Annotated in this window: 114 protein-coding genes and 1 tRNA gene (2 of these 115 only partly in view); 60 read left to right on the top strand and 55 right to left on the bottom strand. The window is 44.5% G+C overall.

The genetic code is table 11. The features are described 5' to 3' along the window. From QNI24_RS01270 to QNI24_RS01285, 4 genes are all read left to right on the top strand, one after another. A protein-coding gene (locus tag QNI24_RS01270) for a DUF6387 family protein (protein WP_267175602.1) crosses the window boundary here: on the top strand, positions 1-12 show its 3' portion. Its footprint begins 876 nt before the window's first position; only the last 12 of its 888 coding nucleotides appear in the window; the start codon falls outside the window, past its left edge; it ends in the stop codon at positions 10-12. A 133-nt stretch (positions 13-145) separates the two neighbouring features. After that, positions 146-343 (top strand): helix-turn-helix transcriptional regulator, encoded by a 198-nt coding sequence (locus QNI24_RS01275; RefSeq protein ID WP_267175603.1) that lies wholly within the window; start codon positions 146-148, stop codon positions 341-343. Continuing rightward, a complete protein-coding gene (locus QNI24_RS01280; RefSeq protein WP_267175604.1) occupies positions 334-666 on the top strand; it encodes a hypothetical protein in 333 nt (110 codons plus the stop codon). The genes QNI24_RS01275 and QNI24_RS01280 overlap by 10 nt, the downstream gene beginning before the upstream one ends. A gap of 529 nt (positions 667-1195) precedes the next feature. Beyond that, positions 1196-1738, top strand: coding sequence for a hypothetical protein (locus tag QNI24_RS01285; RefSeq protein ID WP_267175605.1), 543 nt, complete (start codon positions 1196-1198; stop codon positions 1736-1738). Positions 1739-1820: 82 nt separating this feature from the next. On the opposite strand, the gene QNI24_RS01290 is transcribed toward QNI24_RS01285, so the two are convergent. The 4 genes from QNI24_RS01290 to QNI24_RS01305 form a co-directional block, all read right to left on the bottom strand. After that, positions 1821-2372: a hypothetical protein gene (locus QNI24_RS01290; RefSeq protein ID WP_267175606.1), complete on the bottom strand. Its 552-nt coding sequence runs from the start codon at positions 2370-2372 to the stop codon at positions 1821-1823. Between the two features lie 13 nt (positions 2373-2385). After that, positions 2386-2709 carry a hypothetical protein gene (locus QNI24_RS01295; protein ID WP_267175607.1) on the bottom strand — a complete coding sequence of 108 codons (324 nt, stop codon included), beginning with the start codon at positions 2707-2709 and terminating at the stop codon, positions 2386-2388. Further along, positions 2706-3191, bottom strand: a complete 486-nt coding sequence (locus QNI24_RS01300; RefSeq protein ID WP_267175608.1) for a hypothetical protein — start codon at positions 3189-3191, stop codon at positions 2706-2708. Before QNI24_RS01300 ends, QNI24_RS01295 begins: the two co-directional genes overlap by 4 nt. A gap of 255 nt (positions 3192-3446) precedes the next feature. Next, entirely contained in the window at positions 3447-4103 is a 657-nt protein-coding gene (locus tag QNI24_RS01305) for a hypothetical protein (protein ID WP_267175609.1), read from the bottom strand. Positions 4104-4193: 90 nt separating this feature from the next. Here QNI24_RS01305 and bioH point away from each other — a divergent pair, with 90 nt between their 5' ends. Together bioH and bioC are read left to right on the top strand one after the other, a co-directional pair. Further along, positions 4194-4952 carry a pimeloyl-ACP methyl ester esterase BioH gene (gene bioH / locus QNI24_RS01310; RefSeq protein ID WP_267175610.1) on the top strand — a complete coding sequence of 253 codons (759 nt, stop codon included), beginning with the start codon at positions 4194-4196 and terminating at the stop codon, positions 4950-4952. Further along, the gene (gene bioC, locus QNI24_RS01315; protein ID WP_267175611.1) at positions 4949-5761 is read left to right on the top strand and encodes a malonyl-ACP O-methyltransferase BioC; all 813 of its coding nucleotides are present in this window, start codon (positions 4949-4951) and stop codon (positions 5759-5761) included. The genes bioH and bioC overlap by 4 nt, the downstream gene beginning before the upstream one ends. A 319-nt stretch (positions 5762-6080) precedes the next feature. On the opposite strand, the gene QNI24_RS01320 is transcribed toward bioC, so the two are convergent. From QNI24_RS01320 to QNI24_RS01330, 3 genes are all read right to left on the bottom strand, one after another. After that, positions 6081-6977, bottom strand: coding sequence for an FkbM family methyltransferase (locus QNI24_RS01320; RefSeq protein WP_267175612.1), 897 nt, complete (start codon positions 6975-6977; stop codon positions 6081-6083). A gap of 3 nt (positions 6978-6980) precedes the next feature. Then, entirely contained in the window at positions 6981-7502 is a 522-nt protein-coding gene (locus tag QNI24_RS01325; RefSeq protein ID WP_267175613.1) for a helix-turn-helix domain-containing protein, read from the bottom strand. Positions 7503-7635: 133 nt separating this feature from the next. Continuing rightward, positions 7636-8835, bottom strand: a complete 1200-nt coding sequence (locus tag QNI24_RS01330) for an acyltransferase family protein (RefSeq protein ID WP_267175614.1) — start codon at positions 8833-8835, stop codon at positions 7636-7638. A gap of 84 nt (positions 8836-8919) precedes the next feature. On the opposite strand from QNI24_RS01330, the gene QNI24_RS01335 reads away from it, so the two are divergent. From QNI24_RS01335 to QNI24_RS01355, 5 genes are all read left to right on the top strand, one after another. Continuing rightward, positions 8920-9747 carry a LytR/AlgR family response regulator transcription factor gene (locus tag QNI24_RS01335; RefSeq protein ID WP_267175615.1) on the top strand — a complete coding sequence of 276 codons (828 nt, stop codon included), beginning with the start codon at positions 8920-8922 and terminating at the stop codon, positions 9745-9747. Between the two features lie 77 nt (positions 9748-9824). After that, positions 9825-10613 (top strand): lipopolysaccharide kinase InaA family protein, encoded by a 789-nt coding sequence (locus tag QNI24_RS01340; RefSeq protein ID WP_267175616.1) that lies wholly within the window; start codon positions 9825-9827, stop codon positions 10611-10613. A gap of 19 nt (positions 10614-10632) precedes the next feature. Next, positions 10633-10968 carry a putative signal transducing protein gene (locus QNI24_RS01345; protein ID WP_267175617.1) on the top strand — a complete coding sequence of 112 codons (336 nt, stop codon included), beginning with the start codon at positions 10633-10635 and terminating at the stop codon, positions 10966-10968. 21 nt (positions 10969-10989) lie between these two features. Continuing rightward, entirely contained in the window at positions 10990-11697 is a 708-nt protein-coding gene (locus QNI24_RS01350; RefSeq protein ID WP_267175618.1) for a PepSY domain-containing protein, read from the top strand. Positions 11698-11751: 54 nt separating this feature from the next. Continuing rightward, on the top strand, positions 11752-12102 hold the full coding sequence (locus QNI24_RS01355; protein ID WP_267175619.1) for a hypothetical protein: 351 nt from the start codon (positions 11752-11754) through the stop codon (positions 12100-12102). Positions 12103-12143: 41 nt separating this feature from the next. Here QNI24_RS01355 and QNI24_RS01360 read toward each other — a convergent pair whose 3' ends face one another. Continuing rightward, complete coding sequence (locus QNI24_RS01360) at positions 12144-13877, bottom strand: vWA domain-containing protein (protein ID WP_267175620.1); 1734 nt, start codon at positions 13875-13877, stop codon at positions 12144-12146. A 237-nt stretch (positions 13878-14114) separates the two neighbouring features. Here QNI24_RS01360 and QNI24_RS01365 point away from each other — a divergent pair, with 237 nt between their 5' ends. From QNI24_RS01365 to QNI24_RS01375, 3 genes are all read left to right on the top strand, one after another. Beyond that, positions 14115-14786, top strand: a complete 672-nt coding sequence (locus tag QNI24_RS01365) for an OmpW/AlkL family protein (protein ID WP_267175621.1) — start codon at positions 14115-14117, stop codon at positions 14784-14786. Between the two features lie 253 nt (positions 14787-15039). Then, positions 15040-15645, top strand: coding sequence for a BON domain-containing protein (locus QNI24_RS01370; RefSeq protein ID WP_283708461.1), 606 nt, complete (start codon positions 15040-15042; stop codon positions 15643-15645). Between the two features lie 74 nt (positions 15646-15719). Beyond that, positions 15720-15878, top strand: coding sequence for a DUF1328 domain-containing protein (locus QNI24_RS01375; protein WP_267175623.1), 159 nt, complete (start codon positions 15720-15722; stop codon positions 15876-15878). Positions 15879-15935: 57 nt separating this feature from the next. Here QNI24_RS01375 and QNI24_RS01380 read toward each other — a convergent pair whose 3' ends face one another. The 7 genes from QNI24_RS01380 to QNI24_RS01410 all read right to left on the bottom strand — a co-directional run bounded on the left by QNI24_RS01380 (position 15936) and on the right by QNI24_RS01410 (position 22314). Then, positions 15936-17771 carry a cation:proton antiporter gene (locus QNI24_RS01380; RefSeq protein ID WP_267175624.1) on the bottom strand — a complete coding sequence of 612 codons (1836 nt, stop codon included), beginning with the start codon at positions 17769-17771 and terminating at the stop codon, positions 15936-15938. Positions 17772-17774: 3 nt separating this feature from the next. Then, the gene (locus tag QNI24_RS01385; RefSeq protein ID WP_267175625.1) at positions 17775-18581 is read right to left on the bottom strand and encodes a TerC family protein; all 807 of its coding nucleotides are present in this window, start codon (positions 18579-18581) and stop codon (positions 17775-17777) included. 89 nt (positions 18582-18670) lie between these two features. After that, positions 18671-19543 carry a DMT family transporter gene (locus QNI24_RS01390; RefSeq protein WP_267175626.1) on the bottom strand — a complete coding sequence of 291 codons (873 nt, stop codon included), beginning with the start codon at positions 19541-19543 and terminating at the stop codon, positions 18671-18673. After that, entirely contained in the window at positions 19540-20334 is a 795-nt protein-coding gene (locus QNI24_RS01395) for a cyclase family protein (RefSeq protein WP_267175627.1), read from the bottom strand. The genes QNI24_RS01390 and QNI24_RS01395 overlap by 4 nt, the downstream gene beginning before the upstream one ends. Before the next feature lie 6 nt (positions 20335-20340). After that, complete coding sequence (locus QNI24_RS01400) at positions 20341-21351, bottom strand: amidohydrolase family protein (RefSeq protein ID WP_267175628.1); 1011 nt, start codon at positions 21349-21351, stop codon at positions 20341-20343. Continuing rightward, positions 21351-21893, bottom strand: a complete 543-nt coding sequence (locus QNI24_RS01405) for a 3-hydroxyanthranilate 3,4-dioxygenase (protein ID WP_267175629.1) — start codon at positions 21891-21893, stop codon at positions 21351-21353. Before QNI24_RS01405 ends, QNI24_RS01400 begins: the two co-directional genes overlap by 1 nt. After that, the gene (locus tag QNI24_RS01410) at positions 21886-22314 is read right to left on the bottom strand and encodes a RidA family protein (protein WP_267175630.1); all 429 of its coding nucleotides are present in this window, start codon (positions 22312-22314) and stop codon (positions 21886-21888) included. Before QNI24_RS01410 ends, QNI24_RS01405 begins: the two co-directional genes overlap by 8 nt. Positions 22315-22639: 325 nt before the next feature. On the opposite strand from QNI24_RS01410, the gene QNI24_RS01415 reads away from it, so the two are divergent. Continuing rightward, positions 22640-24469, top strand: a complete 1830-nt coding sequence (locus tag QNI24_RS01415; RefSeq protein ID WP_267175631.1) for a DUF885 domain-containing protein — start codon at positions 22640-22642, stop codon at positions 24467-24469. A gap of 91 nt (positions 24470-24560) precedes the next feature. On the opposite strand, the gene QNI24_RS01420 is transcribed toward QNI24_RS01415, so the two are convergent. Further along, positions 24561-25955: a hypothetical protein gene (locus QNI24_RS01420; protein WP_267175632.1), complete on the bottom strand. Its 1395-nt coding sequence runs from the start codon at positions 25953-25955 to the stop codon at positions 24561-24563. Positions 25956-26115: 160 nt separating this feature from the next. Between QNI24_RS01420 and hemE the strand changes: the two genes are divergently transcribed. The 3 genes from hemE to QNI24_RS01435 are packed head-to-tail and all read left to right on the top strand — an operon-like array spanning position 26116 to position 27886. Then, positions 26116-27162 carry a uroporphyrinogen decarboxylase gene (gene hemE, locus QNI24_RS01425; protein ID WP_267175633.1) on the top strand — a complete coding sequence of 349 codons (1047 nt, stop codon included), beginning with the start codon at positions 26116-26118 and terminating at the stop codon, positions 27160-27162. 12 nt (positions 27163-27174) lie between these two features. Then, positions 27175-27510, top strand: a complete 336-nt coding sequence (locus QNI24_RS01430) for a Rieske (2Fe-2S) protein (protein WP_267175634.1) — start codon at positions 27175-27177, stop codon at positions 27508-27510. A 7-nt stretch (positions 27511-27517) separates the two neighbouring features. Continuing rightward, complete coding sequence (locus QNI24_RS01435; RefSeq protein WP_267175635.1) at positions 27518-27886, top strand: GtrA family protein; 369 nt, start codon at positions 27518-27520, stop codon at positions 27884-27886. A gap of 208 nt (positions 27887-28094) precedes the next feature. On the opposite strand, the gene QNI24_RS01440 is transcribed toward QNI24_RS01435, so the two are convergent. From QNI24_RS01440 to QNI24_RS01455, 4 genes are read right to left on the bottom strand one after another with little or no spacing between them, the layout of a single operon-like run. Continuing rightward, positions 28095-28622 carry a GNAT family N-acetyltransferase gene (locus tag QNI24_RS01440; protein WP_267175636.1) on the bottom strand — a complete coding sequence of 176 codons (528 nt, stop codon included), beginning with the start codon at positions 28620-28622 and terminating at the stop codon, positions 28095-28097. After that, on the bottom strand, positions 28619-29149 hold the full coding sequence (locus tag QNI24_RS01445; RefSeq protein WP_267175637.1) for a hypothetical protein: 531 nt from the start codon (positions 29147-29149) through the stop codon (positions 28619-28621). Before QNI24_RS01445 ends, QNI24_RS01440 begins: the two co-directional genes overlap by 4 nt. Then, positions 29146-29727 carry a DNA-3-methyladenine glycosylase I gene (locus tag QNI24_RS01450; protein WP_267175638.1) on the bottom strand — a complete coding sequence of 194 codons (582 nt, stop codon included), beginning with the start codon at positions 29725-29727 and terminating at the stop codon, positions 29146-29148. Before QNI24_RS01450 ends, QNI24_RS01445 begins: the two co-directional genes overlap by 4 nt. Before the next feature lie 4 nt (positions 29728-29731). After that, positions 29732-31057: an MATE family efflux transporter gene (locus QNI24_RS01455; protein WP_267175639.1), complete on the bottom strand. Its 1326-nt coding sequence runs from the start codon at positions 31055-31057 to the stop codon at positions 29732-29734. Positions 31058-31180: 123 nt separating this feature from the next. Between QNI24_RS01455 and QNI24_RS01460 the strand changes: the two genes are divergently transcribed. Next, positions 31181-31888 (top strand): hypothetical protein, encoded by a 708-nt coding sequence (locus QNI24_RS01460; protein WP_267175640.1) that lies wholly within the window; start codon positions 31181-31183, stop codon positions 31886-31888. A gap of 207 nt (positions 31889-32095) precedes the next feature. On the opposite strand, the gene QNI24_RS01465 is transcribed toward QNI24_RS01460, so the two are convergent. The 7 genes from QNI24_RS01465 to rpmH all read right to left on the bottom strand — a co-directional run bounded on the left by QNI24_RS01465 (position 32096) and on the right by rpmH (position 38310). After that, positions 32096-32431 (bottom strand): hypothetical protein, encoded by a 336-nt coding sequence (locus tag QNI24_RS01465; RefSeq protein WP_267175641.1) that lies wholly within the window; start codon positions 32429-32431, stop codon positions 32096-32098. Between the two features lie 98 nt (positions 32432-32529). Then, positions 32530-33198 carry a response regulator gene (locus tag QNI24_RS01470; protein WP_267175642.1) on the bottom strand — a complete coding sequence of 223 codons (669 nt, stop codon included), beginning with the start codon at positions 33196-33198 and terminating at the stop codon, positions 32530-32532. Next, positions 33191-34621, bottom strand: coding sequence for an ATP-binding protein (locus QNI24_RS01475; protein WP_267175643.1), 1431 nt, complete (start codon positions 34619-34621; stop codon positions 33191-33193). Before QNI24_RS01475 ends, QNI24_RS01470 begins: the two co-directional genes overlap by 8 nt. Before the next feature lie 110 nt (positions 34622-34731). After that, the gene (gene mnmE / locus QNI24_RS01480; RefSeq protein ID WP_267175644.1) at positions 34732-36066 is read right to left on the bottom strand and encodes a tRNA uridine-5-carboxymethylaminomethyl(34) synthesis GTPase MnmE; all 1335 of its coding nucleotides are present in this window, start codon (positions 36064-36066) and stop codon (positions 34732-34734) included. 15 nt (positions 36067-36081) lie between these two features. Next, on the bottom strand, positions 36082-37797 hold the full coding sequence (yidC, locus tag QNI24_RS01485; protein WP_267175645.1) for a membrane protein insertase YidC: 1716 nt from the start codon (positions 37795-37797) through the stop codon (positions 36082-36084). Next, on the bottom strand, positions 37797-38138 hold the full coding sequence (rnpA, locus tag QNI24_RS01490; protein ID WP_267175646.1) for a ribonuclease P protein component: 342 nt from the start codon (positions 38136-38138) through the stop codon (positions 37797-37799). Before rnpA ends, yidC begins: the two co-directional genes overlap by 1 nt. 37 nt (positions 38139-38175) lie before the next feature. Further along, positions 38176-38310, bottom strand: a complete 135-nt coding sequence (gene rpmH, locus QNI24_RS01495) for a 50S ribosomal protein L34 (RefSeq protein WP_077411775.1) — start codon at positions 38308-38310, stop codon at positions 38176-38178. Between the two features lie 310 nt (positions 38311-38620). Here rpmH and dnaA point away from each other — a divergent pair, with 310 nt between their 5' ends. The 7 genes from dnaA to QNI24_RS01530 all read left to right on the top strand — a co-directional run bounded on the left by dnaA (position 38621) and on the right by QNI24_RS01530 (position 46305). Beyond that, positions 38621-39922, top strand: a complete 1302-nt coding sequence (gene dnaA / locus QNI24_RS01500) for a chromosomal replication initiator protein DnaA (protein WP_267175862.1) — start codon at positions 38621-38623, stop codon at positions 39920-39922. Positions 39923-40094: 172 nt separating this feature from the next. Then, positions 40095-41195, top strand: a complete 1101-nt coding sequence (gene dnaN / locus QNI24_RS01505; RefSeq protein ID WP_267175647.1) for a DNA polymerase III subunit beta — start codon at positions 40095-40097, stop codon at positions 41193-41195. A 25-nt stretch (positions 41196-41220) separates the two neighbouring features. Then, positions 41221-42297, top strand: coding sequence for a DNA replication/repair protein RecF (gene recF, locus QNI24_RS01510; RefSeq protein ID WP_267175648.1), 1077 nt, complete (start codon positions 41221-41223; stop codon positions 42295-42297). A gap of 99 nt (positions 42298-42396) precedes the next feature. After that, complete coding sequence (gyrB, locus tag QNI24_RS01515) at positions 42397-44778, top strand: DNA topoisomerase (ATP-hydrolyzing) subunit B (protein WP_267175649.1); 2382 nt, start codon at positions 42397-42399, stop codon at positions 44776-44778. Between the two features lie 13 nt (positions 44779-44791). Further along, positions 44792-45691 carry a Grx4 family monothiol glutaredoxin gene (gene grxD / locus QNI24_RS01520; protein WP_283708462.1) on the top strand — a complete coding sequence of 300 codons (900 nt, stop codon included), beginning with the start codon at positions 44792-44794 and terminating at the stop codon, positions 45689-45691. Beyond that, positions 45684-46118, top strand: a complete 435-nt coding sequence (locus QNI24_RS01525) for a DUF3465 domain-containing protein (protein ID WP_267175650.1) — start codon at positions 45684-45686, stop codon at positions 46116-46118. Before grxD ends, QNI24_RS01525 begins: the two co-directional genes overlap by 8 nt. Positions 46119-46229: 111 nt before the next feature. Further along, positions 46230-46305, top strand: a tRNA-Lys gene (locus QNI24_RS01530). Between the two features lie 306 nt (positions 46306-46611). Here the strand turns inward: QNI24_RS01530 and QNI24_RS01535 are convergent. From QNI24_RS01535 to QNI24_RS01550, 4 genes are read right to left on the bottom strand one after another with little or no spacing between them, the layout of a single operon-like run. Further along, positions 46612-47175 carry a YceI family protein gene (locus tag QNI24_RS01535; protein WP_267175651.1) on the bottom strand — a complete coding sequence of 188 codons (564 nt, stop codon included), beginning with the start codon at positions 47173-47175 and terminating at the stop codon, positions 46612-46614. 9 nt (positions 47176-47184) lie between these two features. Further along, a complete protein-coding gene (locus tag QNI24_RS01540; protein ID WP_267175652.1) occupies positions 47185-47709 on the bottom strand; it encodes a cytochrome b in 525 nt (174 codons plus the stop codon). 4 nt (positions 47710-47713) lie between these two features. Continuing rightward, complete coding sequence (gene xth, locus QNI24_RS01545) at positions 47714-48481, bottom strand: exodeoxyribonuclease III (protein WP_267175653.1); 768 nt, start codon at positions 48479-48481, stop codon at positions 47714-47716. A gap of 34 nt (positions 48482-48515) precedes the next feature. Beyond that, the gene (locus tag QNI24_RS01550; protein WP_267175654.1) at positions 48516-48740 is read right to left on the bottom strand and encodes a hypothetical protein; all 225 of its coding nucleotides are present in this window, start codon (positions 48738-48740) and stop codon (positions 48516-48518) included. A gap of 91 nt (positions 48741-48831) precedes the next feature. Between QNI24_RS01550 and ruvC the strand changes: the two genes are divergently transcribed. The 11 genes from ruvC (at position 48832) to QNI24_RS01605 (ending at position 60081) form a co-directional block, all read left to right on the top strand. After that, positions 48832-49350: a crossover junction endodeoxyribonuclease RuvC gene (gene ruvC / locus QNI24_RS01555; protein ID WP_267175655.1), complete on the top strand. Its 519-nt coding sequence runs from the start codon at positions 48832-48834 to the stop codon at positions 49348-49350. After that, on the top strand, positions 49347-49946 hold the full coding sequence (ruvA, locus tag QNI24_RS01560) for a Holliday junction branch migration protein RuvA (protein WP_267175656.1): 600 nt from the start codon (positions 49347-49349) through the stop codon (positions 49944-49946). Before ruvC ends, ruvA begins: the two co-directional genes overlap by 4 nt. A gap of 17 nt (positions 49947-49963) precedes the next feature. Next, on the top strand, positions 49964-50992 hold the full coding sequence (ruvB, locus tag QNI24_RS01565; protein WP_410174827.1) for a Holliday junction branch migration DNA helicase RuvB: 1029 nt from the start codon (positions 49964-49966) through the stop codon (positions 50990-50992). A 2-nt stretch (positions 50993-50994) separates the two neighbouring features. After that, the gene (ybgC, locus tag QNI24_RS01570) at positions 50995-51393 is read left to right on the top strand and encodes a tol-pal system-associated acyl-CoA thioesterase (protein WP_267175658.1); all 399 of its coding nucleotides are present in this window, start codon (positions 50995-50997) and stop codon (positions 51391-51393) included. A 32-nt stretch (positions 51394-51425) separates the two neighbouring features. After that, the gene (gene tolQ / locus QNI24_RS01575) at positions 51426-52052 is read left to right on the top strand and encodes a protein TolQ (protein ID WP_267175659.1); all 627 of its coding nucleotides are present in this window, start codon (positions 51426-51428) and stop codon (positions 52050-52052) included. Positions 52053-52056: 4 nt separating this feature from the next. Continuing rightward, positions 52057-52470, top strand: a complete 414-nt coding sequence (locus tag QNI24_RS01580) for an ExbD/TolR family protein (RefSeq protein WP_267175660.1) — start codon at positions 52057-52059, stop codon at positions 52468-52470. Positions 52471-52476: 6 nt separating this feature from the next. Continuing rightward, complete coding sequence (locus QNI24_RS01585) at positions 52477-53289, top strand: energy transducer TonB (RefSeq protein ID WP_267175661.1); 813 nt, start codon at positions 52477-52479, stop codon at positions 53287-53289. A gap of 3 nt (positions 53290-53292) precedes the next feature. Further along, positions 53293-54588, top strand: coding sequence for a Tol-Pal system beta propeller repeat protein TolB (gene tolB, locus QNI24_RS01590; protein WP_267175662.1), 1296 nt, complete (start codon positions 53293-53295; stop codon positions 54586-54588). Between the two features lie 122 nt (positions 54589-54710). Beyond that, on the top strand, positions 54711-55019 hold the full coding sequence (locus QNI24_RS01595) for a hypothetical protein (RefSeq protein ID WP_267175663.1): 309 nt from the start codon (positions 54711-54713) through the stop codon (positions 55017-55019). 43 nt (positions 55020-55062) lie between these two features. Then, the gene (locus tag QNI24_RS01600) at positions 55063-55488 is read left to right on the top strand and encodes an OsmC family protein (protein WP_267175664.1); all 426 of its coding nucleotides are present in this window, start codon (positions 55063-55065) and stop codon (positions 55486-55488) included. A 90-nt stretch (positions 55489-55578) separates the two neighbouring features. Beyond that, the gene (locus tag QNI24_RS01605; RefSeq protein ID WP_267175665.1) at positions 55579-60081 is read left to right on the top strand and encodes an EAL domain-containing protein; all 4503 of its coding nucleotides are present in this window, start codon (positions 55579-55581) and stop codon (positions 60079-60081) included. On the opposite strand, the gene QNI24_RS01610 is transcribed toward QNI24_RS01605, so the two are convergent. Further along, the gene (locus QNI24_RS01610) at positions 60065-61849 is read right to left on the bottom strand and encodes an ABC transporter transmembrane domain-containing protein (RefSeq protein ID WP_267175666.1); all 1785 of its coding nucleotides are present in this window, start codon (positions 61847-61849) and stop codon (positions 60065-60067) included. The genes QNI24_RS01605 and QNI24_RS01610 overlap by 17 nt on opposite strands. A 360-nt stretch (positions 61850-62209) precedes the next feature. Between QNI24_RS01610 and QNI24_RS01615 the strand changes: the two genes are divergently transcribed. Beyond that, positions 62210-62578 (top strand): hypothetical protein, encoded by a 369-nt coding sequence (locus tag QNI24_RS01615; RefSeq protein WP_283708463.1) that lies wholly within the window; start codon positions 62210-62212, stop codon positions 62576-62578. A gap of 47 nt (positions 62579-62625) precedes the next feature. On the opposite strand, the gene bfr (QNI24_RS01620) is transcribed toward QNI24_RS01615, so the two are convergent. Both bfr (QNI24_RS01620) and bfr (QNI24_RS01625) read right to left on the bottom strand, forming a co-directional pair. Continuing rightward, positions 62626-63093, bottom strand: coding sequence for a bacterioferritin (gene bfr, locus QNI24_RS01620; RefSeq protein ID WP_267175668.1), 468 nt, complete (start codon positions 63091-63093; stop codon positions 62626-62628). Continuing rightward, positions 63090-63566 carry a bacterioferritin gene (bfr, locus tag QNI24_RS01625; protein ID WP_267175669.1) on the bottom strand — a complete coding sequence of 159 codons (477 nt, stop codon included), beginning with the start codon at positions 63564-63566 and terminating at the stop codon, positions 63090-63092. The genes bfr (QNI24_RS01620) and bfr (QNI24_RS01625) overlap by 4 nt, the downstream gene beginning before the upstream one ends. 281 nt (positions 63567-63847) lie before the next feature. Here bfr (QNI24_RS01625) and QNI24_RS01630 point away from each other — a divergent pair, with 281 nt between their 5' ends. The 8 genes from QNI24_RS01630 (at position 63848) to QNI24_RS01665 (ending at position 70351) form a co-directional block, all read left to right on the top strand. Continuing rightward, positions 63848-64273 (top strand): DUF1801 domain-containing protein, encoded by a 426-nt coding sequence (locus QNI24_RS01630; RefSeq protein ID WP_267175670.1) that lies wholly within the window; start codon positions 63848-63850, stop codon positions 64271-64273. Between the two features lie 124 nt (positions 64274-64397). Further along, a complete protein-coding gene (locus tag QNI24_RS01635; protein WP_267175671.1) occupies positions 64398-65228 on the top strand; it encodes an alpha/beta fold hydrolase in 831 nt (276 codons plus the stop codon). Then, on the top strand, positions 65225-66745 hold the full coding sequence (locus QNI24_RS01640) for a B12-binding domain-containing radical SAM protein (protein ID WP_283708464.1): 1521 nt from the start codon (positions 65225-65227) through the stop codon (positions 66743-66745). The genes QNI24_RS01635 and QNI24_RS01640 overlap by 4 nt, the downstream gene beginning before the upstream one ends. A gap of 30 nt (positions 66746-66775) precedes the next feature. Then, positions 66776-67858 (top strand): GGDEF domain-containing protein, encoded by a 1083-nt coding sequence (locus QNI24_RS01645; protein ID WP_267175673.1) that lies wholly within the window; start codon positions 66776-66778, stop codon positions 67856-67858. Further along, positions 67855-68772, top strand: coding sequence for a 1-aminocyclopropane-1-carboxylate deaminase/D-cysteine desulfhydrase (locus QNI24_RS01650; RefSeq protein WP_267175674.1), 918 nt, complete (start codon positions 67855-67857; stop codon positions 68770-68772). The genes QNI24_RS01645 and QNI24_RS01650 overlap by 4 nt, the downstream gene beginning before the upstream one ends. Positions 68773-68836: 64 nt before the next feature. Then, positions 68837-69538: a GGDEF domain-containing protein gene (locus QNI24_RS01655; RefSeq protein ID WP_267175675.1), complete on the top strand. Its 702-nt coding sequence runs from the start codon at positions 68837-68839 to the stop codon at positions 69536-69538. A 60-nt stretch (positions 69539-69598) separates the two neighbouring features. After that, entirely contained in the window at positions 69599-69979 is a 381-nt protein-coding gene (locus QNI24_RS01660; protein ID WP_267175676.1) for a VOC family protein, read from the top strand. A 3-nt stretch (positions 69980-69982) separates the two neighbouring features. Further along, complete coding sequence (locus QNI24_RS01665; RefSeq protein WP_267175677.1) at positions 69983-70351, top strand: cupin domain-containing protein; 369 nt, start codon at positions 69983-69985, stop codon at positions 70349-70351. Positions 70352-70369: 18 nt separating this feature from the next. On the opposite strand, the gene QNI24_RS01670 is transcribed toward QNI24_RS01665, so the two are convergent. After that, on the bottom strand, positions 70370-71107 hold the full coding sequence (locus tag QNI24_RS01670) for a hypothetical protein (protein ID WP_283708465.1): 738 nt from the start codon (positions 71105-71107) through the stop codon (positions 70370-70372). Between the two features lie 116 nt (positions 71108-71223). Here QNI24_RS01670 and QNI24_RS01675 point away from each other — a divergent pair, with 116 nt between their 5' ends. The 3 genes from QNI24_RS01675 to QNI24_RS01685 are packed head-to-tail and all read left to right on the top strand — an operon-like array spanning position 71224 to position 72637. Beyond that, the gene (locus QNI24_RS01675; RefSeq protein WP_267175679.1) at positions 71224-71742 is read left to right on the top strand and encodes a P-loop NTPase family protein; all 519 of its coding nucleotides are present in this window, start codon (positions 71224-71226) and stop codon (positions 71740-71742) included. Continuing rightward, the gene (locus tag QNI24_RS01680) at positions 71739-72179 is read left to right on the top strand and encodes an acyl-CoA thioesterase (RefSeq protein WP_267175680.1); all 441 of its coding nucleotides are present in this window, start codon (positions 71739-71741) and stop codon (positions 72177-72179) included. Before QNI24_RS01675 ends, QNI24_RS01680 begins: the two co-directional genes overlap by 4 nt. Beyond that, complete coding sequence (locus QNI24_RS01685; RefSeq protein ID WP_267175681.1) at positions 72176-72637, top strand: methyltransferase family protein; 462 nt, start codon at positions 72176-72178, stop codon at positions 72635-72637. The genes QNI24_RS01680 and QNI24_RS01685 overlap by 4 nt, the downstream gene beginning before the upstream one ends. A 48-nt stretch (positions 72638-72685) precedes the next feature. Here QNI24_RS01685 and QNI24_RS01690 read toward each other — a convergent pair whose 3' ends face one another. The 8 genes from QNI24_RS01690 to QNI24_RS01725 form a co-directional block, all read right to left on the bottom strand. Further along, the gene (locus QNI24_RS01690) at positions 72686-74125 is read right to left on the bottom strand and encodes a S41 family peptidase (RefSeq protein ID WP_267175682.1); all 1440 of its coding nucleotides are present in this window, start codon (positions 74123-74125) and stop codon (positions 72686-72688) included. Positions 74126-74228: 103 nt separating this feature from the next. Further along, on the bottom strand, positions 74229-75371 hold the full coding sequence (locus tag QNI24_RS01695) for a helix-turn-helix domain-containing protein (protein ID WP_267175683.1): 1143 nt from the start codon (positions 75369-75371) through the stop codon (positions 74229-74231). A gap of 68 nt (positions 75372-75439) precedes the next feature. Further along, entirely contained in the window at positions 75440-76681 is a 1242-nt protein-coding gene (locus QNI24_RS01700) for a methyl-accepting chemotaxis protein (protein WP_283708466.1), read from the bottom strand. A gap of 9 nt (positions 76682-76690) precedes the next feature. After that, the gene (locus tag QNI24_RS01705; protein WP_267175685.1) at positions 76691-77794 is read right to left on the bottom strand and encodes a serine/threonine protein kinase; all 1104 of its coding nucleotides are present in this window, start codon (positions 77792-77794) and stop codon (positions 76691-76693) included. Positions 77795-77797: 3 nt separating this feature from the next. Beyond that, positions 77798-78565, bottom strand: coding sequence for a c-type heme family protein (locus QNI24_RS01710; protein ID WP_283708467.1), 768 nt, complete (start codon positions 78563-78565; stop codon positions 77798-77800). A gap of 286 nt (positions 78566-78851) precedes the next feature. Continuing rightward, the gene (locus QNI24_RS01715; protein ID WP_267175687.1) at positions 78852-79280 is read right to left on the bottom strand and encodes a potassium channel family protein; all 429 of its coding nucleotides are present in this window, start codon (positions 79278-79280) and stop codon (positions 78852-78854) included. After that, a complete protein-coding gene (locus QNI24_RS01720; RefSeq protein WP_267175688.1) occupies positions 79277-79708 on the bottom strand; it encodes an HIT family protein in 432 nt (143 codons plus the stop codon). The genes QNI24_RS01715 and QNI24_RS01720 overlap by 4 nt, the downstream gene beginning before the upstream one ends. A gap of 72 nt (positions 79709-79780) precedes the next feature. Next, a complete protein-coding gene (locus tag QNI24_RS01725; RefSeq protein ID WP_267175689.1) occupies positions 79781-80662 on the bottom strand; it encodes a winged helix-turn-helix domain-containing protein in 882 nt (293 codons plus the stop codon). A gap of 122 nt (positions 80663-80784) precedes the next feature. On the opposite strand from QNI24_RS01725, the gene QNI24_RS01730 reads away from it, so the two are divergent. Next, positions 80785-82101: a hypothetical protein gene (locus QNI24_RS01730; RefSeq protein ID WP_267175690.1), complete on the top strand. Its 1317-nt coding sequence runs from the start codon at positions 80785-80787 to the stop codon at positions 82099-82101. A 42-nt stretch (positions 82102-82143) separates the two neighbouring features. Here QNI24_RS01730 and QNI24_RS01735 read toward each other — a convergent pair whose 3' ends face one another. From QNI24_RS01735 to QNI24_RS01750, 4 genes are all read right to left on the bottom strand, one after another. Then, a complete protein-coding gene (locus QNI24_RS01735; RefSeq protein ID WP_267175691.1) occupies positions 82144-84042 on the bottom strand; it encodes a choice-of-anchor Q domain-containing protein in 1899 nt (632 codons plus the stop codon). Between the two features lie 109 nt (positions 84043-84151). Next, entirely contained in the window at positions 84152-84490 is a 339-nt protein-coding gene (locus tag QNI24_RS01740) for a PAN domain-containing protein (RefSeq protein ID WP_267175692.1), read from the bottom strand. Between the two features lie 32 nt (positions 84491-84522). Then, positions 84523-85851 carry a leucine-rich repeat domain-containing protein gene (locus QNI24_RS01745; protein WP_267175693.1) on the bottom strand — a complete coding sequence of 443 codons (1329 nt, stop codon included), beginning with the start codon at positions 85849-85851 and terminating at the stop codon, positions 84523-84525. Between the two features lie 83 nt (positions 85852-85934). Then, positions 85935-87965 carry a right-handed parallel beta-helix repeat-containing protein gene (locus tag QNI24_RS01750; protein ID WP_267175694.1) on the bottom strand — a complete coding sequence of 677 codons (2031 nt, stop codon included), beginning with the start codon at positions 87963-87965 and terminating at the stop codon, positions 85935-85937. 219 nt (positions 87966-88184) lie between these two features. On the opposite strand from QNI24_RS01750, the gene QNI24_RS01755 reads away from it, so the two are divergent. The 3 genes from QNI24_RS01755 to QNI24_RS01765 all read left to right on the top strand — a co-directional run bounded on the left by QNI24_RS01755 (position 88185) and on the right by QNI24_RS01765 (position 91735). Next, the gene (locus tag QNI24_RS01755) at positions 88185-88574 is read left to right on the top strand and encodes a hypothetical protein (RefSeq protein WP_267175695.1); all 390 of its coding nucleotides are present in this window, start codon (positions 88185-88187) and stop codon (positions 88572-88574) included. A gap of 154 nt (positions 88575-88728) precedes the next feature. Next, entirely contained in the window at positions 88729-89262 is a 534-nt protein-coding gene (locus QNI24_RS01760) for an ECF-type sigma factor (RefSeq protein WP_267175696.1), read from the top strand. Between the two features lie 10 nt (positions 89263-89272). Beyond that, entirely contained in the window at positions 89273-91735 is a 2463-nt protein-coding gene (locus QNI24_RS01765; protein WP_267175697.1) for a serine/threonine-protein kinase, read from the top strand. On the opposite strand, the gene QNI24_RS01770 is transcribed toward QNI24_RS01765, so the two are convergent. Next, positions 91718-92032 (bottom strand): hypothetical protein, encoded by a 315-nt coding sequence (locus QNI24_RS01770; protein ID WP_267175698.1) that lies wholly within the window; start codon positions 92030-92032, stop codon positions 91718-91720. The two genes, QNI24_RS01765 and QNI24_RS01770, sit on opposite strands and share 18 nt — an antisense overlap. Positions 92033-92125: 93 nt before the next feature. Next, positions 92126-92872 carry a hypothetical protein gene (locus QNI24_RS01775; RefSeq protein WP_267175699.1) on the bottom strand — a complete coding sequence of 249 codons (747 nt, stop codon included), beginning with the start codon at positions 92870-92872 and terminating at the stop codon, positions 92126-92128. Positions 92873-93062: 190 nt separating this feature from the next. Between QNI24_RS01775 and QNI24_RS01780 the strand changes: the two genes are divergently transcribed. Both QNI24_RS01780 and QNI24_RS01785 read left to right on the top strand, forming a co-directional pair. Beyond that, positions 93063-94538, top strand: a complete 1476-nt coding sequence (locus QNI24_RS01780; protein WP_267175700.1) for an amidohydrolase family protein — start codon at positions 93063-93065, stop codon at positions 94536-94538. 68 nt (positions 94539-94606) lie between these two features. Then, positions 94607-95029, top strand: coding sequence for a VOC family protein (locus tag QNI24_RS01785; protein WP_267175701.1), 423 nt, complete (start codon positions 94607-94609; stop codon positions 95027-95029). 15 nt (positions 95030-95044) lie between these two features. On the opposite strand, the gene QNI24_RS01790 is transcribed toward QNI24_RS01785, so the two are convergent. The 6 genes from QNI24_RS01790 to QNI24_RS01815 form a co-directional block, all read right to left on the bottom strand. After that, positions 95045-95422, bottom strand: coding sequence for a diacylglycerol kinase (locus QNI24_RS01790; RefSeq protein WP_267175702.1), 378 nt, complete (start codon positions 95420-95422; stop codon positions 95045-95047). A gap of 3 nt (positions 95423-95425) precedes the next feature. After that, on the bottom strand, positions 95426-96880 hold the full coding sequence (gene gcvPB, locus QNI24_RS01795) for an aminomethyl-transferring glycine dehydrogenase subunit GcvPB (protein ID WP_267175703.1): 1455 nt from the start codon (positions 96878-96880) through the stop codon (positions 95426-95428). Between the two features lie 10 nt (positions 96881-96890). After that, positions 96891-98948, bottom strand: coding sequence for a TonB-dependent receptor plug domain-containing protein (locus QNI24_RS01800; RefSeq protein ID WP_267175704.1), 2058 nt, complete (start codon positions 98946-98948; stop codon positions 96891-96893). A gap of 196 nt (positions 98949-99144) precedes the next feature. Further along, positions 99145-101823, bottom strand: a complete 2679-nt coding sequence (locus QNI24_RS01805; protein ID WP_267175705.1) for a hybrid sensor histidine kinase/response regulator — start codon at positions 101821-101823, stop codon at positions 99145-99147. Positions 101824-102020: 197 nt separating this feature from the next. After that, a complete protein-coding gene (locus QNI24_RS01810) occupies positions 102021-106349 on the bottom strand; it encodes a glycosyltransferase (protein WP_267175706.1) in 4329 nt (1442 codons plus the stop codon). Between the two features lie 148 nt (positions 106350-106497). Next, positions 106498-107253 carry a hypothetical protein gene (locus QNI24_RS01815; protein WP_267175707.1) on the bottom strand — a complete coding sequence of 252 codons (756 nt, stop codon included), beginning with the start codon at positions 107251-107253 and terminating at the stop codon, positions 106498-106500. Between the two features lie 79 nt (positions 107254-107332). Between QNI24_RS01815 and QNI24_RS01820 the strand changes: the two genes are divergently transcribed. The 5 genes from QNI24_RS01820 to QNI24_RS01840 all read left to right on the top strand — a co-directional run. Continuing rightward, on the top strand, positions 107333-109420 hold the full coding sequence (locus QNI24_RS01820) for a transglycosylase domain-containing protein (RefSeq protein WP_267175708.1): 2088 nt from the start codon (positions 107333-107335) through the stop codon (positions 109418-109420). A gap of 63 nt (positions 109421-109483) precedes the next feature. Beyond that, positions 109484-109990 (top strand): tetratricopeptide repeat protein, encoded by a 507-nt coding sequence (locus tag QNI24_RS01825; RefSeq protein WP_267175709.1) that lies wholly within the window; start codon positions 109484-109486, stop codon positions 109988-109990. Continuing rightward, the gene (gene yoaA / locus QNI24_RS01830; protein WP_267175710.1) at positions 109990-111909 is read left to right on the top strand and encodes a DNA repair helicase YoaA; all 1920 of its coding nucleotides are present in this window, start codon (positions 109990-109992) and stop codon (positions 111907-111909) included. The genes QNI24_RS01825 and yoaA overlap by 1 nt, the downstream gene beginning before the upstream one ends. Before the next feature lie 81 nt (positions 111910-111990). Next, a complete protein-coding gene (locus QNI24_RS01835; protein ID WP_267175711.1) occupies positions 111991-114141 on the top strand; it encodes an FG-GAP repeat domain-containing protein in 2151 nt (716 codons plus the stop codon). Positions 114142-114266: 125 nt separating this feature from the next. Next, positions 114267-115343: the 5' portion of a sulfotransferase family protein gene (locus QNI24_RS01840; protein ID WP_267175712.1), read on the top strand. The gene runs 207 nt beyond the window's last position; 1077 of the gene's 1284 nt are visible here — the first part of the coding sequence; the start codon lies at positions 114267-114269; its stop codon lies off the right edge, out of view.

The raw sequence follows: 115343 nt of genomic DNA on the forward strand, positions 1-115343 counted from the left end.
AAAGATGATTAATCTGTCACTCACAAACTTTTTATTTCAAAACGTCACCTAACAGCCCGTGTGGCTGGGCAATAAACTTTCACTTGGACCTGAGCAAACCAAATAGGTTAACCCAGGATTAAATAATCAAACTCAAGTGAAAGCCATGAAATTTGAAAAATTAATTAAGCTGCCAGAGGTCATCGAAACCACTGGTAAGTCAAGGTCATCTATTTATGATGGCATGAAACAGGGAACCTTTCCCAAGAACATTCCAATTGGTGTTAAAGCCCGTGCATGGAAACTTAGCGACATTCAACAATGGATTGAAAATCAATCACGGGAGGTGAGCCAATGTCAGTAACTCTTAGGCCAACCCAAATTCGAATTATCCGCTGTTTGTTGCTTCAGCCTTGTACCGTTCGAGAACTCATGTTTGAAGCTGGATGTAACAACCCAGCTGACCCCATTCAACACTTAAGAAAAGATTTTGGACTGGACATTGAAACAGTTTATCAAAAAGGTCTGAATCGTGATGGTAAGACAATCTACTACGGAGTGTATACATTGCATGACTTAATTGGTGCATTGGGGTTACTCGAAGCGGCTGCAACCGCCTCAAGTAACGGGTATCAAGTTCGCTCGCTAAAGAAAACTGATGATTCAGATTTTAACACAAAGAACTAACACTTGATCAATCACAGCACAGGTGGTCGGAATTTAACGGCTGCGCCTGTGCTGACTTTGGTTACAGTGGGATGCGTACACAGCCAAAAGGCAGTTCGAAAGACCGAAGCCTGTACGCTGGCAACACACTCAAGTTGTCATAAGTAGCGGTCAAGTTTGATGCAGTGAGTAACACGGCCACATAATGCCAATGTGTTTGACATCAAGCGTCTGAGACGATGGGCTGGCTCCGGTGGGCAAGACATTTAGGTTGAAGGCATTGAACAACATCTGAGATGATTTTAATCAGTCACAGGATGTTCGTTCTATGCCTAATCCTCAGGACTTCACCAGTGGGTAAGCATGTCACACAAATCCATACATAACAAGGCACACGGGGGGAGGCATAAAAAATGATTCAAATTACTGCCGATTCGTTTGCTTAACCCTTTTTTTATTTCCACAAAATATAATTTTTGGTACATGAATCAAAATCATGTTTTGTCATAATTTGAAGTGTGCAATAATGTCTTTTTTGCACAGGGAATTTATGGCAAACCCAGATTTTTCAAAGTTCAACTACACGACAGAAAACATCTTCAGCAAAGCATTGCTTGATAAAATGGCTTTAAATAGAGCATCTCACATTAACAGCTTATCAACATGGTTTCTCGGTGGCGTAACAGCATCATACATTTTATTTTTTTCAAACATTTCAAAATTATTTGATTTTTTTAGCTCTCGGCACATTCAAATATTATTGGCGGTTTTTTTGATTTTTCTGTTCATAAGCATTCTTCAAAAAATGCACTTTACAGCTATTAAAGGTTCGGTGGAAGGTGGCGAGACTGGCAGTAAATTATCCAATGAAATTCTCGGACAAAACGAGGTAAACCAACAGGAAATAATAAACAACCTTATGAATGCCTCTTTTTTTTGGATGAAATGGCGGATTAATAGACTGGCGAAACTGGATGAAATGGGCGTCAGTAGATACAATTTTAAATTATCCCAGTGGATGGAGGTTTTGTTATACGCTCAGTTTTTATTGATTGTTTTTGTTGTGATATTCGTTTTTTATCACGTGTTTTGACATTTTAAATATTAATGCGCTTATTTATAAACCAAAGTAACAGTTTAAGGGGTGGTTTTGCACAACTTAGAATTTTTTGTCGTTATTGGTTTGCAACGAGCTTTGAAACAGTTTGTTTGCAATACTCAATTAGTTCAAATAATGATAATACACCACCAATTTGATCTAAATTAAAATCCTGACCATCTAGTTCTGTCAAGTCAACAGAAATAATTTGACTGAACAACTTCAAGCTGTATTCCCTTTTGTATGTTTTTTTTACATCCCACTTGGGCGTCAATGGTGTGTGTGCAAAGGCGTTACGCAATTGGTAAATGATGCTCCATGCCACATATTCTCTCATGTCAGATGCAGGATTCCTTTGTTTCAAGGTGCTTCCGAATGCTTCATCGATGGCAATGCAGCAACAAGCCAGCGTAAACACCTGAATGTTTTGCCCATCAACAATTAAGTTAGAGTAATCGATGTCTGGTTCTTCAACAATTTGCGGCCCACCTACAGAGCCGACAGTAAGCGCAACTCTAAACGGCTCAACCGGAATTGTTTCATTCATGATTGCATAATTAAACCTAAAGGCTGTTTTTAAAGCATCTATGCTTCTTTCGATTTTCAAAACTGACTGATGTTTCTCCATGTTTAGTCTAAACCTAAATGATAACTTTGAGATCACTAACAATATTTAAGTGTTTTGCAAACCATATTGAAATGTCATGACATTGTTCTTTGTCAAAATCATCTACACTAACACTCGATTCAAATTTGAAAGAATAATTAAAGCATTCCTTTTTGTCACTTTCCTTAATCCATAACTCAAATCCAAGGCACTCGCACATGGCTGTTACTTGATGCGGATATTCATAGTCTGATTTAAAATAAAATTTAGGTACGGCCACCACTTTTTCAATCAGTGCGCACAAACTTTCTAAGCCGCCATCAAACGCTACATAAACCTTGGCTTTTGCTGTATTCATGGGTGCTCTCCACGTGAAACGGTATTTCTCTGAATTTTCAGTTTTTGTTTTTGATTTAAGTAATATGCTGATGCTTTTCCATAAAAGTCTTCATAATCGTAGTAGTCTGTGTCATAAAGAACAAATACCTCTTTATCTGGCTGGATGAAGAATAATCCCCTTGAAAGTAATGCTGGCATTGAAACGTCACACCCCGAAATTTTTAATGTTTCAACTTCAGAAGCATGACCTTTGTGTAACCTTCGTGGAAGAACTGTTACCGTGTATTCAGGGGTCGTGCTGGACATGAAGGTGAAGTCGTCATCTTTTCGCAACCCCTTGACCATGCTGTCTTGATAGGCATTTAAATGCACACCAACAACTTGACCTAAATAAATAGATTCATACTCGTCAAAATTCTCAGATGGTTTTTTTTCGACAAGGCAACCCAGACTGTATTCAGATGTCAGCAATAAAACATAAATCAGGATTAATTTGAACATGGTTTTTAACTCCTTTTAATTTAAATCAGACAACATGATTGTTTATTATTTGAATGTTAACGTCAATTCGCATGAAGTTAAATAGTATGGACAACTCAACGTAAAACAAGGGTATTATTGGTGGTACAAGCACACCAATACAAAACATATGTCTTTTAATAACAATGACTTATTTTAAAGGTTTATCGCTCTCTGGGCGCGCCAATCACTCAAACGACCAATCTGATTTTAGCTTTTATTCAGCTCTTCCTGTCATTATTCACGAGCAATATAAACATGTTTAAAACCAGCCGCTTTGATTTGATCTTGAGCCACTATCAGATCACCAACCTGTAAATCCCCACTGACAATCAATGCAGCAGAATGATAAGTCTCTGTTAAATTGTTGTTGGTAATGTGGCCTTTAATTTGTTGCACATCCAAAAGCTTATCTTCGATTTTGAATTGGCCATTCACTTGACGGACTTGCAAATAACCAGGGTCAGTTTCGTAAGCTTGGGATATTTTGACGTTACCAGCACTTGCTGAACTGTTCACGGTACTTTTAACTGATGGTAAGGCTTTAGCCATTCTTACTTTGTGTTCAAAATCTATTTTTGCCATCATGCAGGCATTAAATTCATAAGTTACCCGTAAATATCTATGGTCTGAAAGGTCAGGTTCTGGTAAGTCAATGGCGTGCTTGTTTTGACAAGCGTTTGCTAATTTATCCATGTCACGGATACATGATTGGCTGCCATCACAGCCCGCTTTGATTCGATTAACCATGGTTGTCATCACTACATCCCCTTTGAATTCTTGCTGGCTGCCACAAGAAACCAGTATGAGTAGAATACCGATAGAAAATAATGATTTCATAAAAATGCCTTTGGTTGAATGAGTGTAACGCATTGGCTGTTTTGTTTCGTTCATAAAATAATTCCTTTTAGTTTGGTTTCTGAGCATTATAACAGTCTGGCTTTTGTATAATACCCAACCTTTAATCGCGGGCCGACAGCATCCATGAAAATCGTTACCACCAAAGGGCAGGGGCCTGTTTTGAATGTGTTGCATGGTTGGGGCATGAATGCGCATTTGTTTGATGATTGGTCGGAGGCATTGGCGCAGCATTTCTGCGTTAACCTGATTGATTTGCCGGGGCATGGTTTGAACCATGAAGAGCCTTTGGGCACCGACTTGACAGCCTTGGCTGAAGAGGCGGCTGAGGTGCCGGCTGGGCATTGGTTGGGTTGGTCGATGGGTGGGATGTTGGCTTTGAATTTGGCTTTAAAAAAGCCCGAACAGGTGCAGTCTTTGATCATGTTGTGTGCCACGCCATGTTTTGTACAAAGAGACCACTGGCCACACGGTACTGAGCAGGCGGTGTTGGATAAATTCGCCGCGAACCTACAACTGGACATCAAACAAACCATCCAAACTTTCCTCGCACTTGAAGTCATGGGTGTTGAACATGAACGCTCACAACTGCGGGAACTGAAACAAAAAGTCTTTGAACGGCCCTTGCCCAGCACCCAGGCCTTGCATGCGGGTTTGACCTTATTGGCCGAAACTGATTTATCAGGACAATTGAAAAACCTGATCCCGCCCTCATTATGGATCAGTGGCCGACGTGATCGCTTGGTGATGCCAGCAGCAATGCAACAAGCGGCAGTAATGGCTGGCCCTGATGGCGGCGAATTCCAAGTGTTACGTGGCTCAGGACATGCACCTTTTATACGAGAGGCTGAAACCCTAACAGAATCAATAGTGAACTTTATATGAGCTTAGAACACCATTTAATCCAAGCCTCTTTCGATGCGGCGGCGCAGCAGTATGAAGAACACGCCATCCTGCAGCGCGAGTCATTAACGCGTTTGTTTGAGCGCATTGATGATGATTTAAAAACCCCACCAGCGCAGATATTAGACCTAGGTTGCGGCACTGGTTGGGCGGTGCCTGAGTTCCTCAGTCGTTATCCGGAGGCTCAAATCATCGCTGCCGATTTCGCTGAGCGCATGGTCCAACAAGTCCCCAAACACCCACAAGTTTCACCCCGCGTCACCGATGCCCATGCCATCGACATTCATGCCCAAAGTATGGACTTGGTGTTTTCCAATTTGATGGTGCAATGGTGTGATGAATCAACCGTCTTGAAAGAAGTCAAACGCGCACTGAAACCAGGCGGCCTGATGCATATGACCACCATGGGCGAACACACTTTGCATGAATTAAAATTGGCCTGGCAGTCGATTGATGACCAGCCCCATGTGAACGAATTTGTGCCCGCCGCCAAGTTGGCTGATTTAACCCTACAAATGGGTTTCGAGGATGTGATTGCTGACTCTGAGTTCATCACCATGACCTATGCTTCGGTGATCGACATGATGCGCGATCTAAAAAACATCGGCGCCCACAATGTCGATAACAACCGCCCTAAGGGATTAACTTCACCCAAAGTGATCAAACAACTGACCAAGAACTTCGAAGAATTCCGCACCGAAGATGGCTTGTACCCCGCGACTTATGAACTGGTTTATTTAAGGGCCAAAAAGCCCAGTGATGACAAAGGTTTGTCGGTCAGGATTAAGTGAGTCTGAGTTCAATAGTCGCTTAGAGCGGGCTCTTACCATTCAAGACATATGAATCACCGAGGCAAGCCCGAGGATGACGGTAGTTGAGGTTTGTTCTTGACTGAAAATATTACCTACGCCGGTAAGGCGGCAGTTGGTTAGTAGTCAAACCAATAGTTGTTCATTTCATAGCCACGTAGGATGGGCTCCGCCCATCAAAACCTTTTAAGTAAGTGGGTTTTGTTTAATTCCATGTTGTTTGTTCATGATGGGCAGAACCCATCCTACTCATTAAATCACTTCGCCGGGGCTTCGTAAAAACCTTAACGCCTGGAAAATCCTAACCAATCACCGGTACATGGTTTCGTGCCCGCTTGGCCTTTGAAGTGAAGTGAATGGGCTGGCGCAGTTGGTAGATGTAGTTGAGGCGGGTTTGGTGGGTTTGGTGGTAATCGCGTTGTTTGAGCACTTCAAGTAGGTCGCCTTGCCATTGGTCTTGGTTGTTCTCGAAGATGAAGCAATGCGGTAGCAGATGGTGTGGCGCGTCCATCAAATAGGGAATCAGGGCGCGGTCTTCGGCGCCTTCGATGTCGCATTTGATCACATCGACACGTGAGAGCTTTTGGCGTTCAATGACTTGCAGCAAGGGTTCGCATGGGATCGGTACGGTGTGTGTTTTATTTTTTTCTTGTGACGGTTTTTCCAGTAGGGATGAAGCGCCAAGGTTATCGGCATCGAGGTATAAATCCAGCGTTTCCTCCACATCGCTGATGCCCATGGGAATCATTTCTATGCGGGGCTTTTCACGACGCCCCTCACGGGTGGCTGATAAGTTAAAACTCAAGCGTTCGAAAGCCACTGGATTGGGCTCCAGCGCAATCACTGCACCCAAACGGTTGATCGCGGTGGCAGCAATCGCTGAATAAATGCCGACATTCGCGCCAATATCAACAAACACACCTTCTGGCGGTAACGCTTTGAGCATCACTTCGCGCTCAACCGCATCCCAACGCCACGGCATGAACACAAAACCACGTTCTGAAACGTTATCGGTTAAATGACAACGCAAGCGCACTTGATCAAAAGTCAGGTCCAATGGCATTTGTGCTTTACTGAGCACTTGTTTGCGCAACAGCTGGGCAATTTGTTTGCCCAGCCAGTTGGCGGGTAGGCGATGGCACCAATCAATCTTTCTCTGCGTGGCTGAGTCCGGTTGGTAGGTGCCAAAGGGTTTCATTCTTTACAACTTCCGCCCGAGCTTTTTCTCGATTTGTTTTTTTTCCCAATTCGTGCCGAATGAACCAAATACTTCGAAGGCGACCAAGCCGTGAACCACCAAACCAGCCAACCAGCCCAAACACAACCAAGGCAGTTGTGGGTGACTGAATTTTCCGGTGACCAAAAAAGCGATGATGAAGACCACAAACATAAAGACGTGGCCATAGAATTCTTTGATGCCTTTGACGTAATTGATGGCTGCTTTTTCGTCTTTGCTGACTTTTGGGTTGTTGTTTTGTGATTTATCTGTGTCCTCAATCTGCGTTGTTTGTTGTGTGTTTTCTTTGTTCATGTCTGTTGCTCCTGGGTTGTTGAGAAAAGTAGTGACATCCACTTCAAACACAGCCGCCAATGATTTAGCAGACTCTAATGATGGCACCCCACCGCGCTCAATGCGTTGGATGGTTCTGACACTGAGGTCAGTGAGTTCGGCCACTTGTTCTTGTGACCAACCGTGCTGTAATCTGAGTTTGCGTAAAATCATCGTTGTCTGTATCGATTTGGAGTGTCACCATTTTCATCACAACCAGCTGCCATGAACACGTCAGCCTGATGACATGTCAGCTTGGTGTCGGGCTGCTGTCAGGTGGTTAGCAGCCCGTACTCATACATTATAATCAATTTGGCATCTTTGGTGTCAGCTCCTTTTTTGTTTTGATTGGCTGTTCAATTTTCAGTCCAAACAGCAGGCGCAAAACCGCCGAACGTCGAATGATTTCAAAACCCAAGCCACAGAGCAAAAAGGTCAGCACAATGACCAAGATGGGTTCGATGATTGGACCCAGTTGGTAAGCACTGAGCACATAGGCCAATACAATAATGAATGTCTGGTGGAGGATGTAATAGGGATATACCGCCTCATTCAAATAACGCAACCAACGATGTGGTCGGTTCAGGTGATGGTGGGCATAACCCAAAATGGCGAAAATCCAAGCCCAGCGGTTGGTGAAGACCACCAGGCGTTCAAGTAAATACGCCAAGCCCTGAGCCGGTTCGGATGATGTGTAATACAGGTGGTAGTATGTGATCAATACCATAAAACTCACCACCGCAATGGCCAGAAAGCGCCGGCGATGTTGTGACAGTTGCTGCCACAGGTTGTACTCCCAACCCATCAAGAACCCCCAACACAGGAAACTGAAACCCAGGGCTTTTCTGGTACCCTCTGAGCCCTCCGGAAACACCAGCAGCTGTAACAAGCTCATCACCAGTACCAGCACCACAAACAGCACAGTGATACTCCAGTTCCGAAACGGCGCATACAAATAAGGCATCAAGCGCACCACAGACAAAAGACCATAGGCCAGCAACAGATAGATCGAGAAATACCACAACTCGCGGATGTACCACAGGTGATTCACATCGACATGCGGAAAAATACCGGAAGGATAGTTTTCGAAATAGGGGTGTGACAGGTCGAAAAACGCGAGATAAAACTCATGGTATGAAATCGCGGGCAAATCGCCTTTGGCCATCATTTCCACATACAGCTGCGGTGGCACCACCACCCAAATACCGAATAACAACGGCACCCAAAGCCGCAAGGTCCGCAGCCCTATAAACCGTACCAAGCTGACTTTGTTGAGAAAGAACCTGATGGCAATACCTGAAATCAAAAACAACAGAGGCAGGCGCCATTGATTCAAAAAAATCATCAGGCTTTGTAGCGATTCAGACTGGTAGTTTGACTTATAATGATAGCCCCAGTCAGCCACGTACAGCATGCCAACATGGTAAAAAATCAACAATCCAAAAACCAAAACCCGCAACCAATCCAAATCGTACCTGCGAGTTAAAAGGGCTTGTTCGTTGTTCATGAATAGACTCCAAATTAATGATGGTACTTTGAATACAAGCCATTTTAAAGCCTGTTGGGATAAACACCAGCGCTGGAGGGATGAATGAAAAACCCGTTGTTAATCATCATCAGGCGTTGGCCATTATGGAGTTTTTGGTTGGGCTTGTTCGTGGTGGGTTTGTTACTCGCTGTCTTCAATAGTTTAACCACCGGTGATGATTTAACGCGCAATCAAGTCAGTTTCAAGCCCTGGGAACCTTTCAGTTGGGAATTGACCAGTTTCTTTGCAATCTATCTGTTGTTTTTTGTGGTGTTTTGGTTAACTGAAAGAAAGCCCTTATTCACTCAAAACTGGCTGCCCAATACCTTCATTCATGTTCTGGCTTCGGTGCTGTTTTCAGTCACACATGTGATGATCATGGTGGCCTTGCGTCAGATGATTTATGCCAGCCAAGGCATGGTTTATGATTTTGGTGATTGGTCACAAGAGCTGTTATATGAATACCGCAAAGATGTGGTGACCTATTTTGTCTTTGTGTTGAGCCTTTCAGTCTATAATTGGGCCTTGGATAAGTTCCAGCAAGCACCTGAAAAAAGCAGCGAATCCATTCGCTTTAAGAACAAGTCCGGCTGGCATCGTTTGTTATTGACAGACATCTGCACCATCGAATCCGGTGGGAATTACGTCTATTTCAATACCAAAGGCCAAGTATATGCCAATCGAGCAACAATGAAACAAATGAGTGAAATGCTCAATGGTGATACATTCATGCGCATCCACCGATCTTTCATCGTAAATATTAACCACATCAAAACCATTACCGAGCTCGACAAAGACCCCTGTTCTTTGATACTGCGTTCAGGGAAAGCAGTTCCTGTATCCAGAAAATATCGCCAAGCCCTGCTTGATGCCTTGCAAGCAAAAAACTGACTGCAAACACGAGCAACAGCATCAACACTGAAATAATAAATGTTTTTTTGTACAATACCCCGATGCTTTCCATGGACGTGAGTAAACTATTACGACATTACAACATCACAGAGCAACAATGGCTTGAGGCCCTTCACTGTGCTGATCGAGTGGTCAAAATCAAAACCCAAGCCAATGCATATTGGCTGAAAAAAGCGGCACCTGCACGGGGCCTATTTCGCTACCATGCGCTGAATTTTTTCAGTCGTTTGCTCAGATTGCCTTTACTCAAAGCCGTACCACAACCTGGCGGCGCGGCAGCTGTCATCAATGAGGCTGCTCGTCTTAAGGCCTTGGCTGATGCCGGTGTACCCGTACCAAAAATTATCGCTGAAGATCGCGAATGGTTATTGGTTGAAAGCATGGGTGAATCCATTGTCAAAACACTCAAAAGCCAAACCACCCAAAAACCAACACGGCAAAAATTGTTTGCACAGTGTTTGGCTGCCATCAATGATGTGCATCAGAAAGGACATTACTTGAGTCAGTGTTTTGTTCGCAACATGGTGTTAGATCGTGAAGCCAATCAAGTGGTGTTCATCGATTTCGAGGACGACCCTTTAACTGTTATGAGTTTGGCCCAAGCACAAGCCAGAGACTTATTGTTGTTTGTTGATTCAACCGCCCGTTTTTTTACTGATGATAAAGCCTTCTTTGAACAAAAAATCCAGGCTTTTATGACAGCTCACAATGAAACCATGAGAGGTGCTCTAAAACAAACTGTAGACCGCCTACAGTGGATCACCAAATTGCCGTTTCAAAAACGGCTGGGTCATGACTACGAAAAGCTTAAACTTGGTATATTGGCACTTAAACACATCAAGTGATCAATGCTAAAATGAACCCATGAAAAAAGTATACACCGATGAATTCATCTCTTGGGTCTCCCAAGCCAAACAAATCTTAGAAGCCAACGAAATTGCTTGTTTTCTGAAAAACGAGTACCTGTCTGTGGCCGGTGGCGAAGTGCCGTTTTTTGAAAATTGGCCTGAGCTGTGGATTCATGATGATGCCGATTATGAACAAGCCCAAACTTTAATTCAGCCTTTGCGCGATATTCGCCAAAGCAAAGACAATGAAGCATCGAATGAGCCTGATTGGACCTGTGATCAGTGTGGCGAAACCAATGAAGCCAATTTCTCTTTGTGTTGGTCGTGTGGCACCACCGTGTCTGAAGCCTGACTCACTGCTCAATTTATTAACATGCACAAACAACTGTTATTCAGAAAAGTTCATCGTTGGCTGGGCCTGTTACTGGGTATCCAGATATTACTGTGGTTTACCAGTGGCTTCTTGATGAGTTTTATGCCCATTGATGAAATCAGGGGCGATCATTTGCTACAACAAAATAAAGCCAGGCCCATTGATGTGTCAGCGATAGACTTAACCCGCATCGAACAACAGCTGGGTGAACCTTTGATGGCTGTTGAAATCAAATCTTGGTTGAACCAAACCATTCTGCTTGTTCAAACCACCAGTGGCAGGCATCGTTTTGATCGCAACAATCAAAAAATAAAGGGTTTGGATGAGGCACAAATCAAACAAATCATAACCACACAACTCAAGCCTGATTTAAGCATTGCATCGATCCGCCGCTTAGATGAAGTGCCTGCTGAAGCCCGCGGCAGGTCGGCACCCATCTGGCAAGTGCAGTTAAACGGTGCAGAGCAAGCCAACATCTACATCTCTCAGCAAACCGGTGAAATCGTCGCCAAGCGCACCGACCGTTGGCGTTTGTTTGACTTTATGTGGATGTTACACATCATGGATTATGATGAGCGTTCTGACTTCAACCACCCACTGCTATACCTCACCGCTTTATCGGCTTTGTTATTCACACTGAGTGGCTTTGTTTTGTTGTACTTCACGCTGATAAAGCGCAAAAGGCACAAAACAAAAGCAGCTCATTAAATCAGCATTTTTGTGTTAACCTAGTGTTTCTTTCATGAGTTGGGGTTAGGGTTTATGTATAGATTGGTTTTTATTATGGTGGTGCTTGGATTTTCTGGTTTAAGCCATGCCAGATTAAGTTGTGATGAGCTGGACGGTTTGGCCACTGCATTGGATGATTTAGCTGAAGCGCTTGTATCGATTGAAAACATTGGCCTGAATTCAGAATTAGATGATGGCTTGGGTGAACTCACCGAAGTTTTAACGGATGTGGCCGAAGTTGAGAGTGATACCCGCTTGAAGCGCTGGATTGCTGATCTGCAACTGGCTTGGGATGATATGGAACGCGAGGATTTCGAAGACTCATTGGATGACATCATCGAACGTTTGGACGAGCTGGGTGCGCGCGATTGTTCTGACTGGTAAAGCCAAAGGAGTGGCGTCCAACACCACTCCGTATTTTCGACTTATTTAACCGTGATGGCTTGTTCTGCCAATATTTTTCTTTTCTTGCCTTGTAGCACGTAGCGAATTTTATAAGCACCCGGCTCATCTGGCATCACCAACATACCGGCTTCAGGGCTGTTCTTGGTATAGAAATATGTCACCTCACCATACAGCGTATTTTTTTCCGCTTTGATTAGATCGATATAGTCATCCGGTCTACTGGGACCTTGCCAATTAACCGTTATGGTGCTGCCAGCAGCCGCTGAGGATGGTGCCTCAATGGTGGCCGGCACAGCAACAACCTTGATCGGACTGGTAGCGATTATTTTTCTGCCACCGGCGCCATCCATAATAAAACGGACATCATACTCACCTGCATCTACTGGGGCCAATAGTTCTCCGCTGTCAGGAGCGTCTTTGAGGTAAAAATAACTGATTTCACCGTATGTTCTTTTGTCACCGGCTTTAACCATATCAATGTACCCGTCTTTGTTATTGGGTCCGGTCCAAAATACAGAGAATGGCTGAACAACTTCTACACTCGGTTCGAATGCCAAAGTGACTTCAACGGGACTCACTTGAACAGGAATGCGGTGTAAAATTTCGCGACCACCATTGGCCTGTAATACATAGCGAATATCGTAACTGCCTGGTTCAGCAGGGGCTTGTATGCTGCCTCGTACTGGCGCTTTATTGGTATAGAAATAACTCAATTCGCCAAATGTCCTGTTATCACCTTGTTTAACTAAATCAACATAGTCATCTTTACGATCAGGTCCCGTCCACATGACATCAAAGTATTCCCCGGCATTGACTTTTGCTGGTGCCACCAGACTGACTTCGCTGTCTTTGACCTCAATGGAAGTGGTCGCAAGTACATGTTTTTTCACTGGGCCTTGCCACACGTAACGCAGGTCATATGTACCTGGTTTACCTGGTGCACTGAGCTGCGCTGGCTCACCGTCTTTGGTCCAAGCATAAGTCAACTCACCATAAACCCTCTCATCGCCTTGGTTGACCACATCAATGTAATCATTTTTTCCTGCTGGTCCACTCCAACCCACAGTAAACCCTGCACCAATTACCACTGACTCACTTAATAGGGTCACTGTGGCATCCGGCAATTCAACCGCCACCGGCTCTTCCGCTGCCACAATCACTTGGTTTAATGCTTGATTCAAACCGGCGGCGTCAGCGGCTGCGACATACTGGCCACCAGTGATGTCTGCCATACAGGCTACTTGTTTACCTTGGTCATCACTCAAACCAAAACCAATCACATGGGCTTTGAAATCAATGCCCAAATTTTCCAGCTCTGTGGCCACTGCACAAGGGTCCAAATCGCAGGTTTCAATGCCATCGGTAATCAACACCACCTCAGCTTTGTTTTCTCTATATTTGAGCTGCTCTGCAGCCATTTTAACGGCCTGACTCAATGGTGTTTTGCCTTTGGGTTGCAGTGCGGAGACACTGTGTTGGATATCCGCGGCTGAACTTTTGGCCGGTGGCACCAAAGTTTCGATGTCACCACAGTCGCCCTTGCGTCGATGGCCATAGGCCATCAACCCAACCGCCTGATCAACAGCAAAGCTTTTGCTGATGTCACTGACCGCTGTTCTGGCTATCTCTATTTTGGTTTTACCCTCAATTTGACCCCACATCGAACCTGAAGCATCAAACACCACCATGGTGTCGGTTGCTGCCTGAATCGACAGGGTGCTCATTAACAGTGCACTTAACGTTGTTTTTTTCATGCTGCTCCCCGCAATGTTTTTAATCACGAATATTGTTCATGAATGACATCACAAAAACAACACCAAGCCGACAAAATGTGCGTTCCAACACAAATAACAGAAGCAAGCTGTTGGGTTCTGTTCAGAATAAAGAGCCACCATTGATAACTAACATAATCAGGCATTTTGACAATTGTCAAAACTATCAATTAACGTTTTTTTTACAATATCATTTTTTCACAATAAACGAGAAACACTATGAAAAAACTACTGACCACTTCAGCACTTGCCTTGATGAGTTTAAATGCCATGGCTTTGGAGAAAGGTGATTGGAACTTACATTTACGAGCCATTAATATTGCCCCGAATGATGACAGCTCGTTGATTCGAGTCGATGGTGAGGGCGTTGCCGGGACTGGCGTGAGAGTCAGCGATGCACCTTCATTGGACATTTCATTGGGTTATATGATTACAGACAATTGGGCGGTTGAAGTACTGGCTGACTTAAGCTCAAAACATGAAGTATCCGCTTTTGGTTTAGGTGGCCTGAACGTGCCTGATGGTACTGATGTGGTTGAAGTTAATACTTTACCTCCGACTGTTTTCTTACAATACCAATTCAACCCCAAAGGCAACGTTCGACCTTATGCTGGCTTGGGTGTGAATTTCACCACTTTTTTGAATGACTCACTCACACCTGCTGCCAAAGAAGTTTTGGGTGCAAGTAACCTAAGCACTGATAATTCTTGGGGGTTGGCTGCGCAGTTTGGTATCGATTGGCCATTAAAGAATAATTGGACATTCAACGTCGATGTGAAATACATAGACATCAACACAGAAGCCACTTTTGATACCGCCATCGGTCGGGCGTCAGTTGATGTGGATATCAACCCCACAGTCTTTGGTATAGGGTTTGGTAAAACCTTCTAAAATACCCGCTTTAAACCTCCTCTTTAAGCCCGGCTATTCAGCCGGGTTTTTTTTGCACTCAACAACACTACCATACAAAACACCTACATTTAAATTTTATAAATCAATACTTTATAGGTCTTTTGGGGATTTTGTTAACATTTACTTCCCGACAATTTCACGGCCCTCCCATAGAATTTGTAGCCATCATATCAATCGATATGTGTTTATTTAATAATTTATGGAGACAATTATGAATACGAATACAGACAAGTTGAAACAAGCCATTAAATCTACATTTTTAGCCGCTTCTCTTGCTGTTTCTTCACTGGCAGTAGCTGGTGGTAATGATCAGTATAATACTGATGAGAAATTAAAAGATGCCTGGTTAGACGGCAAAGTAGAATCAGCATTATTGGTAAATAGACATCTGAACAACTTCACCATTGATACTGATGTGAAGAACAATGTGGCTTATTTATCAGGAACGGTAAATTCTGAAATTGATAGGGAATTAGCAGCTGAAATTGCACGCAGTATCGAAGGCGTTAAATCAGTTGATAATGACATCATTGTCAAGAATTCACCGGTAACAGTGGAAGACAAAATGCATGTAACGCATGAGCATCAAGAAGATAAAACCAGAAATTTTGGTACTTGGTATGATGATGCAACAACCACAGCGTCTATTAAATCTGAATTACTGTTTAATTCTGAAACCTCAGGTTTAGATGTGAATGTGGACACTGCTTATGGTGTAGTTACCTTAAATGGTGTTGTAGAAACTGCCGCTGAAAAAGAGTTGATTGAGCAAATCGCCGAAAACACCCCTGGTGTGAGAAACGTCGACAGCGAAATCGAAATTGACAGCAACTCATAAGCAGTACATTCACTATCGGTGCGGGACCGAGGTCCCGCACTTTAATTTTCACATCTGAACAACGAGGTTATATTATGTTAAATTGGGCACTTATTTTTTTAGTTATTGCCTTGATTGCAGGCGTATTGGGATTCGGTGGAATCGCTGGTGCATCAGCAGGCATCGCAAAAATACTGTTTTTCGTGTTTTTGATTCTCATGGCAGTGTCATTCATACGACATTTAGCGCGTTAGCAAAATAGATACAACCAAAAAAACCTCACAAGTGTGGGGTTTTTTTATGCCTGTTTATTAATCCTTTGTGGGTGTTTCTGTCTCTATCTTATCGGCTTTAATCAAACCAATGATCTTCCACTCTGGCTCCAACTGTTCCAAAGCCTCTTGACGAGTAAAGACTTTCAGCTCTCCTCCGCCTGGTGCCACACCAAACATGGGTATCACTTGATTACCATACTGTTGTAAGTAATCTTCATAACCAAACTCATCTGTTAACAAGGTTGATTTAATTTGTCCACCTTGTGCCAACAAACTGGCCAACTTGGCATAGGTGATGTCTTTGGCAAATAAGTGTCGTGCCTTGCCCTCTTTTGACACCGTGTGCTTCTTCTCGTCTTTGTTTTTTTCCTCACTATTCAAAACGAACACATTGGCTAAACCGAATTCATTTTTGTAACGCGAGGCTGCCAGCACATTCAAGTCTTTATTCATAGACATCGCTAATAACTTACCCACGCCTATCAAATCCAAATGATGGTCTGCGTGCTCAGAAACAACATTACCATAGTAGGTTTTGATGTCTTTCATCCGTGCCTCTTTGATGTAACGCCAATGCGAATCACTGACCATACATTCAAAGCCATGTTTGTTCAGCGCCTCAGCAATTGCTACCGCCACTGGGTTGCTTCCTACTATCAATATGCCTTTAGATTCTGTATTTGCTACGCCCAGTTTGTTGGCTAAAAAACCGGCGGTTGCTGATTGAAAAACCACCGTTCCAATGATCACCATAAAAGTCAATGAAACCAACAAGGCAGCTTCTTCATACCCCTGCTGTTCCAATTTCAAAGCAAACAAAGCCGATACAGCCGCTGCCACGATACCCCGAGGCGCAATCCATGAGAGCACAAAACGTTCTTTGAAGGTTAAATCAGAGCCCCAGGTTGAAATCATGATGTTCAATGGTCTGGCCACAAACTGCACCACCAACAGTATCAACAAAGACAACCAACCAATTTGTAAAAACGCTTCCAAATCCAAACGCGCGGCCAAGATGATGAATAGACCTGAAATCAGTAAAATAGTTAAGCTTTCTTTGAAATGCAAAATATCATCGATGGGTGTGTTTTTGCTGTTAGCTAACCACATACCCATCACCGTAACGGTCAGTAAACCCGACTCATGGGCCAGAAAATTAGAGAAAGCAAAAACCGCGAACACCAATGTCAAAGTGAAGACGTTGTGTAAATAATCAGGCAACCAATGGCGGCGCAATATCAAGCCCATGATAGATCCTGCCAGGCCGCCCAGCACACCACCGATCAGCAGCATCCACCCAAAATCCAGCAGCACTTCAAAAAGACCAGCGGCGCCTGATTGTGATGATATGATGAAATTAAAAACCAATACCGCCAGCAGCCCACCCAGTGGGTCAATAACTATGCCTTCCCAACGCAGCACATTGGCCACCCTTTTATCGAGTTTCAAAATCCTTAGCATGGGTACTATCACCGTAGGCCCGGTTATAACTACCAAAGAACCAAACAAAAACGACAAGGTCCACGACAACCCCAGTATGTAATGCGTAGCTGAAGCTATCACCACCCAAGTAACCAGCATACCAACAGAAACCATCCTGCGAACCACTGACTCTAAACCTCTTATTTGACTGAAGTTTAAGGTCAGCGCCCCTTCAAACAGAATCACCGATACCGCCAATGAGACCATAGGGAACAATAAATCTCCAAACAACAGGTCTGGGTCAATCAGGCCAGTTACTGGTTTGCCCAGAACAATTCCTAACAGCAATAGCAACAGAATTGAAGGCAGTTTTAACCACCATGCCGCCCACTGGGCCAAGGAACCTAAAATTCCAATTAAGGCCAAGGCCAACATCAGGTTTTCTGTCATCTCTTATTCCTTAATTTGCGCTGCTTTAGCAGCTGCTCTGGCTTTTAAACGCATCAACTTTTTAGAGTAACGTGAATGTACCACCTCTGAAATAACCAATATCACAATCACGAAGTAGAATGTGGCTTTGCTCATCTGAGTGATTTCATTACCAAAGAACTTCAAGTGCGCAATGTGACCAGCCTCGGACAACAACATCACGCCAACGATAAACAAGATGAATAAACCTAAAATTTCATACATGCGGTTGCGCTGAAGAAAGTCAGCAATGGTATCGGCCAACCAAACCATTAAAATCGCACCAATCAAAATAGCCGTGGCCATAATGATGTAGTTATCAGTCAGCGCCATGGCGCTGAGGATAGAGTCAAAAGAGAACACCACATTCATCGCCACAATTAAGAACAAAGCGGTAGCAAACGAAGACTTTTTCTCTTTTTCATTTTCCATGTGCTCCTCGAACAACATCATGTGCCAGATTTCTTTCATAGCCGTATAAATGATAAATATCCCCCCCAGAAGCACCACCACTGCGCGCAGATTAAAAGAACCCTCGACCACACCCTCCCAAGCAATTGTAAACATCGGTTCGGTAAAGTATGACAGCAGTTTGAGCAGTAAAAACAACAGCACCAAGCGAAACAACACAGCCAGCCAAATACCTGTTTTGCGTAATCTGGATTGTTTGGCTTGTTCAACCCGCTTCGACTCAATGATGATGTAAAGTAAATTGTCAAATCCCAGGACGGCCTGCAACATGATTAACATGCCAAGCGTCAATAAGTTTTCTATGGTAAATAATCCTTCCATTGTCTCCCTCGCATTCTAAAAATTAATTATTGTTATCTTTCTGCCGTTCATTTTCAAGTACCTTGAGTGCTGTGTTAATTAGGGTATGCTTAGTTGGCTTTTTTTAACAAAACCAAATACACCCCACCCAACACCAACAGACTGGCCAGCACCAGTCTTTGGGTGATACTTTCATTGAGCATGAAAACCCCAGCCAAAGCAGCAATTACCGGCACCATCAATTGAATCACACCTGCTTGAATCACCGTCAAGCGAGGTAAAACCACATACCAAATGGCATAACCCATGGCTGAGGTTAGGGCGCCAGAAACAACGGCCAATACCACACCCCAAACAGTCCAAGCCTCTGGCATAAACCACCACAATGCCATAATAGCAACCAGCGGCACACATCCTATGAACGCCTGTCGGGTATCATGAACTGGGTTTTTTGACCCTTTGCCCAACCAGGTGTAGACCCCCCAGGCCACGCCAGCAAAAAGCATCATCACAAAACCCATTAATGTCGGCGTACCCCATTCTGGGTACAACAGATAAACCAATCCACTGAAAGCCAAAACGATGCCAAATAACTCAATCAAATGGGGCATTTTTCCTTGCAAGATACTCAATAAGATCAGCGTGATTTGAACCGCCCCAAAAAGCACCAGCGCACCAGCACCTGCTTGAAGTTGTACATAGGCCAGTGAAAACAACAAAGCATAGGTGAACAGTGCCAATGCAGCACAAAAGTGGATGAAGGTGTAAGTTGATTCTGCCACGGGGTTTTTGCTGCAAAAAAGCCACAGCATCACCAGAGCCAGAGCCCCTGAAACCAATCTTATTGTGGTGAAACCAGCTGGATCTATTAAACCATCTGCCAACGCCATGCGACACAATACCGAGTTGGCGGCAAACGCCAACAAGGCCAATAAAGTCAGCAACAACAATTGCCCTTTGTGCAGTTTTCGCGATGCAATCAAAACGAAATGGGTTGTAAGGTTGGGTTGCTGGGCACGGCGTTCAAGTTGAGCTTAGGTACTTGTAAATTAAGTAAGTAACTGCCGTCTGGAATGTCATCAGCAACATAGACCATCTCTGTGATGGTTTTGTGTTGCCAACATGATTCACTTAACTGCTTTGAACCTGGCGACAAGTTCCAAAACAGCCGGTGGTTACTCAACATTCCCTTATCATGTAAACGATCAATAGAAGGTAAATCAACCAAAAGATGCTCTATCGGAGTTTCGTTGGCCAACCATGCGATTGCCTCGTTGCTGAAATAGGGTGGTTGATTTTGACCATTATAATGACGTCTTTGCTTATTTTTGTTGTTAGGTAAGGTCCTGATAATAAGCGCTTTTGTGTGTTTGTGTAAAGATTTCTTGACGGCTGTAAGCTGCTCCACACTCAATAAATATTCGTCTGCTTCCATCGGTGGCTGGTAGGAATTACTGGCGATCAGCTCTGTTGCCAGTTGCGGCTCAATGGTAACCAGTTCAGCCACCATCAGCGATTGTTCTAAGACTTGGTGTGGCGGTAACAGCTCATCCACTATGTGTGAAATGGTTTCGGTATGGGTGCCGTTACAGTGCGGATTCATCTGTATCACGTCGACATTACATGAGCCACCTTGTCTGGTATCACCAACAAAGCCATCCACCTGCATCGGCACCGCACTGGCAGCATTGGCGCCAAAATGACTGGGTTGTGGACCAGAGAAGTTCAAATCAATGGCGATTGAGCGGGGTGTTTTGCTTAAGTTAATGCGCACAACCAATCACACAAACTGTTGTTGGTTTAAGTTCAACCATTCCAACGCTGTACCTGCCAACATGCGCTGTTTGACATCGTCACCGTAAGGCATCGACTCAATCAGACGCCCAGGCTGTAATTCCCCCAAAGGAAAAGGGTAGTCAGTTCCCAGAGCCAATCGGTCAGATCCCATCAAGTTGACAATGTAATCTAACATGCCAGGATCATGCACCAAGGTGTCTAGGTAGATTTTATTCAAGTAATTCCTTGGGTTGTGTGGGTTATCAACAGCGACCAAATCAGGACGCACTTGAAAACCATGTTCTATCCTGCCAATGCTGGCAGGAAAGCCACCACCACCGTGCGCAAACGCAATGCGTAAGTTTGGTAGCCGTTCAAGCACGCCGCCAAAAATCATCGAACAGATGGCCAAAGATGTTTCAGCAGGCATACCAACCAACCAAGGCAGCCAGTACTTTTGCATCTGGTTTTTTCCCATCATGTCCCAAGGGTGGACAAAAATAGCCGCGCCTAAGTCTTGTGCTGCAGCGAAAACCTCAAACAGCTCAGGCGCATCTAAGTTCCACTCGTTCACATGTGAACCAATTTGTACGCCAGCCAGGCCCAATTCATTGACACAGCGCTCCAATTCTTTGACCGCCAATTCTGGTGCTTGCATCGGCAGGGTACCCAGCCCAACCAAGCGTTTGGGATTATGGGCCACCTTTTGTGCCATGTCATCATTCAAAAACTGCGCTAAATCGTAATTGTCTTTGGCTTTGGCCCAATAACAAAACATCACTGGTACGGTCGATAGGACCTGCACATGCACACCGTGTTGGTCGCATTCAGTTAAACGCGCCCCGGGATCCCAACAATTGGCCTCTATGTCACGGAAATGTCGCCCATCCTGAACCATTCTGGCACAACCACAACCCGTGTGTTCCAACTGCACAAAACCGCCATATCCATACTTTTCGCGTAAATTAGGCCAGTTTTCAGGTAATATATGCGTATGTATGTCGATCTTTAACATCAAAGATCCAGCTTGTTTTGATCTGGCATCACCGTGCCACACTGGTCACACGTTCGCGCTTCTTCATCAGCAAAAAACCGCTCAAATACCGGAAAAAAGTCTTTTTCTATGTTTTCCAGTGTGAAATATTCTTCGTACAATTTGTGATTACAATTTTCACAGTACCACAACAAACCATCTTTTTCGTTGATCAATCTTTTGCGCTCAACCACCAAGCCAATGGAGTTTTCATAGCGAATCGGTGAGTGGGGCATTTTAGGTGGTAGTAAAAACACTTCACCAGCCTTGATGGGATAGTCCACAACTGAACCGTTTTGTTGTGTCTTCAATAACATTTCGCCCTCCAGTTGGTAAAAAAACTCCGGGCCTTCATCATAATGGTAGTCTCTTCTCCCGTTGGGGCCGCCAACCACCATCACTATGAAATCATCCTGTTCAAAAACTTGTTTGTTACACACCGGTGGTTTCAATAGATCACGATGATCATCAATCCACTGTTGAAAGTTAAATGGTACGATGGGTTGTGTAATGCCTTCACTCATGGGCCGACTCCTTAATGACTGCTATACATTTTAGCTCAATGGCGATGGGTGTAGGCAATTTGTTGATTTCAATGGTGGTGCGACAGGGTTGATTGCTGGCGAAATATTCAGCATAGATCTTGTTGTAGGTAGCGAAATCCTCATCCATGTTGGTTAAAAAAACCGTTACATCAACCAAATCATCCCAACTGGCTCCCGATGCCTCTAACACCAAGCGCACATTATCAAAGACACTGCGGCATTGGGTTTCAATACAGTAAGCCGTGATGTTACCACCCTCATCCAAACTGACACCTGGGATGTCCTTGCTGCCTTTTTTTCTGGGACCGACCCCAGAGAGAAACAACAAGTTTCCGACTTGCCTGGCGTGGGGGTATAAACCCACAGGTGCTGGGGCTTCATTGGCCATGACTTTCTTCATATTTTTATCTCCGTGGTGTTTTTGCGCTGGACAACAGGTGTTCTAAGCCACACAATATTTATTTTCGATAAGCATCATCATGATAGGTTACATCATTGTCGGTACCAACGACATAAAAGCTTTATCATGATTTTACGACAGCCTGTTCAATGAAATCAATGTCAAGCACATCATGGCCATTCCAGAAGTGTATGGCCAAGTGTTCTGGGCTAAAAACTAGAACCCCTCAGGCGTCGGCTTTTAAGTCGCCTAATTTGAAAGCCGAGGTGGTAACAATCCGAATGCCTTTGGCATGACTGAAACAACAACATAATTGGAATGATTTATGAAAAAACTCTTTAAATATTTAGGTGGCTTGCTGCTGGTTGTGGTGTTAATTGCCTCGGCCTTTTTTGTTCATGTCTGGTACTTTAAACCCTACGACATCAACTTGTTTTTTGGCAAAACCGCGTTGCAATTTGCTTTGAACAGCCCAGAGACACTGAGCTCTGTCAGGGTGCTCGAAGGTTTTGGAATCGACGGCCACAATGCCGAGCTGGATGATGCCAGCATGGCCGCAGGTGATGAAGCCTTTGCCTTTGCGCTAGAAGCCCACGAAACACTGTTGTCTTATGAAGACGAGGACCTGAATGCCACTGACAAAATGTCCAAAGATGTGATGTTGTCTTTGTTGGATATTGTGGTTGATGGCGAACGTTTTCGTTTCCACAATTACCCAGTGAACCAGTTATTCGGTGTACAAAATGGTTTTCCTTCGTTTATGGAAAGCACCCACCAAGTCGAGGACCAAGGCGATGCCGAAGACTATGTCAGTCGGCTGAGTAAGGTGGGTATCAAGTTTGATCAAGTGCTCGAAGGGTTAAAGCACCGCGAAAACTTGGGCATCTTACCGCCACAATTTGTGGTAACAAAAGTGCTGGAGGAAATGAACGGTTTTGTTAATACACCTGCTGAGGACAACATTTTATTCACAGCACTGGCCCAGAAAATGGAAACCGCTGAGTTACCGCAAGCAACACAAAATGAAATCGCTGTGAAGGCCAAATCTACCATCGAACAAACGGTCTATCCGGCTTATCAAAACTTGATTGATTATTTCGTCAAGCTGGATGTGAAGGTCAGCGACAACCACGGGGTGTGGAGTTTGCCCGATGGTGATGCCTTTTATGCCTTGGCCTTGAAGTTTTTTACCACCACCGATTACAGCCCTGACTACATACATAATTACGGCCTCGAAGAAGTAGACAGGATACAAGCGGAAATATTAAGCATATTGGCGGCTGAGGGCTGGGATGTCAGTGGCGGTTTCACCCAAAGTATTGAGAACATGGCGGTTAACCCACGCTTTTATTACCCTGATAACGATGAGGGCAGGGACCAAATTTTAGATGATTACAAAACCATGTTGGTTGATATTGAACGCGAAATGTCCAGCCATTTCCACGACTTCCCTGAGGCGAAAGTTGACGTGCAAAGGATACCTGAATTCAAAGAAAAAACCTCACCAGGTGCTTATTATCAACGTCCTGCAATGGATGGCTCTCGACCAGGGGTGTTTTATGCCAACCTTTATGACATCAAAGCCACACCTAAATATGGCATGAAAACCTTGGCTTATCATGAAGGCACGCCTGGCCACCACTACCAATTGGCGATTCAGCAAGAGCTGGAAGACATGCCGTTTTTCAGAAAAATGGTGCCATTCACCGCATACACTGAAGGTTGGGCCCTTTATGCCGAGCGGGTGGCCTATGAAATGGGCATGCTACCAGACCCCTATGACAACATTGGTCGATTGCAAGCCGAACTATTCCGCGCCGTTCGTCTGGTGGTTGATACCGGTATTCACGCCAAGCGTTGGAGCAGAGAACGAGCCATTGATTATATGTTGGCTAACACCGGCATGGCTGAATCAGATGTGGTGTCTGAAATTGAACGCTATTTTGTGATGCCAGGTCAAGCCACTGCTTATAAAGTGGGCATGACAAAAATACTCGAACTGCGAGCAAAAGCCGAACAACAACTCGGTGACCAATATGACATCCGTGATTTCCACAGCGCTGTGTTGAATAACGGCTCCGTGCCACTGAACATATTGGAGCAGTTGGTTGATCAGTACATTGAAGCGACTAAGGCTGGCAAAGCTCAGTCTTAAACAGGGGCTTATTTGGCCTTTGGTTTGAAGCAACAAAAAAAGCCCACGGCTCTAATCAGTCGTGGGCTTTTTAGTTATAAATGTAAAAGCTTTATTTCAGACCACGTTTCTTTTTAATCTCTTCCATTTGTTGCTGGCGTTGCATGTGTTCGTCCATCTTGTACTTGGTGGGTGACTTCATCACCACCAAATCATCCCAGCTTTGTTGTGGTAACAATCGTCCCAAACCGTCGGTTTTTGCCCATTGAGAATTGGTGGTGTAATAAACCTCATCTCCCACCAAGGTGCCGTTACCTAAAGATTCATAACTAGGATGTGCCGCTTCGATAGGAAACATATTTAACAAAAACAGGTCCTGTTTGAGCACATAACGCATCAAGCGAGCAGGTTGAACACCACCTTGAATCGCTACCAAGTCACCACCGTCATAAAACAAATCATTGATTCCCGCAAAAAAACCACTGGGTTTTTGCTGCAACGGCACAACTTGGTTGGTCTCTAGATTAACCACAAACAAGCCTTGCTCATAATCTGAAACATACATGATGCTCTCTTTGTCGTTGCTGGTGATGGCCTTAACAGCAGTCATGCCAGATAACTTAAATAATGGTTCGACCTGTTCGCTGTTTTTCGCGATTTTATACACTTCACCACCAAAGGCATTCATGAAATATAAATTTTGGTTTTTGCTTAAGTGCAAGTTATTGAACAACATGGGTTGACCAGAGCTATTTAAAGCAAAGCTCTTGATGACTTCGCCGGTGTTCAAATCAAGTTTTGAAACCATGGCTTGACCAAAGTTAGCCTGAGTGGTGCCATTATAGTGTGGCATGGTGGCTGAGGCTATCCACAGTAAATCAGCTTCTTGATCGATGGCCAAATCAATGATTCCCCACGGCCCCGATGCTGGATTGCTGGGGTCGGTAAACTCTTTGAAACCACCGTTTTCTGTGTATTGGTAAACGGATCCCGCCCTCACACTGCCCAGTAAAAAACGCTGGCCTTTGGCGTCATAAACCAAGTTTTCAAACAACATGCCTGAGTAGTTTTTGCTGACTTCAAAAGCTTTTTCTCCGATACCAAAAGGCTTGGCGTTGTTGGCCATGCCCTCTTCAATGTAGTCGAAAACATCGGTGCCTTTGATGTTTTCAAAAGCAGGCTGATCACCCACAGGATAACTCAAACCAGCATTTTGTAGCTTCACCAAGTCATTGTAAGCCTCAGTTTTTTTGTCTTGTTGGGCATAGGCTTTTACCAGCGCCAACTTGAGCTCTGGGCTGTATGGACGCAGTTCTACCAAACGTTTCAAGACCACTTCTTGACGGGCAAATAATGCTTGCTGTTCAGCCTCTGCCGCCATCTTGACCAGTTGTTGGATGTTGTTCATTTTTTTGACATTTTCTGCAAAGGCCACCTCGGGATCTAAAGCTTGTGCAGACAACCCCAGACTGAAAACCATGCCTATGCTCAAAATCAGATATTTCATATTTGTTATCACTGTAAAAAAGTTTCAATAAGACCCCTCATCAAGAAAGAGGTTCAACCCAAAGCGCGGCATTTTAACAGAACTGAAGCTAAATAGTCCTTATCCTGCTGTTTCTCGCCCTGTGAGCTGATAAAATAAGCTTTTTTTAACCTTATATTCAATGCAACTTAAAAACGATTTATACCTCAGGGCCTTGCGTCGTGAAGCCACTGAACGAACCCCTGTCTGGTTGATGCGCCAAGCGGGCCGGTACCTGCCAGAGTACCGTGCGGTACGTGCCAAAGCAGGAGATTTTATGACCCTCGCCAGCACACCAGAAATGGCCTGTGAGGTAACCATTCAACCTCTGGAGCGTTTTCCGTTAGATGCGGCCATTATATTCTCAGACATATTGACCATCCCTGATGCCATGGGTTTGGACTTGTATTTCGTTCAAGGTGAAGGACCGAAATTCAAAAACCCCATCACTGATGCCAAACAAATCGAACAACTGCCTGTTCCAGAAGCTGACGATTTACAATACGTGATGGATGCCATTGCGCTGACCACAAAAACCCTTGATGGCCGAGTGCCTTTGATTGGTTTTTCTGGCAGCCCATGGACGTTGCTGACTTATATGATTGAAAATGGCGGCAGTAAAACTTACGCCAAGTCAAAAGCCTTGCTTTACAAAACACCTGAATTGGCCCATATGCTGTTAGATAAACTGGCCCAATCGATTGTTAAGTACCTCATTGGCCAGATTCAAAGTGGTGCATCTGCCGTGCAAATTTTTGACAGTTGGGGTGGCGTTTTGAGTCCTGCTGATTTCAGACAGTTCTCACTGCAGTACATGCAACAAATTGTCAGCGGCCTAAAGGCGGCTGGTTTTGGTGACACCCCGGTAATATTATTCAGTAAGGGCGCCAATCAAAGCCTAGAAGCTTTATCAAAAACAGGCTGTCATGGGCTGGGTGTTGACTGGACCATTGACATTGACAATGCACAAAAACTCACCGGCTCACGAGTTGCGTTACAGGGCAACCTTGATCCAGCCACATTGTATGCCCCAGATGAACACATCAACCAAGCCGTAAAAGGCGTCATAGATGCCTACGGCAATCAACCCGGCCACATCTTTAATTTAGGTCACGGTATGCAGCCGGACATGTCTCCCGATAAGGTGGCGGTGCTGGTTGATGCGGTGAGAGAACATTCCACCAAGTAAAATGAACTTGCGATGAAACATAAAATTGCACAATTGATAGATGTTCCCATTGATCAGTGGTCAGAGCATAGCTTGCAAACCAATAATGGCATCACTTCCGTTATGATTAAACGCGGACACACCGAATGGGTTGCCTTCATCAATGAATGTCCGCACCAAGGCCGGCGGATGGATTATGCAGAAAATGCCTTTCTAGAAACGCCCGAAAAAGAATTGATTTGCCCAGCCCATGGCGCCACTTTTGACAGTCAAAGTGGCCTCTGTACCAATGGACCATGTATCGGCCAATCACTGACCAAGTTAGACGTCAGCTTTGATGAAAAAGGCGTATTTGTTGAACTCATTTAAACCGCTTATGGGGCAAGTAATGCGTTATGGCATGGTCGGCGTCGTGGCGGCACTGGTGCACATCATTGTGGCGCTGATTATGCACAAACTGCTTCTGCTAAGCCCTTTTTGGTCAAATGCAGTGGGGGTTTTTGCTGGTTTTGTCACCGCATACCTGGGTCATTATCATTACTCATTCAAAGACCCCAGCAATCACAGCAGCAGTTTACCCAGGTTTGCGGCCACTTCGGTGGTTGGTTTGTTACTACAACAACTCGGCGTGCTCAAACTGGTCAATCAATATCAGTTTGATTACGCAACCCAGGCCTTGCCGGTATTGATGGTGGTTGTGCCGGCGGTGACTTTTCTATTGTCGAAATTTTGGGCGTTTCGTTAAGCAACACATCAAAATACGCCACATCCAAGGGGATTAGTTTAGAGTCAGCCGGCAGGTTTTCCAGGTCATCTTCGTTCAAAAAACAGAATTGTTTCATGTGTTATTCCAGTTAAAAAATAACAGCTTAATAGTGAGTTGTGGCAAAAAAGTGCGGCAATGATGATTACTTATGACAAAGCAATACCCGTGCGACTGGATTGTGGCGCAGTTACTTGCCGTGTTGCGATAAATCAATCACCAAAATCAAACTTTCAAAATCCTGCCCTGGCAGGGTGGTGATGGTTTGTTTTTTTAAACCCAGCTTTTCCAACACTCGAATTGAAGCGACATTATCCGGATTGGTGTAGGCCAAGATTGTGTCACTGATGGCGTGTTTTTTAGCCCAGTTCAATACGGCTTCCCCGGCCTCTGAACAATAGCCTTGGGCCCGGTACTCTGGCAAAAAGGCAAAGCCTATATCTGGTGGGTTGTCCGCGTCACGTTTGACCAGACCACAAATGCCTAACGCTTCATCGCGGTCTTTTAAACTGACTTGGAATAAGCCATAGCCATATTGTTGATAAGAGTGAATCAGTTTTTGTTCTAAATAATCTTGCGCATCTGCCAAAGACCTGATGCCCCTGTCACCTATAAAACGGATACAGTCCGGATCGTTGAATAAGTCATAAACAAATTGCCTTTGATCTGCTTTTATTTCCGTCAACTGCAACCGCTCACTGTGAATCAAGACGCTCATGGTATCGGCTTGAGTTGTGCTTGGTAACGGGGCTTGTTGTGGCGTTTAAGGTCGTAGGTCAACACTTCAGAGGCCGGGTCATAGCGCAACATCCATACATTGGTTGTTGCGGCAGGAATCAGCGCCGCGGTCTCATCATCAGCCATAAAATACTGGCTCCAGGGCGTTCCTTGGTCATTGGCCCAGCCACCATAATTGGTAATTTCATCCGGACTGCCGTCACTGTGGCGGTGGTCGTGTTTCAATAACAAGCCTCGGTTATCTCGGGTGATGTACCAGGTTCTGGATAAATCATTACCGACATCAAACTTGATGCGAATTTGGCGGTTGTCACAATTCATAAAGTTGGCTCGCAATAGCTTGCCTGCAAAATCATGATCAGGGTCATCAGGATAGGTGCTGAAACCGGTGAAAGTTTGGCCACATAAGTTTGACAGGTTATCAAAAAATGTTTGTTGGGTGTTTTCTGCACGTTGCTGACAACCCATTAATAAAACCAACAAAATCATAATTAAGGTATTTCTCATTTTTCTCTCTCCGCATAACAAAAACAATCAGTGGTGTGATCAAAAACCAGACCGGTGGCCTGCATCAAAGCATAACAAATGGTGGTACCAACGAATTTAAAGCCGCGCTGTTTCAAGTCTTTACTCAGCGCATCAGATTCTTTACTGCTTACTGGCACAGCCGACATCTCAGCCCAGTGGTTGATGATGGGCTTGCCGCCAACAAAGCCCCAAATGTAATCATTGAAGCTGCCAAACTCCTGCTGCACCTGCAGGAATGCTTGGGCGTTGGTGACGGTTGATTTTATTTTAAGTTTATTGCGCACAATGGCTGGGTTTTGTCGCAGTTGTTGCTGCTTGGTATCGGTGTATTGGGCAATTTTGTGGTAATCAAAACCATCAAATGCCTGCCTGTAACCCTCACGTTTGTGCAAAATGGTGGTCCAACTTAAGCCTGCTTGAGCGCCTTCCAGAGTCAAAAACTCAAACCAAACGGTGTCATCTGATACCGGTACGCCCCATTCTTCATCATGGTATTTTTGGTCCAGCGGCGTGCTTTTTTCCGCCCAAGCACAGCGCTTTAATTGTTTTTCACCCACCTCGTTAAACCTCGATTGTTGACCATTTGCGGTCTTGCCAAAAATACACCATGGCCCAAGTAAAGACCAAACGGTAAAGGATTTGTCCAATCCAAATTGCAGTCAGTCCCATACCCAAATACGGACCCACCAGCCACGCCAGTGGCAAGAAGAAAATCCACTGTAAGGCAAACGATATTTTCATGGTGCGGGTGGTGTCGCCGGCGCCATTGATGGTGTTAAATAGCACGATGCCGATACACTCTACACCCAATGAGATGGCCGCCAGTTGTAAGGGCAGGCGGGTGATATCAATCACCGCTTGATCGGTTAAAAACACTTTCAATATCAAATCAGGGAACAGCACCACGGGCAGCATCAAAACCGCCGCTGTCATACAAGCCAACTTCACCGTGTCCCAACCCCATTGGTGTGCTGCATCGACGTCTTTTTTGCCCAGTGCCTGACCGACCAAGGTGGCGCCGCCGAGGCCAAAACCCATGGCAGGCAGTAAACCCACCAACATCAAATTAATGATGACATTGGCACCGGCCAATTCTTGGGTGCCTACCTGACCAATGATCCAGTACAAAGCAGCAAAGCCTGCGGCAAAAAAGAACTGCTGTACCGATGAAGGCACCGAGGTCTTGATCATCTGTTGTACCGTGGCTTTGGTCGGCAGGTTCTCCATGAAACCATAACCGCGGGTGTGTTTGAAGCCACAGTAAAAATAATAAAACACCGCCAAGGTGATAGAAATACTGGTACCCAAGCCAGCACCATAAGTACCCAAAGCCGGCATACCCAACTTACCGAAAATAAGCACATAACTGATGATGATGTTACTGGTGTGGGCAAAAAGCAGGGCTTTCAGATAAACCTTGGTCATGTTAATGGCACTCCAGTAACCGCGAAAACTGAAGTGTACAGCGAGTGAAATCAAACCCAAAAACCGTGCTTGTAAATAAGGCGTGCCTTGTTCCATGACCAGCGGATCTGGGTTGAACCAAGAGATCAAATAAGGCGATATGAAATACAACAGCACCGTCATCGGTAGGGCCGCAATTAGAATCAGTAAAAGAGCCGCATTCAAAGGGTAGGCGGCTTGTTGTTCTTTACTTTCTCCCATGCGCCTGGAAACCATGGCCTGTACCCCAGCACTCAACCCCAGCAAAAATGCCACACACATGTAATTCAAAAAACCACCCAATCCCACCGCTGCCAGCGCTGGCGCACCGAGGCGACCGACCATCGCCGTGTCTACCAGGTTCAATATATTTTGCGACATCATGCCGCCGATGATGGGCAAAGAAAGCGCCAAAATGGCTTTCGAGCGTTTTTTATCAAGCATGGCACTATATTAGCGATAATAATTTTATTGTGTTTATTTTTTATTATTAATTTGAGCAGGTTCTGATTTATTTTGCGAGTAAGTGGTAGTAACACCATTTATTATTAATTAAAGGAAAATAAAATGAACATAAAAAGAACCCTAATGATGACATCTTTACTTGCAGGATTTTCCCATGCCCATGCCAACGATTTAACCCAAATGGTAAAAATCAATGAAGGTCACTATGCCACTTTTGGTGATGATGGTCGAGTGATAGAACTGGCTACCAACGCCCATATGATGCAACAATTTGACCAAGAACTGACTGATGCTTATGTAGCAGATACCAAGGTTGCCATTGAGTCTGCCACCAAGAGCGGTTCTTTTTCAGACGCTTATTTATGTGGCTACCGTGCTGATCAAGACATCATCAACCAAGGACCTGTCATTGCCAACGGTAACATAACGCTTGATGGTCGTGCTCGTGTTTGGTTTCAACCAGGTCCATTTCCACCATCGCCTAATTTTGCCTACACTCGAGTGAAATCTAAACTCAAGAGCTTCTTCGCTGATGGTACTTTGGCTGAACGTGATTATCAAATTGATCGTGACCCCAGTGCCAATGCCAATGCCATTTTCACCACTGACAGCACCAACCAAGTCTTGGCCAACTATTCATCATCTTTTGCTCAGGCTCAAGTCAGTCTCGCTGGCGTTGATCGCTTTACTTGGGTAGTCAGGTCAGAGTTTATTGTAGATAACCCAGTATCAGATGATGGCAGCGTGCCTCAAGATCAAGATTGTTACAATGCTTTTTCTGTCAGAGAATTCAATTCTGTAGACCTTTGATTCTTATGGTTTAAAAAAACGTCCTAACGAAATAGAAATGAGAATGGCCCCTTGGTAAAATCCAAGGGGTTTTTTGTTGGGCTGAAAATAAGGTTAAACACAGTGACAACAACTGAGAAATAATTGGGTCATTGACAAGACACCAGCAGGCCTGAATTTTCAAAAAAACGCCACTTACGTGGCGCTTTATCAGCAACGAGTACGTTGTTATTCATCCCCATCATAATCAAAACGTTTGTGTTGGCGTGCTTTGCGCTTCAGTTGTTGGTGTTCTCTGCGCAACTTGGCGTGTTCAGCACGATGCGCCAATCGGGCCTCAACTTGTGCCAACTGTTCGGGGCTGAGGAATTCAGCCATTTCAGTTTTTGCTTGGGCATGAATTTCATTTTTAGCCTCTTGCATGCGTAATTGAGTACGTGCTTTGACTTCTGCCATTTGCTCTTTTTGGCTGGCTGTTAGGTTCAACTTGTTTTCGCGGTCTTTGGGGCCTGCCATCACTTGGGCTGACATGATCATTAATAAAATAAGTGTGGTTGGTTTCATAATTTCACCTGTTGGTTTAAGTTGATATTCATTGTAATGATCAATGTTGCAAGCAATATGCAAACAATGTGAAACCGTTATGAGCGCACTGATTAAGTTTATTTATCGACAAACTTATAGCCACAACCATAAACCGCCTGAATATACTCATGTGCATCAAGGCGTTTCAATTTTTGTCTGATTTTTTTGATGTGGCTGTCAATGGTGCGGTCTGAAACGATGCGACCATCGGTATAAACCGCATCCATCAGTTGCTCTCGGTTAAAAATCCGATTGGGCTGGGTACTGAGTTTTTGTAACAACCTGAACTCAACCGCCGTCAGGTTCAAAGCCGCATGGTCATCAGAGACCATGAGCTGGCGTTCATCCATAGTCAGGCTTTGTGATGCTTTTGGATCGGTATTTTTATTTCGCAGTTGTACTTTGACTCGGGCCACCAACTCCCTGGGGCTATAAGGCTTACAGACATAATCGTTGGCGCCGATTTCTAAACCTATGATGCGATCTATTTCCTCAACTTTAGCCGTGGTCATGATGATTGGCACACCGCTGAATAGCCGTATTTCCTTACAAATTTCAATGCCATTTTTGGCTGGCAACATCAGATCTAATAAAACCACATCCACGGCATTGTTCTTGATGAACGCCGCCACTGCCTCACCGCTGTGATTGATGCTGGCTTCGATACCTTCTCGGTGCAAATAATCACGCATCAGTTCAGCCAAGTTGACCTCATCTTCAACAATCAATACATGATTTTCAGGCATGTTGCGGCAACCTCACCGTCATACACACACCACCCATCTCTGACTCACTGGCAACAATGCTGCCTCCATGTGCATCAACAATGTTTTTTACGATGGCCAAACCCAAGCCAGAACCTCCGGTTTGTTTGTTGCGAGAGGCCTCATTGCGGTACAAACGATCAAACATTTGTGCCATTTCATGTGGCAATAAGCCAGGTTCACTGTCGGCTATTGTTATGACATATTCATCAGATCCTTTACCTACACTGAAACACAGCTCTATTTCACCACCTGGGTTGGTATATGTAATGGCGTTGGTGAGTAAGTTGGTAAACAGTTGTTGTAAGCGCGCCCCATCACCCATGACATGGGCGCTCGAATCAATGGCCTCCATATTTGTTTTTATGCTGATATGCTTGTCAGCAGCTGGCAATGATAAGGCTGCCACAACCGACTGAATGATGGGTTTAATCGCTGTGGCTTGCATTTGGTATTGCATGCTGCCCAAGTCAGCAACACTGAGTTGGTGTAAATCTTGAATCAACCGGCCCAGTGAGGTCACTTGTTGGTGCAACAAGTTAAGATTTTTGTCATCCGCTTGGTGGATGCCATCTTGGATCGCTTCGATTTGCGCCTGTAACACCGCGACGGGTGTACGCAGTTCGTGCGCAATGTCAGCCATCATTTTCTTTTGTACATCGGCATTAGATTGCAGGGTGCTGGTCAATAAATTAAAGTTTTTACCCAATTGTCCCAGTTCATCATTGCGACGAATAGCCGCTCTGGCCGAATAGTCTCCTGCCGCTGCTTCCTTGGTGGCGGTAATCAACTGTAATATGGGTTTTGAAAAATATTTAGATATGGGCACAGAGGCCACCACCACCAAAATCAAAACCAAAGCGCCCAACAACCAAATGTGTTGGCCAATGTTGTTCGCAAAAGTGGCTGCGGCCGCTTGTCTGTTTTGCTTGTTTTTTTGGGTTATTAAATAGCCCACCACTTGTTTGTCAAAAAACAGCGGTGTTTCTAAATAGGGCAGGTTGTTATTGACCTTAACACCGACCACCAATTGTTTCTCTGCGTCCAACAATACAAACTTTGATGCCAAGCGTGCCAAACGGTCGCGTTCCCGTTGATCGGGTATTTTTACTCCTTTAAAGCGCCTGTTGCTGTTGACAAAGCTGACTTCTCTCGCTGCTTGCCTGATTACCCTTTTCCACAAGCCATTGTTGTCTTGTAACTCTGCAAAATTTTGGCGCTTTTTGTAATGGTTTTGCAGCGTTTCTACCACTTGCTGAACCAAGTTGTCATCCAAACTTTGTTTGTACAGCCTGAACTCACGATCAACCCCTTGGCGCAAAGCCAAAGACAACACCAAAACCAATGCCACCGTTAACAACAGCAGCATGGTGAAGACTTTGATTTGGATAGAGTGAAAGTTCATCAGAGCATGATGTCACAAAATTGTGCAAGAAAAAAGGAAACTGAACGGCATTTACAGGTTGATTAAAAGCAGTTTTAACTGCGGTTTTTTCTGTAAATTTTGAAGCGGTGTTATTTTCCGATGCAAAAACTGGAGAAAATTTCACCCAATAAATCATCAGAAGAAAAATCACCGGTGATTTCATTCAAGGCGTTTTGGGCCAATCGCAACTCTTCGGCTGACAACTCGCCTTGGTTGTGTGCCAATTGTTGTTCAGCGGCATCAATGTGGGCTTGGGTCAGTTTTAATTGTTCGATGTGCCTGACGCGGGCGGTGAAACTGTTTTCATTCAAGCCGCCAGAAGTCACTCTATCGACAATGGTTTGCCGCAGTGCGTCAATGCCTGTCTGCGCTTTGGCCGACACCACCAGTGCTTGAGCTGACAAAGGATGGTCTTGGCTCAGCAAGTCTGACTTATTGATGACGGTGATGTGGTTGTCCTCATCATCATTGACTGCATCATTGACTGCTATTGGGCTGTCATCACTGCCATCTATCACATGCAACACCACATCGGCTTGTTGTTTCATTTTCAAAGCACGCTCAATGCCTTGTTGTTCGATTGGGTTGTCAGTTTCATGAATCCCAGCGGTGTCTATCAAGCGCACCGGAATGCCAGCAATCACCACATCTTCTTTGATCACGTCACGGGTGGTGCCGGCCACCTCTGAAATGATCGCTGTATCCTCTTCAGTCAAACAGTTCAATAAGGATGATTTTCCAGCGTTGGGTTTACCAATGATAGCAATGCTGATGCCTTGGTTCAGTACCACTCCGGTTTGGGTTTTGGCCAAGGTGGCTTGCATGGTTTGGTTCAGCTTGGACAGCTGTTGTTTTAAGCGGCTGTCTGATAAAAAATCAATCTCTTCTTCCGGAAAGTCTATCGCTGACTCAACCCAGACTCGGGTCTCAATCAATAATGTCAAAATGTCATTGATGTGTGCTGAAAACGTGCCTTGTAACGAACGTTGCGAGGCCAATACAGCTTGTTCCGAACCGCTGGCAATCACATCAGCAATGGCTTCGGCTTGCACCAAATCTATCTTTTCATTCAGGTATGCGCGCTCAGAAAACTCACCGGGTCTGGCCATGCGTGCACCGAGACTGATGACTTCCTTAAGTACCATGTTCATCACCACATGACCACCATGGCCTTGGAGTTCAACCACATCCTCCCCGGTAAACGATGCTGGGCCTTGAAAAAACAACACAAGACCTGAGTCAATGGTTTGATCTTGTTGGTTTTTGAATGTTGCGAAGTGTGCGTGGCGGACCTTGAGGTCTGCTAATTGGCTGATGCGCAAAGCGATGGTTTTGGCATCAAAACCTGAAATGCGGATGATGCCGACACCACCGGTACCAGGCGGCGATGCAATGGCAGCGATGGTGTCGGCGGTGTGGGTCATGTTTGTACTTGTTACTTAGCTACTGACAGGTTTTTTGTTGTCATCTTGTGCTTCGATGCGTTTGGTAATCACCCACTGTTGTGCCAATGACAACACCGAGTTAACCGCCCAATAAAGCACCAGTCCTGACTGGAAGAAAGCAAACATGATTGAAAACACAATCGGCATTGCTTTCATGATCTTGGCCTGCATTGGATCCATGCCTGGAGTAGGTGACAAGCGTTGTGTCATGATCATCGCCGCAGCATTGATCGCTGGCAAGATGAAATATGGATCTGGTGATGACAAATCTTGTAACCAAAGAATAAACGGCGCTTGGCGCAGTTCAACAGATTCTAGCAGCACCCAGTAAAGCGCGATGAAGACAGGTATTTGTATTAATATAGGTAAACAACCACCTAAGGGGTTAACCTTTTCTTTCTGGTACAAGCCCATCATTTCTTGATTGAACTTCTGTTTGTCGTCTTTATAACGTTCTTTCAGCACAGTGATGCGTGGTTGTAGTTGGCGCATCCTGGCCATTGATTTGTACTGTGCTTCTGATAATTTAAAGAACAACAATTTAATCAAAACCGTTAATAATACAATTGCCCAGCCCCAGTTACCCACCACACTGTGGATTTTCTCAAGCACCCAAAACAGGGGTTTGGAGATGGCGGTAAAAACACCATAATCAACGGTTAAATCTAAACCCTTGGCGATTTGTGGCAATTCTTTTTGTAATTTGGGGCCCACATACCAAGTGGATTCGAATGCAGTTGTGGCACCGGCATTGACTGCTTTGTTGTTGGTAACTATTTGGGCCAGGTAAGGGTGCGTGTTATTGGGTCGGTATTTGGTCAACAATTGTGCTTGGTTGGTACTGGGTATCACACCAGCAAAGAAATAGTGTTGTACCATCGCCACCCAAGCATCTTGGCCCAGGTTGATGTTCATCACACCTTCTTGAATTTCATCAAAATCTCGGGTTTCATAACCTTCTTCACTGTCAAAAAATCCGACACCTTTGAAAGAATACTTACCGGCATCAGTGAATGAAGGATCATTACCTAACCAAGGGTTGTTTCTCATTAACTGTTGGTATTCTGAAACGTTCCAGTTTTCACCGGTGTTATTAGTCAACGTCTGAGTGACCTTGATGGCGTAACTGTTGGGGTCAATTTCATACCTTTTAACTAAGGTACCCTCTGGTTTTTGGTGGGTAAATTCGATGCTGGTTACGGTGTCGTTGATTTGTACAGAAGGGGTGTTGGTTTGGTACACATCGTTGTGAGTAAAGTTCACGCCTTGAGTTACCAAGCCTGCATCCATTTTGAACTTGTTATTTCTGTGATCCATCAGTACCACATGTACCGCTTCATTGGCTTTCTTCAGTGGGTATTTTTTAAGCTCTGCATAGACCAATGCCGCCCCTTTAGCCGCAAACTCCAATTTTAATAAAGGTGTTTCAACTTCAGCTATCACTTTTGTCGCTGAACCACCTGCCTGCACAGCTGGTAGATCACTGTCAGTGATTGCGTTGTTATTCAGTGGCTGTGGGATGTCTTCATTGGTTGGGCTGGTTGCACTGGGAACATCATCAACCAACGAGTCCATGTTAGGTGTGGTAATTGTTTGGCTGCTTACTGCATCATTACTTACCGTTTTTGGTCCGTAGTCTTTTTGCCATTCGGTATAAAGAATAAAACCCAAAAACATCAGAATAATTAAATATAAGTTCTTGTTGTTCATTATTTTTTCTCAGTTTGTGACCACAGTTGGTTTAAAAAGGCCAACAATTCAGTATTGGTATATCGTGCGGAGCCTGGTTTTGCCATGATGACATATTCGGCGGTATTTAGATTTTGCTTGGTTCGAAATGATTCTCTGATCAAGCGTTTGATTCGGTTTCTTTGAACAGCCGTTTTGTGCACTTTCTTCGAAACCACCATACCCATTTTACTGGATGTGGTATTGTCATTGAAGTGAATCAAAAGGGTAAAGGCCCGATTATGTATTCTTTTTGACTTACTAAAAACCCGACTGTAATCGAGTCGGGTTAATAATCTTTTGCCTTTCGGGAATTGTTCCAAGACACACCTGAAGGCTAAATATCAATCAGTCTGTGAGTTAAGCAGCCAGTCTTTTTCTGCCCTTGGCACGTCTTGCATTGATGACAGCACGACCACCAGCAGTTTTCATACGAGCTCTGAAACCGTGGGTTCTGGCTCTTTTTAAGTTACTTGGTTGAAATGTTCTTTTCATGATTCTCTACCTGTTAAATATATCGCTTTGGACATGCTTACAGCACGCCGCTAAAAAGGCCGTGCATCATACTGTTTTTTTGGGTTTTTTTCAAGTGTTTTTTGAATTGTCCCGATTTCCCTGGCTGTTAATAGATATTGTCAATCAATTGGTGTATCAATGGGTGTGGTATTAAGTGCTTTCAAAGAGACTCATACACACACTTAGATGTGGGTTTTAGAATGATTATTTGCTATACTGATGCGTTCGTTTGAAACCTTTAAACACGACTCGGTGGCGTCACCGCCTGTTGGACATAAAATTAGAAACCATGTGGGAACATTGTCTTAAAAGACTGGAAGCAGAAATACCGAAAGACGATATTTTATTGTGGATTAGGCCGCTTGAAGTTAATGTCACCCAACAGCAAGTTAACTTATTTGCTGCCAATGATGTTGTTCTTAATAAAGTCAAAACACAATATTACAAATTAATTCAAGCTGCCATCAAGGAAGTTTTTGGCGATGCGTTTGATGCCAGTTTATTGCTACAAAAATCATCTGCAACACATGCCACTGAAGCATTTGATGCGGTTGAAACCAAAATCAATATTCCTTCGAACCTTGACAGCCGTTTCACTTTTGACAGTTTTATCGAAGGCCGATCAAACACCATTGCTTTGGCAGCCGCTTTACAAACAGCACAAACTCCAAATCCAGAATTCAATCCTTTGTTGCTTTATGGCAGCACCGGTTTGGGTAAAACCCATTTGATGCATGCCATTGGCAACGAAATCACCCAACAAAACCCAGATGAGGTGGTGTGTTATTTACATTCCGAAATATATGTTAACGAGATGGTTAAGGCCATTCAACAAAAATCAATGGAAGGGTTTAAACACAAATACCGATCTGTTACCACCTTGCTGATAGATGATATTCAGTTTTTTGCGCGCAAAGAACGTACCCAAGAAGAGTTTTTTCACACCTTTAACTATTTGCTTGAAGGGCAAAAACGGGTCATCATCACTTGTGATCGATACCCCAAAGAAGTTTCGGGCCTAGAATCTCGTCTGAAATCACGTTTGGGTTGGGGCATTGTGGTGCCGATTGATCCACCCGATTACGAAACCAGAGTGGCTATATTGAAAGAAAAATCATTACAGTTTGGTTTTTCAATACCGGATGATGTGGCTTTTTATATTGCTAAACAACTCAACTCTAATATCCGTGAACTAGAGGGTGCTTTGAGTACTTTGAAAGCCAATGCGTTTTTTACTGGCAAAAGCATAGATTTGGCATATACCAAACAGATTTTAAAAGAATTGTTTAAGGTCAATCACCAAATAGTTTCTGTAGAAAATATCCAAAAGACCACCGCACAATATTACAATGTGAAATTATCTGAACTATTAGGTAAGAGCAGGAAACGCTCGATTGTACGACCCAGACAATTGGCCATGTATTTAGCCAAAGAACTAACAGACAAAAGTTACCCTGAAATTGGTGAGCTTTTTGGTGGCAGAGATCACACCACGGTACTTCATGCGTACCGTAAGTTCACCGAGTTATTGACAGAAAACAGTGATCTTGATGAAGACAGACAGAAGATTGTGAATAAACTGACTGAATAGTTGTGTAAAGCCTGTGGATAAGTTGTGAACAATAAATAACTTGTTATTCATCAACAAGTTATCCACAGGTTAAAAGTTGTTTTTATTTTATATAAAACATTTAAAAACAATAACTTACACAGTTATCAAACAACTTATTCAATACTATAATTACTATTTTATATATAATATTATGTTATTTAACATCCAAAGAGAAAGTTTATTAGCACCCTTAAACCAAATATGTGGTGTCGTCGAAAAGAAAGGTACCTTACCCGTTCTTAGTAATGTTTTACTTAAACTTGATGGTGATACTTTGTTATTAACCACCAGTGATTTGGATGTAGAAATGCGTTCTGAATGTGTGGTTGACGCACAATCAGAAGGTGAGGTCACGGTTCCAGCTCATAAGTTCTTAGATATATGTAAAGCGTTATCAGATGGATCAATCATTACTTTTTCATATGAATCAGGCAAATGTTTAATCACATCGGGTGACTCTCGTTTCAGCTTAAGTACTTTATCTGCGCAGGAGTTCCCTTTGATAGATGATATGGAATCCTATCAACCCGTCACCATGGGAGCCACAGACCTACAACGTATGTTAAAACAAACTGTGTTTTGTATGGCAGTTCAGGATGTGCGTTACTTTCTTAATGGTTTGTTGTTTGAAGTATTAAATAATAAAATTCGCTGTGTCTCTGCTGATGGTCATCGATTGGCATTGGCTGAATGTGATTACATCAATGACAGTGGATTAAACAAACAAGTATTGGTTCCTCGCAAGGGCGTTTTAGAACTGCAAAAGATGATTCGCGATATTGATCAACCCATCACCATCAATATGGGAGTGAATCACATAAAAATAGAAGTTGAAGGCATCAGCATGACTTCTAAATTAATCGACGGTAAATTTCCAGATTATGAAGCAGTGATTCCATTGAACATGGAAAACAGTTTTGTGGCAGACAGAGAAACATTAAGAAATGCACTGCATCGTGTGGCCATTTTATCGAATGAACAATACAAAGGTGTAAAGTTCAAAATCACGCCTAACAAATTAGAAATCATTGGCCACAATCCAGACCAAGAACAAGCAGAAGATGTCATAACCATTGAAACAGACATCGAAAACATCGAGACTGCATTCAACGTTAATTATATTTTAGATGCCACTCAGGCGATCACTGAAGATGAAATACAATTCAGTTTTAAAGAAGCCTTGTCCAGTTGTTTGATCAAACACCCAGAAAGATTAGATTGTCGCTTGGTAGTCATGCCATTAAGAATTTAGTGCGTATTTTCAAATTCAACAGAAAGTGCAAATAAAGCAACTGAAAATAAGTCACTTTCGGTGTTACGAACACATTGATCTGAGTTTTGATAAGCGCATCAATGTCTTCTATGGCGCCAATGGTTCGGGTAAAACCACTGTGCTGGAAGCTATATATTTTATTTCTACTGGTAAATCATTCCGCTCTAAACGCAACAAAAACCTGATTCAACACGATCAGTCAGGGTTGGCTGTTTTTGCACATTTTTTGGACCAAAGCCACAATCAAAACAACTTGGGCATCACCCTTTCAAAAAGTTTAAAAAAAAAGGTCAAATTGAATCAACAGTCGATTAACAACCAATCCGATGTGGCGCATGTGTTACCGGTGGTTTCAATTGATCCTGATTCGTATTTGTTTTTAGACAAGCCACCACAATTCAGGCGTTCCTATTTTGACTGGTTGGTGTTTCACGTGAAACCTGAGTATTTGGTGATTTGGTCTAAAGTAAATAGATGTCATAAACAATTAAATACCCTGTATAAAGAAAAAAAGCTGCAGGATTTGATTTACTGGGAATCTCAATATATTCACTATGCTAGTCAATTAAATGAATTACGGGAGCAAATTTTTGATGAACTTAAAACCGCAGTCTGTCAAAAGGTGGCATTATTCTTACCAGAGCTTGGTGACTTTGAACCCACATACAGACAGGGCTGGTCTCAAGAAAGGTCGCTTTCTGAGCAAATAAAAATAGATAGGGATAAAAACTTATTGTTTGGCAATCTTTTATCAGGCTGTCACAAGATGGATATAAAATCTAACATCAATAAAAAACCTGCTCATGAAAATTTATCAAGGGGACAAAAAAAAATCATTTCTAGTATTTATTACATCAGCTACATCGAATTACTCAGCGCGCATTTAAGCATCAACCCTATTTTATGCCTTGATGACATGGATGCAGAATTGGATCCTTCAAAAACCGCTATCTTCAGTGATTTTATTCAAAACAGTAACAACCAAATTTTTATCACCACCGTAGATAAAGAAAAACTCTCAACCGATACAAAAGACACTGCAGTGTTTCACGTGGAACATCAGCAAGTCAGTTTGATTTAAAAGCACTGCCTGTCTGCGGTTTTATTACTCCAATAGCCACTTTTCTGGTGTCTAAAAACTGTTATAATGTGTTGTTTTATTTTGGAAAGAAAAGCTCTTATGAGTGAGAATTACGATTCGTCGAACATCAAGGTTTTAAAAGGATTGGATGCGGTCAGAAAGCGTCCTGGCATGTATATTGGAGACACTGACGATGGTACTGGATTACACCACATGGTATTTGAGGTGGTGGACAATTCAATTGATGAAGCTTTGGCTGGACATTGTGACACCATCAAAGTCAGTATCAATGCTGATGGCAGCGTAACGGTATCCGATAATGGCCGTGGTATTCCTACAGACATACATGAAGAAGGTAAATCTGCTGCTGAAGTTATTATGACTGTGTTACATGCAGGTGGTAAGTTCGATGATAATTCATACAAAGTCTCAGGTGGCTTACATGGTGTGGGTGTGTCAGTGGTAAACGCATTGAGTGTGGAATTGAATTTAGAAATTCACCGCAACGGCAACATTTACCAACAAGCTTACAAGATGGGTGTCCCACAAGCTGATTTAGAGGTGGTTGGAACCACTGATGTCACCGGTACACAAGTGCGTTTCTTGCCATCTGAAGAGATTTTTTCTGATGTTGAGTTTCACTTTGATATTTTGGCAAAACGATTGCGTGAGCTGTCTTTCTTAAACTCAGGCGTACGCATTGAACTTAAAGATGAACGCAGCGATGAAGAAAAGATATTTGAATACGAGGGAGGTATCGCTTCTTTCGTTAATTATCTGGCAGAGCGTAAAACACCGCTGCACGAGTCAGTGGTACATTTTAACAATGAAACAGAAGATGGTACCGCAGTAGAGGTTGCTATGCAATGGACTGATTCTTATCGTGAGTCGGTGTTTTGTTTCACCAATAACATCCCACAAAAAGATGGTGGTACTCACTTGGCTGGTTTCAGAGGAGCTTTAACCAGAACCATCAATAACTTCATTAACCAAAACGCCAAGAAAAAAGCCGCTATGACCGGTGATGATTGTCGAGAAGGTTTGATTGCGGTTATTTCTGTGAAATCACCCGATCCTAAATTTTCATCACAGACAAAAGATAAACTGGTTTCATCAGAAATCAAAGGCATTGTTGAGAGCACAGTGGGTGAATATTTGTCTGATTTTCTGTTAGAAAATCCACAGGAAGCAAAAATACTGACCGAAAAAGTCATGGATGCTTCCAGGGCACGTGAGGCAGCCAGGAAAGCCCGTGAGATGACCAGACGCAAAGATGCTTTGGACATTGCTGGATTACCAGGTAAATTAGCTGATTGCCAAGAGAAAGACCCCACGTTGTCAGAGATATTCTTGGTGGAGGGTGACTCTGCGGGTGGTTCGGCCAAACAAGGCAGAAATCGTAAAAACCAAGCCATACTGCCACTGAAAGGTAAAATCCTTAATGTGGAGAAAGCCCGTTTCGATAAAATGTTGTCGTCGGCTGAAGTGGGCACCTTAATCACCGCCCTTGGTTGTGGTATTGGTCAACATGATTTTGACCCAGATAAGCTCAGATACCACAAAGTGATTATCATGACCGATGCAGATGTCGATGGTTCGCACATCAGAACTTTATTGTTAACCTTTTTGTACCGTCAAATGCCAGAGTTGATTGAACGAGGGCATATTTATATTGGCCAACCACCGTTATATAAAGTTAAAAAAGGTAAACAAGAAACTTACCTAAAGGACGATGATGAAATGAATGAGTATCTGCTGAATCGATCTTTAGATGATGTAGAACTTAAATACCAAGATGACTTACCAGCAATGACAGGCGATGTGCTGTATCGCCTGATTAAACAACAAGTTCATGTTAAGAGCGTCATAGAAAGATTGAGTTTACTTTATGATAATAAGGTGATTAACGAGTTGTTATCTTTACCTAAAATCGATCCAGGTAGTCAATCAGTTACAAGTGATTGGGTCAAGCAAGCCAAGGAATTGATGAACCAAGACAATCGCTTGGGTGTGAAATGGGAAGTGTATAACGAACCTGAAGAGGCATGCATGGTGTTTGAAAAAAATGCCAATGGTTTGATTGAAAAAACCACATTGAGCCACATGTTCTTTAAATCAAAAGATTACCAACAGATGATGGAAATCGCTGAACAGAATATAGATTTGCTGCAAGGTGACTCGGTTTTGAAGAAAGGTGAAAAAACGATTGAAATCAATAGTATAAGTGATGTTTTGGAATATCTATTGAGCGTGGCTAAAAAAGGCCTAACCATCAGTCGATTCAAAGGTTTGGGTGAAATGAACCCTGATCAATTGTGGGAAACCACCATGAACCCTGAATCAAGACGCTTATTACAAGTAACCATTGAAGATGCAGTTTCAGCCGACACAGTTTTTTCTACATTGATGGGAGATGTGGTAGAACCACGACGACGATTCATTGAAGAAAATGCCCTGAATGCCAGTAATCTAGACGTTTAAACAGAGATATAAAATGAACGACCAAACCACTCAAAGAATTGAACAAATGCTGGATGATAATTCAGTGTTTTTGTTCATGAAAGGCACACCACAAACCCCAATGTGTGGCTTCTCAAGTAACACCGTAAAAATATTAAAAGATTTGATAGGTGATGATTTTGCTTCTTTTAATGTGCTGGAGGATCCAGAGATTCGAGAGGGCATCAAAACCTATGGTCAATGGCCGACCATTCCACAACTATATGTCAATAAGGAACTGGTTGGAGGCAATGACATCATCTCTGAAATGTTCAATACCGGTGAGTTACATGAATTATTGAACTTACAACAACCCGATAGAACCCCACCAAACATCAGCATTTCTGATGAAGCTTTGTCTCACATCAAAGAAGGTCTGAAAGACATGGGTGATCATCAGTTGTTCTTATCTGTTGACGATGAGTTCAACACCCGTTTCAGTCTAGAAAAACCCAAAGGCTATGAAATAATTGCCGATGTGGGTGATTTAAAAGTATATATGGACATTGGCACGGCAAAACGTACCGATGGTGTTGAAATCAGTTGGGTAGATGAGCTACAAGGCTCAGGGTTGCGCATTAAAAACCCCAATGAACCACCACCAGTTCAAGATTTGTCAGTGGCTGAACTACAAGACTGGTTTGCAACCGAAACAGAAAACCCAAAAGTATATGACGTCAGATCTGCAGATAAAATTGCAGAAGGCACAGTTGATCATGCGGTCAGGTTAGATAAATCTGCCATTGAAGCGATTGAAGCAATGGACAAAGAAACACCGTTGGTTTTTGTTTGTCAGGTGGGACAGTCATCGATGTCAGCAGCAGAATTCTTCCGCAAGAAAGGCTACACCAAAGTATTTAACCTGAGCGGTGGATACAACGCCTGGAATGGTTGATAAAATACAAAAAAAGATGATTAAAAAGCGCCTTATTCAAGGCGCTTTCTTTTTGTTGGCAGCATTAATTCTGAGCCTTATTGAAAGGCCTAACAACCCAGTAAACTCAGAAATTGAAGATCTTTTTGAGCATCGGAAAAGTGATGTTATGGTCGAATTTACTGCGCAAACAAAACGTGTTTTAACAGATGATACCCAGGGCTCAAAGCACCAAAGGTTTATTGTTGATTATGGCGCTTTGACCATACTGATAGCTCACAACATTGACTTGGCTCCCCGAGTACCCATTGAAGTTGGAGACCTGGTTAAAATAAGAGGCGAATATGAATGGAATGAACAAGGTGGTGTGGTGCATTGGACACATCATGACCCACAAAAAAAACGCGTGGGAGGCTGGATAGAATTAGCTGGAAAAAAGTATAAATAAGCTGTAAAAAATATTTTAAAAATAAGCATTAAAAATACTTGCCTAATGTATTGATATATTTTATCATTGCGCACCTCGAAACATTCTAGTTTCGAATCCGTTTATTCAAATGGGTCGTTAGCTCAGCTGGTAGAGCAGTGGACTTTTAATCCATTGGTCATAGGTTCAAATCCTATACGACCCACCATTGATTTCCCCCATTAAACTCAATCTGAACAAAATAAAACATATTTCTGGCAAGTTTTTTTAACGGTTTTAGTTTGGTTAAAAATTAACCAAAAAAACACAGACAAAAAAAATCCATAATGTTTTGATAAAATATTTTAATATCAACAACTTATTAAATTTATACGTGCATATAATAAAAACAATATGAAAGCAGAGCTGGTGGTAATATTGAAAGGAATGATTTGAAGCAAGCAGCAGCGCAAAAAAAAGCGCTGTTTTTGATCAATAACAGCGCTTATAAATCTGTTGATGAGTTGTTGTTAATTTACTGCTTGATGCCTTCAACTGTTACAGTCAACAACAAAGTCTCTGAAGCAGGTCCTAAACTTTTTTTAATGTTATAGTCTTTTAAAGTGATTTCGGTGGTTGCTTCATAACCGCGTCGAAAACCGCCCCAAGGATCTTGTCCTGCACCTGTGAACTCGACTTTCATGGTTTCTTCATTGGTTACACCATTGATGGTTAATTTACCTGTCATGATACCGTGTCCATTTTCTCCTGGTGTAAATGATGTGCTGCTGAAAGTTGCAGTTGGGTTTTCATCAACATTAAGAAAATCTTCACCGCGTAAATGTTTATCACGAGCGGTGTGGTTTGAATTAACACTGGCGGTTTGTACCGTCATTTGTATGCTGGCTTTTTCAGGGCTGTTTTCATCAAACTCGAAGTCGCCTGAAAACTCGTCAAATCTGCCATACAACCAACTGTATCCAAGGTGACTGATTTTGAATTGAACAAAAGCGTGGGCGCCTTTGGTATCTATGGTGTATTTGTCAGCAACTGTCACACCAGCTGTTGACAGTAAAATAAAAGTGATGATTGTTTTCATAAAAAATTCCTATGTCATGCGTTTGAGTGTATCGTCTTTGTCTATGAAATGATGTTTCAAAGCACCGGCTATGTGTAAAACCACTAACGCCATAATGGCATATGAAACATACTCATGGACCCATCCCATGGTATCTACTTGTTGCGCAGAAAACTGTGAAAAAGCCGGAAGTTTTATCTTTTCAAATATAACCAAAGTCTCGCCATCGGCTGTTGCCATTAAATAACCAGTAATGACCATGATGGAAATAAGTAAATAAAAAAGACGCTTTACCCATCTTGAGGCGATGCGTTCTATTTTTTTGTGAGGTTGTGGGAAGTTTGGCCTGTTGCCATAGAATAACTTGAACAATACCCAAGCCCACAGCAACAATAAAATCGTACCTGCGAGAAAGTGTGACTCAGGCAGCGTTTGGTACCATTGGCTGTAATAGTCCAAGTCAACCATATACCAGCCGGAAAAAAACAAACCTATAGTTAGAATGGCCGTTACCCAATGGAGGATTCGAGTTGTTAATGGGTGTTTAGTTGTCATATCATCACCAATCAAATTCAGCAATTACAGGGGTGTGGTCTGAAGGACGTTCCCATTTTCTGGGCTCAATATCGATATAAGCAGCGGTCAACGCCTCAGACATTTCGTCGGTACATAAGACCAAATCAATGCGCAATCCTAAATCACGAGCAAAACCATTCATCCGATAGTCCCACCAACTGAATAAACCGCCCTCATCATGTAATAATCTGAAACTGTCTTGTAGGCCCAGGTCTAAAATACCATTCAAAGCATTACGCTCTTCGGTAGTACATAAAATCTTTTCATGCCATTTTTCTGGATCATGAACATCCCTGTCATCAGGTGCAATATTAAAATCACCCAAGACAACCACGTCATCATATTCATTCATTTGTTGCTCAATAAAAGCAGTCACTTTATCTAGCCAATTGAGTTTATAAGTGAATTTTTCAGTGCCAGGAGCAGAGCCATTAACCACATATAAATCAATGATTCTGACATCATCGACTGTAGCTGCCAATATGCGCCGTTGAGGGTCGTCTAAACCTGGTATATCAGTGATCATATCAGTGGGTTCTTCTTTGGCAATTATTGCCACTCCGTTGTAGGTTTTTTGACCGGAAAAAACCACTTGATAACCAGCGGATTCAATCGCTTTTAACGGAAAATTATCATCGGTCATTTTGGTTTCTTGTAGGGCCAAAATATCCGGCTTAGCAGTGTCTAACCATTGCAGTACATGTTCTAAACGAACGTTTAAGGAGTTGACATTCCAAGAGGCTATTTTCATAAAGTTTTTGATCTATAAAATGGTTATATTTAAGTTATTTTTTATAATTAATAAAACGCAAAAAAGCATCATAAACGGTTATTTTGATCCCCGTGGATTTTTCTGAGGCATACTTTTTACGGCGCCTGAATCTTTTTCTGAAATCAAAACGAGAAGTCTTGTTTCTGACGCGATGGTTGTTTTTTTGATCTTCATCGACCATTTCTTTGGCTATGGAGCGGTCTTTAATCAGAAACAGGCCTTTGATAAAGTTGATCATAAAAAAAACAAAACAGGGTAATTGCTAATATTTTAACAAACCAAGAAACCAATAACATAAAATAAAGGGTTAGTCTGATAACATAATACTTATGCATCGCATCATTGGCATTGATCCTGGTTCGCGCTTTACTGGCGTTGGGATTATAGATACCCACAAACAATCGATACAACATGTTCACCATGAAACAGTGAAATGTGGTGACGGTGATTTTCCAGATCGCCTGAAAACCATCTTTGTGGCGGTGAACGAGTTAATCAAACAATATCAGCCCAATGAAATGGCCATTGAAACAGTATTTATGGCAAAAAACGCCAATGCCGCCATCAAACTGGGACAAGCCAGGGGCGCAGCCATTTGTGCCACGGTGGTGAATGACATCACGGTTCATGAATACGCACCGAAAGCCATCAAACAAGCTGTGGTGGGCAAGGGTGGCGCTGAAAAAGCTCAGGTACAATACATGGTGAAACTTTTGTTGAACCTAACCAACAAAGTACAAAATGATGCTGCTGACGGTTTGGCGGTGGCCATTTGTCATGCCAACAACCGCTGGGCGCAACACCGCTTGGTGGCTAACAACACCAGTAACTGGAGAAATTTTAAGTGATAGGTAGATTACAAGGCACATTGGTTCACGTTGACCCGCCGGCACATTTAATTGTCGATGTGAGTGGTGTTGGGTACGAAGTTGAAGTGCCAACCAGCGTGTTCTTTGAGTTGCCTGAAATCAATCACCAGATGACCTTGGTGATTCATCATTTGGTGCGTGAAGATGCCTCCATCTTGTATGGTTTTCGAAGTTTTGCACAACGAGACTTATTCAGAACTTTATTAAAGGTCAATGGCATCGGAGCCAAATCGGCACTGGCTATACTGTCTACCATGAGTTCTGCGGAGTTTGCGCAAGTGATACAAGAACAAAACGTCACGGCGATTGTAAAAGTACCCGGTATAGGTAAGAAAACCGCCCAAAGGTTGATCATTGAAATGAAGGACAAAGTTGATGTTTCCAGCATGGATGCTGGCGATCCAAACCAGCCACAAGCCAGTCGTTTTGGCATCCTGGCTGAGGCAGAATCTGCATTACAAGCACTTGGGTTCAAACCCACAGAAGCGGTTCAAATGGTAAAACAAGTGGCTAAGGATGACATGAGCGCTGAGGAAATCATTCGCCTGTGTCTACAAGCTAAAGGTGCCGGCTGATGGACAACTCATTTGAAATGGACGACCGTTTGATGGCAGGCTTACCCAGCAGCTCGCAAGAAAAAATCATTGAAGCCAGCATCAGACCACAAACCTTACAAGAGTACTTGGGCCAGAAGGAAGTCAAAGAACAGATGGCACTGTTTATACAAGCAGCCAAAAAACGCCAAGAGTCACTGGATCATGTGTTGATATTTGGGCCTCCTGGTTTGGGTAAAACCACTATGGCACATGTGATAGCCAACGAAATGGGCGTACAAATGCGCCAAACATCTGGACCCGTGTTAGAAAAAGCAGGGGACTTGGCCGCATTATTGACCAACTTACAGCCGCACGATGTGCTATTTATCGACGAAATTCACCGATTATCGCCGGTAGTCGAAGAAGTATTATATCCTGCGATGGAGGATTTCCAAATTGACATCATGATTGGCGAAGGTCCTGCTGCCCGTTCAATCAAATTGGACCTACCGCCCTTCACCTTGGTTGGTGCGACCACTCGTGCGGGCTTGTTAACCTCGCCATTGCGAGATCGTTTTGGCATCGTACAGCGACTGAAGTTTTATGAGACCCAAGATTTAACCCAAATTGTCGCGCGCTCAGCGGACATTTTAAATATCGAAGCCGACGAAGCGGGTTGTGTGGAAGTGGCCAGGCGTTCTCGTGGCACACCGCGTATCGCCAACAGGTTGTTGCGACGGGTACGTGATTTTGCTGAAGTTAAAGGCGATGGGGTAATAACTGAAGCCATTGCATCGGCCGCCATGAACATGTTGCAAGTTGACCACAAAGGATTGGATGAAATGGACAGAAAATTGTTGGAAATCATTACCCAGCAATTTGAAGGTGGTCCAGTAGGTATCAACTCACTGGCTGCGGCCTTATCAGAAGAACGTGGCACGGTGGAAGATGTGATTGAACCTTATTTGATCCAACAAGGTTTGATTGCTCGTACCGCGCGTGGCCGCATTGCTACAGCCAAAACTTGGCAGACCATGGGAATCAGCCCACCCAAAAACAAGTTCAACGAAGATTTATTTGATTAAAAATGAGTAAATACAGCCATCAATTTCGAGTTTATTACGAGGACACGGATGCTGGCGGTGTGGTTTATCACGCCAATTATTTGAACTTTTTTGAACGCACGCGGACTGAATGGTTGCGTTCGAAAGGTTTACAACAAAGTATCATGCGCGAGGAGGCCAATGTTATCTTGGCAATTCGCAACATGAACATAGATTATGTGCTGCCAGCTCGACTGGATGATTTATTAACCGTTACAACCGAAGTCATCAGTCACAGCAAGGTCAGCATGCAAGTACAACAAGAAATGCACGTCGGCGAAACCTTGGTGGCAAAGGCCCAGGTACAGATTGTTAGTTTGAATGCCGAAAAATTCAAACCGATGCGTTTCCCAACCCAGTATTTAGAGGAGTTATTGTTTTGAACGACAGCGGACAATTTTATTATGAAATCATCATGAGCTCATCACTGCCAGTAAAAGCAGTGATGGTTATTTTGATTTTGGCATCGGTGTGGTCATGGGTGATCATATTTTCAAAGGGTCGAATTTTAGCCAATGCCATGAACAAAGCGAAAAAATTTGAGGAGCACTTTTGGTCTGGGGTTGACCTCAACCAGTTATACACCAAACTTTCTGGACAAAAGAACACGGGTTCAGCACGCATATTTGAAGCGGGTTTCAAAGAGTTCAAGCGCAAACAAACAAACGCTGGGGGCATTCGATCAATCGAAGGCTCTGACCGTGCGATGAGGGTGGCCTTGAACCGCGAAATTGAAAAATTAGAAAGCAACCTACCTACTTTAGCCACCATTGGCTCAACCAGCCCCTACATTGGACTGTTTGGTACGGTGGTGGGTATCATGCTGGCCTTTCATGCTTTATCTGATGTGACCCAAGCCACCATCGCTTTGGTTGCTCCTGGTATATCTGAGGCATTGATTGCCACAGCTATGGGTTTATTTGCCGCCATTCCTGCGGTTATTTTTTATAATAAATTCAGTGACAAAGTGGAGCGCATCTATGCTCAATACGATGCTTTTAAAGAAGAATTTTCAGCCATATTGCACCGCCAAATAGGTTAATCAAATGAGGCGTCCCAGAAAGGTCAAAGCAGAAATTAATGTGGTTCCCTACATTGATGTGACTTTGGTGTTGTTGATTATTTTTATGATCACCACGCCACTGATGAACTTGGGTGTTGATGTTAATCTGCCAGAATCAGATGCCAACACCATCACCATTGAAACCGAACCTGCGGTGGTTAATGTCACTGCCAATGGCGACTTGTACCTCAGTATTGGTGGTGAGTATGAGTTGATAGACGCAGAAAGTCTGAGAAAGAAACTCAGTGCTTTTATTAAGGTCAATGATGAAGTGCCGATCATGATTGGAGCCGATGAATCGGTCAGTTATGGTACGGTTTATCAGGCGATGGCCATTGTGCAACAAGCCGGGGCCAAAAAAGTGGGTTTGATCAGTGACCCCATCAAGCCGGAATAAATCGACATGGCCGTCTTGAGTTTCGATTCCGAGCAGACACAAGGCCTGTTGTACTCAGTGGGTCTGCATGTGGCGCTGGTCTTGTTACTGGTATTTGCCAGTGGCCAAGGCCCAGTGATTAAACCACCCAAAGGAGTCGCAATTCAAGCAGAAATCATGGACCTGGATAAGTTTTTAAACAGCCAGAATAAACCCAGCCCCACACCCAAAAAACCTGACCCAGAACCGCCTAAACCCGAAACCAAACCAGAGCCTCAAATCCAACAAACCAAGCCTGAACCACCAAAGGTAGAACCCAAGCCAGAACCCAAGCCGGTCGAAAAGCCAGTCATTAAGCCCAAAGTGGACCCAGTAAAAAGACAAGAAAAAACCGAACGACAAAAACGTTTAGAAGAAATCAGACGCAAACGCCAGGCCGCTGAAGAACAAGCCAACAAACAACCAGAAGTAAAAACCAACAGCAGTGCTGATCAGCCAGTGGCCGAAGATGCCACCCCGCCAGTGGGCGTGGAAAATGGCAGTGAAGACGTGCGTCGCACCAAGTTGACGCTGTATTCGGCAGCCATTCAAGCAGCAGTGACACGGGCTTGGACCCGACCCACGGGAACCCCAGCTGGATTACAGTGTCAAATCAAAGTGAACCAAATACCCGGCGGTGGAGTGATAGATGTATCAATTGGTACCCCTTGTAACGCCAGTGCTGTGGCAAGAAATTCAATCATAAACGCCGTCAAAAAAGCGGACCCACTGCCTTATAAAGGGTTCGAAGATGTTTTTGAGCGGCGTTTGACTTTTACATTCCAATACCTAGGAGACTGATTTATGCAACGCCTCATGCTTTTGAGCCTGTTGATCACAGGATTTATTTTTAACCACACTTCTCATGCTCAATTGAACATCGTTATCCAGGATGGCAACGAATCGGCGTTGCCCATAGCTGTGGCTGATTTTGTTAACAATGGCGATCCCCTGGCGCATGATATGGCCGAGATTATTCGCAATGATTTGGCCAGCTCTGGTCAGTTCAAAGCATTAGATAAAGAGTTGCTTGTGGATCAGCCACGATCAGGCGATGACATTAACTTTGGCACCTGGCGTCTGTTGGGAGCTGATTATTTGTCCTATGGTGATATCAGTTATGTTGATGCCAACCGCATTGAAGTGCGGTTTCGGTTGTCTTCGGTGGCCGAACAAAAACAACTGCTGGCCTTAACTTTGCCACTGAGTAGAACCCAAGCCCGCGCTGGCGCACATTATATCGCTGACCGAATTTATGAGGAAATCATTGGTGTACCTGGTGTGTTTTCAACCAAACTTGCCTATGTCACAGCAGAGAAAATCGGTGCGGACTATAAATACCAGCTTATTGTCGCAGATGCCGATGGTTATGCACCTCAATCCTTAGTGACTTCTAAAGAACCACTGCTGTCACCCACTTGGTCTCCTGATGGTAAGAAACTGGCTTATGTCTCGTTTGAACAAGGAAATTCGGCGATTTATTTACAAGACCTCAGTACCGGTGCAAGAACCTTGATGACCAACTTCAAAGGCATCAACGGCGCGCCAAAATTCTCACCAAATGGACAACGCCTGGCCATTACGTTGTCAAAATCTGGCAACCCAGAAATCTATACCATCAACACCTTCAACAAACAACTCACCCAAATCACCAATCACTGGGGTATTGATACCGAACCTGAATGGGCACCTGATGGTCAATCCTTGTTTTTTACCTCTGATCGCGGTGGCAAGCCACAAATCTATGAGGTGACCTTGGCCAATAAAAATGTCAAGCGAATCACTTTTCAAGGTGACTACAATGCCCGTGCCAGTGTTTCACCTGATGGCAAATACCTGGCCATGGTGCACGGTAACAACAACCGCTATCAAATTGCGTTGTTGCACCGCCCTTCCAATACTTTGCAGCTGCTGAGTCAAGGCGCACTGGATGAAACCCCCAGCTTTGCCCCCAATGGTGCCATGGTTTTGTATGCGACTAAAAACAGTGCCGGCCAAGGGTTGCTGAGGGCGGTGTCCACTGATGCCCACACATCCAATGACTTGGTGCAAGCCAATGTTGATGTCCGTGAGCCCAGTTGGTCGCCTTTGCTGAAATAGTTAAAATGTAACTGGGCCATTGAAACGGCTGACAGAAAAGTGGTTTGAAATTTATTATTGAATTTATCACTGTTTTGAATAAAACTATTTAGAAGCACGGGAAAAGATCGAAGAGAGTGAACATGTCAGAGGATATTGGTTTTATTCAACAGGCTTCAGCCAAATTGTGGTTGGTTATTTTGTTGCTGATTTTTCTACCGCCAGTTGGTATTTATTTGTTGTGGCAAGGCAGTCACTTCAGTAAAAAGACTCGAATCACGGTCTCGGTAGTTGCGGTGATATGGATGTTGTTACATTTGTTGGATGCCGCGCTGGCACCCAGTGGTTCTGGCTTTGATGATTATGGCAGTTGCAGTGCCACTTTTTATGAAAATGATTGTACCTATTATCGCGATGATGCATGCAATGTGGTCGCGAAATCTTGTGACTGATAAAGCACCCATTAATACTAAAACCTTTAAGGAACTCTGAAAGATGAAACAAATGATAGAAACACGCTGGTTAGATAACTACACCTTTGTCAGTACCAACCAAGACAATCAAACCTTGGTCATGGATTCGCCCACAGAAAAGCATGGCGATAAAGTGGGACCGTCGCCGATGGAAGTGGTATTGATGGGTTTGAGTGCCTGTGCCGGCATTGATGTTAAGTTAATACTGAGCAAGGCCAAACAAGATTTTAAGGACATTCAGGTTAAAGTGTCGGCCAATCGCAGAGAGGAAATTCCGCGCATTTATACTGATATCAATTTACACTTTGAGATCACTGGTCATGACTTGTCAGAAAAACAGGTAGCACGTGCCATCAAGCTGTCAGCAGAAAAATACTGTTCGGTTTCACACATGTTACAAGCGACGGTCAACATCACCCACAGTTATGAACTGAAACAACAAGCCTAAGTCAGTTATTGAAACCCCCTGTTGACTGAAGGCAGGGCTATGTATTAGCTGGTTTTTCCAAGCAAAACATGGCACAATCATTGGATGGGTATGTACGGACAAAAAAGGGGTTGTCCCAGCGCCATCACGGTTTCTTTATTCTTACTGTTTCTTGTAAGCCAGTTGGCAGCGGCCAAAGCGATTCAACAAATTTCAATAGAGGATGGCCTGCTTGGCGGCACCGTTTGGGGTATTGAATCTGATAACAATGGTTTTATCTGGGTAGCCACATCTGCCGGCCTTTATCGCTATGATGGTTATGATGTGCGTGGATTTGAACCCCCTCACCCCTTATCAAATGCTTATCTCAGCTCGATCATTAAACACCCAGATGGATCTCTTTGGGTGGCTACTATGGAGCGAGGTATCTGGAGGATAACATCAGATAACACCGCTGCAGAACTCATCATTCCATATGAAGAAAAAGCGCCATATCAATACCTCAGTCCCAATGTGATGTATTGGGTTAACGAACGCACCTTGTTACTTGGACTGAGTGAACACGTATTGGTCTATGACTTAAAAAACCAATCCCTCGAAGTGGCTTTTACTTTGCCGACAGAAAGCATCGAAGGACACCTGATCAGGTCATTTATTAAATACCAAGATAAAATCCTTATTGGAACTTCAGCAGGAATGTTTGCAATGGACTTGGTGCTTAAAAAGAGTTTTAAAATTATTCACACAGAAAATGACTCATACACCGACAGCGAGAACATCAAGTTGTTTTTTAAAGACAGCAACTTTCTGTGGTTCGCTTCGGTGGCGGGTGTTTATCGTTATCCCATAGACTTCTTGGCCCACCACAATGGTTTTCAAGACTACCGACAAAAAGCACAATTGATTTATCCTGATTTGAATGTATGGGACATTTGGAAAGAAGCCCATGGCCATTACTTGGTAACCAATGACGGTTTAATGTTAAAACAAAAAAACCATGAGATTGAACCAGTGATTCGCCTATCAGAATCACCTTATTACATCAGCAGCGATAAAATGACCCGCATACACAAAGACCCAAGCGGCTATGTTTGGTTGGGTTCTATGGCCGATGGTTTGTTTGTGTGGAACCCAAAAACAACGGGATTTAATAACATTTCTGAACTTGAGGGTATGGCTGACAATGTGGTTTGGTCCATCGTTGAAGACCCGAATGAGAATGTAATTTGGGTAGGCACTGAGGGCGGTTTAACTCGTGTCGATATGAACAGCTATGCAGTAAAAAACTTTCTGAATGAAAAAAGCACAGACTTCACTGACAACATCGTTGAGGACTTGGTGGCCCACCCCAACGGTTTGATTTACACCTTCACATCGAAAGGGATTCGGGTCTTTAATCCTGACAGTGGAACATTTTCTTATCCAAAATACCAAGTTAATTCAGAGCATGATATAAATGCCTATGCTTGGGGCGCAGAAATTGATAATGAGGCCAATATTTGGTGGTTCACAGAGGAAGGGGTATTTAAATACAACCCGGAAAAAGCTGAACTAAATAAAGTAGATTGGTTGACAGAAATATCAAATCTGGCTTGGGACTGTGACACGTTCAAAGGACCTGCAGGAAGGTTGTTCTTTAGTTGTCCTGACAATCTGTTGTTGATGGACGAGAGCAAACAGTCGGTGACTGCTGTAACAAAGTACCAAGAAATCAGTCGGGTTAATGAAGTCTATTCCTTGGCTGCTGACAGCTTTGTTGAAGATCATCAAGGACACTGGTGGTTGACCTTAGGTGCTCATGGCATCGTTATACTTGACCCCAACGATTACCAGGTTATCAAACAATTCATTCCTGGACAAAATTTACCTAATTCAGAGTATTATTCGCTGACCAACGACCCCGCCAATCAAGCCATTTGGGTTGCTTCCGGTATTGGGCTGTTCCAAATAAAACAAGACAGTTATGCAATCAACCAATACACGGTTCACGAAGGCACTTTTACCAATGATTTTGTTTATGCTGATGGCAAACAATTACGCAGTCAGCAGTTGGTTTATGGCAGCGGCAGGGGGTTAATACATTTTAAGGGCAGCAACTTTACAGATAACCAAGCCCCTGAATTAACGACTTATTTAGCTGGAAGTCGTTCCTTATCGAGCACCACTGGGGCCGAAAAAGTGTTGGGTAGCGAATTAAACTTCAGCCACACCGACACGGGTTTGACCTTCTATTTCACCACACTGAATTTTAAAAAAAATAAAAACGTATTTTTCCGCTTTGAATTAGGTGGAGCACAAGATTTAAGCTTTCCACCACAAAGGGACAACAGCATTACTTTTCCTCAATTGAAACCCGGAAACTACACCCTTACGACCACAGCAACGCATGAGTTGGACGGTGTTTCAGGTTCACCTCTGATCACGCGCTTTTCAATTGCTTATGCCTGGTGGCAAACACCAACGGCCAAAGCCATCTACCTGTTGTTACTGGGATCCATGCTGTATTTATGGCTGCGTTACCGCAAGAAACATTATATGGCCTTGGCACAAGCGCATAAAACCGCACTGAAGAGTGAACGGAAATTATCTTTGGCACTGCAAAGCAGCAACAGTCATGTTTGGGAGTGGCATGCGTTAGATAATCAGATTGAACAATCACGGATCAATGATGTGTTGGGCTACATTGGACAACCTTATAAGACAGGGCTTGAGAACCACATCAGCTTAATTCACCCAGAGGATCAGCCGCTGTTCGTCAAAACGTGGCAACGATTTATCAACCTGAAAGACTCACAATTTCGGATGATTTATCGCATGAGGGACCAACAAGGTCACTGGGTTTGGTTCAGTGACATTGCCACCGGACAAATTGAAGGCGGTCGCATCAGCAAAGTCACCGGCACCTTCACCAACATCACCGACCAGTATGCCCAAGAACACAATGCCGCACTTTATGGCGAAATTTTCCAACAGGCTTATGATGCCGTCATCATCCTCACCAATGACTGGCGTGTAGAAACCGCCAATAAGGCTTTTTTAGATAAATTTGAACGAGATATCGGTGACATTGCGGGGTTAGAAATCACCGCATTGTTTGAAAAACTGGGTGGCAGCATGGCTTTGTCAAAAGTCCAAAAGGCCATGGTAAAAAAACATTACTACCGCACCGAAACAGCGCTGCAAGTGAAAGCTGTAAAAACCCCCATGTTGGTCAGCTGCAGCGAAGTTAAAGGCATGTCAGACGAACAAAAATTTCTGCTCACATTGACCAGCATCAAGGCCCTCAAAGAAGCTGAACAGGCATTGGTAAAACTGGCTAAATACGATCAATTAACCGGGCTGCCTAATCGCACGTTGTTGATGGAACAACTGCACCAAAGCTGTGACCCTGATAATGACAAGCACAAACCATTGGCAATGATGTTTGTTGACCTTGATAAATTCAAACAAGTCAATGACTCCCTGGGTCATGCCCGCGGCGATGAATTGCTTTTGAAGGTGGGTGAACGTATCAGTAGAAAAATTGATGAAACAGATTTATTGGCCAGATTTGGTGGCGATGAATTTGTGGTACTCATTGATTTAGAGGACCGCAATGAACAGCAATTAGATTCTTTGGCAAATGAAATCATATCCAGCATTTCTAGACCAGTTGATTTGGGGCTGACCACAGTAGCAGTATCGCCCAGTATAGGCATTGCAAAATATCCAGCAGATGCCAACAGTGCAGAAAACTTGTTACAGGCAGCTGATGTGGCCATGTACCATGCCAAGGCCAAGGGGCGTGGTACTTTTGAGTTTTATTCAGCAAAGATGAAAACCCAAGCACAGAATAAACTTAAACTGGACTACATGATCAAACAGGACCACGACAAAGGTCGTTTTATCAATTACTATCAACCCATAATCGGTGTCAAATCCAATCGGGTTGTCAGTTTGGAGATTTTGTTGCGGTGGAAAAAAGACCAGAACATATTGTTGCCGGGTAAATTCATCAAAGAGTCAGAGGACATTGGGTTGTTGGGGGCGATGACACTCAAGGCCCTGAGACAAGGCTTGGATGATTTAAAACCTTGGTTGGCACACAATCCTGATTTATCAATTAATCTCAACATCTCAGCCAAACACTTTGAGGATCCGGGGTTTGTCGAAGACATCAAAACCACCATGGCACAATCAGCCATCAGTGCCAAACACGTCAACATTGAATTGACTGAATCAACGTTGTTAGAAAATAAGGCAGCAGCGATGGAAACCATCAAACAACTTCGAGCCTTAGGTCATCGCCTGTTCTTAGATGATTTTGGTACAGGTTATTCCTCTTTGTCCTACATCCATGAGTTATCTATGGATGGTGTAAAAGTTGATAAGAGTTTTGTTAAAAGCCTGGGTAAAGATGAGCGCAACTGGGCCATCACCCAAGGCATCATTCAAATGTGTTCCGGGCTGGGCTTTACGGTGGTGGCAGAGGGCGTTGAGACGGTCATTCAACACCAAGAGCTGTCGCGATTGGGTGCAAGTCACCAACAAGGCTTTTTATTTGCTGAACCAGTTGCTGCTGAGGCTGTTATGGCCTTGTTAGAAGGCGAAAAAAACCTCATTCCTCAGGGCTGAATTGTAACTTAGCCAGCTCTGCATACAAGTCGTTGTTTCGAATCAACTGTTCGTGCTTGCCCTTAGCCACAATCTGGCCCTGATCCATTACAATGATTTGGTCGGCCTTGCGAATGGTGGCTAAACGGTGTGCGATGACCAGTGTGGTGCGGTTTTTCATGATGCTGTTTAGGGCATCTTGAACCAATTTTTCGCTGCTGGCATCCAATGCACTGGTGGCCTCATCCAACAACAACACCGGAGGATCAGTCAATACCGCACGCGCGATAGACAGGCGTTGGGCTTGACCACCAGAGAGCCGCACACCGCGTTCACCTAAATACGTATCATAGCCTTTTTCCAATTGGCTGATGAATTCATCGGCGTGAGCCAATTGGGCTGCCGCTACCACTGCCTCATCAGAGGCCATTGGGTTACCGTAAGCAATGTTTTCTCTGGCACTGGTTGAAAAAATAGTCACATCTTGGGCGACCAAAGAAAACTGTGAACGCAGCTGATCTAAATCCAGGTTTTTGATGTCCGTGCCATCTAACTTTATGCTGCCACTTTGGGGTTCATAAAACCGCATCAACAACTGAAACAAAGTGGATTTACCAGAACCAGAGGGACCAACCAAGGCCACGGTTTGTCCAGGAACCACTTCAAAAGAAATGTCTTTGAGCACATTCAAGTCGAGCCTGCTGGGGTAAGCAAAATGCAACCCAGTAATGCCGATGTTACCTAAAACGGGGTTTTTAATCGGTTCAGGCTTCAAGGGGTTTTTGATGGTTGACTCGGTATTCATCAGTTCGATGATGCGTTCCAGCGCACCTGCGGCTTTTTTCAACTCGCTCCAAACGGTTGACAGTGCTCCCACAGATGTCGCTGCCATGATGGCATACATCACAAACTGACTTAAAGTGCCGGCTGTCATGACGCCATTGATGACGTCTTTGGCACCCAACCACAATACAAAAACTATGCCTCCAAAGATCACAAACCCAACCAACAGGGACATGATGGTGGTCATGCGTATCGATGCCACAGCGGCCTTGAAGGCGTTGTTGATGGCTTTAACAAACTTGTGATTTTCGTTTGCCTCTTGAGCATAGGACTGAACCGTGTGCATGGCGTTGATGGTTTCTGTGGCCAGTGCCGACGAATCGGCAATGCGGTCTTGTTCGGCTTTTGATAACTGCTGAATTTTCCGGCCAGTAAGCACGATGGGTATCACCACCAAGGGAATCAAAAAACCCATATACATAGCCAGTTTAGGGCTGGAGACCACCATCATGATGAGGGCGCCTAAAAAAGTAACGGCACTGCGCAAAGCAATAGAAAAAGTACTGCCGACCACAGTTTCAACCAATGTGGTATCGGTGTTGATGCGAGAGAGGATTTCACCGGTTTTGGTTTTCTCAAAAAATTCCTGAGACTGTGTCATGACTTGGCCGTAGACCTTTTTACGCAAGTCTGTCACCACCCGTTGGCCAATCCATGAAACCCAATAATAGCGCAAGGATGTGAACAAAATCATCAGCGATGAAACCACAAAAACCAGCAAGAAATAATAAGACAAAGTGTCTTGGTTTTCGGCTGCAAAACCCAAATCAATCATCAGTTTAAAGGTCACTGGAATGGCTAAATTTGCCGCCGCACCCAATACCAACAACAACAAAGCCAAAAGGATGTGTTTCTTATAAGGCACCACCAGTGGCCCAATCAGTCGCAAGTGATTGAGAGAGGCCTTTTGCTCAGTATCTTTTTCTGTGGTTGTTTTTGAATCCATCAAGCTGTTTCCTGTTGTTAAGGTTGAACCAGGCGATTTAAATATGCATATTCCTCGGCCTCCTCAGTTCTTTATCATGAGGGCTTTGGGCTGGTTTTCTATGTGCCTGATGTCACATTCAGTTGTTCGCCAAGCGTATATGTTAACCCTCCAATAAGGCCATTCATTGATGCAGCGCTTTGGTTATTGGGGTTGACCTTAGGTTGTATTTTATCATGTAATGATTTGATTGAATGATCAAGCTTTGAGTGCGGCCGTTAATGTGGGTTGGGTTAAAATATACCCATGGATGAATTGATTGAGTTTATTTTGATCGGCTTTGGTGTGTTGTGCTTGCTTCATGCGTGTTACAGCATGCTGATGTCATATCGTGCCAGAGATTGGGATTTGGTGGCAGGATATATTGATGAAGATGATTTTTATGTCTCCAAGGACGATGAAGAGGAGTGGTTTCATGCTTTGGTAAGATACCACTATAAGTACAAAAACATAACCTATAAAAGCAAACGGATTGCTTTTGGTTTTGCACATTCGACTTTGGAAGGTTTGGTGCTTAAACCCTACTTAGAGGTCACCCGTTTAAAACCGGTTGCGCCTGTTTTTGTGAACCCCAAAAACCCCAAAGTGGCCACTTTGCTAGTAGGTCTGAAGTCTTTTCACTTCTACCAATTGGCGGCTTTTGCCGTATATAATGCTTTCGTTCATTATTTGGTTTTGAATGCACCTTAGCACATTTTAAAGTTGGGTAAGGTGCATTAACAACCGTGTTGGTGGCCTCACATCTGAGATTGTAAATAGTTCTCCAAACCAGTCAACTTAATTAATTTCAGTTGTTTTTCCAACCAGTAAGCATGATCTGTCTCGGTGTCATCAAGCAACACCAACAATTGATCGCGAGTTACAAAGTCTTGTTCTTTTTCACACAGGGCCATGGCTTTTTTTAAGGCTTTTTGTACGCCGTATTCTATGTTCAAGTCGCTCTGCAACATTGCCGGCACAGTATCGCCAATATTCAAAGCGTCGCGTTGAGTCAGGTCAGGTTTACCCTCTAAGAATAAAATGCGCTCAATGAGCACCGCGGCATGGGCTTTTTCATCATCAAACTCGTGATCAATGCGTTCATAAAGCTTGGTCAGCCCCATGTCTTCATACATTCTGGAGTGCACAAAGTATTGGTCCATGGCGGTTAATTCATATACCAGTAAGTCGTTCAATGCGTCGATGATGTCTTGATTGCCTTTCATTTTGTTGCTCCAGTTTGCGATTGTAGGTAGTTTTGTAGGCCCACATCTTTGATGAGGCTTTGTTGGGTTTCGTGCCAATCTATGATGTCTTCTTCGTATTCCAGAACCTGACTTAATAAGTCGCGGCTGACGTAGTCTTGTTCAGACTCACATTCAGCAATGGCTGCTTTAATGACTGCATGCTGACCATTGAGAAAAGTTTCATTACAAGTCAACATTTCAGGTGCATTTTCACCAATATGTAGGCGATCAAGTTTCTGCAAGTTGGGCAGGCCGCCCAACATGAAAATCCGTTCCATTAAATCATCGGCATGTTTCATGTCTTTGATTGATTTTTTATAAAAAGTGGCGTCTAAGGCGTCCAATCCCCAGTCTTTGGCCATCCGCGCATGCAGGAAAAACTGGTTGATTGAGGTCAGCTTGCTGGTCAATACCTGGTTAAGGGTCTTGTGGGTATTTGAATCTAGGCTCATAGGTTTTATGTTTTAATAAAATCAGCATTTTATAGAGTATCTTGACCAATGTCAAAAAAACGTTAAAAATCAGGAACTTAAACAGTAACAAGAATCAGTTTCATTAGCATTGCGCTTATGAACAAAAGCTGGTTGGTGTGCCCCCAAACCAAAACATGCGGATAACGACGGTCCCGAGGTAGGCATCATAGCGTATAAACACCAATGAACAGGTCACAAGCAAAACCTTCATTGAAGGTTAAGCTGTGTCATAATAATGACTATTCAACCTGAGCAATTCCATGGCAGCAAACAAAACCCAACCAACCGATGCCAGTGTGATTAAATTCATAACCGCCGTCACCCCAGAACAAAAACGCCAAGACGCTTTTGCTTTGTTGGAGATGATGGAGCGTTTATCTGGTTACCAAGCCAAAATGTGGGGGCCGAGCATCATTGGTTTTGGTCAGTACCACTACAAATATGACTCTGGCCGGGAAGGTGATTTTATGCGCATTGGCTTTTCACCGCGCAAGGCCAATTTATCGCTATACATCACGGCGGGTCTTGAACAACATGCCGAATTACTGGCACAGCTGGGTAAGCACAAAACCGGCAAGTCTTGTCTTTATATCAACCACCTGAAAGATGTGAAGCAAGAGGTATTAGAAAAGCTTATCAAGGCAGCTTTGGTGGTGATGGCAGAAAAATACCCTGATGATGTTTAGCTTGATAATTGGTATGGGTGTTATGTAAGCGATGTCAGATTAAGCCAATGGGCAAGCAAAAGTTGGTTTAAAATAAACAGCCAAATCCACAGCCTAATCGTTAAAAATCATTGATGGAATACTCATGAAGCCGTTTCCTTATAAAACTTGGGGCGAAGCCACTGATCAGATGCCGGTTTATTTTGCCCATGCCAATGCCTACCCACCGGACAGTTACCAACCGATCATTGATGCCTTAAGCAGTAAAAGACAAGTGGTTTCCTATTTACAAAGACCGCTTTGGCAGCCAACACCAGAACCAGAAACGCTCCATTCTTGGCATCAGTTGGCAGATGATGTGATTGCTTTTTTTGATCAGAACAAGCTGAAAAATGTGGTGGCCGTGGGTCACTCCTTGGGTTCGGTAACGGCGTTTATGGCAGCGCAAAAAAGACCGGATTTGATCAAAGCACTGGTGATGATTGAACCGGTTTGTCTGCCTTGGTTTTTTTGTTGGTTGACGCGGGTTTTTCCCCGCACGGTGAAGAAGCGGGTCAGCATCATTGAAAAAGCTTTGCGCCGCCCCAATCGCTTTGAGAGTAAACAAGCTGCGTTTGATTTTCATCGCAAACCCCGCGCTTTCAAACGCATCAATGATGAAAATCTCATGCATTACATCAATGCCGGTGTCAGCGAACGAGCAGGTGAATTTCATTTGAGTTACCCCAGAGAGTGGGAGGCTAGGGTGTATGCCACCGCCACTTACTTTCGTGGTCAACTTAAAACCAGCCAATTGCCAGTGCTGGGCATGCGTGGCTCTCATACTGACACCATTGATTTGCGCTTTTGGCAACAATGGCAACAAAACCCCAACCATCAATTGCTTGACTTTCCAAATAATGGCCACTTGTTACCATTGGAAAATCCTGAAGAGGTGATTACAGCCATGATGCCTTTTGTGGAGCAACACCTGTGACCAGTGAGGTGGTGTTGACCACACTGAATAGCCGTTATATCCATTCATCTTTCAGCTTGCGTTACCTGTATGCCAATCTGGGTGAGTTACAACAACGCACCAGTATCAAGGAATTTACCATCCATGACCGGGCCATTGATGTGGCTGAAAAACTGCTCAAATTAAAGCCTAAAATCATAGGATTCAGTGTTTATATCTGGAATGTAGAAGAAACCACTGCGGTGATTAAACTGCTAAAAACCATCAGGCCAGCAGTTATGGTGGTTCTGGGTGGCCCTGAGGTTAGCCACATTCCGGACCAACCAGATGTGGTGGCAGATGCTGATTATGTGATCAAAGGGCCAGGTGAGAGCAGTTTTAAAGCGTTGTGCGAACAGCTTTTAAACCATCAAGCGCCGGCGCAAAGAGTCATCAACGGAGTGCCCCAAGCGCTGGAAGAATTGGTCATGCCCTATCAGTATTATGATGAGGAAGACATTCGCAACCGCATCATTTATGTCGAGGCGTCCAGAGGGTGTCCGTTTAAGTGTGAGTTTTGTTTGTCCTCTTTGGATAAAACCTCGAAAACATTTACCTTAGATCGGTTCTTGGTTGAGATGGACCGTTTGTACCAAAAGGGTGCACGAAACTTCAAATTCATTGACCGCACATTTAATTTAAAAATAGCACACTCAACCACCATCCTGCAGTTCTTTTTAGATCGAATGGACACCAGTAACAGCGATGGGCTGATGGTGCATTTTGAAGTGATTCCCGATCGCCTACCAAATGCACTGAAAGCTTTGTTGGTACAGTTTCCAGCGAACGCCCTACAATTTGAAGTGGGGGTGCAAACGTTTGATCCAGAGGTGCAAAGCTTAATTTCTCGGCGTCAAGACAATCAACAAACCAAAGCCAACCTCAAGTGGTTGCGAACAGAAACCCAAGCCCACATTCATGCTGATTTGATCTTTGGTTTACCCGGAGACACGTTAACGGGTTTTGCAGAAAGCTTTGATCAGCTTTATCAATTGGGCCCACAGGAAATTCAGTTGGGTATTTTAAAACGCCTGCGTGGTGCACCAATTAACCGCCACACCCAGGACCATCATATGAAGTATTCACCTGCACCGCCTTACACCGTACTGCAAACCAAAGACATCAGTTTTGAGGAACTTCAAAGGGTGGGAAGATTTGCTCGTTATTGGGATATTTTTGGTAATCAGGGTCGTTTCAAAAACACCTTATCGCTGTTGATGGGCGAGCAACCATTTGCTCGATTCATGTTGTTTTCAGACAGCCTTTTTGAGCAAGAACAAAGTACCTGGAAAATTGCTTTGCGCCGTCAGTTCAAGTTAATTTATAAAATGGCAACGCAATTGTTTCAAATCGATCAACACAGTTTATTGCGAGCATTGCAGAAGGATTATGAACTTAACGGTGAGAAGGGCCAACTTAAAAAGTTATTAGCACTTGAAACAACAACCAAAAAACCCCAAAAAAACCTGCGCCAAACACGACATACATTGCAGCAGTAAGTATCATTGTTTCTGTTATAATCAATAAGCATGAGCACCGGCAGTAACAAGGACACAACACACAATGGATTTCCTGACTACCTGAGCTACCAGTGCGAACGACTGATTCCAGTGGCCAAGATGTTGTTGTCTTTCAGTGTGGCTTATTTGTTGTGCTTTGCTTTTTTGGACTACTTTAAACACCCTGAGTACATTCGCCCTGTGGTTTTACTGCGGGCATTGGCGGCATTGCCTTTGTTGTTGTTGCTCTCGTTAATGAGCCGTGCTAAAAACCACCATAAGTTACCAAAATATTTTTTACCATTGGGCTTGTTGTCATTCGGTTTTTTCTTGGTATTGAACTTGTTGATTCCAGAGAAAAAATACATCGTTATCATTGTGCCGGTGTTTTATTTGTTGGTCATCATTGCGATGGCGCCTTTACTTAAAACCACTGATTTGGTGGTTACATTTTTACTTGGTGTGGCCTGCTATTATGGCGCGGCGGTCTTTTACATTCCTGATTTTGAATACATCAAACAGGTTTTTCCGCACATGACAGCAATCGTTTTGTTTACTTTAATAACAGTGATTAAAATCAAACAATACGCAGAGGAAAACTATCAGTTGGCCAAAAACTTACACTGGCAATCCGAGCACGATGAGCTCACTGGGGTATACAACCGAGCAGGGATATTCAATTGGATTAAGAATCAACAACTTTTTACTGGAAAATCATTTGAACCCATCTCATTGGTGATGTTGGACTTTGATCACTTCAAAAACATCAATGATAAGTACGGCCATGCCGTTGGTGATGAGGTGATTAAACAGGGCGCACAACTGTTGGGTGATGCCATGGGGTCACAGTCCGTGGTGGCCCGTTTTGGTGGAGAAGAATTTCTGTTGATTTTACAAGAAGGCTCAGAAGCAAACAACTTGGAACTGGCACATGGTTTACTACAACAGTTCAGACAACTGAACATCGCACCAGAAATCAAAGTATCGGTCAGCATGGGTTTTGTCAACCATCGCATGAGATTCAGCTTTGAACAATCCCTCAAAGCGGCCGATGATTGTATGTATCAAGCCAAAAGCCTAGGTAGGGATCAGCTGGTCACTAGTCAAGCATGAGGCAGCACCAGCAACAACCAACACCCTGTCAAAGCATTGACCTTTTGGGGGTGAGTGTGGTGGTTAAAAGGGATGACCTCAACCACCCAGTGATACAGGGCAACAAGCTGAGAAAGCTGAAATACAACATCAAAGCCGCGCAGTCAGCTCAAGCTCAAACGTTGATCACCTTCGGTGGCGCCTATTCAAATCATTTATTGGCCACAGCTTTCGCCGCCAAACAAGCTGGCTTGAAAGCGCTGGGTTTTGTGCGAGGAGATGAATTGGCAGAAACAACCTCGAAGTGGTCAAGCACCCTGAACCATTGTCACCAACTGGGCATGCAGCTGGAGTTTGTGTCCCGCTCCGATTATCGCTTGAAGCAAGCTGCACCAGCCATTGCTGAAACAATAAATTCTCTGTCAGAGTCTTATGTGATTCCAGAGGGTGGTAGCAATCAGTTGGCGGTAAAAGGGGTGGCTGAAATGGTGACTGAACTGGCTGCCCAAACCCCTGAGCCCACACACATCATTTGTCCGGTGGGGACCGGTGGTACTGTGGCCGGTTTGGTTCAGGGTGTGGTTCAAAATAATTGGCAGTGTCAAGTAATCGGTGTGGCTGTACTGAAAGGTTTACAGGAGATGGAAAACACCATCAATCAATGGCTTGGGTCAAATGAAATCGACCATGGTTATCAAGTGCTGCATGAGTTCAGTGGCGGTGGCTATGCCAAAAACAGCCAAGAGCTTATTGGTTTTTCTCTTGGTTTTGAGCAAATAACGGGCATTCCATTAGACAAAGTTTATAACAGCAAGTCGTTTTATGCCTTGGCACAACTGATCAAAAACCAACAAATAACCAGTGAAGATCGGCCTTTGATTATTCACACAGGGGGATTACAAGGCGGCACCAACCAAGCCAAAGACCTTAGATAAATTTATTTTCAATCCGCGCCGCAGCCCGTATAATGATAATGGCTGATAATACAGCTTTTATATTATGACAACAAAGTCCTACAACAAACGCACCACCCTCAAGGCCATGTTCTTACTGCATGTATCTGCAGTTTTACAGGCGGCTGAAAACGCATCAATCGAAACCAAAACATGGCTGACGCTGAATAATTTTTTGTTGATTTTTATGTTGGTGTTGGTGGTGATATTGGTCATCATTGTTCGCAAAAATGCAACCAGGTTACTTGCTTTGCGCAACGAACTGAATCAAATGAGTCGCACTGACCACTTAACTCAGCTGTATCGGCGTGAGTATTTTGAAAAAAGGCTGTATGAAGTTTTTGAACGTCACATCCGTAACAAGCGTTCTAGTTCGGTGTTAATGATGGTAGAAATCAATGACATGGACTCAATCCTTAATAGTGGTCAAACAGCTTCTGAGCTGGTCATTCAGAGGGTGGTTAAAATCATACTTGAACGGGTGAGAAACACTGACTTATCAGGTCGCTTTGCCAACAACACTTTCATTATCTTGTTGCGAGACACGACCATTGAACCGGCAGAAACATTAGCCAAAGAGCTGCGTGAAAAAATTGCTTCAGCCAAAATAAAATACGGGGAACAGACCATCAGTACCACCTGTAGTTTCGGTTTAGCCGCTTATGACAGCAGCATGGATTCATGCATTGACTGGATACGCAGTGCTGATCAAGCACTGAATCAGGCCAAACACATTGCTGGTCTTTAAGCGATGCACTGCAACGTCAGTTCCTTCGGTGATTTTAATTATAGATAAACAGGTTTTAAGATGAGTAAACAAAACCCCATTGGTTGGTTTGAGTTGTATGTCCAAGACATGCAACGGGCGAAAAATTTCTATGAAGCCACTTTGCAAGTCACATTGAGTCAAATCGAAATACCAGACGCGAACATTGAAATGTTTGGCTTCGAGCAAGAGATGGAGCAGTATGGCTCATCAGGGGCTTTAATCAAAGTCAATGGTGTGCCTTCAGGCGGTGGTGGCACCATGGTTTATTTCAGTTGTGAGGATTGTGCCGAGACAGCTGCCAGAGCCCAAACCCATGGTGGTCACATCAAACAAGAAAAAATGCAGGTAGGTGAGTACGGTTTTGTCTGCCTGGTGGAGGATACCGAGGGCAACATGATTGGACTACATTCAAACCAGTAACTCATGAGAAACCCAATCAACCTCAAACACAAAGCACAATCAATCGATGAACATTGGTCCCCCAAAGTGGTGGCTGCGGTCGACGACAACTTTGTCAAAGTGGCAAAAGTCAAAGGTGAATTCACTTGGCATGAGCATGAAGAGGATGAGTTTTTTATGGTGTTAGATGGCACCCTCAAGATCGAAATGGAAGCGGAAACGGTTACCCTGAAGCAGGGAGAAGTTTATGTGGTTCCCAAGGGTGTGAGGCACAAACCATCAAGCTCAGATGAATGTTTGATTATGTTGTTTGAAAAACAAAGCACCTTGCATACTGGTAAAACTAAATCAGCTTTAACCAAAGACATCAAAGACCAGCTCTCCTCAAGCTGATTTCATGTCAAGTGTAAGTCACCTGACTTTGCGGTTTTTGATTCTTACGGGAAACCTTTTGAATGATGCCCAAATGGTTGAGGTTTGGTCGTCATCTTCCAGTATGTTGCCTGGTTTACCGGCCACAGAAGCCCATTTGACAGCGCCTTCGTGATTAACCACAACCATATAAGTTCTATATACTGAAAGTTCTATGGCAATGAAGTTGCCTAAAGACAAAAACAAAGACAGTGCGGTTTTACTACCCCTCTTTTTATCTGGTACTTTAGCTCCCTCAATCAAAAAAAACAGGGCCGCTTCTTTTTCTTTTAAGCCGAGGGATTCAATATTTTTAAATTTATGGTTGATAAATCTTTTTTGAAACGGCTTATTAATTCTTCTTTTATCCGTTCTGAATAATATTTGTTCAAATGTACTTTCAATGACTTCGACGGGGTGGTTGGGGGTGTCATTCTCACTGATCAGTGGCAAATAGATTTGATTGTTTTTATTATATGTATCGGTTACATAGACGTTTCCAGCGAGATGCATACCAATTGAGCTGTGTGCCAAGTGGAATTTGGCATCGAGTGTTTCTGCCAAGTAATATCTGATTTTTTTGAATAATAACTGATTGACCAAATAGTTGTGCTCTGCGTCTAATCCACGTATATTGTTGCCGAAGTCATCCAAAATCAAAGCGTCAGAAAAGACATAAATGTGCTCCAAACCAAGGAAAAAGTCTTGATGTTCTTTGAAAGGTCTTTTGGCGTCCACACCAAAGGATAGCAGCAAAAAAATGCAAAAAAAATACTTCATTTAAAACAATGATTCATCATAATTGGAACCATTTTATCACCGGTTGCCTTAACCAGGAATGCATTTATTAGTCTATGAGTAAAACCACAATAAAGTCAAAGCAAACAAACAATATACGAGTCCTTATTTTTGGTAATTCTGGCTCAGGAAAGTCAACCCTAGCTAAAAAGCTTTCAACCAAATATAAACTGGCACATTTAGACCTTGATACCTTGGCTTGGCTGCCCTCCAAACCACCGCAACGCCGATCCATTGAGACGACCATTGCAGCCATAAACGCTTTCATCAAAGGTCATGATACATGGGTAATTGAGGGTTGTTATGCCGACCTGTTAGCGCATGTTGCACATTATGCCAATGAGGCGATTTTCATGAATTTATCGGTCAAGCAGTGCCAAGAAAATGCCAAAAACCGGCCATGGGAGTCGCACAAATACGCCAGCAAAGCCGATCAAGATGCCAACTTACCGATGTTATTAGATTGGATTGCGGCATACGAAACACGTGAAGACGAGTTCTCATACCAAGCACATGAGGCGCTGTATAATGCGTTCTCTAATGATAAAAAACAAATCACGAAAAACCAACCATGAAAACACAAGCAGATTTTGATCAAGCCTTTCCAGTACAAGTCAACCTCCCGGTTCAGTGGGGTGAAATGGATGCCTTTAACCACGTTAATAATGCCACTTACTTTAAATATTTTGAAACAGCACGACTGGCATACTTCAATCAAGTGGGCGTGATGGATGACATGCAGTCAGCCAAAATTGGTCCTATTTTGGCCGAAACTTCAGCCAAATTCAGGCGGCCGTTGGTGTTTCCCGACAGCATCGTTGCCGGTGCGGGGGTACTGGAACATCATGAATACGGGTTTTTGATGCAATACGGTATATGGAGTGAACAACAACAAACTGTGGTTACCTTGGGCACAGGGCGGGTGGTGATGGTAGATTATAAAACAGGCCAAAAAGTTCAACCCAGTGAGGCATTAAAAAATGCCATAAAAGCACTACAAAATAATTCATGAAATTCTTGGAGCTGAAAATACCACCGGCTTTGTTGATGTTGCTGTTTGGTTTTCTGATGTGGTTAACAGCTCAAGCCTTACCCCAGTTAAAAGTAACTTGGCCATGGCATGAGTGGGTTGCCAGGGCGGTGTTTGTGTTGGCTTTTGTGTTAATTGCCGCGGGCGCATACAGCTTCAGAAAAGCCAGCACCACGGTTGATCCAACCCGGCCTGAAAAGGCCACATCGGTGGTTTCCAATGGTATTTACCGTGTGAGCCGAAACCCCATGTACTTGGGCTTTTTACTGATGTTGTTGGCATTTATGTTCAAACTAGCAAACCCAGTCACAGCTTTGCTGCTGCCGGTATTTGTCGTTTATATGAATCAATTTCAAATCAAACCAGAGGAACGTGCTTTGTTGCGACTTTTTGGCAAGTCCTATGCCGCCTATCAAAATCAAGTCAGACGATGGATATGACATTCCAGCACCAGCAAGATGGCAGGCGGGTGCTGGAATAATGATGGCTTAAAACTTTAAGGCAGCATCTAATATCGGGTCTTGAGCTGCAATGAACGCATCTTTACTCAGGCTGACCTCCAAATCTGGTGTGATGCCTTTACCTAGTTGGAATTCACTGACATCGTTGTAATACCTGAAGGCAGGTATACGCGCTGTGATGCCACTGTTAGGTAGTTTTAAAAAGAAGATAACACCTGCTGTTGGGCCCTCAACCGAACCGCCAGTTGGTTCACCAATAAAAGTGGTGTTGGGACGATTTTTCAGAACAGACAATAAATTGGTGCTACCAGAGGAGTTATTGTTACTGGTCAAAACCAGCAGTTTGCCATTGAATCGATTGCGATTGGGCTTGATCCACTGGGTGTCATCCAAAATGTTGGGCTTGAAACTGTATGAGCCATTCGGGTTTGGAATGAAGCGAGATGCTTTGGGGTTCAAGGCACTCTTTTCCCAAGTTCTGAGGTGTTTTTTAAAAGGGTTGAGGTTGAGTGTTTTAACTTGGACGTCTTTGGCTTGACGAAATTTTTCAGGCATCAAATAAGCCAACAAGCGCAGCGGTGGTTCATTGGAGCCACCACCATTTTCACGCAGATCCAGAATAAGCGTTTGTGTCTCATTAAGCGCTTTGAACAGTGGCTTATAAAGTTTGTCTGGATTGATGGGATTGCGGTAATTAACAAAGGTGTCAATTTTAAGTACTGCGGTATCTGTATTGATCCATTTAAAATCAACTGCATCTATGAAGTTACGTACCCGAGAAGGGTTCAGTGCGCGCCACTGATCATAAGTGATTCGTGAAAACACTTTCTCATTAACTGTGCCATTGACTGTCCGATAAGTCATCTTAACTTGTGCTTTTGGCTGCCATAACAATGCCCCAAAGTGGTCCAGCGCGCCGCCTTGATGTTCAGCTGATGCGGCCACCAAATTGATCTTACTGTGGTCAGTGAAGCCATCAACAGGGATGTATTTTTTAACTTGTTCAATCAATTCATGGATGTCTTTGTCATCTACCTTCAGTATCACATCGCCCCGCTTTAACCCCGATGTTTCGGTGGCTGCGGCAACCAAGACTTGGCCTTCTACTTGATGCCAAAGTACCGGTAAGTAAACCGGGATTGAATTGCGGGCATCACGCAAAGCTTTCGGTAATTCAGCTTTGGTGTGGTCACAGCGAACCAAAGCCAATGTTTCACTGATGTTAAGGTAAAGATCAGCCAAGGTCATACCGTTGTGTTTAGTGGCTACATTGATGATGTTTTGCCAAGCGTTATCCAAGCTATTTTTATTGGCATATCTGGTATACCCGGGGTGAATGTGCTCATAGGCACCCTGTGCCAATTTGATGTCTTCGACTACGGCAGCCACATCCAACCATTGTTCTCTGGGGTGTTCGGTGGCCGCTATTGTGGTGGTTGTAATGATTAAAAGCAGTAATATTTTCATGTGTTATCTCCTGAGTTGAACGATGAATCACATGTTAATGATGTACAGTTTTGATGCGCCTCATACCATCAAATGAGACCTTTTTTACGGGTTTTGAGACTTTTTATGTTGTGTTTTGGCGTTTGAATTGGCTGGGTGTAACTCCCACCATGTCTTTAAAAACGCGATTGAACGTGGCTTTGGAGTTGAAGCCGGAATCAAGCGCTACATTCAAAACAGCCGCGTCACCTTCAAGCAGTTTTATTTTGGCGGTTTCTAGGCGCAATTGATTGATGTATTGATTGAAGCTTTTGCCCAAATGCTGATTGATGGCACGAGAAACATATGTCTCGTTACTGCCCAGGCGTTCAGCCAGTTCACGCAACGAAAAGCGTGGTTCAAGAAACCACTGATGAGATTGAATGGCAGTTGTGATTTGGTTGATGTCCAGTTGGTTTTTATATGGCTGCTGTTGGTTACTGTCTGGCTCTTGCTTGTGCGGTATATTTAAAGCGGAATGTGCCTTGATTTTTGGAAAGTGTTCAGTCAGTTTGCGCAAAGCATCGATACCCACCCAACTTAAAATTACCATCATGGCCAACACCAAGGGATATTCCTCAACATAGCTCATATTGGTGATAAAAGTAGGTACGAATTGAACCATAACAAAAAGGACCAACAACAAGGTCATGGCAATCAGTAAGCGGTGTATCCAAACCGGTTTAAAAGTGGCTGCAGTTGACTCATGGTGTTCTAGGTATTTTTCATAGTGACGGGTAAGTACAATGATTTTCACCCAACAATAGATGAACATTAAAACTGCCAATATTGTTTCAATAGGAACAATGTAAGGTTCATGGAAGACACCATTGAACTGCCATTTGTTGAGGTAATCACCAAGAAAAATAAAAGCCCATGTGTAGTAGGTGGTTTGTAGCATGCCAGGCACAAACAGCAACAAGTGTCTTCTTTCAGGTGCCCCAACCATCAAATGGTGGATGTGATAGAACAACAAAGGCCCGAACCATAACTCAACGCTGAAAGGGGCAAAGGTTAATCCCGGATAAACCGCATAAAAACCTGAAAAGCCGATGATTTGTGGCATGACTTTGATGACCGCAGCCATTAAAAACAAGCCCAGAAACAAGGCGGCTGTGCGTTCTACTTTGTGCCACATGAGCGCGATACCGGTGAATAATACCGGTAGACAAACAGCCAACATCAGGGCGGAGCGCCAAGTTATGTCAATTTGTGTACCTTCATCCATAAAAGCATTGTATTACAGCCTGAATCAGAATCCCAGAAGGGTTGGTTTTTGAGGCAACCGGAAAGTGACTATAACAAGGCTTTAGCAAACAAAGGTGAAAGACTGACCAAGGATTGAATTTGGGTCTCTTGGAACCCTTGTTTGCTGTTTCGCGTAAACACAATGACACCACTCTTATTGTGAGATTTTATGGGCAATGACAAAACTGAATGGGCATGGGTTTGGTTTAACAGGTATTTAGAAAAGTGAGCTTGTTTATTGCTTACTGTGTGGGAAAGTAAATCGCTTAACAGCACATATTCCTTTGAAAGGATATTTTCAATGGTGGTATCGTTGCTCAATAAACTCTTACCGACCAATTCTTCTTGTGGTTGATCAGAAGCTATGAGGCTACATGCAAAAGATTCTTTGTTAGGTAACAGCAAATACACCCCTGAGACATTAACAATTGCTCTGGATTCTTGACGAATGACTTCGAGGGCTTGTTGTTTTGAGGGTGCAATGTGCAGTTGGTTCAATAGATTAAGAATGCTTTTTGAGCGACCAGATAGGTGATTAAAATCTTCAACCAATTGGCCCAACTCATCTTGGCTGTTGTCATTAATTCTCAACCCATAGTTGCCTAGAGCCACTTCACGACAAGCTTTGGCCACTCGAATGACACGCTTAACAATGGTTTGGTTGAACCAAAAGAACAACAACAGCATAACCAACCCAATCAAACCAATGGCCAGCCAATTGAACTTGACCGTGGCTTTGCGCTGCGCTTCAACCAAAGCTTCAAAATTCAAATGCGCACTTGAGATGCTACTGAATAAACCTGATGTATCATTCAAGATGTAATCGTTTCCCCATTCAAGACGTGGTTCATCAGGGTTGTCTCCAATTTGTTCTCTAAAACCCCGATCAAAAATTTCAGATGCCTGTTCCATAGCTATGAATGATTGGCTGTTTTTTTCAATCAACATGCCATCTAGCAAGAGGTCGGTGGTACTCGAACGGTTATAAAATTGGTGTGCCACGCTTTCAACCTGTGTTTTTAGGGTGCTTAGGTTGTCTTGCAACTGGGTGAAGAAAACCTTCAAGTCTCGATTATATGACTCATAGTCACGCGGGGCGTTTTGTTTGTATTGTGTCGATTGTTCTTGCATCAAGTTAACCAGTTGTTGCATGTTACTCATTTCTTTTGACAGTGTGATGTCAGTAGATAGCTGGGTGATGCCGCGGTTACTGAACCACAGAATGGCTGCCATAATCAGTAAAGCCAGGGTTCCAACAGTCATTAATTTTTGGTTCAATCCGAATTTCATCATATATCTCTATGCTTTGCGCCAACGATCAACAAACAAGTCTTTGTCGGCGGGGTGGTCTAATTGTGAGGCAACCTGCATGACCAACTGGTCGGTCGATTGGCTGTTTTTAAGGGCTTGGGTCAGTATGAAATCAGCCATGGGTCCAATCAATTCAGCCAAGTGGGCTCGCATTTGCTTGAATATGGTTTCATCAATACGCCAAGAGGCGTCACTTTGGGTGATAACTGTGCCAGTGGTAAAGATGCCAGATGCAGCGTCTTTGCTTTGATTCGGCTTATTTGAAAGTTGTAAAGTCGCCAACACTGTTTTGAACGCATGGCTTACCGCCATCATGTCTGGATAGCGATCAGTGACAGCGATACTTAACCCTTTTATCATGAAGTCGTGCATGGCCCTGGGTATTGATGTGTCGGCACTGAACTGGTTGTGTTTAGCCAATTGGTCAGGTGTGTTCAAAGGAATGGCATCGTATGTATCTGGGTCTTTCAATTGGCGCATCAATCGATACAGGATCACGAACAAGGCATAAACATCGGTGTGTGGACCTATTTCATCGGAACCAAACATTTGTTCTGGAGCCATGTATTTAGGCGTGCCCATGGTGATGCCCAATTGAGTCATGTGTGGGTTTGTTTGATTGCGGGCGATACCAAAATCAGTTAATTTCAAGGTGTGTGGTTTTTTAACCAAGATATTTTCAGGTTTTAAATCACGGTGAATGATGCCCTTTGAATGGGCTTTATGAAGTGCTTTAAGCAACTGGGCAAACAGGCTTAATATCAACTTCAATGGTAATTTTTTATGCTGCTTTAACCACAGTTGTAAGTCTGGTCCATCAATGTATTCCATCACCATATACGCCAACTCACTTTGTTGACCAAAATCTAATATCGTTACAATGTTGGGGTGCGCGCATTGAGCCAACATTTTAGCTTCTCGCACAAAGCGCTGGGCGGATTGGTTATGTTTCGGTCCATCACTCAGAGCTGTCTTAATCGCTACCCGCCGATTGATGGTTGGGTCAAGGGCTAAATACACCACACCCATGGCTCCTTGCCCAACAACCTTCAAAATCTGGTATTTTCCGATGTTTTTTGGTGTCGTGCTCATCGGTTATTTCAAATGACTCATGGCTGCTTTGAGGCTGTTTTGCATGCGGTTAAAGGACTGCCTGATGGTGTTGATTTCAGTGCCTCCTGAGGCGCCCTTTAACACGGTTATGTCACTGTTGCCCAAACTGATGCTTTTGGCTTGCTGAGAAGTATGCTGTAAAGGTTTGAACACAATCAAATGCATAAACACATTCATGATCAACCAGACAACCAATGAAAGGAAACCGATTTGAATCAAATAGTTGATGTTGGCTTTCTCCAGAGCCAGCAGTGCCCTTTCGATACGAATTTTAATCACTTTGACCCCTAAAACCTGCTCATTCGATTTGATGGGCTTTGTAAACACAAAAAAACGGCCTTTTGCATCGGTAAGTTGGTCGGTAATTTCCATCGCAGCGTTGTTTGATTTGAAGCGATTGATTAATTCTTGCTGCCAGACATTGGCTTGGTAACGTACTATTTGGGTGTTTTGCAGGGCCACTTGGTGAATAACTTCAGCGCCATCGTGGCTATTAAAAGTTTGGGTGGCTGAATAAGATCCCACTGATTGGGGATAAAAATCATCACTGAGCTCTGCCAGCAAAGGAGTGATTTCAAGGGCCGTGTAGTCTCTGATGTTTTCAGCCAATTGGTGCATTTGCTGTGCTTTGCTGTATAACTGCTTATTGAACTGCAAGGTGGTTTCTTTTTGGTGAAAGTGGTTCAGCGCCCACACCAAAATTATCAGGTTAATCAGCAGCAGTATATTAAATTGAGTTCTCAGGCCCATCTGGTTTTTTTGTGTAAATAAGTATGAAAAGAGAACCCGGCTGGCAAATTAATCTGACAAAAATGTTAAAAAAAACTTTTTTCAGTAAGCCAAATTGAACATTATGAAAGAGCCAATAGAGCTGTTTAAGTGATTGAAATATGGTGTTTTTATGCATTGAGACATTATTATTTCTAATGCTGGTAGAACGATGTTGCTTGCTGAATAAAGTGTGGTGATTGTAAGTGTTTTCACGGCATCACCAATGACCATGATAACCCACCTTTTCAGTGTGGGTTATTCAGTTCTATTTGACTTTCCAATATCGCTGCATTTCAAAAAACAAGAATGAAGCTGACCAAGTTATCAGCACCAGACCCGTCAATGACTCAATACCTGAAAGAAAGCGAATGTTACCCAAGGGCGCAATATCACCAAATCCAAGTGTGGTAAACGATGTGAAAGAAAAATAAACGCAATCTAACAAGCTGCCATCAAAGTTACCCTCAAAGTGACCAAACAAACCGGATTTCAGTTTGAGGTAATACGCCAAGCCAAAAACCCATACTTCAATGGAATGAGCCAACAACGCACCAAAGACTCCAAGCACAATGCGGTAGTTGTGTTTGATCTTAAGCTTGGGGATGTATTTGGTCAGCATGTAAAGGAATTGATAATGAATCAAGACCACCAAAGCGACCACCAAGGTATTGATTAAGCTGGCCAGAACAATCACAGTTGCTTTGTAAGATTTCGACGTAAATACTGACTCATGGTATGTATTTGTTGTTCATCATAACTGGCATCTGGCAGGGTTTTGCCCCAAATAACCTCCGGCCAAAACGGATCATTTTTATGCCGCCCAATGACGTGAACATGCAGTTGTTCTACCACGTTACCAATGGCGGCAAAATTGATCTTTTCAGCACCCATTTGCTGTTTGAAATGATGACCCAGGGCACGACTGATTTCAGTGATGTCTTGTTGTTGAGACGCCGGCAAGTCATGGTATTCAATCAGCTCGGTTTCCGGAACCAGAATCACCCAAGGCAAAGCAGCATTGCGGTGTAACAGCACGTGAATGGTGCGCCAACGAAACAACCAATGGGTATCCAAAGACAACTGGGGGTCAATGACAAAGGCCTGTTCCGGTGAATGCTTCATGGCAATATTCTAACCCGATGGTTGCTGCAGTGCACAACAATATAAACGCTGAAATGACGGTAGCCATGCCGTTCAAGGAGATTTGTGGTTGTCTATGGCCTGCACCCAATCACGGCAAAGTGAAGGATCAATGGTTTCGGCCACCGGGTGTCGTTGCTCACGAATCACCAACCCAGTTCGGGCATCGATCAAGCTAAAGCTCACGACTTGCTGCCCTGCCTGTTGGCTGACGTGTGAGGTGATGAACCACCTGATGTTGAACTCATGGGCAAAGAATGGGTAAGGGTTACCGGGGTGAGCGGAACGGGCATGTTCAGACAGATAATGCATGTTGGGCTGAACCTGAGTGGCCTGTTTGAGACAAGCCGACCAATCGGCGGAGTCATCTGGCGTGGTTTTCAGAATGATGAGGTTGGTGCTTTGGGCGGCCGCACGCGTTTGGTATTGCATCCAACCCAGGACCATCAGGGACAACACCACCACCATCAGCAAAGCCAGTACCAAAGCCGCCAGCTTGTGCGTTGTTTGACTGGCAAGGGGCTGTTGTTTTTTATGGCAGTTGGGCAGCGCATGGTTGGTTGATTTGGGTGGGTGTTCAGTGACTGGGGGCACCCAACGATAACCCACTTTGGGTACCGTCTCAATCAAGGGGTGTTCTCCACTCATGGTTTTGAGTTGTGAACGCAAATCCGAAATGCTTCTGGATAAGGCATCATCGCTGATGGTTTGATTGGGCCAAACCTGATCAAACAACTGCTGACGGCTCACCACCTGTCCAGCCGCAGACCACAAAGCCAACAACACGCGCCGGTTGACCGGGCTCAGCCGCACCCGGCGTCCCTCATTGGCAACACTCAGGTGTTCTTCGCTTTCAGCCAGGGCCGCGACCTGACCGGTTTCGGTCTCGAGCAAAAATCCCGCTGACTGCATGTAGGTTGGCATGGTTCTGGTCATGCGGCACAGTTTACCACCGCTTTGGGTGAATGGAAGCCGCGCTCAAACCTTCCTCAGGTTTTACTCAGGACTGAGGCGCACGACTCAAGCATAATGGTGCCATTGTAATGACAGGCATTGACATGAGAATCATCAAACGAACTTTTTTCTATTTAACGGCCATGCTGCTGACTTTGTTGTTATTCACGGTGGTGATCAATACGTCTCCATTTGACCAGGCGTTGTTGCCAGAAGTGCAGGCCATTCGCGACCAAAAATCCGAACCGTTCCAGGAAAACAACGCCTATTTGGCGATGTGGGCTTTCGGCCATGGCCTGGACCAACCCTTTACACAAACGGTTGAAGCGTTGCGTCAACAACTGAACCAGGAAATCAACAACCAGGGCATTGATTATCCACAACAAGCGCTCAGTCAGCGCTATCGCGCTCCTGAAGGTTCTGACAGAATTTGGCGAGAACAATACATCCAATGCAATTCCAGAGAGCAGATCAATTGCATGCAGCGCTTGATCGCGCAGTTGGCGGAGCAGGAAGTGACTGACCTTCGGTTGTTGGAATTGATGCGGCGTTACGAAACCATGGTTGAATTTGATGTTTTTCAAGAAGCCATTCAATTTGACTGGGATGCTCCGATGCTGGCCTATGCGCCCATCCTCATCACCAAAAGAATATATTTGGCTCGGGCTTATGTGCAACAGCGCAATGCGGCACTGATGGAAACGTTGCTCAAGGACCTGCGTTTTTGGCGCATGGTGCTGAGGGACAGTCACAGCATGATCACCAAGATGGTGGTGGTCAGCACCATCAGAGACACATTGTTCACCCTTGCAGAGGGCATTCGAAATGAGCGGTTCGAACAACCGGAATTGGCCCATTTACAACAACAACTTATGAACCTGTCGGCACAAGAAATGGACATGACCAACACCTTCATTCATGAATTCAAGTTCATCCTGTCTGTCCTTGACAGGCCTGAAAGCGCCGTTCCTGAAGAATGGCTTTCTTGGTTCAGTTTGTACCAACCACAGGCAACGGTTAACACACACCATCGATATTTTTTGCAACCTGCCAAAGCTTTGGCACAAATGAGCTCGGCTGAAATCCATCAATTTTATGCTGATGGGCAAGGTCAGTTTGAATCGCCTGTGAGCTGGTCATCCACCATGCTCTATAATCCGACGGGCAAAGAACTGGTGAGTTACGGCCTGCCTGTTTACAAAGATTATTTGGCGCGCGTGCATGATTTGAATGGCATGGTGCTGTTGTTGAAACTGCAGTTGGAATTGGCCCTCAATCCGGAACTTGATCCGCAACAGGTTGTGAACGAATCGGTTCATCGAAACCCTTACACCGGAGAGGCAATGATTTATGACGCGGCAGCGAAGCGGCTTTTCTTTGAGTGTTTTGATCCGCATTCGGTGTGTGAAATCAATTTGTAAAAGGGCCACCGACAGCCATCCCTGGCTGTCGGTGAACCGGCATCAATCAAAGTTTGAAACAAAAATGACGTCTGTGTTGGTGTCTAAGTAAATTTGCACCGTTTGGTCGTTGTTGCCCAGGAACACGGTACATTCCAAGCCATCATTGCTCTCCAGATCACAACCGTCCCAATAATCCACAATGGTATTACCAGCAGGGTTGGCGGTCAGGGTCACCGCTTCATTCGCTTCAAATTCGAAGGCACAGGTGTTGCCACATTCGATGCCAGCTGGGTCACTGGTGACGGTCACACTTTGGAAGTTCTCGGTTTGGAATGTCTGTAAGTCTAAGCTGACGGTATTGATCAGGGCGGTGAATTCAGCGGTGACATTTTTGGCACTGTCCATGGTGACCTGACAGTTTCCTGTGCCATTACAAGCGCCACTCCAGCCAGTGAATTGACTGCCCGAATCAGCGATCGGTTGTAAGGTGTAGCTGAGATTTTGTTGCAGTGGCCAGTCACAATCATCCGGGGTGTAACACACCATGGCAAACTCATCCAGGTTGATTTGACCGGATCCATTACCCGCAGTTACGAGACTCAGCAGATGCGCATTCGGGCGTTCAACAGCACCGATGTCACAAGTGGCTGTCCCCACCGCATCACCGTTTCTTGGCCGGCCAATACCTGACAAATCGAAATCATTGCATTGGCTACCAGCCGCATCGATCAAAGGACTGATGGGCGAGGGTGGCGCAATCAAAACATCGCCATCATACAGGCCCAATGGCAACAGTTCAGGATCTGTGCCGAAATAGTCACTGCCGCCGATGGCACATGTGGCACCCAATCGTTCGACATTGAAGCCCAATGAAACAGTGCCTGGACCCTGACAATTGTTCAACTGAGCAGAGTCAAACACGTTGGCCAGCAAGTAGGTGGCCAGGCTGCCACCAGAACCATTGTTTTCAATGTCGAGGTTCTGATTGTCCAAAAAGGTATTGAAAGCCAAGGTCATCTCAGTGGGATCAGGAGAGTTGCTGAAATTTCTGTGTAAGATGACTTCATTGACCGGGTTTTCGGCCAGCAGTGAATTTTCGATCTCGGTCACACTGCGGCTGATGTACAACACACTTTGCCCTTGGTTGTTGTGAAATAAACTGCGATCTATGTTCATGAATCCCAAGTCCAGGGTGATGGCGCCACCGATGGTGTTGCTGCTGTTGTTGAGGAATTGGCTGTTGGTGATGTTGAGGCTGGTATTGAACACCTCACGGCTGTTGTTTTGTCTGAACAGGGCACCGCCCCCAATCAAGGCGCTGTTGTTATCAAAAACAACATCGGTGATGCTGACCGGAAACGCGCCTGATATGGCCATGGCACCACCGGCGCCAGCACTGTTGTTGATGAATTGGCTGTTGATGACCGTCAAACGATTGATGCTTAGGGTGTCTCCGGAGTCGGTGTCGGCATGAATGGCACCACCAAAAGTACCGCTGCCGCCGGCCGTGTTGTTGAGGAAGCGCACCCCATCAACGTCCAGTTCATCCACATTGACCACATCAACGGCACTGGCTTGGGCGCCACCGATGCGGAAGTCTTTGAGGACCACATCTCGGTTGGTGTTGATCTGAAACACATGCCCGGTGTGATCATTGCTTGGAAACAAAACCAATTGATCGGCACCAGGTCCCTGTATTTCGACGCCGTCGGTGATGCCCAGTTGATTGCTGAGTTGAATTGCATCACCGCTGGTTCCCAGTAACACCCAAATCAAATCATCACCGAAGCCAGTGCCACACTGGTCCACGGTGATGTCAAAATTAGCAGCCGTAATGGCTTCACGCAAAGTACAGTTGCCATCGACTTGAATCACATCCTGATTGCTGTCGACCACCAACAGGTTGGCGTCGGTGTTTAAACTGATAACAAGTAAAATCATCAATGGTAGTTTTTTCATGGAATGCTCCTGACAAATGTTCATATACCCACTTAACAAACCATGCAACGGATGACTGACACTTTTTTTGAAAACCGGTTGCTGTCATGCAACCGGTTCAAAGTGCGATCTATCTGTTATCGATCTCGCCCGAGGCCGCACCAGCATAGGATGACTTCACCCCTTTATCCGACATCATTTTGGGTGACAGCTTGCAAGAGGCTGGGCTGCCAAACCGACCGGGTTTGAAGGTCCAGACCACACAGGCCTGATTCGCTTCACAAGCTTTCAGGCATTGATCGGCGGTGGTGACAGCGCCTTTGCTGGGTTGGGCCTCATTGGGCAAGTAGTATTGGCTGAAGTCAGCATCGGCTGGCATGTTATAGATGGTGTCTTTTTCCATCGCTTGCACATGCATTGCGGCGGCTACCAACGAAATGAGGGTGGTTAACTTCAATTGATTTTTCATGATATTCTCCTTGGTTGAATGAGTTGGATGTTTTATTGGTAATTGATTGTTACTCCGGTTGCGGCATCACCTTCGACCAACAACACATAACGATCAGCGATGGGTGTCAGGTTAGCCTGGAATGTAACAGGTTCATCAGGTAAAGCTTCATAAACCAGAAAACCAATTCGTTGCAGGTCTGATGAAGCCGGTGCATCGGGTCGCGGGTGATCGACAAAAACAGCGGCCATCGACCAAAAATCCAGATTCACCGGGCTGTAAATCCTGAAAGCGCCCTTGGAAACTTGAGCCTGACCTGAAATGGAGACCTGACGATGTTGGTACAACAGGTCATCGGTTTGCGCCAAAGGAATGCGCATCAGACCTTGTAGTTCATCAATACGGATTTCGCCGCTTAATTTCGATGTGCCACTCATGCTGAATCGTTGAGCGGATTTTTTGCTGAGACCCAAAGTTTTGCCATTCACTGATTGCGGCAGCTTTTCGATGAGTCGTACGCCAGCCAGGTAATGTTGCATCAGGTCTTCGGCTATGCTCAGTTGGCTGTCATCGCTGATGGCAGCGATGACCTTTTCGTTCAGAGCCGATGGCAGGTCTTTGGGTTTGCGTTGGACCTGAATTTTTTTTAGGTCGGATAAATGTGTCAATGCTGCCAGATCAAGCACCGCTGTTTTCCTGATATCCAGGTGTTTTAAATGAGGCGGTAAGTGATTTTCCATGATTGACTTCATGGGATTACCGTCCAAACTCAACACTTCTAAGTTTCTTAATGGTGACAAGTCAGGCAGATATGACAGCTGATTGTTACTCAAAAACAGTGACTTCAATTGATTCTGTGGTGCACCGAAAGAGATTGTCCTGAGTTGGTTGTTGGTCAAGTCAAGGCGATTTAATTGCGGCAATGAAACATCAAAATCTATCGAAACAATGTCACTGAAACGAACGCTCACTGACTGCAGTTTTGAGAGATGAGCCAGTGGTTCAAGGTTTGCTATTTTTGTGTGGAAGACTTTAAGTTCGGTCAGATTTGGGCATTGTTTTAAAAAATCCAAAGACAGCGGTTCAGATGGTGAGCCTTTGATTCTCAAAAATTCCAGACGGGATGGACACGCTGACAATTCAGCCTGTTCAAGCAATGATAACTCAAGACTTTGCAATGAGACCAGCGTGGTCAATCCAGTTGTGGATTTGACCCCTTTTGATTTGATGCCCACCACTTGCTGGTTTTTCAGCAGTACAGAATAGGCACCTTGGTGTCGTTTTGTTCCAAAATGAAAGGATTTTTCTGACAAGCCATTGGATTGGAACCATTGTTGCAGGACCTTGGCTTGGCTGGCGTCCAGTGATTCATGGTTGCTCATGGTTGTTCTTCCAGATTCACTTTGGCAGGCCATCACGCAGCAGAAAACAAGCACCAAGCAAAACAGATGATAATTATTTTTGATCACTGACATACGATGCCATCAAAGCCTTCAACAAACAGGTAATCTTCATCGGCCAGTTGCTTGATGGTAATCACTTCGGCTCGATCCAGGTCACCGCCTTGGGTTTCGGCTGTTCCCAAAACTTCATTCAGGTAGATACCTGGGTCAGTCGAACTGTGATTGATTTCAACCGAGAAGGGCACCACAACTTGATTGAAAGTGATTTCATCGGAAGGTAAAAAAAGACAAGAACTGTCAGGGTGGTCGCAGGACAGGCCAACTTCATCCGCCCAGCCATTGACTGCCTCGGCTTCACAATCGATGCGACAAGTTAATGTTGAGTTGGTGGTGATGTTTTTGTTACCGCATGCAACTGAAAAATCCGGTTGTCCAGCCAAAGTAAAACCCGGCGAAAATTCGGAAGTGCGCCCACCTGCTTCTGTTGCCGTGGTAACTATCACATCATTTTCCGCCACCGGTGCGGCTGCAAAAAGGGTTCGGCTCACCGGATTGCCAGCCAACCATTGCGACTCAGAGAATGTGGTGCTGGCCAACCAGGTTTGGCCTTCTTCGCCATCAGCATCAGCGGCATACACATCAATGATGATGGGGTAATCACTGGCACCGTTGTGGCTGTCCACCCAGAAATTCATGTTGATGCGGTTACCATCAGGATCGTGTTGCGCGGTGTTGATTTCAGGGAAATTCTGCAAACGGTTGGCCCCGGAGTCAAAGTCGTCGGGATCATTGGGGGTGAAACGGTCAGCTTCAAGATCAATACCCTCGTTTTCGTTACTGAATAATTGATTGTATCGAATGGCCACTCGTGTTGAACCATTGCCTCTGACAGCAATACCACAACCAATGATAGGACCACACTGGTTGTGGGCAATGACATTAGCGCTGTCAGCGGTTCCACCAATTTGAGCACCTTGAATAGAGCCATCAATAAATACTCCAATGGTATTGGAAAGCGGAGTGATACCATCAGCACCCACTCCGATTTTATTGTTTGTGATCAACAAACGATTAATTGGGTCAGATGCTATGGATTGAGCCAGTATACCCTCTCGATTGTTTCCCGATATGACATTGTTACTGATGCTGACATCATCAGTAAATGCGACGTATATTCCCTCACCGTTGCCAAGTGCCTGGTTGCCGGCAGCATTGGTTCCGATGTGGTTACCTTGTACACTGACAGATGTATTGCCAACATCCGCTGTGATATGAATGCCGGTGATGGTGTTTCCTGAAATGACATTTCCGAGACCACTTATTGCAAGTCCGATAACCAAATTAGATGGTGATTCGGTAAAAATCCCTGCGTTTTCATTCGGCACAACCATACTTCCACTGGGGTCAGTTCCAATCAGGTTTCCTAAAATCAGTGCAGGGCTTCCGCCATATATGCCACTGTAACTATTACCTGAAAGCACATTGCCTATAGCGTTCATTGCTCCACCAATGACATTGTTGTTGCCGGTAGTGTCTTTTAGATAAATACCGGTGTAGTTGGGGGCGCCAGCCAAGCCATAAGGTAAATTAAGTCCAAACCAACTGCTAAAAACAGCATTATCAGCACCAGTCATTGTTATGCCGGCCCAGCTCCAATTAATAAATGCCAAACCAGATACTTCTCCACCTCCAGCCAAAACCAGACCACCATGGCTCAATAATGGCTCTACAGGATGTAAAGAACCATCCAGCACGATGGTCGGGTTGCCAGCAGTAGAAGAGCCAGCTGTAGACCCATCTATCAGAATGTCCAATAGTTCAGGCAATTCAGAGGTAGGTTGAATCATCCAGTATTGGAATGCATCCTGGCCAGAACCACCAGAGAAATAGTTTTCGTTGATGGCATCGGCAGGGATGTTGAATTCAATGATGTCCTCACCTGTGGTTTGCAATGCGGCATTAATGGCACCGCGCAAGGTACAAGTTGAAATGTTACACACATCACCATCACTGGTGGTGTTGACGGTGAAGGTGTCTGCTTGGACAGTGTGGTTGGCCAGCAACAAGAAGAACAATAGAGTGATTAATTTCATGATTTTTCTCAGTATTTAGTTTGATTAATCACTGTGGTCCTGTTTGACTGACAAAAAAATGAAATAAATGTCAGTGAGGCCTGTGCTGGGTGGTTATTAGGACATGAGAACAACACCTGAAATCATGATGGATCATCTTGAGGGTTTGCCATACCGGCCACCCATATTAAGGCCAGGTTTGTTGTTGGCCAAAAACCTGAAAACAACAGTTGTGTGACCATGGGCTGGATGTGTTTTGTTTTGGTTGAAATCAGGCAGGAACAAGGGTGGTGCTTATTCAACGATCGACAGCAGCCCCACCATCAACCTGGGTTCAATCTGGCCCCTCAAAGTTGGGGTGGTCGCAATTATGCCCATTATTATAACTGCGCCCAAGCTCAGGAATTACCTCAGGATTTGAGTCCGGGGGTGGCCGAGATCATCCACTCAAATCAACAGCGGTGGGGAAAGGATGCCATCAACCGGCCTTGTTGCTTCACACTGGAAGAGTTGTTGGCCATTCATGAAGCCGATCGGGATCAAGTCCACGCCCATTTTGATGTGATTTTTTTACAAGCCCTGGCCAACCAGCTGAAGCGGCCTTTGCGTTTGGTGTGCTGGCTGATTTAAACCAACCTTGAGCCCTGATCAAACAGAACCCGCTTGCGTTCTTTTTGTTCAAGTACTGCACCACCTCATGTTTCAGGCGATTGGGTGGCGGTGGTGAAATTGCAATCATTGAGCTGATTTGCTAATCTAATCAAAACAACAGCGCTTGAATAACATGGACTCATCCAACCTCACCCAATTTTTGAACAGTGATCAGTCAGCGCTCTCAGCAGCGCAGCAACAGGACATGCAGGCAGTCTATCAACGTTTGAAGGAAATAGCCCGCAGTCAAAGATTCAAAATCAAAGGCAGCGGTATCAACACCACAGCGCTGGTCAACGAGGCTTGGTTGAAAAGCCAGCGGAACAACAAAACCTTCAATGACCGCAACCATTTTTTTGCTTACGCCGCACTGGCGATGCGCCACATTTTACTCAATCAGGCCAAGAAAAACCGCTTGATCACCTTCGTTGACCCGCAACAATCTTGCGACCAACCGGTGTACAAGGAATCAACCTACCTGCTGGATCTGGAACAACAGTTGGTCAGGCTGAAAGCCTTTGACGAAAAGCTGGAGCAAGTTTTCACCTATAAATTCTTTGGAGACATGGAGTTTGCTGACATCGCTGCCGTGATGGAGGTCAGCGAACGAACGGTGTTCAGAAACTGGAAAAAAGCTCGTGCCATGTTGGCGGTGGCCATGCGATGAGGGTGCTGCGATGAAAGATACAGAGTTGGAACAACTGTGGCGGCAAATAGACCAGCAACTGGATCATGATGACGACACGGACTTGACCACTTTTTTAGCAGACCAAGGCATTCAAGCCGCATTGCCTGAATCGGTGAGAAATCAAGCGACCCATCTGCTGACACAGTCTTTTGCGCAAACTGCTGTGGGTGCTGCAGAATTTTTGGGCAAATACCAGATCATTGAGCCGATTGACAGTGGTGGTCAAAGTGAGGTTTATCTGGCCGAGCGCTCAGATGGGGTCTACCAACAAACGGTGGTGATTAAATTCATCAACCACAGTTTTGAAGCCACTGAACAGCAACAGTTGTTTCTGCGAGAAATGCAACTGTTGGCAGACTTGCACCATCCTGGAGTGGTCACCATCATTGATGGTGATGTGACCGAACAAGGCCAACCGTGGTTGGTGTTGGAATACATTGATGGCCCACACATCGATCAATTTTGTGTTGAAAACGAGCTGACAGTGACAGCTGTGGTTCGCTTGTTCAGTTTGCTCTGCGACAGTTTACAATTCATCCACCAGCGGCAGGTGCTGCACAAGGACTTGAAACCCAGTAACTTATTGGTCAGGGAAATCAATGGAGTTCCCCATCCGGTGCTGATTGATTTTGGCATTGCCATGAATGTGAATGAAAAGGTGGCCATGAATCTCGGTACCCGCGGATTCAGCGCGCCTGAACAGGTGGCCGGTCATGACCTGGATCAACGCAGTGATTTGTATGCATTGGGGGTTTTGTTTGGCTATTTGTTATTGGCCAGAGAAGGTCAATCGGTGACTGTCAATGATGCCCGCGACATTCATAATGCACTGGCCCATTCCGCTGTACCCAAAGATTTACAGCAGATGGTGAAGCAGATGACAGCCCCAGAGCCATCCAAACGTTACCTCAGTGCAGAGGCGGTTCGGTCTGACTTGAACCAGTGGCTGTTGGGGCATCCACTGAGCTTTGATCACCATAAATTGACCGCAGTGCTGAAAAAAACGGTGAAACGACACCCATGGGTCACCACTGCCATGATGTTGGTGTTGGTTTTAGCTGTTTGGTTCACGGCCAAATACACCCGCGATACCCAACAACTGCAACAATTGACCATTGCAGAAAAGCACGCCACTGATGAGTTGATGAACTTCATGCTGGATGACCTGTTTGAAAATCTGGAGCGGATTGGACGCATTGATGTGTTGCAATCGGTGGCATTGAAAAGTGTCGATCACCTGGCCAAACAAGACCCCTTGACCCTCGACCAGGCCGGTCACTTTCAGACCGCTAAGGCCTACATCAATACCGGCAGGGTCTTTGATCACTTGGAACAATCGGACCAGGCGCAGGACATGTTCCAGGCAGCCAACGAACACCTCATAATCGCCAACCAATCCCCTGGTGGCGAGATGAAGTACTTGGATTTGCTGGCCAGACTGAGGGTTTACCAAAGTCAAGTGTTGCCGTCTTTGGGTCAGGAGCAATTAACGGCGGCCGTACTTGAAGAGGCGATCGCTGCCATGCAGCAATTGATTCAGATCAACCCACAGGCTGATCTGATGCCGCTGTGGGAGGCCCGTTTGGAATTGAGCTATCATCTGATGGAGTATGCCCATGAGCAACAAGCCAACGAACAAGTTAAGATGGTGGTAGAACTGGCCACCCAACAACTGAAACAACACCCACAAAACACTTCATGGTTCTTAGCGAACTCACAAAGCAAGCAAATGAAAGCTTGGTATGAATTGGATTTTGGTGATTTGCAACAAGGCATAGATGACATCAAGTCAGCCATTGGTTTTGCAGAAAAGAGTATCCAGCTGGACCCGGAAGACTTGAAAAAACAAAACAATTTGAGAATCCTCTACAACCAATTGGGCTTTTTCTATTTGTCAGCTGAACATCAAGATGCGGCCAAAGCGGCGGTGATGGAGGCCATCAGATTGGGAGATGATTTGAAACTCAAAGCCCCATTCAACCTGGAGTATGCCCGGGAACATGCTTATTCCCACACCACGGCGGGTGAAATACAACAAGCTGAAGGAGATCTGGCTCAGGCCCTGGAACATTTTCAGTTCAGTTTATTGGTGTCCCAGAATAACCACCAGCAAGACCCGGATAATTATTCAGCGGCCAATGACTTGGCTGTGGATACCCTTTTGGTGGCTGATTTAAAGCAGCAGTTGGGGCAACAGCAACAGGCACAGTTGATGTTTGAATCGGTTGAACAGTTGATGCAACCGGTGCATGCAGCTGAACCCAACAACAAATATTACACCCACACATTATTGGTCACGCTGCTACACCTGAAACAATTTGAGCGGGCCAAACCATTGTTTGATGCCACGGTAAAAAATGACTTGGTGGATTATGCTGTGGAACAATTGTTGGTCAAACACCAACTTCAACATTGGTTGACTTCAACGAAAGAGTCAGTCGGTGATAATTGATTGGATGGCGTATTCGCTCCATGGCCACTGTGATAGGGTGGCATTGATTTGTTTTACAGAATGGTCATTGACCTGTAAGACGATGTTGACTTTTTGATACATGAAGACCCTCGTCAGCGAGCCAGAAACGGTCTGTAATTGGCCAGGTTCAATGGCCTGAGCAGAAGCAATGGTTTGTTTGGCTCTCTCAAAAGGGTCATTAATCGGCCACAATGAACTGAAGGTGAGAAACAGAATAATCCCCATAATCCAATAGGCTGTATTTGATTGGTTTTGGACTTGAGCATTTGGTTTCATGTCATGATTATATGTCAAATGCTTTGGATTGCTTCATTTTTCAGCCATAAAAAAGGGGCCGGTTCGGCCCCTTGATGTGGGTGGTTGGGTCGGTCATAAGTTGAAGCTGAACCAGATACCAAAATCACCGTCGCCATGTCGCCAGCCATCGTGGTATGGGTAGTAGGCATAGTAGTCGCGGTAAAAGCGATCATCATGGTAGCTCATGCACCAACTGCCTTCATGCCAGTGACCATAACCATAGCCTGGTCGGTCAAAATAGTGTCCCAGACCACGCAGTGGGCGAAAGCGGTACACATCATCGTAGTAGGCATTGTAGTTATACAAGTGGCGATAATGGTTGCGTAAAAACCTGCGGTGTTTTTTCAACTGCCTTTTCCACTTTTTGTAGTGTTTCTTGGGCTTGTAGTAGTTGTGGCTGATGTAACCATTGTTGCGGTGGATGTAGCCATAATGGCGACGTTGGTTATACGGTCTGCTGTTGTGGTGGTAGTTGCGGTTATCAAAGTGGCGGTTGTTGCGATAATCGCCGTTGAATCCACGGTTGTTACCATAGTGATGACCATTGTTGCGGTTGTTGTTTCTGTGGTTGTTGTGGCCATAGCCATGTTTGTTTGCACGGGCTTCATTTCGGCTGCTGTGCGCACCTTGGTAGTGCCTGTTTTTAGCGGCATTGCGGTGTTGGTTATGGGCCTTGTTTTTGTGGCCACTGTGGTTCTTTTGGGCGTGGTTTCGCTGGTTTTTGTGGTCGTGATAACCACCGTCTCTGCTGCGATCTGCCAGGGCAGAAACACTGAACACCAATGCGGTGAGGGTAAAATATGTTTTGAAAGATTTCATGCTTGAATCTCCTTTTTGTTACTGTGCCATTCAATTTACGGCAGTCGACTGAATCGAAACTGAATACGCGTTTGCTGTTCAGAAAGCGTTAAGCTAAAAGGCCCTAACTGCTTGTATTAAGGTGTTTTTAGCAGTGGTTTATTGGATACATGATTGATACAATCTTGTGGTTATTAACCATGAGCCTGCTATGAAAACTTTGTTATCAGTCATGTTGTTGTGTGCCACAGCAGCCATCTCACAACCACAACTTCATAACCAAAAACACCATGAGTGGCTGATCACCAATGCCATGATTGTCGCTGGCGTGGGCACGCCGGCCGAAGGACCTTATGACATCCACATCAAAGCCGGCCGGATTCATGCCATCAGCGGTGCCAAAGACGATGCGAAAGTGCGTCAGTTAGAGTTGGTTCAATTGGATGCCGAGGGCGGCTATGTGTTACCTGGTTTTATTAACATGCATGCGCACACCATGTACAATCGGGCAGGCATTGATATGGCGCAGCCCTATCAGCACTATCTCTGGTTGGCCAGTGGTATCACCACGGTAAGGGATTTAGGCAGTGATACCAAAGTTACTTTAAAAGAGAGAGAACAGAGTGCTGCAGGTGAAATCATTGCGCCCAGGATGTTTGTTTACCCAGGTATCTGGGGCAACCAGCGCAAAGAAGACCTGGATAAAACCATCAAAAAATACCATAAACAAGGAGTTGATGGCTTGAAGTTCGGCATGATGGATAAAGAAACCTTCCACCACGCATCAAAAATCGCCGCCAAATACGATTTAAAAATAGCTAACCATGTCGGTGTAGAAGACATGACCGCTTGGGATAACATCGAAGCAGGAACCACCACGATAGAACATTGGTATGGTGTGCCCGATGCGGCTTTGAAAGGGGTACAAAACTTTCCACCAGATATGAATTACTCCAATGAGCTGCACCGTTTTCGCTATGCCGGTCGCTTGTGGCAAGAGGCTGATCAGGAAAAGTTACAAGCGGTGTTACAGGGCATGGTCGATGCCGGCGTGGCATGGAACCCAACTTTGGTCATTTATGAGGCTTCACGTGATTTACAGCGGGCCACTTCCTCACCCTGGTTCCAGGACTACCTACATCCGGGTTTAGAAAAATTCTTTAAACCCAGTGCCGATTCACATGGTTCGTTTTTTTGGGGATGGACCTCAACGGATGAGGTTTATTGGAAAAACAACTACCAAATTTGGTTCAAAGCGTTGCGAGATTTCGCTGAGAAAGGCGGCATCATCACCACCGGTGAAGACGGCGGTTACATTTACCAGCTTTTTGGATTTGGTTACTTACGTGAACTGATGTTGCATCAAGAGGCAGGTTTTCATCCATTGGAAGTGATCAAACATGCCACGGTTAATTCAGCCAAGGTGCTGGGTGAGGGTGATCGCCTTGGTCAGGTGCGGATTGGATACAGCGCCGATTTGGTTATTATCAATGGCAACCCGATGGCCGACTTATCAGTTCTTTGGCCGAGGAACATCAAGCCCTTGACCGGTGATGAGTCTACCGGCGGTATCCTGTGGACCATCAAAGCAGGGGTTCCTTACCACGCACCAACCATGCTTAAAGCAGTACGCGAGATGGTAAAAACATCGAGGGCAGAACACAAGATTGGTTATTTGGTGGATTGATACATGTCATATGTTCTACAACTGACATCAGTTCAACAGGACATAATAAATTATTTTTTGGAGTTCATATGAAATACTTACACACCATGATTCGGGTCAGTGACTTGGATAAAACGGTTGATTTTTTTGTCAATAAATTAGGCTTTGTCGAACGTTCGCGGCGTGAAGTCGAAGCAGGTCGTTTCACTTTGGTGTTCCTGCATGCGCCAGGTGATGAGTCGGCAGAAGTTGAGTTGACCTATAACTGGGATGAAACCGATGGCTACTCAGAGGGTCGCAACTTTGGTCATTTGGCCTATTTGGTTGATGACATTTATGCCTTGTGCCAAAGTTTGATGGATCAGGGTGTGACCATCAACCGACCGCCGCGTGACGGCCACATGGCTTTCATCCGCACACCGGATAACATTTCTATTGAACTGTTACAAAAAGGGGATGCTTTACCACCACAAGAGCCTTGGGTTTCGATGCCAAACGAAGGCAGTTGGTGATCAGCAGTCTGAAGTTTAAACCGAGAGGTTTTGGTAGCCAATAACCAGCCAAGTAAGAAGCACCAACATTTGTGCCATAAACACTGCGGCAGAACCCATGTCTTTGGCGCGACCGGCCAATTCGTGGTGTTCTTCGCCACAAACCAAGTCGACAATGGCTTCAATTGCCGAATTAATGATTTCAACCAACAACACCAGCAAACATGAGCCAACCAATAAGATCAATTCGATAGGTGTTTGCGCCAACCAGATGGCCAGGGGAATAAGTACCAAACAGAGGTAGATTTCCATTCTGAAAGAGGCTTCAGCAACATACGTTGCACGAAGCCCCTTGAATGACCACTTCATGGCCTGGTAGATTTGTTTGGGTCCTCTGAACCCCGAATCAGGCATCTGTTATGACGCGTTGATTTTATAAACAACGTTGGGTTGTTTGACTGCTTTGACCTCATCCATGCGCCTGACCACTGTGGTGTAAGGTGCTTGTTTTAAATGGTCGATATCGGTTTTGGCTTTTTCCAGGATCTTAGCCATGGCTTCAACAAAAGCATCGATGGTTTGTTTAGATTCCGTTTCAGTGGGCTCAATCAACAAACATTCAGCCACCAATAAGGGGAAGTAAACGGTTGGTGCGTGCATGTCTTCATCCAACAAAGCTTTGGCCAAATCAGAGGCCGTTAAACCCAATTCTTTGGCTTGTTTTTTCAAGGTTACGATGAATTCATGACTGGCTCGGCGCTTTTTAAAGGCCAGATCGAAACCAACAGCTTCTAAACGTTTCATTAAGTAGTTGGCGTTCAAAGTCGCGAACTCTGAAATACGCTGCATGCCTTGCTTTCCATTGAGTAGGGCATAGACATAAGCCCGCAAATTCACCCCTGCATTACCAGCAAAAGTAGACAGTTGACCGATGCTTTTAGGTGCATCTTGGGCTGTTACAAAATGGTAGTTGCCGTCTGTTTTTCCGACATAAGGAACCGGCATAAATGGCAACAATCGTTCACTCACACCAATGGCCCCTGAGCCGGGTCCGCCACCGCCATGAGGCGTTGAAAAGGTTTTATGCAGATTCATGTGAATCACATCAAAACCCATGATGCCTGGATTGGTCTTACCCAAAATGGCATTCAAGTTGGCACCGTCGTAGTACAGCAAGCCGCCGGCTGCATGGACTTTTTCAGCAATGATTTTAATTTTTGATTCAAACACCCCCAAGGTCGAAGGGTTGGTCAGCATGATGCCCGCTGTTTGTGGCCCTAACACCGCGTCCAAAGCATCCAGATCGACGTTGCCGTCTTCATCGGTACGAATTTCTTTGACTTTATAGCCGCACATGATGGCGGTGGCAGGGTTGGTGCCGTGGGCCGCATCAGGAACAATGATTTCACGGCGCTCAAAGTCTTTGCGGTCATCGTGGTAAGCCTTGATCATGGCGACGCCAGAAAACTCACCTTGTGCACCAGCCATGGGTGTCAAAGAGACCCCTTTCATGTTGGTTACCGCTTGCAGGATTTGTTGTAAATGATACATACAGGCCAAATACCCCTGTGACAAACTTTCGTGAGCCAGTGGGTGTCTGGCTAAGAATTCGTCTTTCATTGCCAATGAGTTACAAGCCCTTGGGTTGTATTTCATGGTACATGAGCCCAGTGGATAAAAGTTGGTGTCGATGGCGAAGTTCTTTTGGCTTAATTGGGTGTAATGTCTGACCACATCCAGTTCGCTGGCTTGGGGCATGCCCAAACGGCTGCCGCGTTGGAATTGCTGTGGAATCAGATGGTTGACATCGACCTCATCAGGCGATTGTGCTGTGGCTGTTCTGCCAGGCATGGACTTTTCAAAAATTAACATGATTTAACCCTTAAAAATCGTAGTAAAACGAAGCATGGTAGTTTCGTCCTGGGGCATCAAGCCCGGACGCATGTTCGCGGTATTTTTTATCAAAAATGTTCTCGACACCCAGTCTGATTTGACTGTTGATTGCAGGGCGCCAAGTGAAGTGGGTATCATATACCACAAAGCCACCTGTGCCAAATGGATTGATGCGTGCATCGCGTAAATCTCGCGCACTCAAACGGTCCTGAGTTTCAGCAAATCGAACTTGTGAACGCAAGTTCCATTCTGTACTGATGTCTTGTTGGTAGCCTATCACACCAAATGTCGGTGGAATGCGATCAGCTGGCCCTTCGCCATCACTGGTGTCTTCGGTACCGTGGGTGTATGTGACGTTGGCGAATAAGTGACCACCATTATCAAAGTAGTAGTTCAGTTCTGATTCGATGCCATAAATATCAACTTCGTTGATGTTTTGTGACTGCACCACGATGCGCTCATCTGCAGTCAATTCGCCGGTTTCAACCGAAGCTATGACGTCTTGGTAGCGTGAGACGAAGGCCACTATCTCAGCTTGCCAACCGTTGCCAGCGTGCTTAAAGCCGACATCGAATGACAACACCGATTCGGGATCCAAATCTGGGTTGATTATGTTGAAGCGGTTGCCAGAGCGTTCACCCACTTGGCCCAAATCAAATATATTAGGTGGCCTGAAACCACGACCAACATTAACAAAAACACGGTCTGCATCATTGATTTTATAGAGCCAACTGGCGTGCCAAGTGAAGTCTGTCAAGTCCAGTTGATCATCGCTTATTTGTGGGCTATTCAAATCAATGTCATAGTCGCTGAGTCGTCCACCCAAAGTCAGTTCGTGGTCACCTAAGTATTGGTGCCAGTCAGCATAGATGGCGAATTGTTGCATTTTTGATTGATCAGGGTATCTAGGGTCTCTGGGTACTTCGGTACCATCTGCCAAAACCCGCTGTCTGGCACTGGATATGGTATCAACATAGGTATCAAAACCATAAACCAGCATGTTGGTGTCATTGATGGCTTTGTTCCAGTCAGCCTGCAAGCTCAACAGTTCGCTGTTGTTCTGTTCGGTATCCGTGCGGTTGCCAGATAGGGGTTGGCTGAATCGGTTGTCGGTAATTTTTTGATAGGCCACATGGTAGTTTGCCATGTCATACCACCCAGTGGGATTGGCTGAGGTGTACTTAAGATGTGAAAACAACCGTTCATTGGGCTGAAACTCAAACACCCGTGATTCTGGTTCGCTTTCACCAAAACCGGCCACCAAATTATCAACCCGTGGTGTTGAAGGCTGGTGGGTGTATTGAATGTCAAAAATCCAATTGGATGAATCGGAGGTGTTGAACACCCACTTGTTGTTAATTGAGCGTGAAGTGTAAGCAGTAAAAGGAATGTTTTGGCCAGAGCCAGTGGTTCTTTGACCGATGTCTTGGTAACTGATGCCTATGGTTGAAGCAATCTTGTTGTTACCAAAATCAGCGCCGGCATGAGAAATCCACTTTTCATCGGCTGAATCCCATGAGCTATAGACTTGACCAGTGATGTCCCACTCACTGCTGTAAAACTCAGGTGTATGTGTCAGTACATTGACAACGCCACCCAGCGCATCACCACCATAGAGCACGGAAGACGGGCCTCGAACCACTTCAATTTGTGAGGTCATAAAAGAGTCCACCAGGGCCAGGTATTGGTTGGGGGCATTGCGGAAAAATGCTGTGTTCAGCCGCATGCCGTCTACCAAGTGTACGTTTTGTGAGCCTTTTAAACCACGGATAATGGGAATGGCTTGGCCGGGCGTGGTTTGTTGGATGTAAACACCAGACTCCTGGCGCAGTAAATCAGGTAACAGGGTGTTGGGTTTGTTCTTAATCTCATCCCTGGTTACCACTGAAACAGCAGTGGCCGAATCATTGGTCGAGGTTGCGGTTTTGCTGGCAGTAACCTGCAAAGGTGCCAATGTTTCAATGTCTTTGCTCTGGTCTTCTTCGCCAGATATTTCTTGGGCAAAAGCATTGTTGGCAATTAACAACAGTAAAAAGGTGTATTTCATGGGCTGTTTTTTGGTCAAAGGCTGGGTAATTTACTACGCAAATGGACGAGAATCAATAGTCCGAGAGTGATATTCTGCGGTATCTATTGATGACTTGAGTTATCTGAATGGTAGCTGAATGAAACACTTCAAAACAGTCGACCACGAGGGTCTCAGCTGGATAATTCACAGAGGCCATTTGGCCAAGAAAAGTGGATCAGGTGCTGGTTTGATGTTCTTGAAACTTTTTGATTTCCTTAACGGTTAAAACATATGCTTTGCGGGCATTTTTAATGTTTTTTAAAACAGCCTGCGTGTTCTTTTCGATGGCCGCCGCTTCAACCTGTTTACAATAGTGGCTGAAACCGCTGGCACCAATGTTGGCACCCGTGGACTTCAGGGTATGCGCAATGGAACGCGCCTCGCTATAGTCCTGAGTTTGGGCAAAGGTGTTGAGTTTGTTTAACATGTTGGGTGACTCTTGTTGAAACAGATCCAACAAAGAGTTAGTTTCATCACCCATAAAAGATTGAATCTCTGCCAATGATTTCACATTGAGCCATTTGGCATTGATGTCTGTGTCTGTGGTTTTGGCTTGGGTTGATGTCAGCTTGGTTAGCTCATTAGTTTTTTTTTGAGCGGCCAAAGGGTCCCATTTTTTTAAGGTTTTTTCGAGTATGTAGCGATTCAATGGTTTAGACATGTAATCATCCATACCTGCTTCAAGACATTTTTCCTTGTCACCTAACATGGCATTGGCTGTCATGGCTATGATTGGGGTGTGATTGAGTTTGTTATTTTCCTCATACTTGCGGATTCTTCGGGTACAAAAATAACCATCCATGACCGGCATCTGACAGTCCATTAATATCAATCGGTAGCGTGTTTTTTTGGCTTTATTCAGCGCCACCATGCCATTCTCTGCCACATCAAAAGGAAAGCCTATGTAGTCAATCAACTTTTGTGCCACTTTGAGGTTCACCTCATTGTCTTCAACCAACAAAATAGTATCTGAAATGTCTGCTGTTGATTTTGATGAGTTGGTTTCACCTGCTGTTTGTGCTTGCTCTTCATCTATTTCACCATCGGCCTCTTCAGCACCATCGCTGCCGAAAGAGCCTTGGGCCTCCTCTTGTTCCTCATCCAACTCCATGACTTCTTCGGGAAAGTAGCGGCGCTCGAACTCACCAATCACCAGCTCTATGTCCTTATCTGGATGAATCACTTGGATGTTCTTAAATTGCTTCACCCCGGCAATGTGGCCGCCGGTAGTTAACGCACAAATCCAAACATCGTCTAATTCACCTTTTTCCACCAACAAGAGCATTTGCCGGAATACTTTTGCATTGGTATCAAAATCAACGAATAAAAGTGATGTTTTACCGTCTTGAATACCACGAGCTGCTTGAACCCGAGACAGGGCATGCTGATAATTCAAAGAGGTTTGAACCGGTAAAGCGGCTTTTTCTAATCCAGCTTGAATGCGCTTGAATAATATCGGGCTGGTATTAAGTAATATGGCTTGGTGTTGGTGTATTTCAGTGCCACCGTGCATGGCATCACCGGCTGATTTACCCAGCGGTATTTCAAACCAAAATGTGCTGCCTACCCCTTTTTTAGACTCCACGCCCATTTGACCTTTCAACAGTTCAACAATTTTTTTACTGATGGCCAGGCCTAGACCGGTGCCCCCAAATTTTCTGGTTGAAGAGTTATCGGCTTGGGTAAAAGCGTTGAATAGTTTTTCGGTTTGGTCTGGAGAAATGCCTATGCCTTGGTCTTTGATAGAAAAGCGTATCAACTCTTTGCTGCTGAAGTTTTTGACTTTTTTCACATCGACAACGATTTTACCGTGGTCAGAAAACTTTATGGCGTTAGATAAAATATTGGTTAAAACCTGCCTGATTCGAATGGGGTCACCACGCAACAAAGGACTTATCTGGTCATCCAAATTGACCGAAACATCTAAGCCTTTGCGTTCAGCTGATGAACCTAAGCTGTCAATCACTTCTTCCACCACTTTTCTGATCTTCAGCCCTGTGATTTCCGTGGTCAATTTACCTGCTTCAACTTTCGAGTAATCCAATAAATCATCAATCAGCTTTTGCATCTGCGTAGCTGAAGTGTGGGCTGTAGTCAGGTAATCTTTTTGAAAGGCATTGAGTTCGGTATCCATTACAATGTCAATCAATGGCACGATTCCATTCAATGGGGTTCTGATTTCATGGCTCATGGTGGCTAAAAATTCCATTTTCGCCATCTCTGCTGCCGACAAATCAACTTTCAGCTTTTTGATTTGTTCTTTCAAAACTTTAGATTCATAAGCCGCGTCTTCGGCTTTTTTGATTTGTTTTGCTAGGCTGGCAGGCAGTGGATCGTTTTTCTTTTTCTTTGGGCTCAGTTCCGCGGCAAGAAAATACTTGATGGCCGCTATGAAATAGCTGGCTATTAAAACCACCACAAAGGCGAACAGTAAAGGACTTGAGAGACCAAGTTGTTCTCGTGGTTCCAGCAGCAATATGATGAAAAAACTGAGCAATGGCAATGCCACACATAAGCCAGTTTTCTTCAATTTGAGTTGGGTAAACAGCAACAGTCCGGAAAGCCAAGACAACAGCAAGGCACTCATTACCGGTGCGCTGGTCTCATCAGTTAACCAAAAACTCAAGGAAAGCCAAAAGCCCGCAACAGCGGGAGTAATCCAAGAGACCTGTTGGGCAAATACGTCATCAAATCGATTTTTGATGACAGGCAGAGTAAAGGCATATCCAGCGCCCATGGTTAGTACGAACAACAGCATGGTGAATTGAAATTGACCCACTTCAACCCAAACCAGCAGCAACATCAAAACAGCCAACAAGCTGAACAACAATGCTTTATTTTTTAAATGTCCCATCAACAGCTACTCCATAATTAACCCAGCAGTGTTCGTGTATCGTAGTCACCTTGTTTGTTCATGTGCAAATGACAACGCCACAGATACGCCTCTCATTCATAAGATTGTAGCGAAATATCATTTAGCTCGATAGTGTTTTTTAGTAACAATTTGAAAAATCACAGCCAAATCATTGTAATTGATGCAAAAAAATAAAATTATTGCTTGAGCAACAATGCTGTAATGACTTTTTTAGCCGCATTGAAAGAGAACCATTTTTCAACATTCTTGATGCCACCATCAGCTATTTTTTGCCAAAGTTTGGGGTCTTCATAAAGCTCAATAACACCAGCTGCGAAAGTCTGGGCATCATCGGCCATGATGACATCGTGTCGGTGTTGTGTGTACATGCCTTCAACAGCCACTTTGGTTCCCACCACGGGCTGACCATAACTCATGCTCATGTTGACTTTGCCTTTTACTCCAGCGCCAAAACGCAAAGGCGCCACAGCTATTCTGGTTTGTTGCATCAATGGCTCAATGTCTTCAACAAAGCCATGGTATTTGATGTTAGGTTGATCGCCTAATGCGATGATTTCTGGAGGGGCTTTGGAGCCAACCACATGCAACACAACATCTGGGATGGCCTTGAGAATGGTTGGAAATATTTGTTCAACAAACCACAACAGCCCATCTACATTGGGGGTGTGTTGGTAACCGCCAATGAACAGCAATCCAGCACTTTTCTGATGCCCCACGTGACCGCCATAAACTTCATGAATGTTGGAAAGAACCGCCACATTCAGATCTGGTCTTTCGCTGGCGAGAACTTGTTGTTCATAAGGGCTAACCACCAAGGTTAAGTCACTGTTTTCCGCCACATATAGCTCTTTGTTTTTGGTATCTTTTGCTGCTTTGAGCGCAGCTTTATCGTGGGCCAGCTCGGCCATTCTGGTTTCACGCAAATAATGCAAGTCCACTGTGTCAAACCAAATTTGGGCCTCTGAACAATAAGTCTTCAGCAGCGGCAAGATTGGATTGGCCACATAGTAGCGGCTCAGAATCACGGTTTCATAGTAGCTGCCTTTGGCTTTTAAATACGCAACAGCCGTTGGGTATTCAGGTGCGTAAATACAATTCACCCCCATTCTTTGCAAGTCTTGGGTGTAGTTTTTGAAATGTGCCATATTTTCAGGCACAAAACTGACTTGGTGTCCTAGGTCAATAAAAATTTTCATCAAGTTCATCATCCTCAATGAGCCAGAGTCTTGATCAGGGGTTGGTGTACAGGCATCAAAAATCAGCACGCGCTTGGGTTTGTTTTGAAACCGAGCAAGCTCAATGTCAGCACCTGGATTAGGCTGACGTTGTAGTTCAGCCTGCCATTTTTCTAAGAACTTTTGTTGGTTGATGACTTGGTATTTTTTGGTACCAGAGGTGAGATCCGTGCCGGAAGATATACCCTCAAAATGTATCACTTTACTCATCGGCTGGTAATAAACTTTCAACCCTGCTTGGCGTACTTTGAATGCCAAATCTGTGTCTTCATAGTAAGCGGGTTTGTAGCGCTGATCGAACTGACCTAAATCAAAAAAGTGCTCGGTGCGTAACATGATACTTGCACCACTGATGTAAGTGGCTTCTCGTAAATGTTGATACTCGGGTGCATTGGGTGAATCTAAGCGGCCATAATTCCATCCTGAGCCATCACTGAAGACGATACCCCCAGCTTCTTGTAGGCGGCCATCAGGATAAAGCAACTGGCTGCCAACCAAGCCCGCATCAGGGTAGGTGTGGAAGGTCAAAACCAACTCATCCAACCAGTTATTGATCACTTCAGTGTCATTGTTCAGGAACACAACATACTCACCTTTAGCGAGGCTGGCGCCGGTGTTACACGACTCGATAAAACCGCCATTTTGTGGTTGTCTGTGATACTTGATGCCAGTGACTTGCTTGATGGCCTGTTCGGTTTCATCGGTTGAACAGTCATCTATGACAATGACTTCAAAGGTGGTTTTATCAACCAGTCGCGCCAAAGATTCTAAACAGTGGTAGGTGTGTTTAAATTGATTATAAACCGGCACCACAATACTTACGGTGGGTTGATTGGAGCCATTGATTGTCAAAGGTTTAAAATCAGCAGCAACCTCATGCGCTTTTTCCAGTTGTGGTTTTTTAGCTTTCTTGAGTTTGTTTTTGGCCAGTACAACTGTTTGTTTCAAGCCCCTAGACCGCAAGCTGTTAACGACCCTCTTTGGAAGGCCTTTGATTTGGTTGGCACGAAACCGGATGGCGTTTCTTTTATGGCGCAAATAAGTGGTACTCTGGCGCAAGGGATGGGTGATGCGCCATGAGCGGCTGTTCAACATTTCCTGAAGTTGTTGTTGGGTGGCATCGAGCTGCGTTTCAGCGGCTTGCTTTTCGTTAAGGAGTTGGTTATTGTCTGCAATTAACTCATCGTGATGAGTTTTCATTTCATTGACTGATGTAATCAACTCTTTGGTTTGTTCTATGTGTTGTGATTTTAGCGCGGTGTTTTTATCAGACAGTTTTTGAATTTCATCGCGATTCAAAGCTATGTTTTGCTCGAGGTGTTTGACATGTTCCGATAAGTCTTGGGCCCAACCGGTTTTTTCTTCTAGGTTTTTTTCGATGGCAATGTGGCTCTGTTTGAGTCGTTCGCACTCTGCCAGTGTTTGTTGCAGTTTGCCCAGAGTTGGATTGGGTTGTTGTAACCCAAATGTGTGGTATTGGCTGGCTGCTTGATCGGTCGGTAGTAGTTGTTGGAAAGCCCGCTTGGTGGATACCAATTCAGGCTGATCAGTCTCTAATGCACCCAAGCTGAGTGTTTTGAGTTGGTCAACATCTGTTTTCAAGGTGTTGATGGCTTGGGCCAGTTGAGCAACGGAGTTGGCAAAAAACTGGCCGTTGACACCGGCTTTGATTCTGTTGCGAAAGGCCCCACGTTCAGTAGCTAATACTGGTATACCGCTCATTTGTAATTCGCTCAAGGTATAACTGAATGTCTCGGAGGCTTGTGATGCCAAAACAGCAATTTGTGGTGAAATTACCTGTAATGTTTCGGTTAATTTGTCGTTGTCATAATCTTTGATTACTTCGGTGTTTGGTAATGTTTCAAACTCACAGCCAACAACACCAGCCCCCAACAAAATAAATTGTACGTCTTGTTGATTGCTAAAAGCTTCAATACAGCCTTTGATTAAGTTTTGTCCTTTGGGTGGGCTTATTCTCCCAAGGACCAATACCGTAAATGGCTCCTTGCTTGGCTCGTAATTGATGGCATCCAGTTTTTCAATGGCATGAGGAATAATCAGGGTTTTCTCATAAACATCACTGTGCGGCAGTTTCAGTAAATTTTTTTTGACCGAATGATCAGGTGCGACCAGCTTGATGTTGTCTTTTGCCAGCAAATGATTTTGAGCCTTTTGCCATTGTTCGAGTTGTTCAGGACTGATGGGCCCAAAGGGTTCATTAGCAGTTAATTTGAGCGCGTTATTGATGACATCTTGGCTGATTGAATCGGCATCTAATTGAGCATTTAGTAACGGCCAATGGGGGAAATAATCGTGTAAAACCCGCAGCGTGGGTAAACCGGTATTCAAAACATCCATGGCATGACCAATCAGCGATGAAACCACCACCAAATCGACCTGCCACTGTTTGATGATGCTGTTCAGAATGTGTTGGTATTCAGTGTGTTGAACAACCGTGCTGTCGATGCTCGCAGCCAGTTGAAAAGTTTTTATACAAAGGCCATCTGGACCACCCCAGTGTAAGCTGAATTGTTCGCCATGTTGTTGGCGGTAAAACTCGCCATGACTGACCAAAACCAAATGATTCACTTCATTGTGATCTTTAATAAAATGATCCAGCCATTGATGCACACCACCGCCCCAATCCATCACCACATGCAGGGCGATGGGCTTGCCATCTATATTGGGGTATTGTTGTTGCATGATGAAACGGTTGAGCTCGTCAATGTATAGGTGGATGTTTGCCAGTGGGTGTGTGGGTAATGGGTGTTGGTCGCCCACCTGAAAAAAATCAGGTGCATCAATGAAGTCGGTGCTGGGCTGAACGTCTACCACCAAGTTGTTGACTGCGTAACGAGGTATATCCTGTTGCGCCAACACCTGTTTGTTGCTGACAGCAAAGCAATGGTCGTTGATGCTTTTGGTTTGAAAGTAGTGCGGCTTTTGCAACACAAAAAGAGCACTGTCTAGCTGTAATAAGGAGCCGTTAAAGCGTTGCTTAATAGGCGAGAGAAAGTGGTTTGAAATATTCAGAGCACTGATGAGCTTGATGCTTTTATCTTGCCACATCGGTTGTAACAAACGCGTTTGCCAGTGTGAAGGCAGTTGAGCCTTGTTGTTGATAATGATGATGGGATTGTCATCATTAATTGCTGTGTGGATTTGCTTTTTCAGTGCATCATTGAAGCCGTCACAGGTGCTGGACAATGCAAAACCCGAATGTTTATTTTCGGCACAGTTGTAAGAGACTATATGAACATTTTCAAACATCCGCGCATTCTACCAAAATTCAGCATCGCGGGTCGCTTTTATAGTTTCAGGTGGTATTTAGTAGAATAGATATTGGCGCAGCTAATACCAACCACTCATTAAAAAGCCCCGTCATTAAAGCGAGGCTTTATGATTCGCTGCGGCCTGATCAGTTGAACATTTCTTTCGGTAAAGACTCTTGCTTGTAACCGGCAGGTACTTGAAACACGCTGTCATCCAAGTCGCTGTTATCAACATCTGTCAGATAGCCTTTTTGATCTTCCATGTTGTAATAAACGGGCAGTTTCTTACCCAGTGATTCAAAGTTCATGCTCTGGTCTTGGCCAAATTGGGAGGCCATTTTTTCAGCCGTCTTCATGAACTGGCTTAAACCGGCATACTCATCGGTATCCACTCCCAAGTCTTGGTAGTCTGCAACACAAAAAGACCCTGATTTTTTGCCATTAACCAACTTGACTGCTTCCTGGCAGTCAAAGCCGTTGTAGCTTTTGTTTTCACCACTCAGTTCATAGGTAGGCGCGGCAGCTTGTTTGGGCATTTGTTTTTGCATCATTGATTTAATCATGCCACGCATTTGAGCCCTTTGAGATTCTGGCATTTGAGCCAGTTGTTCTTCAACCATTTTGTCTATCATGGCTGACACATCACTCAAAGCAGCGATTTCCTTTTCGCCAAAAACCATATAACTTTTGTCCTGATGATTGATGATGGTAAAGGAATTGTCTTTGGCATCAAAAATCAATGATGTACTGTATTCAGCATCACTGGTCATTTTTGCCATGCCATCAGTTAGATACATTTTGCTCTGCTCTTGACCATCGGCGTTGTTGTAGGTCAAAGTTGAGTCTGCCATCGCAGCACCACTGAGCAAGGCCGTGGTTAAAATCAATTGTTTAAGTTTCATCTTTCCATTCCTGTTTTGAGAAAAACACCATTGTAGTCACAACAGTTTAATCTCATGTTAACATGCGGCATGTATTTTTGTGAACTGCATCAAAACTGCTTTGACCAAGAAAAAACACCCTAAAAATAGACAAACCAAGACCTTGCGAGCTTGGTTTATTCGCACTTGTCTGTTCGGCTTTGGGCTGATGACAGGGTTGTTGGTGCCGTGGTATTTTTACATCAACTACATCACAGACACCATTGTCCAAGATAAATGGGATGTGCCTTCCGTAGCCTATGCCAGGCCGCTGGAACTGTATCAGGGTTTGGCGTTATCACCCGAGGCATTGGTCTTTGAATTGGATTTGTTGGGCTATCGCGCAACCAATAAAAAACCACAAAGTGGTCAATACCAGTTTGCTAACAATAGCTTCATCATTCACTCCAAAGGCTTTCAATTTCCAGATTTAAACAGCCCTGCCCAAATCATTTCCCTGTCAATCAAAAACAACCAGTTGGCATCTGTCAGTCCACCTTTGGCACGCTTAGAACCTCACATCATTGGTCGTTTTTATACCAGTGATTTTGAAAATCGCTTACCGATTGATTTGGCAGCCATCCCGGACACCATGATTCGGGGTTTACAGGCCGTTGAGGACAGAGATTTTAAAAACCACCATGGTGTTTCATGGTTTGGCATCCTCAGGGCAGCAGTAAAAAACCTGTTGGCAGGAGAGGTGGTTCAAGGTGGCAGTACCATCACCCAACAATTGGTTAAGAATAAACTCAGCTACAACCAAAATTCATTGTTGCGTAAAGCGCATGAGGCCATGGCTGCCAGTATTTTAGAAACCAAAATGTCGAAAGCAGAGATCTTGGAGAGCTATTTCAATGAGGTTTACTGGGGGCAAGAAGGTAAAGCGGCAGTGCATGGTGTGGTGGAAGCGGCACAATTTTATTTTGCCAAACCGGTTTCACAACTGAGCATTGCTGAGCAGGCATTGCTGATTGGTATCATCAAAGGCCCCTCCTGGTATAACCCTTACCGTCAAACCAAGCGTGCTTTGTTGCGACGTGATGTGGTGCTCAAAGTGTGGTTGGATACTGGGGTAATTGACACTGAGCAGTATCAGATAAGCAAGCAAAGTGCTTTGGGTTTATCCAAATCGCGTCAGTTAAAAACTGATTTTGACGATTTTATGGATGTGGTTCGCAAACAGATTAACAGCCAATTCTCTCTCAGTGACCTGCGTCGTGATGGCTTGAGAATATTCACCACGATGGATCCATATGTACAATTCAAGACCACCCAAACTGCCCGCCAAACCAGGGCATGGTTGGATGATACCGTTGAAAGTGCCATTTTAGTCAGCGGCACCAATACTGGTGAATTGGTTGCGGTTTCAGGTTCGCAGTCTGCAGCCTCTCAATACAACCGGGCTTTGTTGGCCAAAAGACAGATTGGTTCGTTGATTAAGCCATTGGTTTATTTAGCTGGTTTGGAGCTGTTGCCTAATTTTGATTTACAGACCCAACTACAAGATGCGCCTTTAACCGTGACCACCCAAGACCAAAAAACCTGGCAACCAAAAAATTGGGATGGCAAAAGCATGGGCGCCATCAGTGCGATGGATGCTTTGATTTATTCTCGCAATCAGGCTACGGTCGAGCTCGGTATGAGAATCACCCTGACAAAATTCATTGGATTTCTACAACAAGTGGGTCTCCAAGTACAACGCAATCGCCACCCAGCGTTGTTCCTGGGGGCGATGGAGCTGACACCTTTTGAAGTGCAGCATGTTTTTGGTCTTTTCTCATCAAGGGGTGGAAAACAATACGTTAATTCCATCAGGTATGTGACTGATCAAAATAACCAAGTTTTGAGCCGCTCGCAACAGTCCACCAACCACCAAATTAGCGTTGAAAGTATAGATGCCATCAACCGCGCCATGCATTTGATCACAACGGCTGGAACCGCACGAAAGTTGACCACCAACTTTCAATTGTCGGGCCCCTTATTTGGTAAAACTGGGACCACCAATGCCGGCAAAGACAGTTGGTATGTTGGCTTTGATCGGCGCTACCTGGCCACTGTATGGGTTGGTCGAGATGACAACAAAGCAACACCATATTCAGGCAGCAGTGGTGCCTTGGTTTTGTGGGGGCACCTGTTCAAAAACTTATGACATTTTTTGTTCTGAGCTAATAACGGCTTGATTAATTTGTGGCAAAAGCTATGATTGAGCCCTATGCAAAGACAGAATAAAAAAAACCTCCTTAAAACCTATGCAGTATTGCTTTTGGCTGCCTTATTGCTGAGTAATTGTAGCAACCGCAAAGCCATTGATGTTGAAGACTCAATCCGCGACCCATCAGCAGAAAACGATTCCTTGATTCAGGTTAACCCGATGATTCCAGAAGCGGTCAGGATGCTGTTACTGGAGGCCGATGAATCAATCAGTCAAGGCCAGGGCTCTCAGGCCATCATGACTCTTAAGCGGGCCTTGTCAATCAGCCCGAACTCTGCTTTGGTCCAACAGCACCTGGCTGAGGCGTACTTGACCGAAGCAGATTACCAAGAAGCCCTTTACTGGTCGTCATTGGTGGTGAATCAAGGGCCTGACCAAGGTGAGTTGTGTGAGCGTTCACGTCGCACTCAAGCACTGGCTGCCGAACTGATGGGGCGGATTGATATACAAGCCACTGCTTTGGAATCTCTGATCAGTTGTTCGACCCGTAAACCGGCCCGCTTTTGATGTCAAAATACGATGAACTGTTAGGAGATGAAGGTTTATTTGCACAGCAGTTTGACTCCTTTAAATCAAGACCACAACAAATTAAGATGGCTGATCAAATTGCCCACGCCATTGATCAAAAGTCGGCTCTGATTGTTGAAGCTGGCACCGGCACAGGTAAAACCTTTGCTTACATGTTACCAGCTTTGGTTTCACAGCGAAAAATCATTGTTTCAACGGGTACCAAGACCTTACAAGACCAACTGTTCACCAAAGACATTCCGATGCTGGTGGATTTATTGAAAATCAAGCCAAAGGTCAGATTACTCAAAGGCCGCAGTAACTACCTGTGCCTTGATCGCTATCACAAAGCCGCTTTGATGCCTATCAGCCGGTATGCCGATAATCGAACCTTATTCAAAAAACTCAAAAGTTGGATTCATCAAACCACCGCCGGTGAAATTTCAGAGTTGGCTGGCTACATCGAAAACCGCATGATGATCAGTAACATCACCTCGACCCCAGAAAATTGTCTTGGTGCAGAATGTGACCACTACAACGACTGTTTCATGTACAAAGCCAGGCGCCGGGCTTTGGACGCTGATTTGTTGGTCATTAATCACCATTTGTTGTTTGCTGATATGGCCATCAAACAAGGTGGTTTCGGAGAGCTGTTGCCACAGGCAGATGTCATTGTATTGGATGAATCACATCAAATTCCTGAGATTGCTGGTCGGTTTTTTAGCCAACTATTCAGCTCCAGACAAGTCTCTGAACTGCTCAATGACTTGACCACAGAGGCCGGTGAGGTTGATGCTGCTTTTGCGGCCATTTCAGAACCCCATGAACAATTAAAAAGGGCTTTGCGAGATGCATTGCTGGCCATGAGTCAAATGCCAGAGCGGGAGAGCTCGAACCGTTTATTCCAAACCCCCATCATCATCGAAGCATTTGATTTACTGCTGCACCAAATGAATTTGTTGGTCACAGCAACAGAGCCGTTGGTGGTGCAGTCAACAGGCATACAAAACTGTTATTTGCGACTGACAGCCATGGGTGATTTACTGCAAGACATGATGCAACAGCGTGAGGATAATTTTATTTATTGGTTTGAGGCCAGGGAAAAGTATTTTGCTTTGCATAAATCTCCGTTGGAGATTGCTGATCCACTGACCGAATTCAGAACAGCGATTGACACCAGCTGGGTGTTGACCTCCGCCACTTTGACGGTGAATCAGGACTTCGACCATTACCAAAAACAAACCGGGTTTCATGATGCCGAAACATTGTTGTTAGACAGTCCTTTTGATTATCAGAAACAGGCGCTGATGTTGTTACCCAAAACGCTGCCTGAGCCGAATGATTTTGAGTTCAATCCAAGCATGTTTGAATATGTGTTGCCGTTGATAGAACAAGCCAAAGGTGGGGTGTTTTTTCTGTTCACATCACACCGTTCACTGCAGATGGCTGCTGCCTACTTTAAAGACAAGTCAAATAAGCCGCTGTTTGTTCAAGGCCAAAGTGATCGCAACCAAATGCTTGAGGCCTTCCGTGAGGCTGGTAATGGTTTGTTGTTGGGTGCAGCCAGTTTTTGGGAAGGCGTTGATGTGTCGGGTGCCGGCTTAAGCTGTGTAATCATTGATAAACTGCCCTTTGCACACCCCAGTGACCCAGTGCTCAAAGCGAAAATCGAACACATCAACAAACAAGGCGGTAAGGCATTTTATGATTTACAAATACCCAAAGCCATCATCGCCCTCAAGCAAGGGGCTGGTCGCCTGATCAGGGGTGAGGATGATCGAGGTGTTTTGGTGATTTGTGACCGCAGAATCACCAGCAAAGGATACGGCCCCAGTTTCCTTAAGTCCTTACCTGACATGAAGCGCACGCACGAACGCCAGGATGCCTTGGACTTTTTGGCGCAGATTGAAAGTGAATAGCTGAAATCATTGCGCTGCACTTGGGTCGATGAATTCACAGAAAATTAAGCTTCAACATGTTAACTTGGCTCAATGAAAGCCATGAACCCATTGTTAGTCTTGCTGATTGCCGCATCGGGCTTTATGACCAGTCCGGTCAGAAGCCAATCTGATGGCTGGTCCGTAGAATACATCCATGGCCCATCGCAAGTGGGTATTGTGGACAGCATCCCTGTGGACCTCAACCAAGATGGATTGATGGACGTTGTATCTGTTTCAATCGATGACGGTCAATTGCGGGCTTACATCAATCAGGGGAATTTGGCGTTTGAACAACAGGTAATCAGCGAAGATGTTATGGGTGCATTTAGGGTCAGTGCAACAGATCTAAATAACGATGGTGAAGTTGACTTTTTGATACCCTCAATTGAAACCCAAGAAGTAATTGCATTGGTTGCTGATACACAAGCTGTTCCTACGGGTTACCAAAGGCTGGTGATAGCGTCACAAGTATTGCTGCCCACGGACGCCCAAGCTGGTGACTTTAACGGCGACGGTCTGATGGATGTAGTCAGTGTGTCATTTGAAGAGAATGCGGTGCTGTTACACACCCAAAACAACCAGGGTGAATTTGCTACCAGTGTGATATCTGAGGCGCCATTGCGGCCTCGAAAATTACTGGTTGATGATTTCAACGGTGATGATAATTTAGATTTTATGCTGGCATCAGAGGAGGATAATAGCATTCGCCTATACAGTGGCGATGGGGTTTTAATGTTCAACGAAACTCTAATCAGTGATCAGCTCACAGGGGTCAGATACATCGCCAATTGTGACGTGCCTGGTGCCGAATTCCCGAATTTTGTAGCGGGTGTAACAGGCGCCAACCAAGTGATTCTGTTTGAAAACCAATCCAACAACAGCTTCGATGCAAAAGTCATCGATGGTGATTTGCCCGGTGCCAATGCCATGCATTGTGCTGATCTTGATCAGGACAACGAGCTTGAAATATTGGGTATTTCTACCATCTTTGGCATTATCTATCAGTATGATTTCAATAACACCTTCACCAAACAGGTTGTTGCCAGCAGCAGAGACGGCTACATCAATGTAAACACAGCAGATTTCACTGGCGATGCACAACCAACTGTTTTGACCCAAGCTTTTTTTGAAAGTCGAAATTTACTGTATGAACCCATAGATGCCAATCTTGAAACGGTGGTGTGGGAGGACTTTGCAGATGGGGCGTATTATGTAGAAGCTGATGATATCGATGCCGATGGTGACATCGATTATGCTTATGCTGCCTTCAGAGAAGACAAAGTTTATGTGGCAGAAAGCACCCCTCAAGGCTACCGTACACATGTGGTTTTTGAGCAGGTGGAAGGGCCACAAAGCGTCAGTTTGATTGATTTTGATGCCGATGGAGATGTAGATGTTTTTTCAGCCGGCGCCTTTGATGACAGTTTCAGGTACCATGAAAACATCGGTGCCTTTAATTTCAACACACAACTGATGACGGCTTCGGCCAACAATGCAGCCAGGCTGGTCTTTTTAGATGTCAATGACGATGAGCAGCTTGATGTGGTGACCAGTTCGTCTTTGGATGACAGCATCAGGTGGTTTGACTGGAGTGGCAGTCAGTTCACAGAACAATTGCTAGATAATCAAATGGATGGCGCTTTGGCGCTGGCAGTCAGCGACGTCGATGGCAATCAAAAACAGGACCTCATTGTAGGTAACTTCGCCGGCAACGACATCTGGGTTTTTTATAACTTGGGAAGCGGTAACTTCAGCAAGAGTCAGTTGATTACTGGTGTGGTGAAGCCCACCGTCATCATCGCCGCAGACTTCAACGCCAATCAACTGCCCGAAATCATCTTCAATGAGTCTCAGGTGGGGCGGCTTTGGATGCTGGGAGATCAAACTGCTGCATTCAACGGCCAAATCATTCATGACAGAGGGCAACCCATTCCTTCTTTTACTTTGAGTCCAGAGACCAGCCAGATAACTCCAGAAGTGATTGACGTCAGCAGCAGCGATTCTCAACTCATCGCGACACGCATCAATGCTGCTGGTTCTTTTACCAACCGGTTCTATTTTGACAACCAATTTGGCGCGCGCGACATCATTTCACTAGATAGAACCGACAGCGAAACTCAAACATATATAACTGCTTCTAATGTCAACAATGCCATCAAAGCGCTGCGCCGCATGGACTTGATCTTTGCCTCAGGTTTTGATGGGCCTTGATCAGGCGTTAAATGTTGACCTTGTGTAGCCTTGAGAAAAAACCTGGTAAATAAAGGTTTTGTCAAGCACGCAACTTAGACTTTACAATGGCCTCAATGAAAACCACAGCATGCTGAGAAAGCCAAATGAGTCAGACTTATTATTATGCCCATATTCCTAAAACAGGTGGCACCAGCTTCACTGCATTATTAGATCGTTTTTTTTCAGTTGATGAAGTTTTTCCAGAACGGGTATGGCCTCGGGTCGAGAGCAACCATTCAACAAGCAATCAGCCTTACCGGCTTTACAGGGGGCATTTTGGTGGCGGTGGTATCAAAGCCCTCACCGATGCTGAGTGCTGGTTGATGACCATGCTCAGGCAGCCAGAGGACTTGGTTGTATCGACTTATCACTTCACGCGCCGCACCCCGCAGATCATGGGCCATCAGTTGGTGCAAGATGAGAATATGAGTTTGACCGATTTTCTGCAACAACCTGATACTTCGTGTTTAGCGAGTGATCGCATGACCCGGTTTTTGTCATTTGATTTTCAACAAGATCCAGCGGTTCAAGGTGTGTTCTTGAATCAAAAGGCGATAGAAAGGTTGGTGCCACTGTTGGCTGATGAGCCAGTCATGATGGCGCCGCAAGAACGATTAAAAAGGGCTTGGAGTTTTATTCAAAAAACGCATTGGTTTGGTTTGTTAGAGCGGTTTGATGATTCATTGCGGCTGTTATGCTACCAGATGAAGTGGCCTCCCATCAGGCAAACTCAGAAGCTCAACCAGGCAGCTAAAAAAAATACCGTATCGAGCCAACAGAAACAATTAATAGCGCAGCTTAACCAACTAGATACCCAACTGTATGAACAGGCCTCACAATTGTTTGACCAACGTTTTGAGGCAATGGTGGCAGATTTAAAAAAATACCAAACAAGCACCAGCCAACCATTGGATGATCAACTTGATTTGTATTACCAAGCGGAGGGCAATAATCCCCAAGAACAAAGCATAGACTATCAATTTGACCAACCATTGAAAGGCACAGGTTGGCATCGCCGTCAACCCATACAAGGCGGCAGAGGTCAATGTCGCTGGACCGGCCCGGACGCAAGCAGCAGCATTGATTTTTGGCTAAAACCCAATAACTATGAATTGACTGTTGAAGTCATTCATGCCATCAGTACCGAAGTGTTAGATGATTTGAGCATCTATGCAAACAAA

Source organism: Marinicella marina, assembly GCF_030065545.1.
Classification (GTDB): domain Bacteria; phylum Pseudomonadota; class Gammaproteobacteria; order Xanthomonadales; family Marinicellaceae; genus Marinicella; species Marinicella marina.

What these genes read in the sequence shown, in the direction of transcription:
- QNI24_RS01375 (WP_267175623.1), top strand. Translation starts at nt 15,720, where the DNA reads ATGTTAAATTGGGCACTTATTTTTTTAGTTATTGCCTTGATTGCAGGC.
- QNI24_RS01630 (WP_267175670.1), top strand. Translation starts at nt 63,848, where the DNA reads ATGGCAGCAAACAAAACCCAACCAACCGATGCCAGTGTGATTAAATTC.
- QNI24_RS01725 (WP_267175689.1), bottom strand. Translation starts at nt 80,662, where the DNA reads ATGACCAGAACCATGCCAACCTACATGCAGTCAGCGGGATTTTTGCTC.
- bfr (WP_267175669.1), bottom strand. Translation starts at nt 63,566, where the DNA reads ATGAGCCTAGATTCAAATACCCACAAGACCCTTAACCAGGTATTGACC.
- grxD (WP_283708462.1), top strand. Translation starts at nt 44,792, where the DNA reads ATGAACGACCAAACCACTCAAAGAATTGAACAAATGCTGGATGATAAT.
- QNI24_RS01680 (WP_267175680.1), top strand. Translation starts at nt 71,739, where the DNA reads ATGAAAACACAAGCAGATTTTGATCAAGCCTTTCCAGTACAAGTCAAC.
- QNI24_RS01610 (WP_267175666.1), bottom strand. Translation starts at nt 61,849, where the DNA reads ATGGATTCAAAAACAACCACAGAAAAAGATACTGAGCAAAAGGCCTCT.
- QNI24_RS01825 (WP_267175709.1), top strand. Translation starts at nt 109,484, where the DNA reads ATGCAAAGACAGAATAAAAAAAACCTCCTTAAAACCTATGCAGTATTG.
- bfr (WP_267175668.1), bottom strand. Translation starts at nt 63,093, where the DNA reads ATGAAAGGCAATCAAGACATCATCGACGCATTGAACGACTTACTGGTA.
- rpmH (WP_077411775.1), bottom strand. Translation starts at nt 38,310, where the DNA reads ATGAAAAGAACATTTCAACCAAGTAACTTAAAAAGAGCCAGAACCCAC.
- QNI24_RS01675 (WP_267175679.1), top strand. Translation starts at nt 71,224, where the DNA reads ATGAGTAAAACCACAATAAAGTCAAAGCAAACAAACAATATACGAGTC.
- QNI24_RS01700 (WP_283708466.1), bottom strand. Translation starts at nt 76,681, where the DNA reads ATGAAATTCGGATTGAACCAAAAATTAATGACTGTTGGAACCCTGGCT.
- QNI24_RS01760 (WP_267175696.1), top strand. Translation starts at nt 88,729, where the DNA reads ATGGACTCATCCAACCTCACCCAATTTTTGAACAGTGATCAGTCAGCG.
- QNI24_RS01460 (WP_267175640.1), top strand. Translation starts at nt 31,181, where the DNA reads ATGAACATAAAAAGAACCCTAATGATGACATCTTTACTTGCAGGATTT.
- dnaA (WP_267175862.1), top strand. Translation starts at nt 38,621, where the DNA reads ATGTGGGAACATTGTCTTAAAAGACTGGAAGCAGAAATACCGAAAGAC.
- QNI24_RS01765 (WP_267175697.1), top strand. Translation starts at nt 89,273, where the DNA reads ATGAAAGATACAGAGTTGGAACAACTGTGGCGGCAAATAGACCAGCAA.
- QNI24_RS01685 (WP_267175681.1), top strand. Translation starts at nt 72,176, where the DNA reads ATGAAATTCTTGGAGCTGAAAATACCACCGGCTTTGTTGATGTTGCTG.
- bioC (WP_267175611.1), top strand. Translation starts at nt 4,949, where the DNA reads ATGAGCTTAGAACACCATTTAATCCAAGCCTCTTTCGATGCGGCGGCG.
- QNI24_RS01525 (WP_267175650.1), top strand. Translation starts at nt 45,684, where the DNA reads ATGGTTGATAAAATACAAAAAAAGATGATTAAAAAGCGCCTTATTCAA.
- QNI24_RS01750 (WP_267175694.1), bottom strand. Translation starts at nt 87,965, where the DNA reads ATGAAATTAATCACTCTATTGTTCTTCTTGTTGCTGGCCAACCACACT.
- QNI24_RS01635 (WP_267175671.1), top strand. Translation starts at nt 64,398, where the DNA reads ATGAAGCCGTTTCCTTATAAAACTTGGGGCGAAGCCACTGATCAGATG.
- QNI24_RS01580 (WP_267175660.1), top strand. Translation starts at nt 52,057, where the DNA reads ATGAGGCGTCCCAGAAAGGTCAAAGCAGAAATTAATGTGGTTCCCTAC.
- QNI24_RS01800 (WP_267175704.1), bottom strand. Translation starts at nt 98,948, where the DNA reads ATGAAATACACCTTTTTACTGTTGTTAATTGCCAACAATGCTTTTGCC.
- QNI24_RS01790 (WP_267175702.1), bottom strand. Translation starts at nt 95,422, where the DNA reads ATGCCTGATTCGGGGTTCAGAGGACCCAAACAAATCTACCAGGCCATG.
- QNI24_RS01290 (WP_267175606.1), bottom strand. Translation starts at nt 2,372, where the DNA reads ATGGAGAAACATCAGTCAGTTTTGAAAATCGAAAGAAGCATAGATGCT.
- QNI24_RS01835 (WP_267175711.1), top strand. Translation starts at nt 111,991, where the DNA reads ATGAACCCATTGTTAGTCTTGCTGATTGCCGCATCGGGCTTTATGACC.
- QNI24_RS01365 (WP_267175621.1), top strand. Translation starts at nt 14,115, where the DNA reads ATGAAAAAACTACTGACCACTTCAGCACTTGCCTTGATGAGTTTAAAT.
- QNI24_RS01400 (WP_267175628.1), bottom strand. Translation starts at nt 21,351, where the DNA reads ATGTTAAAGATCGACATACATACGCATATATTACCTGAAAACTGGCCT.
- QNI24_RS01585 (WP_267175661.1), top strand. Translation starts at nt 52,477, where the DNA reads ATGGCCGTCTTGAGTTTCGATTCCGAGCAGACACAAGGCCTGTTGTAC.
- QNI24_RS01660 (WP_267175676.1), top strand. Translation starts at nt 69,599, where the DNA reads ATGAGTAAACAAAACCCCATTGGTTGGTTTGAGTTGTATGTCCAAGAC.
- QNI24_RS01420 (WP_267175632.1), bottom strand. Translation starts at nt 25,955, where the DNA reads ATGAAATATCTGATTTTGAGCATAGGCATGGTTTTCAGTCTGGGGTTG.
- QNI24_RS01285 (WP_267175605.1), top strand. Translation starts at nt 1,196, where the DNA reads ATGGCAAACCCAGATTTTTCAAAGTTCAACTACACGACAGAAAACATC.
- yidC (WP_267175645.1), bottom strand. Translation starts at nt 37,797, where the DNA reads ATGAACAACAAGAACTTATATTTAATTATTCTGATGTTTTTGGGTTTT.
- QNI24_RS01415 (WP_267175631.1), top strand. Translation starts at nt 22,640, where the DNA reads ATGAAAAAACTCTTTAAATATTTAGGTGGCTTGCTGCTGGTTGTGGTG.
- hemE (WP_267175633.1), top strand. Translation starts at nt 26,116, where the DNA reads ATGCAACTTAAAAACGATTTATACCTCAGGGCCTTGCGTCGTGAAGCC.
- QNI24_RS01355 (WP_267175619.1), top strand. Translation starts at nt 11,752, where the DNA reads ATGTATAGATTGGTTTTTATTATGGTGGTGCTTGGATTTTCTGGTTTA.
- QNI24_RS01475 (WP_267175643.1), bottom strand. Translation starts at nt 34,621, where the DNA reads ATGAACTTTCACTCTATCCAAATCAAAGTCTTCACCATGCTGCTGTTG.
- yoaA (WP_267175710.1), top strand. Translation starts at nt 109,990, where the DNA reads ATGTCAAAATACGATGAACTGTTAGGAGATGAAGGTTTATTTGCACAG.
- xth (WP_267175653.1), bottom strand. Translation starts at nt 48,481, where the DNA reads ATGAAAATAGCCTCTTGGAATGTCAACTCCTTAAACGTTCGTTTAGAA.
- QNI24_RS01430 (WP_267175634.1), top strand. Translation starts at nt 27,175, where the DNA reads ATGAAACATAAAATTGCACAATTGATAGATGTTCCCATTGATCAGTGG.
- QNI24_RS01305 (WP_267175609.1), bottom strand. Translation starts at nt 4,103, where the DNA reads ATGAACGAAACAAAACAGCCAATGCGTTACACTCATTCAACCAAAGGC.
- QNI24_RS01405 (WP_267175629.1), bottom strand. Translation starts at nt 21,893, where the DNA reads ATGAGTGAAGGCATTACACAACCCATCGTACCATTTAACTTTCAACAG.
- ybgC (WP_267175658.1), top strand. Translation starts at nt 50,995, where the DNA reads ATGAGTAAATACAGCCATCAATTTCGAGTTTATTACGAGGACACGGAT.
- QNI24_RS01740 (WP_267175692.1), bottom strand. Translation starts at nt 84,490, where the DNA reads ATGAAAAATCAATTGAAGTTAACCACCCTCATTTCGTTGGTAGCCGCC.
- QNI24_RS01275 (WP_267175603.1), top strand. Translation starts at nt 146, where the DNA reads ATGAAATTTGAAAAATTAATTAAGCTGCCAGAGGTCATCGAAACCACT.
- QNI24_RS01815 (WP_267175707.1), bottom strand. Translation starts at nt 107,253, where the DNA reads ATGAAACTTAAACAATTGATTTTAACCACGGCCTTGCTCAGTGGTGCT.
- tolB (WP_267175662.1), top strand. Translation starts at nt 53,293, where the DNA reads ATGCAACGCCTCATGCTTTTGAGCCTGTTGATCACAGGATTTATTTTT.
- QNI24_RS01440 (WP_267175636.1), bottom strand. Translation starts at nt 28,622, where the DNA reads ATGAGCGTCTTGATTCACAGTGAGCGGTTGCAGTTGACGGAAATAAAA.
- QNI24_RS01605 (WP_267175665.1), top strand. Translation starts at nt 55,579, where the DNA reads ATGTACGGACAAAAAAGGGGTTGTCCCAGCGCCATCACGGTTTCTTTA.
- QNI24_RS01705 (WP_267175685.1), bottom strand. Translation starts at nt 77,794, where the DNA reads ATGAGCACGACACCAAAAAACATCGGAAAATACCAGATTTTGAAGGTT.
- QNI24_RS01410 (WP_267175630.1), bottom strand. Translation starts at nt 22,314, where the DNA reads ATGAAGAAAGTCATGGCCAATGAAGCCCCAGCACCTGTGGGTTTATAC.
- QNI24_RS01780 (WP_267175700.1), top strand. Translation starts at nt 93,063, where the DNA reads ATGAAAACTTTGTTATCAGTCATGTTGTTGTGTGCCACAGCAGCCATC.
- QNI24_RS01345 (WP_267175617.1), top strand. Translation starts at nt 10,633, where the DNA reads ATGAAAAAAGTATACACCGATGAATTCATCTCTTGGGTCTCCCAAGCC.
- QNI24_RS01690 (WP_267175682.1), bottom strand. Translation starts at nt 74,125, where the DNA reads ATGAAAATATTACTGCTTTTAATCATTACAACCACCACAATAGCGGCC.
- QNI24_RS01770 (WP_267175698.1), bottom strand. Translation starts at nt 92,032, where the DNA reads ATGAAACCAAATGCTCAAGTCCAAAACCAATCAAATACAGCCTATTGG.
- QNI24_RS01330 (WP_267175614.1), bottom strand. Translation starts at nt 8,835, where the DNA reads ATGAACAACGAACAAGCCCTTTTAACTCGCAGGTACGATTTGGATTGG.
- QNI24_RS01320 (WP_267175612.1), bottom strand. Translation starts at nt 6,977, where the DNA reads ATGAAACCCTTTGGCACCTACCAACCGGACTCAGCCACGCAGAGAAAG.
- QNI24_RS01325 (WP_267175613.1), bottom strand. Translation starts at nt 7,502, where the DNA reads ATGATTTTACGCAAACTCAGATTACAGCACGGTTGGTCACAAGAACAA.
- QNI24_RS01360 (WP_267175620.1), bottom strand. Translation starts at nt 13,877, where the DNA reads ATGAAAAAAACAACGTTAAGTGCACTGTTAATGAGCACCCTGTCGATT.
- QNI24_RS01775 (WP_267175699.1), bottom strand. Translation starts at nt 92,872, where the DNA reads ATGAAATCTTTCAAAACATATTTTACCCTCACCGCATTGGTGTTCAGT.
- QNI24_RS01655 (WP_267175675.1), top strand. Translation starts at nt 68,837, where the DNA reads ATGACAACAAAGTCCTACAACAAACGCACCACCCTCAAGGCCATGTTC.
- QNI24_RS01730 (WP_267175690.1), top strand. Translation starts at nt 80,785, where the DNA reads ATGAGAATCATCAAACGAACTTTTTTCTATTTAACGGCCATGCTGCTG.
- QNI24_RS01745 (WP_267175693.1), bottom strand. Translation starts at nt 85,851, where the DNA reads ATGAGCAACCATGAATCACTGGACGCCAGCCAAGCCAAGGTCCTGCAA.
- QNI24_RS01650 (WP_267175674.1), top strand. Translation starts at nt 67,855, where the DNA reads ATGAGGCAGCACCAGCAACAACCAACACCCTGTCAAAGCATTGACCTT.
- QNI24_RS01465 (WP_267175641.1), bottom strand. Translation starts at nt 32,431, where the DNA reads ATGAAACCAACCACACTTATTTTATTAATGATCATGTCAGCCCAAGTG.
- QNI24_RS01540 (WP_267175652.1), bottom strand. Translation starts at nt 47,709, where the DNA reads ATGACAACTAAACACCCATTAACAACTCGAATCCTCCATTGGGTAACG.
- QNI24_RS01810 (WP_267175706.1), bottom strand. Translation starts at nt 106,349, where the DNA reads ATGTTTGAAAATGTTCATATAGTCTCTTACAACTGTGCCGAAAATAAA.
- gcvPB (WP_267175703.1), bottom strand. Translation starts at nt 96,880, where the DNA reads ATGTTAATTTTTGAAAAGTCCATGCCTGGCAGAACAGCCACAGCACAA.
- QNI24_RS01280 (WP_267175604.1), top strand. Translation starts at nt 334, where the DNA reads ATGTCAGTAACTCTTAGGCCAACCCAAATTCGAATTATCCGCTGTTTG.
- QNI24_RS01600 (WP_267175664.1), top strand. Translation starts at nt 55,063, where the DNA reads ATGAAACAAATGATAGAAACACGCTGGTTAGATAACTACACCTTTGTC.
- QNI24_RS01455 (WP_267175639.1), bottom strand. Translation starts at nt 31,057, where the DNA reads ATGCTTGATAAAAAACGCTCGAAAGCCATTTTGGCGCTTTCTTTGCCC.
- ruvB (WP_410174827.1), top strand. Translation starts at nt 49,964, where the DNA reads ATGGACGACCGTTTGATGGCAGGCTTACCCAGCAGCTCGCAAGAAAAA.
- gyrB (WP_267175649.1), top strand. Translation starts at nt 42,397, where the DNA reads ATGAGTGAGAATTACGATTCGTCGAACATCAAGGTTTTAAAAGGATTG.
- QNI24_RS01595 (WP_267175663.1), top strand. Translation starts at nt 54,711, where the DNA reads ATGTCAGAGGATATTGGTTTTATTCAACAGGCTTCAGCCAAATTGTGG.
- QNI24_RS01615 (WP_283708463.1), top strand. Translation starts at nt 62,210, where the DNA reads ATGTCATATCGTGCCAGAGATTGGGATTTGGTGGCAGGATATATTGAT.
- dnaN (WP_267175647.1), top strand. Translation starts at nt 40,095, where the DNA reads ATGTTATTTAACATCCAAAGAGAAAGTTTATTAGCACCCTTAAACCAA.
- QNI24_RS01470 (WP_267175642.1), bottom strand. Translation starts at nt 33,198, where the DNA reads ATGCCTGAAAATCATGTATTGATTGTTGAAGATGAGGTCAACTTGGCT.
- QNI24_RS01350 (WP_267175618.1), top strand. Translation starts at nt 10,990, where the DNA reads ATGCACAAACAACTGTTATTCAGAAAAGTTCATCGTTGGCTGGGCCTG.
- mnmE (WP_267175644.1), bottom strand. Translation starts at nt 36,066, where the DNA reads ATGACCCACACCGCCGACACCATCGCTGCCATTGCATCGCCGCCTGGT.
- tolQ (WP_267175659.1), top strand. Translation starts at nt 51,426, where the DNA reads ATGAGCTCATCACTGCCAGTAAAAGCAGTGATGGTTATTTTGATTTTG.
- QNI24_RS01535 (WP_267175651.1), bottom strand. Translation starts at nt 47,175, where the DNA reads ATGAAAACAATCATCACTTTTATTTTACTGTCAACAGCTGGTGTGACA.
- QNI24_RS01300 (WP_267175608.1), bottom strand. Translation starts at nt 3,191, where the DNA reads ATGTTCAAATTAATCCTGATTTATGTTTTATTGCTGACATCTGAATAC.
- QNI24_RS01550 (WP_267175654.1), bottom strand. Translation starts at nt 48,740, where the DNA reads ATGATCAACTTTATCAAAGGCCTGTTTCTGATTAAAGACCGCTCCATA.
- QNI24_RS01665 (WP_267175677.1), top strand. Translation starts at nt 69,983, where the DNA reads ATGAGAAACCCAATCAACCTCAAACACAAAGCACAATCAATCGATGAA.
- QNI24_RS01805 (WP_267175705.1), bottom strand. Translation starts at nt 101,823, where the DNA reads ATGGGACATTTAAAAAATAAAGCATTGTTGTTCAGCTTGTTGGCTGTT.
- QNI24_RS01710 (WP_283708467.1), bottom strand. Translation starts at nt 78,565, where the DNA reads ATGGGCCTGAGAACTCAATTTAATATACTGCTGCTGATTAACCTGATA.
- QNI24_RS01645 (WP_267175673.1), top strand. Translation starts at nt 66,776, where the DNA reads ATGAGCACCGGCAGTAACAAGGACACAACACACAATGGATTTCCTGAC.
- QNI24_RS01380 (WP_267175624.1), bottom strand. Translation starts at nt 17,771, where the DNA reads ATGACAGAAAACCTGATGTTGGCCTTGGCCTTAATTGGAATTTTAGGT.
- bioH (WP_267175610.1), top strand. Translation starts at nt 4,194, where the DNA reads ATGAAAATCGTTACCACCAAAGGGCAGGGGCCTGTTTTGAATGTGTTG.
- QNI24_RS01720 (WP_267175688.1), bottom strand. Translation starts at nt 79,708, where the DNA reads ATGAAGCATTCACCGGAACAGGCCTTTGTCATTGACCCCCAGTTGTCT.
- QNI24_RS01385 (WP_267175625.1), bottom strand. Translation starts at nt 18,581, where the DNA reads ATGGAAGGATTATTTACCATAGAAAACTTATTGACGCTTGGCATGTTA.
- QNI24_RS01785 (WP_267175701.1), top strand. Translation starts at nt 94,607, where the DNA reads ATGAAATACTTACACACCATGATTCGGGTCAGTGACTTGGATAAAACG.
- QNI24_RS01295 (WP_267175607.1), bottom strand. Translation starts at nt 2,709, where the DNA reads ATGAATACAGCAAAAGCCAAGGTTTATGTAGCGTTTGATGGCGGCTTA.
- QNI24_RS01695 (WP_267175683.1), bottom strand. Translation starts at nt 75,371, where the DNA reads ATGGATGAAGGTACACAAATTGACATAACTTGGCGCTCCGCCCTGATG.
- QNI24_RS01735 (WP_267175691.1), bottom strand. Translation starts at nt 84,042, where the DNA reads ATGAAAAAACTACCATTGATGATTTTACTTGTTATCAGTTTAAACACC.
- QNI24_RS01335 (WP_267175615.1), top strand. Translation starts at nt 8,920, where the DNA reads ATGAAAAACCCGTTGTTAATCATCATCAGGCGTTGGCCATTATGGAGT.
- QNI24_RS01435 (WP_267175635.1), top strand. Translation starts at nt 27,518, where the DNA reads ATGGGGCAAGTAATGCGTTATGGCATGGTCGGCGTCGTGGCGGCACTG.
- QNI24_RS01755 (WP_267175695.1), top strand. Translation starts at nt 88,185, where the DNA reads ATGGGCTGGATGTGTTTTGTTTTGGTTGAAATCAGGCAGGAACAAGGG.
- ruvC (WP_267175655.1), top strand. Translation starts at nt 48,832, where the DNA reads ATGCATCGCATCATTGGCATTGATCCTGGTTCGCGCTTTACTGGCGTT.
- QNI24_RS01445 (WP_267175637.1), bottom strand. Translation starts at nt 29,149, where the DNA reads ATGAGAAATACCTTAATTATGATTTTGTTGGTTTTATTAATGGGTTGT.